The 91907-nt window shown below is 58.9% G+C and carries 90 protein-coding genes, 1 tRNA gene and 3 pseudogenes; 47 read left to right on the forward strand and 47 right to left on the reverse strand.

Translation table 11 applies throughout. The features are described from left to right. The coding region (locus KIP88_RS34615) for an NAD-dependent epimerase/dehydratase family protein (RefSeq protein WP_214492668.1) at positions 1 to 373 on the forward strand (373 nt) is incomplete at its 5' end. A gap of 62 nt (positions 374 to 435) precedes the next feature. On the opposite strand, the gene KIP88_RS34620 is transcribed toward KIP88_RS34615, so the two are convergent. Both KIP88_RS34620 and KIP88_RS34625 read right to left on the reverse strand, forming a co-directional pair. Next, the gene (locus KIP88_RS34620) at positions 436 to 1251 is read right to left on the reverse strand and encodes a CpsD/CapB family tyrosine-protein kinase (RefSeq protein WP_214492669.1); all 816 of its coding nucleotides are present in this window, start codon (positions 1249 to 1251) and stop codon (positions 436 to 438) included. A gap of 16 nt (positions 1252 to 1267) precedes the next feature. After that, positions 1268 to 2617 (reverse strand): sugar transporter, encoded by a 1350-nt coding sequence (locus KIP88_RS34625; protein WP_214492670.1) that lies wholly within the window; start codon positions 2615 to 2617, stop codon positions 1268 to 1270. A 269-nt stretch (positions 2618 to 2886) separates the two neighbouring features. Here KIP88_RS34625 and KIP88_RS34630 point away from each other — a divergent pair, with 269 nt between their 5' ends. The 3 genes from KIP88_RS34630 (at position 2887) to KIP88_RS34640 (ending at position 5702) form a co-directional block, all read left to right on the forward strand. Then, complete coding sequence (locus KIP88_RS34630) at positions 2887 to 3723, forward strand: ExeA family protein (RefSeq protein ID WP_214492671.1); 837 nt, start codon at positions 2887 to 2889, stop codon at positions 3721 to 3723. Between the two features lie 124 nt (positions 3724 to 3847). Next, entirely contained in the window at positions 3848 to 4432 is a 585-nt protein-coding gene (locus KIP88_RS34635) for a polysaccharide biosynthesis/export family protein (protein ID WP_214492672.1), read from the forward strand. 82 nt (positions 4433 to 4514) lie between these two features. Beyond that, on the forward strand, positions 4515 to 5702 hold the full coding sequence (locus tag KIP88_RS34640) for a hypothetical protein (protein ID WP_214492673.1): 1188 nt from the start codon (positions 4515 to 4517) through the stop codon (positions 5700 to 5702). 7 nt (positions 5703 to 5709) lie between these two features. On the opposite strand, the gene KIP88_RS34645 is transcribed toward KIP88_RS34640, so the two are convergent. Both KIP88_RS34645 and KIP88_RS34650 read right to left on the reverse strand, forming a co-directional pair. Beyond that, positions 5710 to 7980: a tetratricopeptide repeat protein gene (locus tag KIP88_RS34645; RefSeq protein ID WP_214492674.1), complete on the reverse strand. Its 2271-nt coding sequence runs from the start codon at positions 7978 to 7980 to the stop codon at positions 5710 to 5712. 185 nt (positions 7981 to 8165) lie between these two features. Next, positions 8166 to 9341: a WecB/TagA/CpsF family glycosyltransferase gene (locus KIP88_RS34650; RefSeq protein WP_308163705.1), complete on the reverse strand. Its 1176-nt coding sequence runs from the start codon at positions 9339 to 9341 to the stop codon at positions 8166 to 8168. Positions 9342 to 9650: 309 nt separating this feature from the next. On the opposite strand from KIP88_RS34650, the gene KIP88_RS34655 reads away from it, so the two are divergent. The 3 genes from KIP88_RS34655 to KIP88_RS34665 all read left to right on the forward strand — a co-directional run bounded on the left by KIP88_RS34655 (position 9651) and on the right by KIP88_RS34665 (position 13469). Next, positions 9651 to 10166, forward strand: coding sequence for a serine acetyltransferase (locus KIP88_RS34655; RefSeq protein WP_214492676.1), 516 nt, complete (start codon positions 9651 to 9653; stop codon positions 10164 to 10166). 79 nt (positions 10167 to 10245) lie between these two features. Further along, positions 10246 to 11283: a glycosyltransferase family 2 protein gene (locus KIP88_RS34660; protein WP_214492677.1), complete on the forward strand. Its 1038-nt coding sequence runs from the start codon at positions 10246 to 10248 to the stop codon at positions 11281 to 11283. After that, a complete protein-coding gene (locus tag KIP88_RS34665) occupies positions 11280 to 13469 on the forward strand; it encodes an NAD-dependent epimerase/dehydratase family protein (RefSeq protein WP_214492678.1) in 2190 nt (729 codons plus the stop codon). Before KIP88_RS34660 ends, KIP88_RS34665 begins: the two co-directional genes overlap by 4 nt. A 91-nt stretch (positions 13470 to 13560) precedes the next feature. On the opposite strand, the gene KIP88_RS34670 is transcribed toward KIP88_RS34665, so the two are convergent. Then, complete coding sequence (locus KIP88_RS34670) at positions 13561 to 14625, reverse strand: glycosyltransferase 61 family protein (RefSeq protein ID WP_214492679.1); 1065 nt, start codon at positions 14623 to 14625, stop codon at positions 13561 to 13563. A 317-nt stretch (positions 14626 to 14942) separates the two neighbouring features. Between KIP88_RS34670 and KIP88_RS34675 the strand changes: the two genes are divergently transcribed. Next, positions 14943 to 16028 carry a glycosyltransferase family 4 protein gene (locus tag KIP88_RS34675; protein ID WP_214492680.1) on the forward strand — a complete coding sequence of 362 codons (1086 nt, stop codon included), beginning with the start codon at positions 14943 to 14945 and terminating at the stop codon, positions 16026 to 16028. Positions 16029 to 16195: 167 nt separating this feature from the next. Next, positions 16196 to 16351, forward strand: a complete 156-nt coding sequence (locus KIP88_RS34680) for a hypothetical protein (protein WP_214492681.1) — start codon at positions 16196 to 16198, stop codon at positions 16349 to 16351. Positions 16352 to 16522: 171 nt separating this feature from the next. On the opposite strand, the gene KIP88_RS34685 is transcribed toward KIP88_RS34680, so the two are convergent. From KIP88_RS34685 to KIP88_RS34715, 7 genes are all read right to left on the reverse strand, one after another. After that, on the reverse strand, positions 16523 to 17653 hold the full coding sequence (locus KIP88_RS34685; RefSeq protein ID WP_214492682.1) for an acyltransferase: 1131 nt from the start codon (positions 17651 to 17653) through the stop codon (positions 16523 to 16525). A 237-nt stretch (positions 17654 to 17890) separates the two neighbouring features. Further along, on the reverse strand, positions 17891 to 19876 hold the full coding sequence (locus KIP88_RS34690; RefSeq protein ID WP_214492683.1) for a hypothetical protein: 1986 nt from the start codon (positions 19874 to 19876) through the stop codon (positions 17891 to 17893). 302 nt (positions 19877 to 20178) lie between these two features. Beyond that, complete coding sequence (locus tag KIP88_RS34695) at positions 20179 to 21591, reverse strand: O-antigen ligase (protein ID WP_214492684.1); 1413 nt, start codon at positions 21589 to 21591, stop codon at positions 20179 to 20181. Beyond that, positions 21588 to 22826 carry a glycosyltransferase gene (locus KIP88_RS34700; RefSeq protein ID WP_214492685.1) on the reverse strand — a complete coding sequence of 413 codons (1239 nt, stop codon included), beginning with the start codon at positions 22824 to 22826 and terminating at the stop codon, positions 21588 to 21590. The genes KIP88_RS34695 and KIP88_RS34700 overlap by 4 nt, the downstream gene beginning before the upstream one ends. Beyond that, complete coding sequence (locus KIP88_RS34705; protein WP_214492686.1) at positions 22823 to 24151, reverse strand: glycosyltransferase family 4 protein; 1329 nt, start codon at positions 24149 to 24151, stop codon at positions 22823 to 22825. Before KIP88_RS34705 ends, KIP88_RS34700 begins: the two co-directional genes overlap by 4 nt. Before the next feature lie 57 nt (positions 24152 to 24208). Further along, on the reverse strand, positions 24209 to 25516 hold the full coding sequence (locus KIP88_RS34710) for an oligosaccharide flippase family protein (protein WP_214492687.1): 1308 nt from the start codon (positions 25514 to 25516) through the stop codon (positions 24209 to 24211). Positions 25517 to 25934: 418 nt separating this feature from the next. Next, complete coding sequence (locus KIP88_RS34715; RefSeq protein WP_214492688.1) at positions 25935 to 26729, reverse strand: alpha-1,2-fucosyltransferase; 795 nt, start codon at positions 26727 to 26729, stop codon at positions 25935 to 25937. A gap of 497 nt (positions 26730 to 27226) precedes the next feature. Between KIP88_RS34715 and KIP88_RS34720 the strand changes: the two genes are divergently transcribed. Then, positions 27227 to 27919, forward strand: a complete 693-nt coding sequence (locus tag KIP88_RS34720; RefSeq protein ID WP_214492689.1) for a PEPxxWA-CTERM sorting domain-containing protein — start codon at positions 27227 to 27229, stop codon at positions 27917 to 27919. An 854-nt stretch (positions 27920 to 28773) separates the two neighbouring features. On the opposite strand, the gene gspG is transcribed toward KIP88_RS34720, so the two are convergent. Next, positions 28774 to 29265, reverse strand: a complete 492-nt coding sequence (gene gspG / locus KIP88_RS34725; protein WP_214492690.1) for a type II secretion system major pseudopilin GspG — start codon at positions 29263 to 29265, stop codon at positions 28774 to 28776. Between the two features lie 297 nt (positions 29266 to 29562). Between gspG and KIP88_RS34730 the strand changes: the two genes are divergently transcribed. Continuing rightward, positions 29563 to 32664, forward strand: coding sequence for an efflux RND transporter permease subunit (locus KIP88_RS34730; RefSeq protein ID WP_214492691.1), 3102 nt, complete (start codon positions 29563 to 29565; stop codon positions 32662 to 32664). Positions 32665 to 32695: 31 nt separating this feature from the next. Here the strand turns inward: KIP88_RS34730 and KIP88_RS34735 are convergent, their stop codons facing one another. After that, positions 32696 to 33904, reverse strand: a complete 1209-nt coding sequence (locus KIP88_RS34735; RefSeq protein ID WP_214492692.1) for an ERF family protein — start codon at positions 33902 to 33904, stop codon at positions 32696 to 32698. After that, entirely contained in the window at positions 33888 to 34703 is an 816-nt protein-coding gene (locus KIP88_RS34740) for a YqaJ viral recombinase family protein (protein WP_214492693.1), read from the reverse strand. The genes KIP88_RS34735 and KIP88_RS34740 overlap by 17 nt, the downstream gene beginning before the upstream one ends. Before the next feature lie 105 nt (positions 34704 to 34808). Here KIP88_RS34740 and KIP88_RS48585 point away from each other — a divergent pair, with 105 nt between their 5' ends. From KIP88_RS48585 to KIP88_RS34760, 5 genes are all read left to right on the forward strand, one after another. Then, the gene (locus tag KIP88_RS48585; RefSeq protein ID WP_249791234.1) at positions 34809 to 35063 is read left to right on the forward strand and encodes a helix-turn-helix domain-containing protein; all 255 of its coding nucleotides are present in this window, start codon (positions 34809 to 34811) and stop codon (positions 35061 to 35063) included. 253 nt (positions 35064 to 35316) lie between these two features. Beyond that, positions 35317 to 35943 carry a hypothetical protein gene (locus KIP88_RS34745; protein ID WP_214492694.1) on the forward strand — a complete coding sequence of 209 codons (627 nt, stop codon included), beginning with the start codon at positions 35317 to 35319 and terminating at the stop codon, positions 35941 to 35943. Positions 35944 to 36151: 208 nt separating this feature from the next. Next, positions 36152 to 36373, forward strand: a complete 222-nt coding sequence (locus KIP88_RS34750) for a hypothetical protein (protein WP_214492695.1) — start codon at positions 36152 to 36154, stop codon at positions 36371 to 36373. 395 nt (positions 36374 to 36768) lie between these two features. Then, positions 36769 to 37752, forward strand: coding sequence for a glycosyltransferase family 2 protein (locus KIP88_RS34755; RefSeq protein ID WP_214492696.1), 984 nt, complete (start codon positions 36769 to 36771; stop codon positions 37750 to 37752). 28 nt (positions 37753 to 37780) lie between these two features. Continuing rightward, positions 37781 to 38275, forward strand: a complete 495-nt coding sequence (locus tag KIP88_RS34760; protein WP_214492697.1) for a hypothetical protein — start codon at positions 37781 to 37783, stop codon at positions 38273 to 38275. 97 nt (positions 38276 to 38372) lie between these two features. Here the strand turns inward: KIP88_RS34760 and KIP88_RS34765 are convergent, their stop codons facing one another. Beyond that, the gene (locus KIP88_RS34765; RefSeq protein WP_214492698.1) at positions 38373 to 38909 is read right to left on the reverse strand and encodes a hypothetical protein; all 537 of its coding nucleotides are present in this window, start codon (positions 38907 to 38909) and stop codon (positions 38373 to 38375) included. Here KIP88_RS34765 and KIP88_RS34770 point away from each other — a divergent pair. After that, complete coding sequence (locus tag KIP88_RS34770) at positions 38881 to 39921, forward strand: hypothetical protein (protein ID WP_214492699.1); 1041 nt, start codon at positions 38881 to 38883, stop codon at positions 39919 to 39921. The two genes, KIP88_RS34765 and KIP88_RS34770, sit on opposite strands and share 29 nt — an antisense overlap. 209 nt (positions 39922 to 40130) lie before the next feature. Next, the gene (locus tag KIP88_RS34775; protein WP_214492700.1) at positions 40131 to 40355 is read left to right on the forward strand and encodes a hypothetical protein; all 225 of its coding nucleotides are present in this window, start codon (positions 40131 to 40133) and stop codon (positions 40353 to 40355) included. A gap of 147 nt (positions 40356 to 40502) precedes the next feature. On the opposite strand, the gene KIP88_RS34780 is transcribed toward KIP88_RS34775, so the two are convergent. Together KIP88_RS34780 and KIP88_RS34785 are read right to left on the reverse strand one after the other, a co-directional pair. Continuing rightward, positions 40503 to 40808, reverse strand: coding sequence for a hypothetical protein (locus tag KIP88_RS34780; RefSeq protein WP_214492701.1), 306 nt, complete (start codon positions 40806 to 40808; stop codon positions 40503 to 40505). 61 nt (positions 40809 to 40869) lie between these two features. Next, positions 40870 to 41112 (reverse strand): annotated as a pseudogene (locus KIP88_RS34785) (PilZ domain-containing protein); the annotation flags it as partial. A gap of 223 nt (positions 41113 to 41335) precedes the next feature. Here KIP88_RS34785 and KIP88_RS34790 point away from each other — a divergent pair. The 3 genes and pseudogenes from KIP88_RS34790 to KIP88_RS34795 all read left to right on the forward strand — a co-directional run bounded on the left by KIP88_RS34790 (position 41336) and on the right by KIP88_RS34795 (position 42771). After that, positions 41336 to 41737 (forward strand): VanZ family protein, encoded by a 402-nt coding sequence (locus tag KIP88_RS34790; RefSeq protein WP_214492703.1) that lies wholly within the window; start codon positions 41336 to 41338, stop codon positions 41735 to 41737. A gap of 72 nt (positions 41738 to 41809) precedes the next feature. Beyond that, positions 41810 to 41908, forward strand: a pseudogene (locus KIP88_RS48590) (choice-of-anchor K domain-containing PEP-CTERM protein); the annotation flags it as partial. A 197-nt stretch (positions 41909 to 42105) separates the two neighbouring features. Further along, on the forward strand, positions 42106 to 42771 hold the full coding sequence (locus tag KIP88_RS34795; protein WP_214492704.1) for a choice-of-anchor C family PEP-CTERM protein: 666 nt from the start codon (positions 42106 to 42108) through the stop codon (positions 42769 to 42771). A gap of 78 nt (positions 42772 to 42849) precedes the next feature. On the opposite strand, the pseudogene KIP88_RS46830 reads toward KIP88_RS34795, so the two are convergent. Further along, positions 42850 to 42969 (reverse strand): annotated as a pseudogene (locus KIP88_RS46830) (H-NS family nucleoid-associated regulatory protein); the annotation flags it as partial. Between the two features lie 412 nt (positions 42970 to 43381). On the opposite strand from KIP88_RS46830, the gene KIP88_RS34805 reads away from it, so the two are divergent. Then, entirely contained in the window at positions 43382 to 43795 is a 414-nt protein-coding gene (locus KIP88_RS34805) for a hypothetical protein (protein WP_214492705.1), read from the forward strand. A gap of 300 nt (positions 43796 to 44095) precedes the next feature. Here KIP88_RS34805 and KIP88_RS34810 read toward each other — a convergent pair whose 3' ends face one another. Next, complete coding sequence (locus tag KIP88_RS34810) at positions 44096 to 44386, reverse strand: PilZ domain-containing protein (protein ID WP_214492706.1); 291 nt, start codon at positions 44384 to 44386, stop codon at positions 44096 to 44098. A gap of 311 nt (positions 44387 to 44697) precedes the next feature. On the opposite strand from KIP88_RS34810, the gene KIP88_RS34815 reads away from it, so the two are divergent. Further along, a complete protein-coding gene (locus KIP88_RS34815; RefSeq protein WP_214492707.1) occupies positions 44698 to 45108 on the forward strand; it encodes a hypothetical protein in 411 nt (136 codons plus the stop codon). Between the two features lie 237 nt (positions 45109 to 45345). Here KIP88_RS34815 and KIP88_RS34820 read toward each other — a convergent pair whose 3' ends face one another. Genes KIP88_RS34820 through KIP88_RS34835 form a run of 4 tightly spaced genes read right to left on the reverse strand, consistent with a single transcriptional unit; the run spans position 45346 to position 48285 of the window. Beyond that, complete coding sequence (locus KIP88_RS34820; protein ID WP_214492708.1) at positions 45346 to 45963, reverse strand: A24 family peptidase; 618 nt, start codon at positions 45961 to 45963, stop codon at positions 45346 to 45348. Then, the gene (locus tag KIP88_RS34825) at positions 45960 to 46571 is read right to left on the reverse strand and encodes a hypothetical protein (RefSeq protein WP_214492709.1); all 612 of its coding nucleotides are present in this window, start codon (positions 46569 to 46571) and stop codon (positions 45960 to 45962) included. Before KIP88_RS34825 ends, KIP88_RS34820 begins: the two co-directional genes overlap by 4 nt. After that, positions 46568 to 47179 (reverse strand): type II secretion system protein GspM, encoded by a 612-nt coding sequence (gene gspM, locus KIP88_RS34830; protein WP_214492710.1) that lies wholly within the window; start codon positions 47177 to 47179, stop codon positions 46568 to 46570. Before gspM ends, KIP88_RS34825 begins: the two co-directional genes overlap by 4 nt. Continuing rightward, the gene (locus tag KIP88_RS34835) at positions 47176 to 48285 is read right to left on the reverse strand and encodes a PilN domain-containing protein (RefSeq protein WP_214492711.1); all 1110 of its coding nucleotides are present in this window, start codon (positions 48283 to 48285) and stop codon (positions 47176 to 47178) included. Before KIP88_RS34835 ends, gspM begins: the two co-directional genes overlap by 4 nt. A 779-nt stretch (positions 48286 to 49064) precedes the next feature. Between KIP88_RS34835 and KIP88_RS34840 the strand changes: the two genes are divergently transcribed. From KIP88_RS34840 to KIP88_RS34850, 3 genes are all read left to right on the forward strand, one after another. After that, positions 49065 to 49271, forward strand: a complete 207-nt coding sequence (locus KIP88_RS34840) for a hypothetical protein (protein WP_214492712.1) — start codon at positions 49065 to 49067, stop codon at positions 49269 to 49271. A 50-nt stretch (positions 49272 to 49321) separates the two neighbouring features. Then, complete coding sequence (locus KIP88_RS34845; RefSeq protein WP_214492713.1) at positions 49322 to 49471, forward strand: hypothetical protein; 150 nt, start codon at positions 49322 to 49324, stop codon at positions 49469 to 49471. Between the two features lie 579 nt (positions 49472 to 50050). Further along, positions 50051 to 52231, forward strand: a complete 2181-nt coding sequence (locus KIP88_RS34850) for a GAF domain-containing protein (RefSeq protein WP_214492714.1) — start codon at positions 50051 to 50053, stop codon at positions 52229 to 52231. A gap of 404 nt (positions 52232 to 52635) precedes the next feature. Here KIP88_RS34850 and KIP88_RS34855 read toward each other — a convergent pair whose 3' ends face one another. From KIP88_RS34855 to KIP88_RS34885, 7 genes are all read right to left on the reverse strand, one after another. Beyond that, positions 52636 to 52800 (reverse strand): hypothetical protein, encoded by a 165-nt coding sequence (locus KIP88_RS34855; protein ID WP_214492756.1) that lies wholly within the window; start codon positions 52798 to 52800, stop codon positions 52636 to 52638. Between the two features lie 231 nt (positions 52801 to 53031). Next, entirely contained in the window at positions 53032 to 53775 is a 744-nt protein-coding gene (locus KIP88_RS34860; RefSeq protein WP_308163706.1) for a Crp/Fnr family transcriptional regulator, read from the reverse strand. A gap of 356 nt (positions 53776 to 54131) precedes the next feature. After that, a complete protein-coding gene (locus KIP88_RS34865) occupies positions 54132 to 54779 on the reverse strand; it encodes a prepilin-type N-terminal cleavage/methylation domain-containing protein (protein ID WP_214492716.1) in 648 nt (215 codons plus the stop codon). Continuing rightward, the gene (locus tag KIP88_RS34870; RefSeq protein WP_214492717.1) at positions 54776 to 55219 is read right to left on the reverse strand and encodes a prepilin-type N-terminal cleavage/methylation domain-containing protein; all 444 of its coding nucleotides are present in this window, start codon (positions 55217 to 55219) and stop codon (positions 54776 to 54778) included. The genes KIP88_RS34865 and KIP88_RS34870 overlap by 4 nt, the downstream gene beginning before the upstream one ends. Then, a complete protein-coding gene (locus KIP88_RS34875) occupies positions 55219 to 55659 on the reverse strand; it encodes a GspH/FimT family pseudopilin (RefSeq protein WP_214492718.1) in 441 nt (146 codons plus the stop codon). Before KIP88_RS34875 ends, KIP88_RS34870 begins: the two co-directional genes overlap by 1 nt. Beyond that, a complete protein-coding gene (locus tag KIP88_RS34880) occupies positions 55656 to 56921 on the reverse strand; it encodes a type II secretion system F family protein (protein WP_214492719.1) in 1266 nt (421 codons plus the stop codon). The genes KIP88_RS34875 and KIP88_RS34880 overlap by 4 nt, the downstream gene beginning before the upstream one ends. A 14-nt stretch (positions 56922 to 56935) precedes the next feature. After that, positions 56936 to 58717: a GspE/PulE family protein gene (locus KIP88_RS34885; protein WP_214492720.1), complete on the reverse strand. Its 1782-nt coding sequence runs from the start codon at positions 58715 to 58717 to the stop codon at positions 56936 to 56938. Between the two features lie 295 nt (positions 58718 to 59012). On the opposite strand from KIP88_RS34885, the gene KIP88_RS34890 reads away from it, so the two are divergent. Next, a complete protein-coding gene (locus tag KIP88_RS34890; protein WP_214492721.1) occupies positions 59013 to 59780 on the forward strand; it encodes a type II secretion system protein GspK in 768 nt (255 codons plus the stop codon). A 26-nt stretch (positions 59781 to 59806) separates the two neighbouring features. Here the strand turns inward: KIP88_RS34890 and KIP88_RS34895 are convergent, their stop codons facing one another. Then, positions 59807 to 60256 (reverse strand): hypothetical protein, encoded by a 450-nt coding sequence (locus KIP88_RS34895; RefSeq protein WP_214492722.1) that lies wholly within the window; start codon positions 60254 to 60256, stop codon positions 59807 to 59809. Continuing rightward, entirely contained in the window at positions 60253 to 62235 is a 1983-nt protein-coding gene (gspD, locus tag KIP88_RS34900) for a type II secretion system secretin GspD (protein WP_214492723.1), read from the reverse strand. Before gspD ends, KIP88_RS34895 begins: the two co-directional genes overlap by 4 nt. A 571-nt stretch (positions 62236 to 62806) precedes the next feature. Here gspD and KIP88_RS34905 point away from each other — a divergent pair. Further along, a complete protein-coding gene (locus KIP88_RS34905; RefSeq protein ID WP_214492724.1) occupies positions 62807 to 62974 on the forward strand; it encodes a hypothetical protein in 168 nt (55 codons plus the stop codon). A gap of 17 nt (positions 62975 to 62991) precedes the next feature. Here the strand turns inward: KIP88_RS34905 and KIP88_RS34910 are convergent, their stop codons facing one another. Continuing rightward, positions 62992 to 63192, reverse strand: a complete 201-nt coding sequence (locus KIP88_RS34910; RefSeq protein ID WP_214492725.1) for a hypothetical protein — start codon at positions 63190 to 63192, stop codon at positions 62992 to 62994. Positions 63193 to 63687: 495 nt separating this feature from the next. Here KIP88_RS34910 and rfbF point away from each other — a divergent pair, with 495 nt between their 5' ends. The 4 genes from rfbF to KIP88_RS34930 are packed head-to-tail and all read left to right on the forward strand — an operon-like array spanning position 63688 to position 67024. Then, on the forward strand, positions 63688 to 64458 hold the full coding sequence (rfbF, locus tag KIP88_RS34915) for a glucose-1-phosphate cytidylyltransferase (RefSeq protein WP_214492726.1): 771 nt from the start codon (positions 63688 to 63690) through the stop codon (positions 64456 to 64458). Between the two features lie 14 nt (positions 64459 to 64472). Continuing rightward, positions 64473 to 65516, forward strand: a complete 1044-nt coding sequence (locus tag KIP88_RS34920) for an NAD(P)-dependent oxidoreductase (protein ID WP_214492727.1) — start codon at positions 64473 to 64475, stop codon at positions 65514 to 65516. A gap of 18 nt (positions 65517 to 65534) precedes the next feature. Further along, positions 65535 to 66101, forward strand: a complete 567-nt coding sequence (rfbC, locus tag KIP88_RS34925) for a dTDP-4-dehydrorhamnose 3,5-epimerase (protein ID WP_214492728.1) — start codon at positions 65535 to 65537, stop codon at positions 66099 to 66101. After that, complete coding sequence (locus tag KIP88_RS34930) at positions 66098 to 67024, forward strand: NAD(P)-dependent oxidoreductase (RefSeq protein ID WP_214492753.1); 927 nt, start codon at positions 66098 to 66100, stop codon at positions 67022 to 67024. Before rfbC ends, KIP88_RS34930 begins: the two co-directional genes overlap by 4 nt. Before the next feature lie 337 nt (positions 67025 to 67361). Here KIP88_RS34930 and KIP88_RS34935 read toward each other — a convergent pair whose 3' ends face one another. From KIP88_RS34935 to KIP88_RS34945, 3 genes are all read right to left on the reverse strand, one after another. Then, a complete protein-coding gene (locus tag KIP88_RS34935) occupies positions 67362 to 67739 on the reverse strand; it encodes an H-NS family nucleoid-associated regulatory protein (protein ID WP_214492729.1) in 378 nt (125 codons plus the stop codon). Between the two features lie 292 nt (positions 67740 to 68031). After that, positions 68032 to 69495 carry an undecaprenyl-phosphate glucose phosphotransferase gene (locus KIP88_RS34940; protein WP_214492730.1) on the reverse strand — a complete coding sequence of 488 codons (1464 nt, stop codon included), beginning with the start codon at positions 69493 to 69495 and terminating at the stop codon, positions 68032 to 68034. A gap of 508 nt (positions 69496 to 70003) precedes the next feature. After that, the gene (locus tag KIP88_RS34945; protein ID WP_214492731.1) at positions 70004 to 70351 is read right to left on the reverse strand and encodes a hypothetical protein; all 348 of its coding nucleotides are present in this window, start codon (positions 70349 to 70351) and stop codon (positions 70004 to 70006) included. Positions 70352 to 70613: 262 nt separating this feature from the next. Between KIP88_RS34945 and KIP88_RS34950 the strand changes: the two genes are divergently transcribed. The 3 genes from KIP88_RS34950 to KIP88_RS34960 all read left to right on the forward strand — a co-directional run bounded on the left by KIP88_RS34950 (position 70614) and on the right by KIP88_RS34960 (position 72445). Continuing rightward, complete coding sequence (locus tag KIP88_RS34950; RefSeq protein ID WP_214492732.1) at positions 70614 to 71021, forward strand: hypothetical protein; 408 nt, start codon at positions 70614 to 70616, stop codon at positions 71019 to 71021. 170 nt (positions 71022 to 71191) lie between these two features. Continuing rightward, positions 71192 to 72208 carry a hypothetical protein gene (locus KIP88_RS34955; RefSeq protein ID WP_214492733.1) on the forward strand — a complete coding sequence of 339 codons (1017 nt, stop codon included), beginning with the start codon at positions 71192 to 71194 and terminating at the stop codon, positions 72206 to 72208. A 69-nt stretch (positions 72209 to 72277) separates the two neighbouring features. Continuing rightward, positions 72278 to 72445, forward strand: a complete 168-nt coding sequence (locus KIP88_RS34960) for a hypothetical protein (protein ID WP_214492734.1) — start codon at positions 72278 to 72280, stop codon at positions 72443 to 72445. A 57-nt stretch (positions 72446 to 72502) separates the two neighbouring features. On the opposite strand, the gene KIP88_RS34965 is transcribed toward KIP88_RS34960, so the two are convergent. After that, the gene (locus KIP88_RS34965; RefSeq protein WP_214492735.1) at positions 72503 to 73216 is read right to left on the reverse strand and encodes a PEPxxWA-CTERM sorting domain-containing protein; all 714 of its coding nucleotides are present in this window, start codon (positions 73214 to 73216) and stop codon (positions 72503 to 72505) included. A 634-nt stretch (positions 73217 to 73850) separates the two neighbouring features. Between KIP88_RS34965 and KIP88_RS34970 the strand changes: the two genes are divergently transcribed. The 4 genes from KIP88_RS34970 (at position 73851) to KIP88_RS34985 (ending at position 77443) form a co-directional block, all read left to right on the forward strand. Next, positions 73851 to 74051 carry a hypothetical protein gene (locus KIP88_RS34970; RefSeq protein ID WP_214492736.1) on the forward strand — a complete coding sequence of 67 codons (201 nt, stop codon included), beginning with the start codon at positions 73851 to 73853 and terminating at the stop codon, positions 74049 to 74051. Between the two features lie 155 nt (positions 74052 to 74206). Then, positions 74207 to 74419 (forward strand): hypothetical protein, encoded by a 213-nt coding sequence (locus KIP88_RS34975; RefSeq protein WP_214492737.1) that lies wholly within the window; start codon positions 74207 to 74209, stop codon positions 74417 to 74419. Between the two features lie 333 nt (positions 74420 to 74752). Then, positions 74753 to 75940, forward strand: a complete 1188-nt coding sequence (gene wecB, locus KIP88_RS34980) for a non-hydrolyzing UDP-N-acetylglucosamine 2-epimerase (protein WP_214492738.1) — start codon at positions 74753 to 74755, stop codon at positions 75938 to 75940. A gap of 3 nt (positions 75941 to 75943) precedes the next feature. After that, positions 75944 to 77443: a glycosyl transferase family protein gene (locus KIP88_RS34985; RefSeq protein WP_214492739.1), complete on the forward strand. Its 1500-nt coding sequence runs from the start codon at positions 75944 to 75946 to the stop codon at positions 77441 to 77443. Here KIP88_RS34985 and KIP88_RS34990 read toward each other — a convergent pair whose 3' ends face one another. Continuing rightward, positions 77444 to 77749: a hypothetical protein gene (locus KIP88_RS34990; protein WP_214492740.1), complete on the reverse strand. Its 306-nt coding sequence runs from the start codon at positions 77747 to 77749 to the stop codon at positions 77444 to 77446. Positions 77750 to 78182: 433 nt separating this feature from the next. Here KIP88_RS34990 and KIP88_RS34995 point away from each other — a divergent pair, with 433 nt between their 5' ends. Both KIP88_RS34995 and KIP88_RS35000 read left to right on the forward strand, forming a co-directional pair. Then, on the forward strand, positions 78183 to 78902 hold the full coding sequence (locus KIP88_RS34995; RefSeq protein ID WP_214492741.1) for a PEPxxWA-CTERM sorting domain-containing protein: 720 nt from the start codon (positions 78183 to 78185) through the stop codon (positions 78900 to 78902). 639 nt (positions 78903 to 79541) lie between these two features. Next, positions 79542 to 79763 (forward strand): hypothetical protein, encoded by a 222-nt coding sequence (locus KIP88_RS35000; RefSeq protein WP_249791237.1) that lies wholly within the window; start codon positions 79542 to 79544, stop codon positions 79761 to 79763. Between the two features lie 402 nt (positions 79764 to 80165). On the opposite strand, the gene acdA is transcribed toward KIP88_RS35000, so the two are convergent. Both acdA and KIP88_RS35010 read right to left on the reverse strand, forming a co-directional pair. After that, entirely contained in the window at positions 80166 to 81377 is a 1212-nt protein-coding gene (gene acdA, locus KIP88_RS35005; protein ID WP_249791238.1) for a 3-sulfinopropanoyl-CoA desulfinase, read from the reverse strand. Between the two features lie 349 nt (positions 81378 to 81726). Next, the gene (locus KIP88_RS35010) at positions 81727 to 82788 is read right to left on the reverse strand and encodes a YeiH family protein (protein WP_214492742.1); all 1062 of its coding nucleotides are present in this window, start codon (positions 82786 to 82788) and stop codon (positions 81727 to 81729) included. Between the two features lie 84 nt (positions 82789 to 82872). On the opposite strand from KIP88_RS35010, the gene KIP88_RS35015 reads away from it, so the two are divergent. Beyond that, positions 82873 to 83781, forward strand: a complete 909-nt coding sequence (locus KIP88_RS35015) for a LysR family transcriptional regulator (protein ID WP_214492743.1) — start codon at positions 82873 to 82875, stop codon at positions 83779 to 83781. Here KIP88_RS35015 and KIP88_RS35020 read toward each other — a convergent pair whose 3' ends face one another. The 4 genes from KIP88_RS35020 to KIP88_RS35035 all read right to left on the reverse strand — a co-directional run bounded on the left by KIP88_RS35020 (position 83782) and on the right by KIP88_RS35035 (position 85552). Further along, positions 83782 to 84000: a hypothetical protein gene (locus tag KIP88_RS35020; protein WP_214492744.1), complete on the reverse strand. Its 219-nt coding sequence runs from the start codon at positions 83998 to 84000 to the stop codon at positions 83782 to 83784. It abuts the gene before it with no gap. 275 nt (positions 84001 to 84275) lie between these two features. Then, positions 84276 to 84376, reverse strand: a tRNA-Ser gene (locus KIP88_RS35025). Between the two features lie 415 nt (positions 84377 to 84791). After that, the gene (locus tag KIP88_RS35030; RefSeq protein WP_214492745.1) at positions 84792 to 85019 is read right to left on the reverse strand and encodes a hypothetical protein; all 228 of its coding nucleotides are present in this window, start codon (positions 85017 to 85019) and stop codon (positions 84792 to 84794) included. Between the two features lie 179 nt (positions 85020 to 85198). Further along, entirely contained in the window at positions 85199 to 85552 is a 354-nt protein-coding gene (locus tag KIP88_RS35035; protein WP_214492746.1) for a hypothetical protein, read from the reverse strand. Between the two features lie 1278 nt (positions 85553 to 86830). Between KIP88_RS35035 and KIP88_RS35040 the strand changes: the two genes are divergently transcribed. After that, positions 86831 to 87163 carry a hypothetical protein gene (locus KIP88_RS35040; protein WP_308163707.1) on the forward strand — a complete coding sequence of 111 codons (333 nt, stop codon included), beginning with the start codon at positions 86831 to 86833 and terminating at the stop codon, positions 87161 to 87163. Between the two features lie 220 nt (positions 87164 to 87383). Here KIP88_RS35040 and KIP88_RS35045 read toward each other — a convergent pair whose 3' ends face one another. Next, on the reverse strand, positions 87384 to 87605 hold the full coding sequence (locus KIP88_RS35045) for a hypothetical protein (protein WP_214492747.1): 222 nt from the start codon (positions 87603 to 87605) through the stop codon (positions 87384 to 87386). A gap of 639 nt (positions 87606 to 88244) precedes the next feature. On the opposite strand from KIP88_RS35045, the gene KIP88_RS35050 reads away from it, so the two are divergent. The 4 genes from KIP88_RS35050 to KIP88_RS35065 all read left to right on the forward strand — a co-directional run bounded on the left by KIP88_RS35050 (position 88245) and on the right by KIP88_RS35065 (position 90935). Continuing rightward, entirely contained in the window at positions 88245 to 88547 is a 303-nt protein-coding gene (locus KIP88_RS35050) for a hypothetical protein (RefSeq protein WP_214492748.1), read from the forward strand. Between the two features lie 807 nt (positions 88548 to 89354). Beyond that, positions 89355 to 89594: a hypothetical protein gene (locus KIP88_RS35055; protein ID WP_214492749.1), complete on the forward strand. Its 240-nt coding sequence runs from the start codon at positions 89355 to 89357 to the stop codon at positions 89592 to 89594. 34 nt (positions 89595 to 89628) lie between these two features. After that, the gene (locus KIP88_RS35060; RefSeq protein WP_214492750.1) at positions 89629 to 90063 is read left to right on the forward strand and encodes a hypothetical protein; all 435 of its coding nucleotides are present in this window, start codon (positions 89629 to 89631) and stop codon (positions 90061 to 90063) included. Between the two features lie 227 nt (positions 90064 to 90290). Continuing rightward, positions 90291 to 90935, forward strand: coding sequence for a response regulator transcription factor (locus KIP88_RS35065; RefSeq protein WP_214492751.1), 645 nt, complete (start codon positions 90291 to 90293; stop codon positions 90933 to 90935). A 512-nt stretch (positions 90936 to 91447) separates the two neighbouring features. Here KIP88_RS35065 and KIP88_RS35070 read toward each other — a convergent pair. Beyond that, positions 91448 to 91907, reverse strand: a 460-nt coding sequence (locus KIP88_RS35070) for a hypothetical protein (protein ID WP_214492752.1), incomplete at its 5' end; no start/stop codon positions are given.

Here is a 91907-nt window from a genome sequence, read left to right on the forward strand (position 1 = left end):
TCGCTTCCACGAGGCGAAGACGTCCGGCGCCAAAGAGGTCGTGGTGTGGGGCACCGGCACGCCGCGGCGCGAATTCCTCTATGTCGACGATTTCGCCGATGCCTGCATCCATTTGATGAAGACCTATTCCGGCGATGAGCTGGTCAATATCGGCACCGGCGAGGACATCACGATCGCCGAATTCGCCCGCGTGGTCGCGGCGACCGTCGGCTATACCGGCGAGATCGGCTTCGACACTTCAAGGCCCGACGGCACGCCGCGCAAGTTGCTCGACGTCAGCCGGCTGGCCAAATTCGGCTGGCGCGCCAGCACCTCGCTCAAAGAGGGCATCAGGCTTGCCTATCAGGCGTTCCTCAGTGAAGGACAACAATAGTCATTCCGGAAGACGCGCAATCGAACCTCACGCCGTTTCGGAAATCGCGGTCGGATGTGAGATCAATAGTAGCCGTAGTACGAACCAGCCGCCTCGGTCGACTTGTTCACAACCACGCGGACAACAGGTGTTCGTTTCAAATGCCGCTGGCATTCCTTGACGTCGGAAACCGTCGTGTTTCCAATCCCGGCAACAAGCAACGCCGCATCCATTCTGGGTAGAATGGAAATCACATCGTCGCCAAGCAGCATCGGCGGAAGATCGAAGATGACGATGCGCGACCGGAAGTCTCGCTTGATGGTCTGGAGCAGCGCCCCCATCGTCTGCGAGCCCATCCATTCCGAAGAGTTCGACGAGACCGATCCGGGCAGCACCAGCATGCCATTCGGACCGATGCTTGCCTGCAGGACCGCTGACGAAAGTGGCGCGCGTCCTTCGAGCACGCTGAGAACACCGCCATCGCCGCCGATGCCCAGATACTTTCCGACCGTCGGCCGGCGCAAATCAAGATCGACCAGCAGCACCGATCGCTCCGGCAGGCGGGAAATACTCAGCGCAAGATTGCAGGCCGTTACCGATTTTCCGCATCCGGCGGTCGGCGAAGTCACGGCCAGAAACTGCCAGCTCTTTTTGTCCATCTCCTGCAGCACCTGCGTGCGCAGCATGTCGTAGTAGCGGCCGTTCTGACCGGATGTGCCGTAAGCCACTATTCGATTGGCTTCGAGGTGATCGGCGCTGAGGCGCACTTCCTTGAACGGCGCTTCGGCAGAGCGCTGCGACGGCCCTTCGGCAGCGAGGGGGGATCCGCCCAACGCTGTAGGACGGTGTACCGTCTCCGCAGCTCGCGCGAGTTCGACAGCCTGCTTTATTGAATCCACTGCGTGACTCCGCGAATTATCGAAACAGCCCAACCCTGGCCTTGGCAATCATCAGGTCAAGCGGTGGAAGGAACAGGTAGGCAACAACCAACAGTCCGATCACAACCAGCGCGAACGCTCCCAGAAAACCAAACATCCGTCGCCGCCTCGCACGCGATTCGGCGGCCGTCGTGATGTAGGGAATTGAAACGATCAACTGGCCATCGACAACAGACAGAAGGTCATTGCTTCTGCGGATTCCCTTGTCCAGGATTTCGACCAGGACTGCCAGCCCTGCTCCGCCCAAAAGCGCGGCCGCGAAGGCCATTGCAAGGACTTTCAGACGGTTGGGCTTGACCGGCTCTTGCGGAACCGTGGGCTGCTCGATGATTTCGAGCTTCTCGGACTGCTGGTCCTTTTCGAGGTTTTCGCCGAGCCGCGCGGCAGCCAATTTTGCCGAGGCGGCATCGAGGTTCTTTTGCAGACTCTCCTGCTGGGCGACCATCACCTCGAGACTGGCAGCCGTCGCGGCGTCATTGGTCGGCGCCGGCGAGGCGGCCACCTTTTCCAGGGCTTCGATCTGCTTCTTCAGGGACTGGATAACAGGGTGCCGCTCTGAGTACAGCGCGCCCTTCTGGATCAGGTCGGACTTGAGCTGCGTAAGGGTTGCCGTCGGCTGATCGGAACCGCCGGACGATGCCGGTTTGCCCTGCGTGATCCGCAACTGAGCGATCTTGGCATCAAGCGCAGAGTTCTCCGCCTGAAGCCTCTGCACTTCTCGCGCCAGGAACTTCGTCGTGTCCGTGGCGCGGCTGGTGCGATCCCGAAGATCCTCGCTCAGGATCCGCGTCATCAACTCGTTGGCGACCTGCGCAGCCACTGCACCATTGCTGTATTCAAATCCGACAGAGAAGACGATCGTGGGATTTTCCATCGCAGCGCGCGTCCGCTGCTTGAAGTCCAGTTGAATGTCGACCGGCGCGATTTTCGTGTTCTTCTTGACCTCCGCAACGAGCTCGGTCGGCGACATCAGCGTGCGCTTGTCCGGGAACAGTTTAAATTTGTCGGCGATCGCGATGAGATTATCTCGCGTCATCGTCCGCTGCTGAATGACCTGAATACGCTCCTGCGCAGCGCTGGTAACCGTAGGCCGGACCAGTTCGGACGGAATCTGCTGCGATTGAACGAGGATCCGTCCTTCGGAGAGATAGGTAGGCGGCCACAGCAAAGCAACCGCGGCGCCCGCAGCCAGGATCGTAACGAACGGCAGCGCGAAATAGGCCCAGCGCCGCTTGAACAGTTCCCAGTAGAAAGAGAGCCGCAATAAGTGACTGCGGTCCTCTTGCACCCCTTGGAAATCGTCCTCAAATTCAACTTTCTGCAACATGTATCGTCCGAGCGTCTGTTTGCGAGCCTGCTAGGCTCATGATGCAGCGAAATGATCGGTGGCGCGTCGCTCCGAGCTGCAATCTAGCATCGATCTTGCAGGTATTTAATGAATAGTTGCTCAGCGCCAACAGTTTCAAATTTCAATCTTAATGGTTCCATCGGCCGCCGCTCTGGCAAATTTACGTAGATCAGAGAAATGGGTCGAGGGAGGCAGGGTAATTTCCCGAATTACGCTATAAGGGTCTGAAGCCGGGCTAAGGAAGTTCAATGTACGAGGCATTTTATCAGCTGCGGGAGAAGCCTTTTTCAATTCTCCCCGACCCCGACCTGATTTACTGGGGCAAGATGCATTCCATGGCGTTCACGATGCTGGAGTTCGGCGTCATGAACAACGCCGGCTTCACCGTCATTACAGGTGAAATAGGTTCCGGCAAGACAACCCTGGTGCGGCATTTGCTCAAGAAGGTGAGCCCGGCGATCACCATCGGGCTGATCTCGAACTCCCCGCAGGGCCGGCAGGAATTGCTGCAATGGATCCTGATGTCGCTCGGACAATCGTTCGACGGAGATTATCCTAATCTTTTCAAGAAGTTACAAGATTTTCTGTATGGTCAATTCGCCAACGGAAGACGGACCATATTAATCATCGATGAGGCGCAGAATCTCGAGCCGGAGGCGCTCGAACATTTGCGCATGATCTCCAATATTAACGCTGACAAGTTTCAGATTTTGCAGCTGATTCTGGTTGGCCAGCCCCAGCTGCGCGACCTGCTCCTGGCGCCGAAGCTGCATCAGTTCGCGCAGCGGATTTCCTCCGACTTCCATCTTCGCCCCCTCGACGACCGGGAGGTGGCCAATTACATCGCGTTCCGGCTCCAGGCGGTGGGCGCCCGCCGCCCCCTGTTCACCCAAGAAGCCTGCGCGCTGATCGCCTCCGCGAGCGGCGGAATACCCCGCATGATTAACGTATTATGTGACACGGCGCTGGTTTATGGCTTTGCCAACGACCAGCGGGTGATTTCGGACAATATTGTTCGGGATGTTATTGCGGATAAGCAACAGTACAGCATTTTTCCGGTAAAAAAGTTCTCCCGGGTTCCCTAAGTCCTTGTATCCCATTAGTTTCCCCCGTGGCTAAATAATGGCTGCGTGTTTGGGAAATAATCCCCATACGTCGGCCAAATTATCTTGTTTTGCGGGCTTTTTGCCGACGTTTAGGGGGAATGACATGCGAATCCTGCTGGCACTGCTGTGTATTGCCTTCCTGACCCCGGCGGCGAACGCGCAGACCCTGAAATCGGGTGACAGCCTTAGTATTTCGGTCCTGCAAGACCCCAAGCTCGATCGGAACGTTGTCGTCGACCCCTCCGGTGAAATCGCGTTTCCCCTCGCCGGCCATATCCGGGCACGCGGGCTGACGCCGGTGGCGCTCGAAAACATTCTCAAGAACAAGCTGAAGAACAACTACAAGGACGAGAATCTTGACGTTACGGTCGCTGTCCTAAGCGCTCCCAAGGAGATCCCCGAGGACGACCTGAAGCCGAAGATTTTCATCACCGGTGAGATCGTAAAGCCGGGCTCCTATGTCGTCAGACAGAAAACGACCTTGATGCAGGCCATCGCCCTTGCTGGCGGCATCGGACCCTTTGCTGCAAAGAACCGCATCCAGGTAAGGCGTAAGGGCCCCGGCGGCGACGAAACAATTTTCATGTTCAACTACCGCGCTTACGAAGCCGGTAACGACCTGGAGGGTAACATCACCTTGCGGGCCGGCGACGTCATCATGGTTCCAGAACGACGCTTGTTTGAGTGAGGTTTGACGATCGGCGGGGGCGAGAAGCAACGTGAAGAGAGCTGCCATAGCAGTCTCGATGTGCTTTGGCATGGTGCCGTCCGTGGCCTTTGCGTTCGATTGGTCTATCAAGGCCAGCGAGAGTGAAACCGTCGAACTGAACAGCAATCAGTTCATGCGGACCTCACCCGCGGGGTCCGTGGGCTCCTCTACGACGCTCAATGCAAACGCCCAAGGGCGTACTCCGACCTCCAAGTTCGACCTTTACGGAGACGGCACCTACAAGAAGTACTGGGGTCCCGGCGTCGCTGGGACCGCGTCGGAATTCTTGAATTACGGTTTCAGGGCTCGTTACGAGGTTGCCGAAAAGACGAGATTTGACCGGGAATATGTCGAGACAAGCTGGAGACAGCAAAATACCTCTCTCGCACTGCTGAACGATCTCGGCGTCGCAGTGCCGACGTCAGGCAATATTAGTCGGCTTACGGCAACCGGCGGAATCGACCGCTCGATTACTGCGATTGACACAGTGTCCCTGTTCGCAACGTCTACCCGCACGAGCTACGAGCCGTCGAGCGGTGGTACGCCGTTTACGGATACAGTTGCGCGGGGCAATTGGCGGCGCTCACTGAATCCGATCACGGCGATAAACATATCCTCCGAATATGAACTGCTCGAGTATGACAACGCGTTCAACACCCGTGTGCAAATCTCTCGCAATCAGGTCGGAGTAGATGCAACTCTGTCGGCGGTGCTTTCCTTTCGGGCAAATGTCGGCGCCGCCTATCTGGTGACCGATGGAGGCGCATCGAGCTCCGCATTCGGGGGTGTGGTGACCGCTACACCCGCATCGAGTTCACTGCTCGACTGGATCGGCGACGCTGTCCTGACCTACCGAATGTTGAAGAGCACAACGCTGTCCATCATCGCGAGCCAATCGGTTGGACCGAGCGTCGTCGGTTCTCTGTTCAAGCGGGATTCAGTCACGGCGACGCTAAGCCACACCGTCAATTCGCAATCCACCCTGTCGCTTTCAGCGAGCGGTAACAGGCAGACTTCGACCACCACCACGGATTTTGCTTCGGCATCAGCGACCTACAGTTACAATCTGACGCGGGACTGGCTCGCACAACTTACCTACCGCTACCAGCATCGGTTCGCGAGCACCGGTACCGCTATTTTCGATCCAATCACCGGCACACCGACGGTCTCCGGCACAGGCCCTGCGGATTCACACAGCATGATGCTCGTCGTGACGCACAACTGGACCGTGCTGCCGCCCGGCAATTAGCCGGCGTTCATTTCATCGCGGAACGGATGCTGTCCTTGAGCGGTGTCCCGTCCGGCTCCAGCGAAAATGCGGTCTTGAACCGTTCGGCCGCCTTTTCGGTTTGCCCTGCAGCCACGTAGCTCAGGCCGAGGTGATAGTGGACCGCCGCAAGGTTCGGCATGCTGGCAGCCGCTGGCTCCAGGGTTGCGATCGCACCCTTGAAATCGCCACGCTTGTACTGAGCCCATCCGAACGTGTCCTGAAATTGCGGCACGTTGGAGCTTTTCAATTTCTCAGACAGCTCAAACGCACGTTCGAGACTTGGCTTGTCGCTCCGATTGTCCAGTAGCAGGCTGACGAGATTGTTGATCGCAACCATGGAATTCGGCTGGTCCTGCAGAATCGCTTCGTACTGAGATATGGCGGCGTCGTTGTTCCCCCGCTGGATCTGCACTCCAGCCAGGGAGAGTCGGAAAGCTACATTGCCGGGCAACTCCGCAAGTCCAGCCTTGAGCACCTTGTCGGCCGCATCATAGTCCTTGCTTTGAACATAGAGCTCGGTCAGCGCAGTGTATCCCGCCGGCTCTTTCGGCTGTTGCTCGACTGCCTTCTTGAAGCTTTGCAGCGCCTCATCGTTCTTCTTTTCTGCCAGTTTGGCCTGCCCGAGAAACACGAGAAGCTGGGCATTGCCCGGGAACTTGTTACTCATCGTCTGGAGCAGGGCTGCAGCCTTGTCCGGCTTGCCCTGTTTCACATAGGCCGAGGCAAGTGCAAGCACCGGCTGTGATGCGTCCGGCGCCGCTTTGTGTGCTGCCTCGAGCGCTGCGACGCTTTCCTCGATCTTGTTCTGGCCAGCGAACGCTGCCGCGCGGATCTGCTCAGCAGCCAGGCGGCCCTCATCGACGCGTCCGATGGCGTCCGCGATCGCCAAGGCTCCCGACCAGTCCTGCCGGCTCAATCTGACCTGCGCGAGCGACGACCAGATCTGGAGATTGCCGGAACTGCGATTGGCAGCTTCCGTCAGAATCTCTTCGGCACGTGGCGCATCGCCCTTGCGCTGCAGGAACGCGACGTAACGGAGGACGACATCGGGATTGGAGTTGGATGATTTCAGCGCGTCGGCATACTGACGATCGGCCAACTCGGCCTTCCCGCTGCGTTCATACGCCACTGCCATCAGCGACAGCAACTCGACCGACTTCGGCTGATCGTTGAGCGCCTCGCGCAAATCGGAAATGGCGCTGTCGAACTGGGCCTTGTCGATGCCCAGGGCCGCCCGCAGCCGCAGTGCGCCCGAGTTTCGGCGATCCTTCGAGAGGATATCGGCGATCAAGGGCTCGGCAGCCGCCTTGTCGTTCTTGGCAATATAGACCTCCGCAAGCTTGACCTGGGCGGCAAGCTTCTTGTCGGGGGTAGCTGCCGTGGTGGTCAGCTTCTGCAAAACCTGCATGGCGTCGTCTGCCCGGTTCTGCCCAAAATTCATCTCGGCCAGTGCGATCTGGTAATCGAAATCATCGCCGCCTGCCTTGATCCGCGCTTCCAACTCCGCTCTGCCGGCATCCGCGCCCTTCGTGGCGGCCAAAAAGCGAACAAGGTCGAGCCCGATCTTACTATCGGTCGGGTTGGCTTCGGCCCGAGCCCGGAATTCCTTCTCGGCCTCGACGAACTTTCGCTGCGCGAGGAGAAACTGCAGAAGCTGGGCGCGGTACGTACCCTCTTGAGGATTCTGCGCGATCAGCTTGCGCAGCAACTCTTCCGCCTTTGCCAAATCCTTCTTGCGTGCATACGCGTCGATCGTCTGCAGTGTGATGCGCGTTTCGTCCTTGGAGCCGGCAGGAACCGAATCCAGAAGCTTCAGTGCACCATCCAGGTCGCCATCTGCGGCTTTTTTCGACGCAATCAACGAGATCGCATCGACGTTTGCCGGATCAATCTCATAGGCGCGCTGGGCTTCGCGGATCGCGCCGGCATTGTCGTTTGTCCGAAGGAGAATGATCGCCCGCAAAGCATGGAGTTCCGCATTCGGCTTGTCGCCCTCGTTCGCGGCATCGACGACCCGGAGCGCGGCCTCGGCGGCCCCGCCGCCCACCATAATCCGCGCAAGCCTCAATCTGGCATTCAGATCGTTTGGGTCCAGTTCGACGATACGGCGCAGATCCAGGAAGAGCGAAGTCGCCTTTGTCCGTTCGTCGATGCCTGCGAGCGCCCTCCAGACTTCGACCTTGTCGCTCTTGTACTTGACGGCTTTCAGGAGTTCCTTCCGCGCCTCGAGGTCGTCCTTCTTTTCGATGAGAGCCATTCCGCTCTCATAGTAGCTTTGCGCGCGCTCTTCGGGCGATCCGCACCCCGCCAAGAACGTCACGAGCAGGAGCGCAAGTCCGCGGCGAACACGAAAAGTCTGACCGACTGGCTGCTTCATCTCTGGCCCTGAATGAGTGTCGTGCGACCGAAAGGCGGCCGGAAAATCGTCTGTTTCCTCCGCTATCACACTTCCTGTGACAGGAGGAATTCGAATCTGTTCAGGCGGAATATTCGTCGCAGGCCGGCCGACGCGCCCGTGAACAGCAGTCTCTGTCCCCGGCTGGCCAATTGCTTTCGGACCATCAGGAACAACCCGAAAAACCTTGCGTCGATGTATTGTGTATTCGAAACGTCGACGATCAACCGTTTACCGCTGTCGAGCGCGTCACGAAGCTGTTCGATCGCGCCGTCAACGTGTGTGGCCACCGCGGCCCCCGACAGAGTAAGGGTCACGGAACCGTGATCTTCGCACCTTGCGATCGACAGCCTGTTCAAGTTTCGCGTCCGCCGTTCACTCAGCATCAGGGGCAGAACGCAAGTGACCAGCATCGCGAGCAGCGCCTTCCCGTCGCTCCAGTAACGCCGCCAAAGATACGGTTCTTCCTTGATGCGCCATAGCCACTCGAACCCGGTGCTGCGAAGCATCGGCGGCGCCCGCCGAACGGTTCCGGCTTCGAAATTGATGGTGGCGCCGAACTGGGCGCGAACGGGCGCGCGCAGCCGCCAGTGGTTATGCAGCAGCCAGCCCTGGGCCTTCTCCGCGCCGAAGAATACCGCAATTAAATCGGCGTCACTGGCATTTATTTCATCGATTATTTTCGACGAGCTCATCTCTTCGATCGTACCAAAACCGGGGTTGAGCACGCCGACGCATTCCAGCCCGCCCCGCTCGGCGTTCAGCCTGGCGCCGACCGCAGCCGCCAGCCCTTCGGCTCCGCCCAGCAGGAAGACCCGCAGGCGCCGGCCCGAGGCGTTGGCCGATTTGAGTCGGCCGAACAGGTCGCTTCCGGCAACTCGCTCATGGATCGGAATGCGCAGCAGTTTGGCGATCCAGATCAGCGGCATGCCGTCTGCAAGACACAGATCACTCAGCAGTATGGATTCCCGGAACGAGTCGTTGATCTGGCTCTTGACGAGAAAATTAACGTTGGGCGTCGAAATCAGAAATGGCGAGCCGACATTCGTCGCAAGAGCCATCGAGCGCAGCAGCGAAGGAAAATGGAGCGCGTCCACGGGAATGCCGAGGAGGCCAAATATATTGCGGGAAAGGTCGTCCGGAGAAGCGCACGCCGATTGCGGTTCCGCAGATCGATCGGCAAAGTCGGACGAAGCCGGCAGGGTGCGCAACGTATTTAACATAAAAGCTCCACGAACTTCAAATCTTTGCCCGGCGCACCGCGGGGGTGGGCCACCATATAATTAACAAATCGCAAGCGATCTACTACGAAAATCTTGCTTAGTGAAATCGATTTAATATACGTGATTAATACCGCACCCTGAATGAAATGCCAATTCCAAGGAAATGGGTGGGGCGGGCGTCCCCAGGAAATCACCGGCCCATCGGCGATCGACGGCCGATGGAGATGGTTCGCGCGCATTGAGAACCGGGCGCTTCCAACGCGGCCAACCGTCCGCTATTTGGTTTAATTCCAGGACAGGTGCACACAGGTGGATCAGGCTACCAAAGAGATCAGCGCCGATGTTCCCGATTGGACGCGGGAACATCCGCGGCAGTTCTGGGACCCCGGCCGCAAGCTGCTGCTGACGGTCCGGCGCTACCAGTTCTGGCGGGCACGCGGCGGCCCTTTCGGCACACTTTGCTGCAAGGTTATCGCCTTGCGCCATCGCTTCTGGAGTGTGGTGACGGGGGCCGAGATACCGCTCACCTGCCAGATCGGCGGCGGGCTGCTGATCCCCCACCCCAACGGCATCGTCATTCATCCGGACGCCAAAATTGGCGTGAACTGCCTGATTTTTCACCAGGTCACACTTGGCAGCCGCGACCGCAGCGGTGTTCCCGAAATTGCCGGCCATGTCGACATCGGGGCCGGCGCCAAGGTCCTCGGTCCGGTCAAGATCGGCGCGCATGCGCGGATCGGCGCGAACGCGGTCGTGATTGCCGACGTCGAGCCATACGGGGTAGCGACGGGCTATCCCGGAGGAATTCACCACGCTTGGCAATAGTGCCTTCACTCCTCCCCGTTCGTGATACCTAGGCTCTCGTCGAATTTACCTAATTGATTGAAGTATCAGAGATTACACGTTGCAAACGAACGCGAGCATTAACCCAAAACCCGGCACGGAGCCTGCGCGGTTCGGCGCTGTCGTCATCGGGCGCAATGAGGGCCAGCGGCTCGTCGCCAGCCTGCACTCGGTATCCACGGCGGCGGTGGTAATTTACGTCGACTCCAACTCGACCGACGGATCGGTGCAGGCGGCGCGCGAGCTTGGCGCCGATGTCGTCGAACTCGATCTCAGCACTCCCTTCACCGCGGCCCGCGCACGCAACGCCGGCTTTGCGCGCCTGCTGACGATCATCCCCGATCTGCCTTACGTTCAGTTCGTGGACGGCGACTGCGAGCTTGCCGCCGGATGGCCTAACGCCGCCGCAGCCTTCCTCGACGCCCACGCGGATGCCGCCGCGGTATGCGGCAGGCTCCGCGAGCGATATCCCGATCGGTCCGTCTACAACTGGCTGTGCGACAAAGAGTGGGATCGCCCCACCGGCGAGGTTCGCGCCTTTGCCGGCAACGTGATGCTGCGCACCGCGGCGCTCAGGAGCGTCGGCGGCTATCGTGAGGACGTGATTGCCGCCGAGGAGGACGAGCTGTGTGTCCGGCTTCGCCAGGCGAACTGGCGGATTTGGCGACTTCCCGACGAGATGGCGCTGCACGATGCGGCAATGCTGCATTTCGCCCAATGGTGGCGAAGGACGCAGCGGGCGGGATACGCCTTTGCGCAAGGCGCGCATCTGCACGGCGCGCCGCCCGAGCGGCATTTTGTGCGCGAGGCGCGGCGCGCCCTGGTTTGGGGCCTACTGCTCCCCTTAGCCGCCATCATCGCGACAATGGCGCTGACGCGTTTCGGATGGATCGCCTGGCTGATCTATCCGGTTCAGCTTGCCCGGCTGAGCATCAACAACACGGGCCCGTTTTCGGACCGCTCACGCCTCGCGGTGTTTCAGCTTCTGGCCCGTTTCCCGGAAGGGCTTGGGCTGGCGAAGTTCTGGCGCGACAGGCTGTTGCGTCGCCGCCCTCAGCTCATCGAACACAAGCAGATTCCAACGAGCAGAAATGCATGACCGATAATTCAATGAACCGACGCGCGGCCATCAGTGCCGCGGCGCCCATTCGCACGGCCATTGTCGGAACCGGCTACATCGCCGAGTTTCATGCGCGTTCGATCCGTGAGGCCGCGGGCGTCGAGCTGATCGCGACCTGCGACGCCAATCTCGGGCGGGCCCAGGCCTTCGCCGGCGCCTGGAACATTCCGCGCGCCTTCGATTCGCTGTCAAAGATGCTCAAGGAAGCCGAAATCGATTGCGTCCATATCCTGACGCCGCCCGATCTGCATTTTTCGCTGGCCAGGCAAGCGCTGGAGGCCGGCGTTCATGTCTTCCTGGAAAAGCCGATGTGCACCTCCGCCGCGGAAGCGGACGAGCTGGTCGCCCTCGCAGCGGAGCGCGGCCTCTATCTCGGCGTCAGCCACAATTTCCTGTTTTCGGCAGCGTTCCAGCGCCTGCGCGAGGCCGTGCATTCCAAAGAGCTCGGGCCGATCGATCACATCACCTTCAATCATTTCTATGAGCTGGGCCAAATCCGCTTTGGCCCGTTCGACAACTGGATGCTGCGCAATCCCGGCAACGTCATCCTCGAAACCGGCCCCCATCTGGTGTCCGCGCTGCTCGATCTTGCCGGCGCGCCCGAAACCCTTTCGGTGACCGCCGACCGCAAGGTGACCTTGCCGAACGGCGCCGACATCTATCGGCGCTGGCGCGTGCGGACGACCGTGGGCCGCACCGCGATCGATCTCAACATCAACTTCGCGCCGGGCTTCCCGCAACGGACCATCTACGTCCGCGGCCTGTTCGGATCCGCGCTGCTCGACTTCGACGCAGACACTTGCGTGATCGATCAGCGGACACCGCTGGATGTGGATTTCGACCGCTTCAAGCGCAGCCGCGGAATCGCAAGCCAGATGCGCAGGCAGGCGATCGCGGTGCTGGCGCGGTACGGGCTTGGCAAGCTGAAGTTCGTGCGGCGCGGCAACCCGTACCAGAACTCGATCCAGGACGCGACCGCCGCCTTCTACGCGGCGATCCGCAACGGACAGCCGCTCGATGTCCGCATTGCCGGCCGCACCGGCCGCGATGTGATCGAGCATTGCGTCGGGATCATCGAGGCGTCTGCCATCGATACGTCCGTCACCATGGCGGCCGGCGCGGCCGGCGCGGCCGATCGCCCCGCCCTCGCCGCCCCGCCCACTGTTCTCGTCCTCGGCGGCGCCGGCTTCATCGGCAAGGAGTTGATCAGCCAGCTTCTTGCCGCCGGCTATTGCGTGCGGGCCATGGTGCGTGGCTCGACACTACCGCTTGACGAATTCAAGTCCGACCGCCTGGAGGTCATTCGCGGCAACATCGGCAACCGCGCCGACCTCGAGCGGGCCATGGCGGGTATAGCGTTCGTCTATCACCTCGCGCATGCGCCATGTAAGACATGGGAAGAATATCTGGCCAACGACGTCGAGCCGACGCGGCTGGTGGCCGAGGTTTGCCTCGCGGCTGATGTCAAGCGGCTGGTCTACACCGGCACGATCGACTCCTATTATGCCGGCGCCAAGGCAGGCACCATCACGGAGGCAACGCCGCTCGATCCGGATATCCGGCGGCGCAACTACTACGCGCGCGCCAAGGCTGCGGCCGAGGACATCCTGACCGACATGAGCCGGAGCCGGCAGTTGCCGCTCGTCATTCTCCGGCCCGGGATCGTGATCGGCCGCGGCGGCGGCCCGTTTCACTGGGGCGTCGGCCGGTTTTCCGAAAACGTCTGCGAGGTGTGGGGCGACGGCCGCAACAAGCTGCCGTTCGTGCTGGTATCCGACGTGGCCGCGGCGCTGGTGCGGGCAATCGAAGTGCCTGGCATCGAAGGCAAGAGCTTCAACTTGATCGATGCGCCGATGTTGACGGCGCGAGATTATTTGCTGGAATTACAAAAACGCGGCGATTTGAAACTGAACGTGCTTTACCAGCCGATCTGGAAGTTTTACCTAACCGATCTAGCGAAATGGACCGTCAAGCTGTTGGTACGGCATCCGGACCGCATCCGCGTGCCAAGCTACGCCGATTGGGAGTCGCGAACGCAGAAGGCGTTTTTTGATTGCAGCAAGACGCGTTCCGAACTGAACTGGACGCCGGCATCGGACCGAACACGCATGGCTGACGAAGGCATTGGGGTCGCGCTGCAACCATGGCTGGAAGCTATTAGATGAGGTGAGCTTGCTGGCCGTTCCGACGGCGGCGAACCTTCCGCGGTGGCCACTTGCTTAGCGACCGCCACGGATCTGGTGCGACGCCCAATGATCACTGTGAAACAGCCGCCTCAAGACAATCCAGGCTCCTGAGCAAACGTTCAGGCTCCAAGCTAAAGCCGCCATCAGCGGGATCACCGACGACATAGCCAAAACGAACGCCATTGAAGTCCATCAGTATCTTATGGAAGGCATTGAAGCGGTCGGGCGGCTCGATGACGAGGACTCCCGCCTTCGCCGGAACAGCATAATGCACGTGGTTAATTGCAGATCCCTCCACGGACACCACAACTGTTGCCGAACCCAACGCGTCCACGATCTCCTGTGGGGTAAGCGATTCGGGTTCAATGACGGCGAACCCGCGACCGACAAGTAAATCGGCAATAACTCGGGCGTTGAGCAGCTCGCGAGCGGTTCCGCTGCTACCACGAGCCAGCAAAACGTGAGTTGGACCGCCGGGTTTCGCTGCACGTCTGACCCGCGCCCGGAGCTCGTGGAATCGTCCGACCCATCCGGCGTTTAGCCCGAGATCGTCGATCATCCACAGCCGCCTGATCCGGGCATACGAAATCGTCGCTCCTGGCAGGCCCATCAATTTTCGATAGCCCGGCTCGTGTACCCACGGCGTCTTCTTGTAGCTCAACGGTACGAGCCCGCGCTGCTCGGCAAGCAGTTCCATTGCCATCGCATCTCTCAGCCAGTGTCCGAAATAGATGCTGGATGGAGCATAGGTACAAAGCTGCGCCTCTTCGAACTCATCGTACGATCCTGTCAACACGGCCCGCTTTCCGCCACCGGATCGATGAATCTCGTAGGCTCCGCATGAATACAGAGTATGATCGGCCAGGATGGCGTCATCGATACGATAGGCAATCGTCGCGCCGTGAGGAAGATAAGAAGCCTCGACATAGCTGCGTTGTAAGGCAAGGGTCGAATTTGGCTCAACCCCCCTCACCCGACCGAACTCGTTGGGCAATGCAATGGCAGGCAGAGTACGACTTTGATTGGCGGGATATAGCTCAGTTCGGTCGGCGGCGATGTCTTTCATCCGGGGAGCAAGGCCAAGTTTACCGCGAACCCGGGCCGTTACAGGCAAGAAGCTATATTTCGACAGCATCACATTCCCGCTGGGCGCGATCGAACTTCACACATTAATACATCAGACAAGGATGACAGGATTCCGGATTGAGTTGTAAGTCCGATTTACTATACTTACAATTAAGTATTCATTCGTTGCGTCGTAACATGCGGGTAAGCAGTTAACTATGTGTATCGCAGTGAAACTATCTTATACCAAAAAATGCCGCCCTCGTCCTTTATCGCAATCGTCGGCTAATAAGTAAAATGAGTTTGCGCATCCTTTTTGCTGCAGGACCGGGGAATGTAATCGAAGCACATAAGAATTGGCGTGCTGGGATAGACGAACCGAGCCAGATGTCGGTGGCCTTCTCGAGCGAATTCGAGTCGCTCTGCGTCGAGCTTGGGGCATCGGCTCACATCGTATCTTCTGCCGGCCCTCCCGACCTGTTGAAAGACGGCCAGTTCGTGATTGAGCACCGGCCCAAACGGCCGTCATCCGGCCTGAGCTATCATCTTTCGGAAATAATTTATGGCCTCTCGCTGCTGAGGACAGCACGGCGGTTTGGCGCGGACTATGCCGTTCTTCAATCCGGCACGACCCATTACTTTGTCATGTCAACGTTTCGATTGTTTGGCATCAAGGTAATCCCAGTCCTCCACAACACGCTGTGGCCCAAGGGATATCCTCCAACGTCCCTCTTGCAACGAGTTTTGTTGCGTCTCGACTCCCTATTTTTCAAGTGGCTGGCTACTGCAACCTTGGGCGTTTCTCCTGCATGCCTGCAACAGGTCGAGGAGTTGGCGGGTGGGAAGTCGAGCCGTTTGTATCCGTTCACGATACAATTTCAGCCCGGCCTCTACCAATCTGCGCAACCTGCGAGTTTCTATCGGCCATTTCGCCTTCTGTTCGCTGGACGGATTGCCGCAAATAAGGGCGTATTCGATCTGTTGCACGTCATGCAGAAAGTCGACGCTAAACTTCCGGGCGGGGTAACGCTGGATATCTGCGGCTCGGGCAGCGACTTGGATGAGCTGAAGGCGCAATGCACCAACCTGGGAGTCGATAATATAGTCACCATCCACGGATGGACGGAGCCCGAACAATTGCGGAGCTACATTCGATCAAGCCACGCTTCGATCGTTCCAACCCGTAGCGGCTTCGCGGAGGGGATGGCCATGACCGTCATCGAACCGGTCCTTCTGGGGCGGCCCGTCATCACCAGTCCCGTCGTACCGGCCTTGGAGGTGCTCAGGCCTGCCTGCCTCGAGGCAAGGACGGATGATATCGAGAGCTATGCGAACGAGATCGTGACGCTGGCCGAATCGCCCTTGCTATACCAGCAGCTAACAGCTGCCTGTGGATCGCTTCGACAGCAATTCTTCGACCGGTCACGGTCGTTTCAAGCGGCCCTCCACGCAGCTATTTGCAATTCCGTCTGAGAAACATTTCGGATTATACTGGCGTCTATGTGTTGCAGCTCAAATTGATATCCGGCCCCCTGGCAAGTCCTTAATAGACCCCGGATACCGTCCTGGTTGATGGACGCATGCGCGTCGCGTGCGCACTGGAAAGCTTACTGCATGTCACTCGCGACACTCGAATCGTCGTGGATGACTACGTCGGACGGGAGTATCAAGCTATCGAGGACTTCGCTGACCTTGTTGCAACCTACAGCATCATGGCCGAGTTCAGAAAGAGGAAGGAGTTCGACCTCGCTTGGTGCCAGGCCACGCTGGAGCGATATTATTCGGTGCTGAGGTGAGCGCCCGGGAAAAGTGCAAGAAAGCGGTTTGAACGATGCAATGGCTTGGGAGAGCATTTGTTGCGATTTGGCTGCTGGCATTTCTTTATGTCATGTTCACCGGCATTGGGCTTACCCGTGATAGGGAACCGCCGAAAAAATCACGATAAGATTGAGTCGAACTCAAGCGGCTCAATCAGCTTTAGTCGCCCCTACCCTCACTTCGCGGTCAGCCGTCAAACTTCGAACGCTTCTCGATTGGTCGGCAGACTCGCCTTGCAAAAAATGGGCATCTTTTAGGCGCAGGAAAGGAGTCTCCACAAATCTGAAGCTTAGCTCAGCTAAGACATACACAACGGCGCAGTACAGCGGGAAGAGAACTGGTTTTGCAAGCGGAAGGTTTTCTACCAACAGAAGGCACGGGACATGATAAACATAGACGCCGTAGGAGATAACCCCTACCCGAACAATCGGCTGCGCGTTCAGTAATTTGGGAGGATGGCGGATGGCACAGGCAATGCCCAACGCCGCCGCGATGTTCAGAAGTGAGTAGCCCCAGACAAACCCGCCATCCTGCATGAGAAACATTGCATAGCCGAACGACCACTTCATCGCCGAGTGAAACGCCAGGTGCTGATGAGCCAAGACGCAAAGGCCGCCAACTGCAAGCACTGCGATAGAAGCAAGAAACCAGCGGACAGGGTTTCCAATAGGCCAGCACGCAATTGCGGCGCCAGCAGCAAAAGCATCGAATTGGGACAGCGGAAAGCCGTATATGCTCCGGCCTGTCCAGTCAGGAGGCTGGCCTGCGAACTCGAGATAAATGCCAAGTCGGATGAGAGGCGCTACGACTAGCGTTCCTGCAATCACTAGACGAAAGGACCGCGGCGATGTGAAATAGACGACGAGCGGCCAAACAAGGTAGAATTGCTCTTCGACGGACAGCGACCAAAGATGCACAAACGCTGGACCGACATCTAAATCGCGCATTCGTGCAAAATTCGCCGTGTAGCTGGCAAGCCACGGCCAATCGGCACCGAACGATCGCGGCTCACCTGCGGCGATGTAAGACGTCGCAACCCCTGCAAGGAAGATGTAGTAGAGCGGGAATATCCGAAGCGATCGACGCCAATAGAATCTTCCGAAGTACTCGCCTGGGCCTCTATCGCGCTGTTGAAGCAAGATCTGCGTAATCAGATAGCCTGACAACACAAAGAATATCTGGACACCGATCCATCCGACGGGAAGCCAGCCGAAATGAAACAGGACGACCAAGGAAACGGCAAGCCCACGAACGCCGTCCAATGAATTTATGCGCGACATAAGCGGACGTCGTTCTGAAAGAAATATCGTTAAGGCTTAATTCAGACAATGATACTGTCGACAACGCTGATCCAAGTTCAACTAATCAACACGGCATTTTACACAACGCTTTCATTTTGAAACATGCGTCAAGGCGGAGCAAGCGCGGTCAGCTTGTGTCAGTGCCAATAGCGATCTTCCGAACAATCTTCGGGCCGACTGGCCTTGCGGACACCTACCGCACAAGAGCCAGCCCAGCTAACGATTAAGCGCCGTGAAACTGCTCCATGACTTGTATTTGGGCGCATAACTGTCGCCGGTACTCAGGGACCATTGATTAGGTCCAGGTATCAAGAGCCAAGCTGCGGCCTTCGAATGCGGTTGAGCCATGAATTGAGAGATTTGATCGCGCACAAGAGCAGCGAATGCATCTGACTGCTTATAGGCGTCAATCAGCTTGGCAATTTTGCCATCGGGACCACCGTAGGTGGTCAAAATGCCCAGTTTCGTGCAAGTCGCCGTCGAAGGATACCAGCTTTCGTGGCCTCCCTCGTAGCAGACAACCGACTTGTCAAAAGTCTTTGCCACAGCTTCCCAGGTCGGGTAGATGCCCACACCGTTTGCTCCGCTGTTCAGCGCCAGCAAGGTCTGGCCGCCTGCGGCGCCGGTGCTCGATTTCCCAGCACGAATGTCATTGTCAAGGAACGCCAGCGCGGAAGCCATTTTGGTTGGAACCGCTGTCGCATACTCGTCAGCAGCGGCGAGCAATCCTGCGATGGCGGCAGCACCACGGTTCGCGTAATTGCCATCAAAATTGGTGCACTGTGCTCCTGAATAGTAGGTAGCGTAGGAAAGAACGTCGCAATAGTCGATCGGCCTATTGGGCGCGGCGTTGTAGTTAGGAAATCCTTTGGCGGCATACTTTGGGTACACGGCGCCGTTCAGATCGGCGCCCTGCAGCTTAAAGTTGCTTGTTGCCCAGGATGGTCCAAATGCTTGAAACGCCATGACGCGCTTCAGCTGCGTAGATTGTCGGGGCGCCCACGATGCGGTAACCAAACCCATGATCTGGCGCGATCGTAGCGCGTACCAACCGAATGAGCGACGTCCATTGTCCGTTGCAAAGCCTAATGCTCCCCCCTTCGCATCTGCCCAAGGCGTGACCGGAAATGCCCAATTCCAAACCTCGTTCCCGTATTCGAAATAGCCGTTGAGGCTGCTGCTCAGCTTGTCTCGGACTAGTTTCGCCAACGAAGTGATTGATGCATCGTCCATATATGAGTGAAAATTGCACCAATAATCGGCGTCTATTCTGTTCGCGAATGCAATCTGAAGTTCGTAAGGAAGGCAAGGAGATTGCCCATTCGGCTGCCAAAGGAAGGCGCCCAAAAGCGCGTCGTAGGTAAGTGTCGCCAAGCTGTTAGCTGTTATTTGGCCGACGTTCAGCGGCTGGCATGTACCGCCCCCAGAACCGGCGAGCACCGGCACGACGCCCCGTCCCCCGGAATTGACCGAGACGGCTCTTGAAGTGTTAGCGTTGCCAAACTGGAGCTGGATCATTTCTCCATCAACATACGCCTTGGTCGCATCTTTCTGAGCGGCGCAGGTGTAGTCGTTAACACCCGACGCGGTTCCGGCCCACGCACCGGGAGCCCAGCGCTGAGTGACGAGGTTGATGGCCGTCCGCCAAGGCGCGATATATCGCGTCTGCGAGACATTGCCTGAGTTTGGATTTGTCCAGCCCATCGGCCGGAATATGCCGGGGTTCAAGGCCTTATAAACATTCACGTAGTCGTCGCCGAACATTTCCTCCGGCGTCGTTGCCGCATCTATCGCCGCTTCATCAGAAAGCCTGCACAGCACTACGTTCGAGAGGCCTGAAAACTTCCCACCGGCCATAAAACCAAAAGATACCAAATTAGGAACAGAAGTTCGAAAGGTAAATACAACACGGACATTCGTGCCGACGACAAGCAAATTGTAGTCAGTGCCGCCCGACACGAAGTTCGAGCCTGAAACGACAAGAAAACCGGGCGCACCTCGCCCAAGTTGGATCGATCCAGTACCCGACCATTTCAGCACCATTTGAGTGGAAGTCGCTAAATTGCTCGGAAACTGTACCTGGCCAGCAATATTGTATGAGGGGGTCGATGTGGGGTAGCCGTTTTCATCCAATATCGCTGGATAGGCATAGCCGGCGGTCGACTGCATACTTATCAATCCGCGAGCGAGATTCTTGAACATCCCCCGCTCGAGTGACGTACCAATAAGTGTCGGCCTCACTTTCGTTGACTTCGTCGTCCACGCCGACAATGGAGGCTGCGAGGCTGCATTCAGCAGGCTCGGACTCCCAGCGACCACAGCCATGGCAGAAGCGGCGGTCAAGAAATTTCGGCGAGAGATGTTCATGCTGAAACCCTTAAAAAATGCAGCTCGTCACATCACGCGAAGCTAAGCCAAGTTTCCTAAAGTTGGCCTCGTGCGGCCGGTCACTTTATACTGCGCATTCAAACGATATATTAATCCAATTCTAGTAAACGACACATTCACATTACCGGACGGGCCGATGGCTCAGCCTCCGCGTACCGCAGCCGGCCGGTGGGGGACACTCGCGGGCTGCGAGTCGCAAGCTGGCGCAACGTGTCGGCGCGCCCGAGCAAAGCCCCAGCAAACAGCCACGTCATCGGCAACAAACTCGAGTTCGGCAGCAAGTCTATCATATTGGCCGAAACAATAAGCGCGAGCGACGTCAGAAAAATCCTGTCCCTGAACGACTCTGCGAGCCGGTATGAGCGCGCAGCTCTGATCACGGAAAGTGCCAATAGCCCGAACTCCGCGAGGAAGCCGACGATACCGAATTGCCCGACGGTGATAACCCAGCGGCCGTCAGTGACACTCATATCCCTGCCCTCTTCATTATAAACGCGACTTCTTCCATAGCGGCCCCAACCAAATATCGGTCGCTCAAAGGCATGATCGAGCAGCATTGCTTCATTTTCGAATCGGACCCGCAGCGACGACGCTCGCTCGGTGCTTAGGGATTCGGTCACTTGAAGGATCACGCCGGTCGGCACCACCCCCGTAAAACGCAATAGCGGGTAAAGCAGAGCAACCATAACCAGCCCGATAGCCACAAGCGACTGTACTCTGGGCCTCACAAAGCAGATCAACGGCACGACAACGATCCCAAACAGCGCCGCGCCTGCGCTCTTGCAGAGGACCAAAATGACGCTCAAGTAGGCTGTCGCCCCGGCCGAAGAGACCTGACCGAGGCGGGTATTGGTCCGCCATAGCGCTGCCGCGGCGGCGACAGTCATGAACAGGAAGGTCGCGGCAATCAGTCCATGTCCCATGAAAACCATCGGGCGATAGCCACCAGCGCGCACTTGCTGGATGAAATCCGACGGAAGATATCCATAAATCCACGCATGCAGCTGTGGGCTGAAGCGCATCTCGAACAACATCGGAATCGAATACAGCAGGCCCGCAACGACCAGGACTTTCAGGATCTGCTCGATTGCCAGCGCGCTCCACAGCAGGCCTCTGCCTACAAAGAAGGGTATCAGGACAATCAGCGCGGAGCCGATGGCGGATCCGGCATCATAGATGCCAACTCCCGGTATTAGCCGATCACCGGCAATGATTGGATCGTTGTTGAGAACCGACGTTGCAATCGGCCCCAATACGAAGATCAGAACAAGCACCTCCACCCAACCGAAGCTCGGGCGCCATATCCGGCGGGCAACAAACAGATAGCCGAGAAAGATACAAAGGTTTGGAATGGTCGCCTTATCAAATTGAGGGATCATCTCGAACTTGATCATCTCCCCGACAGGGAGAAGCAACTGCGCTCCCACGACAATCCATAGAGTTGCCTGGATTGCAGGCCGTACGGAAAAAAGCCCGACTGCAATCAGCGGCCAGATCACCAGCGCCAATGTTGCAACCGAGCTTTTCACGGCCGTCCTCGGCCACCGCTCTCAGCGATCGAGCACGCGGCCGCTTTTCGCTGTGCGCAGATCGATTCTCGCAGAACGCCGGCGCTGGCCGACACGTCAAATCGATTCTGCGACGTCATTCGCGCGGCGGCCCCGATCTGTTGGCGCTCCTGCACATTCCTTGCCAATATCATGATCTTCTCAAATATGGCATCCTCGTCCCGTTGCGGAACCAGAAAACCATCAACACCCGGACGAATCATCTCGGGTGTTGCTCCGATTATACTCGAAATGACGGGCAGACCGGCACCCATAGCTTCCATCACGGACACCGGCCAGGCCTCTCCCTTTCCCACGCTCGTCAAAAGAAACGCGTCGGCGTCGGAAAGTAGCTGAAATACTTCGTTCTCCGAAACCGTGCCTGTCAGCTTGACGGAATCCCGCAGGCCGAGTTCGCCTATCTTCGTGACAATAGCCTCCCTGAACATCCCCTCGCCGGCGATGGTGTAGGTGATGTTCAGGCCCTCGTCACGCGCACGCCGGACCGCCGCGAGCGCGTGGAAGTGGCCCTTGTTTGGATGAAGGCGGGCAATCGTCACAAGCCGCAGCGCCCCAGCCTGGCTTGCCCGCTCCAGCCCAAGTGCGGCAAGCCTGGATGTTTCGATGCCCATGAAGGTCGGGAGAACTTTGCACTCTGGCAGGCCCGTCCTCTCGATGATCTGGTCGCACAAATGCTTGCCGACGGCAGAGACAAATGCCGCCTCAGCAAACTTGGCGCGGTGATCGCGACCGTAAACGTCCAGATCGCCATGAAGGGTGAGGCTGAACGAAGGGCCTCCCATTCGCTTCGAGAGCGCCAGTATGTGCGCCGAATCCGCACATGAATGGCCGTGGATGTGATCAATGCGATTTTTCCGGGCCCATTGAACCAAATCAATTGCACAAACCAGGTAGGCAAGCTGCCGCAAGCGATCCTGCAGTGGCGCGTCGAGTTGCCTCAAATAAGCAAACGCCTGACCTGCCCCTGTGAGGCCTCCAAGTAGCCAGCCCGTTAAGCCAACAACACCCGGTGGAAACAGGTAGTGGGTAGCCGCCACGGCCTCTTTCGCGAAATCGTGCTTGCACGCATCGGAAGGCGGCTTCCGGGTCGACAGGATGAATACCTCATCCCCCAACCGCCGAAGCGCTTGGACCTCCCTCCAAAAGAAGATGTGCGTCTGCGATGGAAACTCGGGCACCAGATAGCCCAATCTCATTGCGCCCCTCCTTCGAGGCCGAGCGCGCGCAGGTCGTGCGCGCCGGCTCTCGCCGCCTCGTAGATGCGCAGCATTTGCCGCGCCTTGGCGTCCCAGGTCAGACTCTGAAGTACTTTCTTTCGCGCAGCGCCTCCAAGGTCATTTAATAGTTCCGGCGCCTGAGTAACGCTCGCGATCGCCGATCTGAAGCCTTCGACCAGGCTCTTCTCGTCGCCAAATGGCACGCGGATCCCGGTCTTGTCGTCGACGAGGTCGGCAGGCCCGCCATAATCTGCGACGATTGGCGTGACGCCAAGCGCCATCGCTTCGACCACCACGCCGCCGCCAAACTCCCTGATGCTTGGCAGTCCGAGGAAATCGCAGTCTCGCAATTTTGCCTGAATATCGGAATGCGGCACCCAACCATGAAAAATGACCCTCTCCTGCAGGCCAAGCGCTTCGACTTGCTGCAACAGGAGTTGCTTCTGAGGCCCGTCACCGATGATGTGCAACGTCAGAGAACCAGCCTTTAGGTACGACCTAGCTGCCTCGATCAAGATATCAGCGCCCTTGTACGGCACCAATCGGCCAACGAAGGCAGCCTGCAGGGGCAGCGATGCATTTGCTCGCCTCGGATTGTTGAATAGATCGATATCGACGCCGTTTTCCGGAATGAAGACGCTCTTCTGACGTACCCAGTCCGGCATCTCACTTTGCGTGAACGTCGAACCCGAAATAATAGCTGCACTGTTCTTCCGGGTGGATCTGTATGCCGGCATCAATCGGTACAACGGCCTGATATGGGAAAGGAGCTCCTTTTCCGCATACTGACGATGACGAAAACCCTTTGGCCAGGGCACACCACCATTCAGTGGCCCAAGCACGAATGGCACATTGAGTTTTGCTAGCTTAGTGGGCATCAGGCTCGGGATCGTTGGGCTCAAGGGCGTAATGCGATGCACCACATCGAACTCGTTGGCCATCAAGCGGTCTCGAAAGAGCTTCCACACCTGCAACTCGAATGAATAGTAAGCAAATGCCGTAAATGCCATGACCGTCGTCCAGGCCTGATTGCCGCCACCGCGCAAACGGGCAGCGATCGAATGCAAGGGTACGACAACTCCTTCATTGTCAATCGCGGTAAAGTCCGCCCCCTCGGTCCAGCCTTTTCGAAGCAGAGCGGGTTTGTTGCGAATTTGAGTAACCAGGTGAACGTCAGCTACTTTTGAGAGCGCGTTCGTCAGACTCCAGCCAATCAGGGGCACACTGGTCCATTCCGGATTAGCTGCCTCGGCAAGAACTAGAACACGCAACCGCCTGGCGCCTTCCCCCTCCCTTCCGCTCATGTTACTTAGCGCTCCAAAATTCAAAGCCCGACTGCAGACAGCGCCTCGCGCATGAAATCAGCAGCACACAAGTACGACCTTGGAAAATCCGAGGCCAGCCAACCACCCGAAAATCCAGGAAACAAGCACGCCTAGCTCAAGCCGAAGGTTGTTCAAGTGATGCTTCCGATTTAGATACAAGGTGCAAATCGATGTCGGCAGCATGTGAAAAGCAACACCCAGCACGGCACCCTGCACGCCGAACGCATAGAAGAGCACAGTCACCAACGAAAAAAGCGAGATCAGCTTGGTGACGCTCAGTATCGTGACATACTCTGGCCGGCCTAGAGCGAGGTAGGCGTTCTGAGACAGACCATATCGCGCAAAGATTAGACCGAAGGAAAGATATTCAAGCATCCAGCCGGACGATACATAGCGCGGGTCATACAGCAAATTAACGATCGCCGAGCCTGACGAAAAAAGGAAGCCAGCGATAAGCAGAAGCGCAGCATCCGTGATCCAGCGCATTCGAAAGTATATCTCGGGCACGCGTTGCGGCTGGAGCCGAACCGCCTCGCTCAGCACGGGAAACGATACGGCACCAAATATTCGACCGGCAAGCCCGTCAGGCACCGACGCCAGACTGTACGCGACAGAGTAAAAGCCCAGCATTTGCGCATTTAGCCACCCGCCGAGCAACAGACGATCTCCATTGGCAGCGAATGCGCTGAGCATCGAAGACAGGAATGTCCATCTGCCAAATCGAAACAGCTCCCTGCTCGCCTCCCGGTTCCAGCCGAGCCGATCCGAGGAGCCTTTCAGAATGCAATGACTGAGTACTGCCGTGATGGCGGCTGAAAACAGCATGGCATAAATATAGGCCCATAACGACCGGGTAGCCCAACCCAGCAGAATGACAAAGATCAAACTGGCCAACTGCGCGATTATCTCAACGATGAATAGCCGCTCGAGTTGAAGATTTCGGCCGGCAGTGATCGCCTTCATAGACTGAAGGCCCAAGAGCACCGCTGAAAACGAGGCGACCGCAAGATAGATCGGAACCTGGGGGTCCGCATAGACGGAGTGAGCTGGCAGCAGTTCATGTGCGATGGCAATCCATAACCCTGCTGCGCAAACGCAATTCATGGCCCAGATGAAGATGCCTCTCAGGATTTGCAGGGAAAAGGCCGTGTTTAAGAATTCCTGCTTATCGCCGTTCCGGCTCTGGATAATAGCCTGCCTCAGTCCGATATCGGTCAGCAACGTGACGACAACCTGAACCGACATCACAACGGCCAGGATACCAAAGGCCTCGGGTGCGAATATTCGCGTAAGAATCAACGTGCCAACGAAGCGAAGGGCTAGACTGAAGAAATGGCCGATCAAGGCCCAACCGCCCGCCCGAAATGTGCGCGAGCGCAGTGATGGAGACGCAGTTGGTTGCTGTACTTCAGTTGAACTCATCGTCTAGTAAAACCACGACGAACCATGATTGACCGCGCCTTTCATACACATATGCCGCCGGATGAGGCTGGCGCTCCAACATGATCTCGCCAACGCTGCTGCCTCTCAGGCTAGTCCTTACAAGATCATTGTCGTCGTCCCAATGACTAATCTTGTCAGCCGAGCGGCCGAGATCGCGCGACTCGTGTTGGGTCAGGCATCGCGAGAAGCCGATCACCGCTGTACGACCTAAATAGCGAGAAACATCATCATCTGAGGGATTCGCGTCAGCGCCGCACGGAAAATCTGCCGAATTGATTAACGAGCCGGCGAGACCAACGATTACACGGCCGGGCCTACTTCACGTTTGCTCACGCTGGCCCGAATCCCCAGGAAGCCGATGGAATTTTCTGTTGAAAATCATTCTGCGCATAAGACCAAAATGTATCCTTGCGTTTTGCACAACGGTTCGTCGTACCGCTTCGCCCTTGAGCCGCTTCGCCTCGGTTACGGACAGGGGCCTAAAATCAGCGTGATTTGCGAACACGTCCGAATAGCGATCTTTCCAGGCGCGAGCGCTAACGTCGTGAAATCGGTACCGGGGATCGCCGAGCGGAAGTAAATCCGCGTCTGGTCGCTCACGGGGGTCCAGCAGGCCAGCCAGCGGCACGTGAATGGTCTCCGCCCTTGAAAGAAAGGCGGCAAGCCACGAGAAGCTGCTAACGGAGATTGCGATATGATGCGCTCTGCGGATGGTTTGAAAATCCTCGAACGCCGACGCGCCGCCAACAAACTCAGCACCCGGGAACTCGCTGGTCAATGCCTCGATGTAGGGCGATGGGCTGGTTTCGCCGATAAATACCGGGGTGAGCTTCGTTTTCGAAACGAGGTATTGATAATAGCTGATTGGAATCGGTCCGTAGCTGCCGTGGGATGGCACGCCAACATCGCCCGCGCGGACATGTATCAGGAGACGATCCTTCGCGATTTGGGTCCCGTCGTCTTTCCTTAGAGGAAACATTTCGCGGTATCGCTCGATGTCGCCATAGTTGCCGACTCTCAGAACCACACCATCGAGCTCGATTGTTGGAGGCCGGTATCGATTCATCATGCCGGAGAGATAATCGGCTCGTGTCAGATTCGATCCAACTGACAAGTTTGATCTCTGTGCCACCCCACGCAAGTCAGCCTGAGAGGACCACTCCGGCAATTTATGTCCGAGCACCACTACTTCCGATCGGCACAATTCCTGTATTCTACGGGCGAACATAAGCTGGGCCATTTGATTGGCAAACCGCCCCGCCGGCCATATCCGAACGATTGTTTGATTCAATTTAGACCCACTAAGGCGCCAAAAACTTGATCTAAGCAATTGGTTAGACGAGAACGCGCCTCGCTAATCCCTCGTACCATGCCAGCATGAACACTTTGGCTCGTCCGGACTTACGAACTCTTCTCTGACCAGTCGCTTCGGATAACATGCTACGGCAGAAAGATCACTCGGCTTAATTAAATGACTTTATATTAGAAAATTACTTAATTAAAATAAATCACGAGTGCGGTGCAAAAGGCGATTGACTCAAACCGATTCCTTAATTACCAATTAATTCCGGTATTACATTTCGCATTGGCTGCGGAGTTGGAGGTTTTACTATGAAGAAATTGCTTACCATGGCACTGGCTGGTGTTGCGCTAGTGGGGTTATCTATCGTTCCGGCATCGGCGGCTTTCTTGACCGGCGTATTTGACGTCACAGTATGGAACGGCTCACCGAACGGCATTGATTCAAACAACTTTGCAAATAGTGTTCCCTCGGGCATTGCCGATGCTCACTTCACCTATACTGGACCGCTTAATTGGGTGGACAATTCGCCTCAGAACACCACGCCGGCCGGTAACTTCGCATCAAGCTTCCTGACCCTTGCGAACATCTCCGGCTACACGTCACCCAATGGGACGATCGCGGACGTGGCAACCTTCGGAAACACGAGCCTGAGCATCGCCGGCGATGCATACGTCACCTTCTTCAAAATCACGGGCCTGTACTACGGCACCGGTGGAACCATTACCCACGATGACGGTGCGCTGTTGAAACTTAACGGAATCACTGTCGTCTCCAGCCCCGGAGAGACCGTCGCGATTACACAGAATTTTGCAAATCCGCTCGGCAACACCACAGTTCCTTTCGAGCTTTGGTACGTGTCGGCCAACGGAGCGCCATCGGTGCTCCAAGTCACTGCGGTGCCTGAGCCGGCTACTTGGGCTATGATGATCCTCGGATTTTTTGGAATAGGCTTCATGGCATATCGCGGCAAAAAAAATCAGACCGGCTTCCGATTGGCTTAATTGGTAAAGTCGCCGCTGCTCGTAAGCTTAGCTCAATGGGCCCTGTCAACTGTTGACGGGGCCCATTTTTGTGCCGCGTTTAATTCGTCGTCTTTTTGGCTAAATCTCCGACTGTTTGATTAGAAGGCCCGGGTAAGAAGGTGCGGCCAAAATCGGCCACAACAAGAGCCCGAGCCGGCAGACCAAGGGGGTAAATTGTAGCCGGTGGCGACAACAGCAGGGTCGCCTATATCTCCCTGCCATGCTCCCCGTGGCCAACGTCGATTTTGATGGATAGAGGCTTCTTGGTATGAGGCTGACGTAATAGGCCGGTTGCGCATATTTGGTCCCGGCAGATAAAGATTCGAGGTGGGCCATGACTTGCCGACCAATATCTGTCCTGCTTGCGGTAGCGACCATCGCGCTATTTGGAACTGTTGTTAAGGCCGATGCGCCTAAAGAAGTAAGGACTGAGAAGAACAAGGTCGTTGTTCTCGGGAATTTGCTAAGCGCACCCCGCAATTGCGACACGAATCCTGGTCCGCTCCCCATGCCAGCGCTTCGTGAGAAGCCATCCCATGGCGGTGTTGGCCTGCAAATTGTGATGGCTGACATTGCGGCAACTAACTCTTGCCCCGCTCGGAAAATACCATCGATCGCGCTATTCTAAGCTCCCAACAAAGATTTCGTAGGCAAGACTCCAAGTCGAATTCGAAGCAGGCTATAACGGGATATCTAATCTGAGCTTTTGATTACCGTCCAATCAGCCGATGACAAATAGTGCGAAGGCCGCGGCGTTCGGAAGCCTTCGCCGTTACGGGTGATCGGCAAGCATATTATCTTCAAGCACGCGCAGAGGTTTTCGTCACCTTCGGCTAGCTTCCTGAGCTTCGATATGACGGTGACTGGGTTACAGACGCCGAGGTCGCCTTGCCGATGGGCCCCAGCGAATAAACCTCGTACTGGCCGTCGGAGACGGCATATTGATAAGGTCGGCCCCAGGGATCGAGCAGGTTCTTCGCCTTCTTCAGATACGGGCCGTTCCAGCGCGGCGCCTCGGGCGGCGCCTCGACCAGGGCTTTCAGGCCGGTGCTCGGGCTCGGATAGGCGCCGTTTTCCATATAATAGAGCTCGAGCGCGGTCCCGATATTCTCGATCTGCAGCTGCACGGATTGGGTCTTGGCCTTGCCGAAATAACCCATCAGCTGCGGGGTCGCGATCGCGGTCAGAACCGCCAGAATGCCCATCACGACAAGCAGTTCGAGCAGCGTATAGCCCGCATTTTTACGGTCTCGGGACCGAAAGGTCCCGGCACGCAACGGCTTTCCGACACGATGTCTCGTTCGGTCGAGTATCTTGGCCAACATCCTGATCGCCCCTGAATTCATCTTCGTGAATTTCCGCAAACGATATTGTTGTCCACCGGTGTCCAAAGGGTTTACGAATGGAACCCGCTCGGAAGACGGTCAATGTCAAGTTACGGATATAAGGAAAGCTAGGTATATCTGCTGAAGGGCTTATTGAGGGGCGGCCGGCGTCTGGTAAATACCAACTTAAACTGAGGCTGTTCGGGGCAATCATTTAATCCAGCACTCCGGCACGTTCGAAAGACTGGAGCACCACATGCGGCGTCCGCTCCGCCGGCGCCATGGACGAGATTGAGCATGGCCTCGATTTCCGAGCCGTTCATCCGCCGGCCGGTCGGCACCACGCTGCTGGCGATCGGGCTCTTTCTGGTCGGCATGGTCGCCTATGCCTTCCTGCCGGTCTCGGCGGTGCCCAACGTCGATTTCCCGATGATCCGGGTGTCCGCCAACCGCCCCGGCGCGGATCCCGCCGTGATGGCGGCGACGGTCGCGGCTCCCTTGGAGCGCCGGCTCGGCCAGATTGCCGGCATTGAGCAGATCACCTCGGCCAGTTCGCTCGGTTCCACCAGCATCCAGCTGCAGTTCTCGATCGGCCGCAACATCGACCGCGCGGCGCGAGACGTGCAGGCCGCGATCAATGCGTCGCTGGCGGACCTGCCAAGCGATCTGCCGTCGCTACCGCGATTCCGCAAGACCAATCCCGCGGCGACGCCGATGTTCGTGCTGGCGCTGACGTCGAAGACGCTGACCACCAGCGCAATGTATGACGCCGCCGACACCGTGATCGCACAGCGCATTTCGCAGGTGCCGGGCGTCGGCGAAGTTTCCGTGAGCGGCGCCGACCAGCCGGCGGTGCGGATCGCGCTCAACCCGGTGGTGCTATCGAATGCCGGCATCGCCACCGATGACGTGCGGCTGGCGATCATCAATGCCAATCCGCTGGGGCCGGTCGGCATCTTCGACGGCGGCCGCCAGAGCGAGACGATTTCGACCAACCAGCAGATGCGCACGGCGGCCGAATTCCGCGACATCATCATCAAGAGCTCGGCCGGCAATTTCGTCCGCCTGGCCGACGTCGCCGATGTCGAGGATTCCGTTCGCAACCACCGTTCCATCGCCTGGTTCAACAAGCAGCCGGCGGTCCTGATCCAGATCACCAAGCAGAGCGACGCCAACGTGATCGAGACCGTTGACCGCGTAAAAGCCTTGCTGCCGGAACTCAAACGATGGCTGCCCGCCGGCCTCGATATTTCGACGCTGGTCGACCGCACCAACACCATCCGCGCCAGCGTGCTCGACATGCAGTTCACGCTGCTGGCGACCGCCTTCCTGGTCATGATGGTGGTGTTCTTCTTCCTGCGCCGGCTGACGCCGACCATCGCGGCCGGCGTCTCGGTACCGCTGGCGCTGGCCGGCACCTGCGCCGGGATGTGGCTTGCGGACTTTTCGATCGACAATCTGTCGCTGATGGCGCTGGCGATCTCCGTCGGATTCGTGGTCGACGACGCCATCGTCATGATCGAGAACATGCACCGCAACCTCGAACAGGGCATGGCGCCTTATCCGGCGGCCCTGGAGGGGGCCAAGCAGATCGGCTTTACCGTTCTGTCGATCAGCCTGTCCTTGATCGCGGCGTTCACGCCGCTGATCTTCATGGACGGGATCGTCGGCCGGCTGTTGCGCGAATTCTCGCTGACGCTGACCTTCGCCATCGTGGTGTCGACCGTGGTCTCGCTCACGGTCACGCCGATGATCTGCGCGCACTACATCAAGGAGGCGACGTCGGATCGTGCGACCTGGTTCGATCGCCTGGTGGAGGGCACGCTGTCGCGCATCGTCGCCTTCTATACCTGGACGCTGCGCGTGGTGCTGGGCTTCCCGCTCCTGACGCTGACCGTATTCTTTGCGACCATCGCAGTGACGGTGGTGCTCTATATCAAGATACCGAAGGGCTACTTCCCGATCGACGACAGCGGCCTCATCGTCGGTGCATCGCAAAGTTCATCGGACACCTCGTTCCAGTCCATGACCAGATTTCAGAAGCAGCTTGAGGACGCCATTGAATCGGACGACGCCGTCGCAGGGGTCGGGTCGATCCTTGGCAGCATGACGACAAACCGGGGGCTGTTCTTCATCAGTCTCAAGCCGCCGCAGGAGCGAGCCGGATTGACCACCCAACTCGTGATCGACCGGCTACGCAAGAAGCTCGAAACAATGCCGGGCGTACGGCTCTATATGTTTGCCGCTCAGGATGTTCGTGCCGGCGGACGCCAAAGCAGCTCCGACTACCAATACACGGTTACAAGCGTCGACGTCGACCTGCTCAAGAAGTGGGCTCCCATCGTCGCCAAACGCATGGAAACGGTCGAGGGCATTACCGACATTTCCACCGACCGCGATGCCGCCGGGCTGCAGCTCACGCTGACGATCGACCGCAACGCCGCCGCCACGCTTGGCGTCCGGGTCAAGGACATCGACGACGCCTTGAACAACGCGTTCGCGCAACGACAGATCTCGATCGTCTACACCCAGCGCAATCAGTACATGGTGGTGTTGGAAATCGATCCGAAATTCCAGAGCGACCCTTCCAATCTGGAGCGCATCTTCGTAGCCGGCGCCAACGATGCACAGGTACCGCTGTCGGCCGTCGTTCGCTATGACCGCGGCTTGGCCTCGCTGGCGATCAATCATACCCAGTCGATTCCATCGGCCACGGTGTCTTTCAACGTCGTTCCCAATGTGCCGCTGGAGATTGCGACCACAAACATTCAGCGCGGCGTCGAGGAACTGCACATGCCGGAAGGCATCCGCGGCAGTTTTGACGGCAATGCCGGCGATTTCAACAAGACCGGCGGGCGGCAGCCGCTGCTGATCCTCGGCGCACTGGTGGCGATGTATATCGTGCTCGGCGTGCTCTATGAGAGCCTTGCGCACCCGATCACGATCATCTCGACATTGCCGTCGGCCGGCCTCGGCGCGCTGCTGGCGCTGCAGGTGACGAATACGCCGCTGACGGTAATCGCCTTTGTCGGCATCATTCTGTTGATCGGCATCGTCAAGAAGAACGGCATCATGATGATCGACTTCGCGCTCGATGCCGAACGCAACCGCGGCCTGTCGTCGGCGGACGCGATCTTCGAGGCCTGCCGCGCCCGCTTCCGGCCGATCCTGATGACGACGATGGCGGCGCTGTTTGCGGGGATTCCGCTTGTCATTGCCACCGGCCCCGGCACCGAGCTACGCCGGCCGCTCGGCATCACCATCATCGGCGGATTGCTGGTTTCTCAGATCCTGACGTTGTACACGACGCCAGTGATCTATCTCCTGATCGACCGCTTAAGAGAGCGCGTGGAAGAAAGTCGGGCTAACCGGCTTCCGTTTGGTGAGAGCACGTCATAAAAGTGCACCCAGAAGACTTGAACGGAGCTATTCATCGTGGAGTGCCTGGCGAAGCGTCACGAATAGAATCGGGAAGCGGCAACGGTCCATTACCAAGTCCCGACGACATAGTCATGTCCCATAGGCTTCTTGCCACCTCAAGAGGCGCCAAATTCACGTTGGCCCACCATGCCCTCTCGTTACCGTGACGATGTAACTCTCTGTGGTGATCTCGGCATAACGGCACGGTAAATTCGTCGCTCACCTTTCGTCCAAGAGCTCGGGGTTCTGCAAACTTTATATGGTGGGCGTCGCAAGGAGAACGCTGACAAACAAGGCACGCCTGTTCTGCTACAAATCGAAGATGGCCCTTATCTCGCACCCTGGTGGCCTTTGGGAAAGACGTTACCCTCTTTTGGGCTACGGATCCTTGGCTTCCTATTCGGTCCAATTCGCCTGAAGCGATGTCGCCCTCACCGTTTTCTGGCGTTATCGGAAGCAAGTCGGATGATCCTCCTTTGGGTTCGGAGAGATAGTCGAGACCATCGTGAGATGCTTTCAACGCATGAATATATGCAGTCTCGACCGCCGCCGCGTCTTCTGTTGTGAGCGTATTTTTGGCGGCGAACCGTCTGTGTACCCACAACGCAAGATCGTCTGGATTTTTCGAGCCGTTGATTTCTGCAATCAGCTTATCCCGCAGATCAGTTGAAGCGTCGGGCGCGAGGATTGGTTGGGATGGCTTGTGGATCGATCCGCTTGGGCGCTTTCGGCTTCTAGGGTCCTTTTGATCTTGGGTCATCGGAACATTGATTGCCGGTGACGGTTCGACGAGCAGATCCGGCGCATCAAGATCGTCCTCGCCCGTGATACCGACCAGAGCAAACAGTGCGTAGCGTCGGGCGTAACTGAGAGCGGCTCCCATGAGATGTGGTGTATTTGTTTGGGCAATCGGACAGACCGGCCAGTCCGACGCAATCCATTCGCCGGACGCGTGGGCCAGAATGGTCGTCAGGCGGATGTGACCGATCTCGTTATCGATCGCAGTCGTTTGAATCGTTGCAATCTCGTTCTGCCCAAGGCTCTTACGCACAATATCAAGGCCGCTGGCCAACGAGGCATAGCGAAACGTCCGATCGTTCTCCCGCGGAAAGGGCGAGCGGATGGTGGCGATAAGTGACTTTTCAGGATTCGTGAGTTCGCCCTGGGCTTTGGCGAGAGCCGCAGCAATGGACCCGATGGATTCACTGGAGCGATGCATTGGCCGCCTCCCCGTCCGTGAGGTCAAAGCTGATTGCTCCAGATTTGGAGCGTTTCGCCCGGAGGCCATGGCCGCTAGCCTCCTTGGCGTCTTCTGGGACGAGCGTTTTCAAATTGGCTTTTGCGCCTTCGTGTTGCTGGTGGGCCGCGCGGGTTCGCTTGAATGCGGCCGCGAATTCCGCCCAACTGTTCGACGGGCTCATATCGACAACACGAACCGCTTCAAGCCGAGGCCGAGGTGGCTCTACGCCGAACAACCGCGGTGTCTCGCCGTTCTGGACGCATCGCCAGAATTTTTTCTCTGCGGTAATCAAAAGGTGTTGGTACAGGGGATCGGCACGAATGGTGAGTTCGACCCATTTGCCGCCTCCCGTGATGATAGAAAGGACCGCACATCGCGCATCGCAGACCCACATGTTATGTTGAAGCTGCGCCATGTGCTTTTCCGCGGCTGCTTCCTCCGAAAATGTCCAAGGTAGCATGAATTTGGCTTCGAACACGGCACCGCTTGGATCAACGATTCCGTCGAGCGTAGCAGCCATCCATTTGATAACCGGATGCTTCACCCGCCGCTGTACGTCTTTGACGACATGACCGGTATTGCGCTCGTACCAGCGCCGATTGAGGTCTTCGGTCACCGTGCCGAGTTGTACGATCAAATTTGCCGAGAGATCTTCTGGTTCAAGCTCGCCTCGCTTTTCATGCCAAAGGCGAGTGAGAAGATTCTCGTCGTTGCCCATAATGACACGTGCATCCGATCCACCAATAAACGACCTTCGATCAGCTAATACCGCGCGCATTGGTACCCCCAAATGTCGAAAAACGATGCATCTATCTATATTGACCATTTTCGACATGTCAAGCGATTTGCGACATAGTTGGCGAAATTCACTTGAGTCGGTCCCTTGATCACCCCAGCACAATGCCGAGCAGCCCGCGGGCTACTCGATTGGACTCAACAGCTTTTGGCGGACTCTGCAGGCGTGGGAATCGTCACCATTCGTCAGCTCGAGGCTGAAAGTCACGAACCGCGGAGAGCTACGCTAGCCGTGGTAAGAGCAGCGTTCGAAAAGGCGGGTGTCGAATTCATCGACGAGAATGGCGGCGGTGCCGGCGTGCGATTGAAGACGCCAAATCGCGCAAATGACGATCGGTCATAGTGAGTTTGTAGCGCTCACGCAGACACTTTTGGCCACCATCGCTAACGAAGTAGTGTTGTACATTGGTCGGAACGCAACTCTCTCCTACCCCCCGCAAAACACGAGATGCGCCTTTCATCTTTAAGGTCTCAAAGTTTGTCCAGCACGGCATTTTATCCCCGAACTACACAGAGCAGGGATTTTATTGGAGCGACAACTCCTAGTGCGAATCTGATTTCTTGGAGGGAGTTACTCCAACAAGAGAGGTTTCGCCGTGTCGGAACTTTCGAAGCTGCAGTCCTTTTCTAAACCAGAAGCATTCGATGCGGAAGAGTTCGACTCTATGCTCGGCAGCGCACCAGTGCGTGGGGAATTTGAAGATCCGGCCGAATATTCCCAGATCAGCCTGAGGATGCTCGAGAGCATCAGACCGACAAATTATATCGAAAAGCTTTTTACTATCGATCTCACGGATATCTCCTTTGAGATCCTGAACCTTCGTCGTGTAATAGTTGCTTGGAAAGCGACGTCAGCGGGCAATGGCATAGAGGCATTGTTGACGCGAGGAATCCTCTCGGATGCGCCGCCCGGGGCGGAAAAAGTTGCGAAGATTGAAGCCAAGCTCGAGGCAAAGCGGTGGCGTGAAGACCGCAGTTCCCGAGATGAAATCGAAGAGCGTCTCGAAAGCATGGGCATTTCTGAACATGCGATGGAGGTTGAGGTATTTCTCCAAAGTCTTCCGACGCTCGAGCTAATAGAAAAGAGACTGTTTTCCGCCCAGCAAAGACGCAATGCTCTCCTGCGCGAGGTCTGGGTCCATCGTGAGCTGGCGCGACGGGCGCGTCAAGTTTCTGATAGGATCATTGAAAATGTTGGACTACCTCGTCCCAACAAGGAATGACCCTTTGAGCACATTTCGACAGAGAGAGGCTAACAGGACCAACGCGCTTAGGAGCACCGGCCCTCGAACTGTGGAGGGCAAAGAGCGTTCTCGCAACAATGCGCGAAGGCACGGACTGGCAGCGAGGGCTGGATCGTATCGCTCTGAGCAATTGAGAATAGATTATGTTGCGAAAAGTTTGGCGAAGGGAAGCAACGATGGTTGGATCATGGAACGCGCCCGCTACGTTGCGGAATGCCAGGTTCAGCTTGAAAGGGTCAAACTCTTAACAGCTCAGAGGATTCAAGAATTGATTTACGCCAATCTGAACGATCAAGAGGAGGTCAATACGATACTGGGGCAACTGAAGAAGCTGGAAAGCTACGAACGCAAGGCCCGCTCACGAAGAAAAAATGCAATAAGAGCGTTTTGCTTGATCACCGCAGAGTAGTAGCTCAACCGCGCTGGTGCGCGAGCAGCGAGCAGCACTGGCCAAGAAACCGAGGCCGATGGTCAAGCTCAGCCGCACGGCGGCACAGCCATCGTGCCCTATGCAAGAGCCCGCACATGAATAACGATCAAACATCGATCCGCGACTTGGTGACCGGCGATGACCCGCGAGCGCTTATTTAACGCGACCCACTCTGCTGCCGATCCACGTCGGAGGCGGCGGATTGCCCACCTGCCAAGCCCGGCTCATGGCGAGGAGTTTGATGACGTAGCACACGGCCCGACCTTAGCGTTTAGCCTAACGCATTAAACAAAGGCGAAGATCAAAGATGCCTTTTCTTTTCCGGCCTGCAAGACTAATGATCGCCAATTGTTTGCACCAACTGGTCTCATGCCGTGAAATTGCTCGTCGTTATCGTTAATTACCGCGTCACCCATCTTGCGATTGATTGCTTGCATTCGGTCGCAAAGGAGATCGCCAGCGTTCCCGGCATCCATGTCGCGATCTGCGAGAACGGATCGGTAGATGGTTCCGCCGAACTCATCCGGCGGGCGATCGACGACAATGGCTGGTCATCCTGGTGCACGCTGAAGGCGCTCGACGTAAACCTCGGATTTACCGGCGGCAACAATTCGATCCTGCGTCCGGCGCTGGAATCGGCTGACAAGCCGCAATACTTTCTGTTGCTCAATTCCGATACGATCGTCCGGCCGAACGCATTCAAGGCGCTCGTCGACTTCATGGACAACAACCCGGAAGTCGGTATCGGCGGCAGCCGGCTCGAAGAGCCCGACGGCACGCCACAACGGTCCGCGTTCCGCTTTCAATCGCCGCTGGGAGAGTTCGAGGGCAGCCTGAAGCTTGGGTTGGTCAGCAGGCTGCTGAGCCGTTGGGTGGTGGCCCCGCCCGTTGTCGATCATGCCTTCGAAACGGATTGGGTTTCCGGCGCCAGCATGATCATCCGGCGCGAGACGATGGAAGCGACGGGATTGCTCGACGAAGGTTTTTTCACCTATTTCGACGACATCGATTATTGCTTCAATGCCAAAAAGCGGGGATGGCCGACCTGGTACGTTCCGGCAAGCCACGTGGTCCATCTCGTCGGTCAATCGACCGGCGTGAACAGCAAGCCAAAGCGATTGCCGCCCTACCTGCTGGAAGCGCGCAGGCGCCACTTCCTGAAGAACTACGGCGCGTTCTATGCCGCCATGGTCGACGTTTGCAGAATCGCGGGCCTGTCGCTTTGGCGATTGCGGGTTCTTCTTACCGGAAAGGAAGACACCACACCTCCGCAGCACCTTTCCGATTCAATCCGGCACAGCGTATTTTTGAAGGGCTTCAAGGTGACCGACGTCAAGAATCCGGCCTTGACCTCCTGAATTTTTCAAACCCGATCCGGGATTATTTATGCCCACCGACGAAGAGATTGATCGAAGCCTGGTAGAGTTTGCCCAAAAGATCGCGGCCATACCGAAAGAAATTGCGAACGACGCTCGCCCCACAGAGCCGCCGCCGGTCACCTCCTCCACGGCCCCGCCAGCCGCAACCGAGGTCGCAAGCCAAAGCCTGCCTCCCCCGCTTCCTACCGGCGAGCAATCCGATCCGGACATTCGGCCAGCCGCGCCTGCCGGCGCAGGCGGCAAACAGGTCCGTCACGCGGAGGAAATCGCAGGCATCATCATGAAGTCCCTATGCGCCATCGAAGGTTGCCCCGCACGCGGATTTACCGTTACGGTCTATGGGTCAAATCCGTGGAACGCCATGCTGACGATACGACCGGAAGCCGGCTCTGGCATCGATCGCGAGCTCTGGTATTCGCGGGTGCACGACATCGGCGTGCGGCTCAGAAACGACTTCGACGTGGCTGATCAATCAGCCATCTCGACAAACGGTTCGACGTAGTCGCTCTGTTCCAGGAGAGGTTGCGCCAGCGGAGCGCACGGCGGATATCATGGCAATCAACTCAGCCAACAATACCTCGCCTTCCGGATCTGGTCCGTTAGCTCAGCCATTCCGCCTCCTGGGAATCGATCCTGGCGCAACAGCCTTGGAAGTTCGGGCCGCTCTCGCGCGGGCACGAGAGACGCGTGTCGCGCCGGAACAGAGCTTGGCGGAAGCCTATGCAGATGTGCTGGACCCGGTCCGGCGCCTGCCTGGCGAACTCTCCTATCCCCTGGGCAGCACGCCCGATCGCGTCGATCTCTTTTTCACCGAGCTGCCTGCCGACGCTTCCGACGAAGCCATACTGCAAACGTCTGTTCAGTTTGCAGCGATCTCGAGGGCCAATTTCATTGCGCGTTACGTGGCTCGCCGCGGCGCATCGAGCGAACTGCTCCTTGCCTTGATTGACGCGCACAATTCCATCGATGCTATGGAAGTCTATCAGGTCCTGCAGGCGCTCCGGCATCGGGCTGGTTGGCCCCCGCCCTCTTTGGCGAGCGTAAGGGATGGTTTGAACGATCTGCTTGATGCCCATTGCGTAGCCGTGATCGACGCCTACGATCCGTTTGAAAGCGCTGCCGCTATTGGAATCCACTCGCCAGATCCTCGCAACGCACGAACCGCCGCTCGTCCAAACGCATTCCCTCCTGCTGGCAGCCTATCGGGGCGCCATTGGGGAGATGCGCGCCAAAGCTGAACAGCAGGTCGACAATGCCTGCCAATCGATGGAACAGCGACCGAACGATACGTCCTCAATTGAGGGACTGGCCGACGCGCTGCATCGCTGGACCTCGCTCTGCGAACCCCTGTTATTGCTGGACGCGCATCAGGGTTTCTGCGACCCGGAGATGAACGTCGCTCCTGATCGCATATTTGGCCTGCTTGGCGCTCTGAGCAGCCAGCACCACTACCCTATGGCGCAGCAGGTGCTGGACCGCGCGCTCGACGCTTTCGGATCAATTCCGGATACGACCGCACGGCTCATCGAAGTCAGAGAAATACTGCACAATATGCAGCGCGCCGCTTCGAAAGGTATCGAGCAGCTTGCGGCTGCGCCCGAGACGCTGCCGGCGTCGGACGCCCGGCCCCTTGACCATGGTGACCGCGACCCCAATCGGGATCTTACGGTGCCCGCAGGAAGCAGCGGTTTCCGTCATTTCAAGGAAGCCATGCTCGCAGCTGCGGCGCTGCTGGCCATGCTTGGATGTCTGGTTGCGTACCGGGCTCTCGACCTTGGAGCGGCATTCTCCGTCGCCTCGGGACCCAATCCGCCTCAGCCGAAGACGGAGCCGGAACTGCTTCCCCCGGTCGGCAAAGGCCAACGCTTTCCGCGCGAACATGTTCGTTACTGTCATTTTCAGGAAGAACGGCTGCGTGCGGTCAAGCAGCGGGTCCGGGGGCCCGAAGACATCCGCGCCTATAACGCACTTGCAAATGACTACAATTCACGCTGCTCCGATTTCTTCTATCAGGACGAAGACCTCCGGCTTGTGAAGGAAGAAGTCATCGCGAAGCGAAAGCTTCTCGAAGCCGACGCGGAGCGCATCCTTTCGACCTGGCCATGGCACAAGAATGCCGGCGGAGCACCGGCGGCATCGTCCAGATAAGCCAGTTTAGCAACGTGCCGCGTATTAGGATTGATCGTTCAGCATCCATTCAGCGATCGTACTGCCTTCTGCGAAACGGCGGCGATGGTTCGAGCATCCGGGATCGACGGCACATCACGCAAGCGCCAGAGCGAGGTTCCCGATTTAACGTTTTGCGCGGGTATCAAGCTTAACGCGCGAGTTGCGTTGCGAACGACGCGCGGGAAACTATGGTTGTTTTTGAGTTGCCGTATTCGGCCAAAGTGATGTATGAACTCGCGGAGCATTTCGTGAAGCGCCAGCGTTTGAGCAAACCAAAAGATATCAGGGAATTGCCGGCCGAGAAGTCGCTGAGCGACCGCTACGCAGAAGTGGTGAGGCTGCGCCAGGCCGTGTTCCGGACCCAGGCGGCGCTACGGGCGCCGGCCCATGTCAACCGGCTTGCCTCGAAGTAGAGTCATGCGTTCACGCGTTACCCGGTTCACCTACCTGTTTGCCATCGCCACAGCTATGATCGGCTGGTCGTGGCTGCTTCTGCATAGCCTCGCCTGGGCATTTGATTTCTAGGCGCGTGCGCAGACGGGCGGGATCGAACCTTGCGCTCAGTTGCAGACTCTCACCGCTCTTTGTCGCCAGCCTCTGACGGTCCATACCCGACGCCACGCATAGCACGCACCATCGCCGCGGTAGGCCCATGGACCGTACTCGGCATACTCGCCATAGCCGAACGGATAGTCGTAGCCGTCGTCAAATGGATGACCGTAGAGGCGCACGTAGCCAAACCCGCCCGGATAGCCAATCCCGCGAAATCCCGGGGCGACGACAAACGCACCGCCTGCGGACGCGATGTCCGGGACGATCGCAAGCGCCAGCGAAAGCGCAAACAGAGCTGAATGTGCTTTACGCATATTCCGGTGTCCTCGCGCTACCCCGCGGAGCGGAATGTTGTGACGGAGCCGTGGCCAGATGGTCGATGAACTGAGCGCCGAATCCGCATCCGATACGCCATGCCAGCCGGCACAGGCGCGGGCGGCCCGCTGAAAGGATCAGCGTGAACTCCTCGGGCACATCGAGGTTTTCAGCGATCACCCGCACACCGCCGTCAGATATGTCCGTGATGGTGCAATCGCGCGGCAGCGTGCCGACCCCGAATTGAATCTTTGCCGCCCCCTGACAGGAGCGACGTTCGCTCTTTCGCCGATCCGCAAACACCCGACCCACCCGTATTTGTTAATTTTGTCTTTCGGCAATCTTAGCGAAAATCCATTGGACTCCGCCTAAGCGATCGGCCCGCAATCGATGGTTTCGCTTATCGGAAAGTTTACTGCCACCGCTGGCGCGAAAGGTTCGCAAAATCCCCCTGACCTGCCGTCCAAGGTAAGGTTAAGGATTCTATTAGCTCGAAAGAAGTTGTGGCCCGGTGCAAAACGCCAACATGAAGAGACATATTACCCGGCTTGCCATGGCTGCGGCATGGATCGCGGTCATCGCGATCGCCTATGCCACGTTGACGCATGTCGGCTTTGTCTATGCCCTCTATTTCAAGCTCTCGCCATTTCTGATGCGCCCGGCGATGCGAACCTTCGCGCATTTTGAGCACATCATCGCGTTTGCTATCCTCGGCGCCCTCTTCGGCTTCGCCTATCCTCGGCGCCTGATCCTTGTCTGCGGCATCGTGTTCGGCGCCGCGGCGCTGCTGGAGATCTTGCAGACCATGACGCCGGACCGGCACGGCACATTGATCGACGCGCTGGAGAAAATGGCGGGCGGCGCGGCCGGTATCTTGTTTGCGAGAACCGTCCGGCGATTATGGTCTGCAAAGGATCGCCCGTCCTGAGATCAATTCCGCGATTCGAGTTCGAATACATCCAGCGTAGACGGCCCTGTTGGACAACGTGTCGATCGCGCCGTCCTCGAAGCCTCCACTTGGGCCATGATGGTCCTCGGTTTCGCTGGCGTCGGCTTCATGGCCTACAGCCGGAGTCAGCCGGCATTGCGACTTACCTGATCCCAAATTTGGAAGCCGCCCTCGGGCGGCTTTTAATGGCCAACCCCGGTAGAGCCCCGCTAGCCAATAAGTGACAACGCAATACTTTTCTGAATAGGAGTGCTGCAGACTTGACATCGCAAGAACTTCCAGCCAAAGTTATTAATAGTATTTTAAATATTAACGAACTGCTTCCGACTGCATTAATGAGGTGGCGAATGAAAAAGGCATTTATTGCGGCCGCTGTTTTAGCGGCGGGTCTTTGTTCCGGTGCAGCTCGCGCAGCCATCGTGACCAACGGAAGCTTTGAATTAGGGACCAACAATCCTGCCCCGGGCAGTTTCGCAACGATTCCTGGTTCGTCGAGCTCAATTACCGGCTGGACCGTGGTTGGCAGCGTGGACTGGATCAATGGTTACTGGCAGGCGAGCGACGGTACTCATAGCGTAGACATGAATGGTCTTGCGCTGGGTGGGGTTCAGCAATCGATAACCACCGTGATCGGTCAAGCCTATCGGTTGACGTTCGATCTCTCGGCGAATCCGGATCACTTGGATAGTCATCCTGATTCTAGGCAGTTGATGGCTACTGCAGGCGCGTTCAACAGCCTTTTCAACTACAATTTCGATGCGCCGCCGAATAGCCACAGCAACATGAATTGGGCTTCCTATTTCCTGGACTTCACGGCGACTTCGACCACGACCGTGTTGTCTTTCAACAGCACATCCGGGCAAAATTGCTGTTTTGGGCCTGCGCTTGATAACGTTGCGGTGACGGCTGTTCCGGAAGCCTCGACTTGGGCGATGATGATCCTGGGCTTCTTCGGCGTCGGATTCGTGGCCTACCGTCGGAAGCGGAGCGGGACTGACTTGCGCATGGCCTAAGTTTTTCGGACATCCGATGCCAAAGGTCGCCTACGGGCGGCCTTTTTTGTTCATTGGACAGTGGGCCCTGCGGCGAAACTATTCCGCTGCCATTTCAATCCTAAAATCATCAACATTCTTTCCCAACCTCAGTTGTTTCGCAAGCCACCGTGGCTGCTTGCCGCGTCCAGCCCACGTTTCCGACGGATCATCTGGATTGCGAAATTTCGGGAAGACTGGCGGGTACGCCGGCGCTCCGACTTGGCTATTCGCCTTTCAAACGTCGGCTTGGCTGCGAGCTGCTCCAAACGCTCTTCAAGGAACATCCTTCTCTGCCACCAACTTTACAGCCAAGGCCTCGCCGACCTCCAGGTGCAGCTTCCACAGATCGTCGACGGACATTCGCTCAAGTTCGCCCAGCTTCATGACGGTCCCCAATCATGATTCCACGAATGCGTGCACGATGGTCCCACGACAACAGATGTCAAAGCTCTAATGTTTGGCATTTCAATATGTTGCGGTGCAAAGCTATAGCGGAATTCGGCAAATCATTGAGGGGTGCGTACGCTCGACCTGGTCTAGTCGCGGATCAGCATTCACGGGTAGGACATGAAGATAGCGATCTAGCAAAATGCTTCTCGATGATCTTTGGCGTCTTGATGAGCAGATCATTCAGTTGCTTGATAGAAAACTGGAGCAAGAGGCGCGCAAGCTCCAACGACGGCTTGATGAGCTTGGCCGCCAATTCGGCGGAGGCCCAGCGACGCCCCGCAGCGTCGCCCTACCCCAAGGTTGGGCCAAAGTTTCGAAACTTAAACGACCCCTCAGAAACGTGGTCTTGACGAGGCAAACAGCCACGCTGGGCAATCGAGCTGCAATTTTGCTCACGACATTCTCTCAGCTTGTCATCGGATTTTTGAATGTAAGTCCCCGCGCCGCTGCAGCCGCGGTGGCACGCAGTGGCCTCATCAAGAATAATCCGATGGTTGTCGATTTTAAATCGGCCGGCGTTTATTATCGGCCAACGACGCTTCGCTCTCGGTAAGGACCGCGCGAAGCGATCGAGAATTTTTCAGACGCCGATCTGACCAAGTGGGAAATTGGGAACGCGGACCTTCACGGCTACTGTTGCCGAACATCATTAAAGCCGATCATGATTGAAAATCGACTGGCCTAGCAAATCGCCGTTGGAATGAACAAGCGCTGGCCCGAGATGATGCCCGCCGCTGCACAGTCAACCCTCAATCTCTCGCTCCGCTCCGATTGACTCAACTGACGCTGGAAGGAGGAATCACCGGGCGGTCTTTTTGTTTGGGCTCGACCGTCAAGGGGCTTGTGCACAAAACTAAGCAGATCTTTGGCTGTTCTTCTCTCCCGCTCTTTTGAAAAAGACGCCGAGATTGTCACCGTTCACCCAGGCAAGTTCACAGCGTCGAAATGCCAATCCGGTCGAAGACAATAACAGAAAAAATTCTTTCAACGGAAGACCGTCGATCGAACCCTCCACGCCGAGTTTTGCTCCGGTATCCGAGATATCCTGGATCTTGCAAGCCCGGCGCCAAGTCCCGTCTATAGCCATCATGTGAGCGTCGTACCCTCGCTCGAACACGACCCGCCGTGACTTGCGCAGCTCCATCTGGATTTATCCGTCACCGAAGTAAAACGGCCCAGGTGCGAGGTCGATCACTGAGGCCACTCTCGTCGCGACCCAAAATGGGGCCAGAGTATGATGACCGTAATCTCGAACCTTCAAGAGCGCCCTAACCGGCCTATCGGTTTTCGGCACCTCGATCAGTTTCCGTACTTGCCCCTTGGAATTGAGGTTCCGAGGAACGCTCCTTCACAATCAAACTTTGCTTACCGCGGGTTGGGATCGAGCTATAAGCAGGGGCAATGAGCCGGATGTGCGCATGCAGTCCCGGCAGTTCCCGAACCACGAGAGCGGCAATGATTTACCGACCGACGTCTGTTCTGCTGACGGTAGCGACGATCGCACTTTTTGGAACTGTTGCTAAAGCCCAGGCACCCAAAGAAGTAACAACCGAGAAGAACAAGCCCGTAGTCCTCGGAAATTTTTTAAATGCGCCCAACAATTGCGGCACCAATCCTGGGCCGATCCCCTTGCTAAAACTTCGCGAGAAGCCGTCCCATGGCGTTGTTGGCCTACAGATTATGATAGGTGACGTTGCGGCGACCGACGCTTGTCCGGCCCGGAAAATACCGGCCATTGCGCTATTCTACACCCCGAGCAAAGATTTCGTAGGCAAAGACTCGGTTCAAGTCGAATTCGAAACGGGCGATACCAAGATACCCAGTCTGAGCTTTTTGATTACCGTCCAGGCAGCCGCCGAAAAGTAGGCGCAGTGCCCAAACCTCCGGTGCGCCCCATAGTAGCCACGGCCAACCCGATAATAGGCCTCTCCGAGGGCTCAGTGGGGCGGCGATTCCTTGGTAAGATATTCAGCTGGTTGACGAAAAACTGTAGCGACAGGCGTAGTGCTGCAAACACCGGCCCTTTGAACTGGACCAAAGGTATTTTAATACCATAGACGCTGTGTTATTTTGGCAGAACGAAGCCAATTTTAAGCAGTCCATTCATTGCAGCGAGCTTGCGACCCATGTCAGCCACAGGCCAACGGCAAGATGCGGCCCAAACGAGATCGCCTGCTTGCCGTGCAGGTCATGTCCTTGCGCTCGCAGGATCAGCAAACTGACCAGGGCGGAGACCACGGCGATCAACAGCAGGCCGGGAATTCCTTCCGCGCCGATCCAAAGGGTGCCCGCCGCGACGAACTTGACGTCGCCGAAACCCAGACCGTCAAAACCCCGCAGCCAGCGATAGCCGGCGCGGAACAGCGACGCGGCGGCAAAGACCAGGGCAGCCTCAAATCCGCGCCACCAGAAGTCCGCCGGGCCCCACAAATAGGCCTGTAGCGCTCCGCCGGCGGCCAACGCCAGCACCATGCTGTCCGGAATGATCCCGTAGCGGCCGTCAATGGCGCAAACGGAGGCCAACAGAACGACGAGGTAGCAGCCTGCGATGGCGGGCAGTGCCCAGCCGGGATCGCCTGCAAGGCCGATGGCGAACCAGACCGCACCGGCTATCAGGCCCCACGCTATGGCGACGTATGGCCGCCCAGGCGAGCGCAATGCCAGCGCTTCGCCAAAAAAACGGCTGGTACGGTCACCGGTCTTGCGGAGCGCGCGCATCATCTCCCGCTCGCATGCAGGGGCACCTGCAGCTTCTCGCTCTGCCCCTCCAGCACGACGTGCTCGGGGGTCACCGCGGCGACGCGCCAGCCGTCGATTTGCCCATTGACCTGAACCCAAACGCCCAGCGGACTTTGCGTCGTGACCAGGAACGCCTTCGCCACCCCATCGCTCATGAACACCCCTTTGAGGGTGATCCCCGCGTCCAAGGTCGCCATCGGCGGGGGTGGCGCGGAAACGGGTTCGGCCGCAACAAAACCCTGCCGGTTTCGCGAGAACAGCGGGCGCTGCACGATATTCTCAAAGCCTGCGGCGGCGCGCGCTTCGGAGGCCTTGGCGACCGGCCCACTTCTGCCAAACCAGGTCGGGGCCGTGACCGTCGAAAGCTCGAGCGAAATCACCGCGCTTAGTGTCATCACGCCGACCAGTGCGATCCAGGCCGCAAAACCCAGGATGAGCACGCGTGTCGCAGGCCGCAGCGCCATCAATTCGCTTCGGCTGGGCAGGTCGGTCCGCCCGAGCATGGCGGCGATCCTGGACGCCGCGAATTGCCGCGGTGAGCCGGTCATGCCCGAGAGCCGAAGCTGGACCATTTGCGCCAGCGACGTCATGGCATCCGCTCCGCCGAGGCCGATCCAGGGCCGACTTGCCCGCCACCTACGGCCGCCTCCCTTCCAGAAGGCTGCGAACCGTTGCGGATAGCTCCGTGAATCCTGAGCTCCGCCCTGATCGGACCGTCCTCCCCGTCCGCCAGGCTGCGGAACGAGGCCGAAGGGACGAACAATAGCGGCGTCTGGTTCTCGATCGTGAAGATCATGTCCCTGATGGCCTTCAGCGGCCCTTCGAGCTCTACACTGACGGCAATCATGTGCAACGGCTGGGAACGCCCGCCCTGCAACCCGCGGATAGCGAGCAGACTGACGCCGGCATTTGCCGCCATCGACTTCAAGCTCGCCTGCAGGTCGGCGCTGGCGACGCGCTCTTCGCTGCCGGGAAGGAAGGGATCGCCTGACCGCCCGACACTGCCGGCCGATTTCTTTGCCGTGCGGGTCACGTTCTGGAAATGCGCAAGCTGCGCCGCATTGTCCGAAATCTCTTCGCCCCTGCCGGCGAAGTGCGCCATGATCGGTGCGAAGAGGAAGACGACGACAAAGAGCATGGCGGCAGCATTGAAGGCCAGGAACGGCGTCCCGCGCGCCAATTTCAGATTCTGAATCATGGCGCGGCCCGGGATCTTGCGGTCGCCGCACGGGCGCCACGCAGCTTGAGCACGATGCTGAAGCGATCCTTGCGCTCGTTCGCATCCGGCGTAATCGCAGACGTCAGGGTCGCGCCCGAAAACAGCGGAGACTGATCGATGATGCGAACCAGACGGGCGGCATCCGCCGAAAACCCTGACAGCGTCACCGTGCCGTCGGCGATGCGGGTTTCGGTCAGAAAAGTATGTTCGGGCAGAATACGCGACAGCTCATCCCACACCGCAAGAATGCCGGTCCCGGCCTTCATCGCAAACAAGCGCGCCGCGGGATCGAGGCCGTCGCGGCCGCTTTGAGCTGATAGCCGCGCCTCGACAACGGCCGTCTCCAGCGCGGCGGCAACGCTGGCCTGGCGCCATTCGAAGACGACCAGGCCAAGCAGGGCAGCGCCGAGCGCGGCGACTGCCAGCAGCCGAACCGCCCGTAGCGCCCACACCGGATCCTCGTCACTGACGGCGCGGAACGTGATGACGGGTACGGCCTCGCCGCCGGCGTCTGCTACCGCCAAACAGTCGACATCCCGCGACGCCAGAGCGAGCTCCGACAAAGCCGCCTCGGCGCGATCACGCCTGATAATCCAGTGACACATCGGCACGACGCCGGCCGATTCCTGGCCCATTGCGGTTGCGGCATGCCAGATATCCGAAAGCTGGAATGGCGTTCGCCGCAATATGTCCTGCTCAAGGATCTTGGGCAGGGCGCCAAAGGCCGCCTTGGGCACGCTCAACTCACGCAGAAAGAAAAGCTCTCGCGAAATCACCGGCGCCACGGTCGTCGCATCCCGCGTCACGCCCTGCTCGGTGAGCCACTGATCGAGCGCGGCCGCGTTGAAAAGCGGCAATGGAATCCGGATTTCCGCTGGACCCGTGGCAGACACCAGGCGGCATGTGACGCTGTCGCCATCCCGCCAAAGCGTGACCTGCGGCCTCACCTCGCCCTCAGCCCATTCGCGCCAGCGCGCAGGAACGGCCTCGCGCAGGCCCGACAGCCACCATTGCGCAAAGCCCTTGCCCCACGCCGTGAGGACGTGGAGGCCACCGGCGCGGGCTGGCAGATCGGCAACAGGCATGGATCGTCACTTCTCGGATCGAGGTATTCGATTCGAATGAGCGAAGCCTATTTACTAATTCTTTACGAAGAGTAACGAGCGGCCGTTCACCGGCTGCGTGAGGTGCTCGGCGGCCCTCAGTCCGTGCTTCAACTGGGTTCGATCATTCGCTTACCGTCTTGTTTAGACGCGATTATTCGAAACCTGGGCGGCACGCCTCAGGGCCCAGACCCAAAATCGCCAAAACAACCCCATGCAAAGTAGAATGGGCCCCGGCCCGCAGCACTCACGCCGCTTGCATCCGGGACACGAAATGGTCCGTCGTCACGGCTCAACCTGATCTCATCTGCTCTAGCTCTAGAAGCCGTCCAAGGACGCGCTGAGGTCCTCAGCTCTGAGGCTCTCGTGTTGATTGCCGCACCCATCAAAACGCATGTGCGAGCAGTTCTAAGTCACCGCAGGCCTATCCAAAGCCAACCCTATCAGGCCGCCTCGGAGATTGGCTGAGTGATAGTGTAGAGGCGTTTCTCAAGGTCGGCGACCGTGACGATCAGGTTGTCGCGCCGCGCGAAGACAACCGCGCGTGGAGGCATTGCACAATGCCGCAGTATCCCGGGCTCGGTGCTGGCCTGTTTCCGATCTCAGCGCCGTTGGGAGTTCACCTCCGGGGTGATCAATTTTGAACAGCTTTTCCCGTCGGGGGATCGCACACTTAGTCCATCACCGCACGGTCTTTGGCGTCTATCGGTGACTGAGAGACCTAGCGCTCTCGCCTTTCTCTGACGGAATGGAGCAGCGCGATGTCGCAGCAACGCCGCCGTTTCAAACACGAGAAGACCTTCCAAGAACGCCTAACGGAAGAAGCCGTCCGATTTAAAGAGGCTGCGGAAAAACTGCCGCCTGGCAGCCATGCCCAGGAACTGCTTTTGCGACGAGCCCGGCAAGCCGAGACCGCTTCCCACGTCAATGAGTGGCTTTCCTCGCCCGGTCTGCGCACGCCCCAGTGAGCATTGAAACAGCAGAGATGGTGTGGGCTATCCTGAAAGGAGGTCCGAGGATGACATCGCTAGGTTGCGCACGCAAGTCGGCGCCCGAGGACGAACACCAAGACCAGCCGTCGCGCATCGCCCAGGCCCAGCAAGTTGCTGAGGAATACGCCAGCGATCAGCGGGAGATTATCAAGAAGCTCCGCAAGCCGCTCAATTAATTAGGCCGCCTCAATTGGCGGCCTCTTTCGCGCAGGCTGGACCGCACGACAGACTCGCCCATGCGCCGGCGCCGATTGAGGAGAAAGCGCAACCGGCAGTGACACAACAAAGGGTGCGGGGCTTCGGTCCCGCGGCTGACAGGGATTCGTTTAATTTGCGTTGTGTGCACAAGTGAGCAGAACCGCCGAGGCTAGAAGCGCATTATACCGCCGTCACCGCCCGGCTCTTGGCTCCATCGGTGATGAGAACGCCCGGTTGCGCTCCCGCCCACTCGAACAGGAGCAGCGCCGTGCAGCAGCGACGCCCCTTCAAGCAAACACAATCACTCGAAGAACGTCTTGCCGATGAAGCAAAGCGCTTGCGGATAGAGGCACGAGGAACTCCGCCAGGTGTCGAGCGAGAACGGCTAATCCGGCGCGCGCGCCATGCGGAGACAGGTTCTCGCATCAGCGAGTGGCTCACGTCCCCCGGTCTGCAAACGCCGAGGTGAGGCCACCTCAATACCCGTTTCATCCTTTCCCTTACGGCCTCGATCTACGACAGTCGGGTGGCCCGCCCAGACCGCGAAGGATATCCACGTGTTAGCGGAAACCCAGACCGGCCAACCCTTCCTTTCCCTGGTACATGACGCTGGAGCCGAGCGGACGCCGGAAGATCTGCGCGAACGCGAACGGTGGCTGTCGGGACAACGTGAAGCTTTCGAAGCGGCCCTGAGCGACGCTCCGCTGACCACGTCGCTAGGCATCCTCGCGGACGCGGTCACCGACCGGTTCGGCCCAGGCGTGCGGGCGGCGTTCTATCTGGCGGACGACGAAGGCAAGACGCTGCACCATATCGTCGGCATGTCGGACGACTACGCGAAGGCGGTGGACGGCTTTGAGATCGGTCCCGAATCCTTGGCCTGCGGCCTGGCTACCCATCTGGGCAAAGCCGTCCTGACACCGGACGTGAGGCGCGATTCCCGCTGGGAGAAGTGGGTATGGCTGGCCGACGAATTTGGTTATCGCGGTTGCTGGAGTTTTCCGCTTCACACCGCCAACGGCCGCTTCGTCGGGACCTTCGCGGTCTACTGGCCTGGCCCGCGAGAGGCGACGTCACAGGATCTGGAGCGCGTGGAAATCGTCGTCCAGACCGCCGCGATGATCATCGCGCGACATCGGGATGCCGAGCAGCGAAGGACAGACGAGCAAGCGCTTCGGGAAGCACGCAGCCAACTGGAATCCGAGCTTGCGGATAGCGAACTGCTGCGCCAACTCAGCTTCGAACTTCTGGACGAGGATGACGAAAACAAGCTCTACCAAAAGCTGGTGGAAGCAGCGGCCGCGATCATGCAATCCGAAGTATGCACCGTGCAGGTTTTCCACCCGGAGCGCGGTCTCGCCGGCGAACTGCAGATGCTGGCGTCGCGAGGGTTGCCTCCCGCGGGCATCAAGTTCTGGGAATGGGTCCGTGCCGACTCCGGCTGCACGTGCGGCGAGGTCCTGCGGACCGGCCGCCGCGCCATCGCCGAGGAAGTGGCGACCTGTGCGTTCATGGCCGGCAAGCCCGACCGGGAGGCGCTGCTCGAGAATGGCATCCAAGCCGGACAAAGCACCCCGCTGATCGCCCGCAGCGGCAAGCTGGTTGGGATGATTTCGACGCATTGGGCCAATCCGCATCGGCCTCCAGAGCGCGCGCTCCGCATGCTAGATATCCTGGCGCGGTCGGCAGCCGATCTGGTCGAGCGCAAACGCATCGCCGAGACCCAGAAACTCCTGCTCAACGAACTAAACCACCGCGTGAAGAACACGCTTGCCGTGGTCCAGGCCATGGCGCAGCGGACGCTCGCGAAATCGAACGACCCGAAGGTGTTCGCCAAGAGCTTCGGCGGCCGCGTGCAGGCGCTGGCGCGTGCCCACACCATGCTGAGTGATAAAAGCTGGCAGCCCGCCGATCTCCGCGAGATGATCGGCGATCAGATACTTCTGGGGTCTGCGGACGCGGGCCGGTTGACGGCGGTCGGTCCCGTCGTGCGGCTGGATGCGCAGTCGGCGCTGCACATGGCTCTCGTCCTGCACGAACTGGGAACGAATGCCACGAAGTATGGGGCGCTGTCCGTGCCGACCGGCGAAGTATCGGTAGCGTGGACGATCGGCGACGCGCTTCGCATACGTTGGACTGAGCGCGGCGGACCGCGCGTCGAACCGTCTTCGTCGAGGGGCTTCGGCACGACGTTGATTGCCCAGAGCGTGAAGGGTCAGGGCGGTGAGGCGCACATGACTTCCGAGCCGGAAGGGATAACGTGGCGAATCGTCCTTCCGCTCGGCGCCGGCGTTGTCGGCGAACCCGGAACGGAGCCCTCCAAAGCGACGGCCCCGAAGGCCGACGGCAAGGTCGACGCCCGCATCCTCGCGGGGCGCCGCTTCCTGGTCGTCGAGGACGAGCCGCTGATCGGGCTCGACATCGTCGCGGCCCTCGAAGAGGCCGAAGCCGTCGTCGAGGGACCGGTTACGACGGTCGAGGAGGCGTGCGACCTGATCGAACGCTTGCGCTTCGACGGTGTACTGCTCGACGCCAATCTCTACGGTCGCCCGGTGGACGCGATCGTCGCCGCTTTGTCGCGCAGGAACGTGCCCTTCGCATTCGTCACCGGCCACAACAGCGACGGACTGCCGGAAGCTTTTCGGGCGATTCCCATCGTGAGCAAGCCCTGCCGCGCCGAGCAGATCGTCGAGGCGTCGGTACGAATGATCGCGAGGGCGAAAGGCATTGTTCGCTGAAATGGCGGCTTGTCCAAAGGCGAAGGGGCTCCGCAAACCCGGATATTGCCCGCTTAGCGTGGGCGCGGCGGATCGCCGCGGAACTGGCACTACGTGGTCTTTGTCGTAGGAACCTGCTCAACGTTGGCACGTTCAAGCGTTCATGACAAATGATGACACTCCCTCGTCAACCGCGGACGCCGAGCAAAGGATCGACCACGCTGTGGATGCCATCCGCAGCATGTCCCAAAACCTCGCCGACGAAGTCGCGCCTCGTCCGGGCTTGCTCGACAGGTTGAGCGCGGCTACGCGCGAGGCGCCCATCCAGTCACTGGCAATTGCATTCCTTGTCGGTGTCATCCTAGCGCGTCGATGATGCGGTCGCGCGCGCCCATCCCACTTCAGCTTTCTAGAAAAGGCCAGCCTTACTCCGTCCTGTCCGCCATCAGCTTCTCGATCTCGCCGGCGAGCTGCCTAAAATGGATGGCGAGGCGCTGGTAAAGCTCGCGCTTCTGCACAGCCGTCGCGCTTCTGGCGATCTGCTCCGCATAGTCGGCTTCGGCGCGTAGCTTCTCAGCGCTGGCCTTCATGTCTTGCATCGACTTTACCCAAGCCACTGTAAACTCGGCGAGTGTAGCCGGTCGTAAAACGGCCCCGGCGCGAGCCGTTACGCCGGGGCCATCCAAAGTATTTCCATTTCAAATAGCCAGATAGCGTAGTGGGGTACGCATCCGGCGTGTCGATACAAGCGGGAAAAGGCAGCCACGTCTGTCCAATAGTGAACGTAACGCAGATGATGTCGAGCCCACGGAGCGCAATGCTTACGATCGATTGCTCGACGCGCGTGGCGCCAGATAGACTCTGCCCAGCAACTCCTCAAAATGCTGCCCGACTGTCGCATCGCAGAGGCAAGATTTCTGGCGCAGCGCAGCGGCGTCGCTAACCAGGAATGATCCGCGCCCGGTCTCAAGAATGCCTTCGGCTTTGAACGTTTCGATCACCCTGCTGGCATAGCTACGCCCCACGCCCAGCATATTTGCGAGCTGGTCGTGCGTAAGGGGAACGAGATCATGGCCGGTTCGCTCCATGATCGCGACGATCCATTTGGCGGCGCGCTCTTCTATCGAATGCGCGGCGTTGCAAGCGACCGACTGAACCGTCTGCGCGAACAGGCAGTCGGCATAACGCGCAAACGCATCCATCAGCGTAGACGATTTCCGCTTGGCTGTTTCGAGCTTGGCGATCGGCAATCGGATAAATGGGCCGGCCAACCTCACGACGATGCGAGTGTATGCCGGGAGTCTTGCGCGGCTGACGATGCCTCCAACGGCTCCGTCACTTCCGATCTGGACCGCGTCGATCTCGCGACCGTCTTCCATTACGACCACGAACGAAACCAGGCTGGGGCCGCACGGAAAGTGGATCATCTCAACCTGGTCGCCTGGGCCGCAGAGCACCAGTCCCTCTGGGAGGTCGACTTTGTCCAGGTAAGGCGCGAGCAGACCGAAGTCGCTGTCACTGATGCATCGCAGCAAACTGTTAAACGAACGACTCCTGCTCGGCACCCGACGATCCCCTTCGCAAATCACCTGCCGACGTCCCGCATTGTCTGCGCGACGTCATGCAGCGAAAAGAAAGGCGATATCGGGTACCCACAAACTTCGTCGGTACTAAAGTGCACACAAGCAAGAATAAAGCTTGCCGTCGAATGGCGCTCCAGGCCTCCGGAAGGGCGGCGGTGCCTGCCGAGGTGACTAGTGTACAAAAGTGCACAAACACGCACCTGCGTCGGTGCTGCGGGGGAGCGCTGGGGTCATTACATGAGAGCTGAGCTGGTTAGCGTTCTGTTTTATTCTCCGCGCCATGAAAAGCGATCGTGAAATCGAGGTCTTTGTTCAGGCGGCTTCGCCTTTAAGACCATCTAGCCTTGGCGCAGCGCCACGATGGTGGCGGGCTCGTTGCGCCGCTCGTCCTTAAATTCGATCCGGATCGAGACCAGATCCGGCAGCCGCTCGGCGCGAACCCAATCGGCACGCCAAGCCGGTTTGACCTTGGCATCGACGGTGCCGAAATAACCAATCCGGATTTCGCGCACGCCGCTAAGCACCACGACCCGGGTTGCGGCTGGCTCGGGGTTCTCCTTCGAGTGCGCCGCCCCGTTAAGCGCTACGAAGTCCGCAACGATATCGCCGCCGCTTCGTCGCAAGACGACCTTCTGCGGCCCGCCTCGCAGCGACCGTCCCTCGCTCAACCCCACGAAGGAGATCGCCTCGCCGCGACCGTCGAACCCGATGGCGTCTTTTGGACCTGCCCCGTCAAACCGGACCGGGAGCGCCGACCCCACCAGCGCAGCGACGGTCTGGATCGCGGCACTGGTCTCACTCCCGATCTCGCTGGCGCGATCGGCGCCGAAAGCCTGCCGTGCCATCGACAATCCGCCGGCCAGAAAGCCCGTCAGGATCGCCAGGATGGCGAGCGACAGCAGCAGTTCGATCAGCGTCAGCCCCTGCTCGCCCCGCCGGCGCGCAGCAACGCGGGCGATCAGCCGGCTACGGACCGCGCGCGTCATGGCTTCGCCTCGGTCGCAAGCTTCAACGCCGCGAGCTTGATGGCGGTGCCGTCCGGCGCCTCGACGGCTATTTCAACCCAGAACGACTGCAAGGCGCCATTTGCGGGTGCAGGCCGCGCGCCTTGCGCCGGTCGCGTATCGCCGGCGGGACGAAGTTCCGTGACGGTCTGCCGCCACCGGAATTTGTTCGCAACCAAACCTTCCCGGTAGCCCGGCGCAAGCGCCTCGGAAATCCCTGCGGCTTCGAGACGGGACTGCGCAACGCGCAGTGCGGTGCGATTGACCTGCGTGCGCGCATCGGAACGCATCGCCACCACCACGCCGGTCGATATTGCGCCGAGCCCCAATGCCAGGATGACGAAGGCAACGAGGATTTCGAGCAGCGCAAATCCGCGCTCGCTGCGGCGCTTGATAAATACTCGCCTGGATCGCGTGCCCATCATTGGATCAACCGCGGTTCGCCGGTCAGCCAGTTGACGGCGATGCGGGCCGATCGCCCATCCAGCGTCAGCGCGATCTCGCCGCCGGAAGACTGGCCGTCCGGATAGAATCTGATGCCGCCGAGATCGCCGAAGCGTTCCGTCTCGGCAACCACCACCGCGGCAATCATTCCACGCGGCAGATTGTGCATGGAATTCGGCAGGCCGAACCGGGCTTTCTCCACGTCGATCCGGAACAGCGTTTCGGTATTGCTCGACATCGCCTGCGCGCGGGCCAGTTGAAGCGTCGCCGTGACGGAGCGGGCCGTGACGGCGACACGGGTGGCCACGGCTTTTGGTTTAGCGGACAGCGTGCCGGCAAGGACAAGCCCGATGATCCCGATGACCACCAGCAATTCGGCCAGCGTGAACCCGGCTGATGATCGTGGAGCGCGCTTCATTGGAACGCGAGATTGTTGATCGACAGCACGGCGCTCATCACATGCATGATGAGCCCGCCGATGCTTCCGCCGATGACCAGGGTCAAAGCCGGCGTCAGCAGGCCGACCATGCGCTCGATGCGCCGCTGCAGGTCGGCCTCGATCACGCTTGCCACCTGAATGAGCATGGGGCCGAGTTGGCCGGATTCCTCTCCGACGGCGACGAGGCGAAGCGATGCCGGCGGTAACAAGCCATCCCCTTCGAACGCGCGGTGCAGCGGCGTGCCTTCCGGAACACGCTTGATGGCGCCGTCATAGAGCGCATTCAGATGCCGGTTGGTGACGAGCGCACGCGCGGTCTGCATCGCCGACATCAACGGCACCCTTGCGACCAGCAGCGTGCCGAGCGCCCGCGCAAAGCCGCCGGCCTCGCGGTTTCGAAGGAGTCCGCCAATCACCGGCAGCGAGCATTTCAAACGATCGGCGCCAAGCATAACTTCCGGATTTTGCTTCGCCTTGCCCCACAACACGAAACCCGCTGCACCACAAAGAGCGACTGCCAGCAGGACGATCAGCCAGTTGTCCTGAACCTCCTCGAAGAAATGCAGGATGCCGGGAAGCGGAAGGCCGGCATCGACGAAGATCGGCGAGATGCTGGGTATCAGCACGAACACAATGACCACGACCGACACCAGTGACATCAGGATCAGGATCATGGGATAGACGAGCGCGGAGGCAATCTTGTTGCGAATCTCGAGCCGGCGCGCCAGCAATTCGGCGATCTGCTTGAGGACCTGCCCGGTAACCCCTCCGGCTTCGCCGGCAGCCAAAATGGCCCGGTAGTCCGATGGAAACACGTCGGGCCGTTGCGCCATCGCCTCCGAAAGCTGCAATCCGGCCAGAACGTCCTTGAGAAGCCCGTTGGCGAGACGCGCGGTTTTCGGCGCGGCGCCCGGCCCTGCGATGATCCGGAACGCGGTATCGAGTGTCAGCCCGGAATTGGTCAGCGAAGCCAGTTCGACCGTAAAGGCCGTCAGTTCCTTCAGGCTGAAGCGGTTCGATTGAACGAGCTCCCGTTTCCAGACCGACGTCTCGGCTTCACGCGCCGGAGCGGATGGCTGGCCCGAGCGTTCCGCCGTCCGGTCAGTCACGCCGTAGGTTTCGAACGGCGTCAGCCCCGAGCCGTAGAGCGCGTCGATGGCCGCATCGAGGCCTTCGGCAACGATCGTCCCCGCCGTGACCGCGCCTCGCGCCGTATAAGCCTTGTAGTGAAAAGTTGCCACAGGCCGTGCTCCCTTTACGACGCGCGGGTAACGCGAAGGACTTCTTCGAGCGAAGTCTCGCCGGCCCCGACCTTCAGCAGGCCATCCTCGTAGAGCGTGTGAAAGCCTGCTTCACGCGCGATCTGCTCGATCGCGCGCTGGTCCTGGCTCCTTCTTCCGATCGTTTCGCGGATCGCGTCGTCGACCACCAGCAGTTCCGATATCGTGGTGCGGCCGCTATAACCGGTATTGCCGCACGCCTCGCAGCCAACCGGCTCACGGCTGTGCGACCAATCTATTCGCGGATTGCCTGCTATCGCCATCTTGAGTTTGCCATGCGCGCGCTCGCCGTCGCTGTGCGGCCGCGAGCAGACCGGGCAAAGCTTTCTGACCAGACGCTGAGCCATCACGCCCGCAATCGTCGAGGCGAGAAGGTAGCGTTCCAGTCCGATGTCGATCAGGCGCGTAATCGCGGCAATCGCACTGTTGGTGTGCAAGGTCGAGAACACCAGATGGCCCGTCAGCGACGCCTGGATGGCGATGCGCGCGGTTTCGAGATCGCGGATTTCGCCGATCATGACGATATCAGGGTCCTGGCGCAGGATTGAGCGAAGCGCCGTCGGGAAGTCGAGACCAATCTGGGGCTGGACCTGGATCTGATTGATCCCCGAGAGCTGATACTCGATCGGATCTTCCACGGTGAACAGCTTCAGTTCGGGTCGATTGAGATCCTTCAACGCAGTGTAGAGCGTCGTCGTCTTGCCGCTTCCGGTCGGGCCGGTGACCAGAATGATGCCGTTCGGAAGCGCCATCAGGCGCTGGAGACATTCTTGCGTCCTGCCGTCGAGCCCGAGCTTGGTGAAGTCGAGCTCCACCCGGGTCCGGTCGAGGATTCTCATCACGACGCTTTCGCCGAACACCGTCGGCAAGGTCGAGACACGGATGTCGATCTCGACGCCGCGAACCACGGTCTTGATGCGGCCGTCCTGCGGCAATCGCCGCTCGGCGATGTCAAGCTTGGCCATGATCTTCACGCGCGTCGTCAGTGCTGCCCGCAGCGTCGCGGGCACGAGGCGCTCCTGCTGCAAAAATCCGTCGACGCGGAATCGAACGGCGACGGCGTCGCGTCCGGGTTCGATGTGCACGTCGGACGCGCCACGCTCGACGGCCCTTGCAATGATCTGGTTCACCAGACGGATGACCGGCGCTTCGTTGGCGATATCGCGCAGGCGCTCGACGTCGAATTCGCTGCCGTCGTTGCCTGATATCGCGATGTCGTCGGTTTCCTCAGGCGGCGTCTCGGACGCCGCGTCCTGATACAGCGTCCGCAAGGCGCGCTCGATTTCCGCCGGAGCAATCACGGCGAGATCGACGCGCACGTCGAGCATGTAGCTGATGGCCTTTACGGACTCATCGACAAAGGGATCGGCGGTGGCGATCAACAGGCGCCGGCCGTCGAACGAGATCGGCAGGATCCGATTGGTCTTGAGGAAAGAGAACTGCAAGCGGTCCGGCAGGACGGGACGGGACGGGATTTCCGCCGGTTCGATCAGAGGAAGACCGCAATAGGTCGCGTAGGCCAGACAGAGGTCGGCCTCGGAGATCAGACCGAGTTTGACCAGCACGAGATCGAAACGCTCGGAAGCCGCTTCGGCGGCCCGCCGGGCCCGGCCGACGGCGGCGGCATCGACCAGGTCCTTGCCGACCAGAAGGTCGGCAAACGCCTGCGCGAAGCCGGCGTCCCTTGGCCTTGGCAATTCCGTTCCCCGGCTTGGCGGCGCGGCCGGGCGCAACAATTGCTGGATATCGAATGACATTCGCGCACTCGGCGGTGGGGTCTGCGTCGGCGCGATTCTAGGGGGTTTTGATTAACCAAAGCTTTGACGCTTTGTTTGCCATTCCCGCGTAAATATCGACCGAGGACGCAAGGTTAGGCCGCTGGCCGGCCCAGCAAGGCTTATCGACGTGGCAATCCGGCCAAAGGCTCGAACACACCGATTCCCCGTCCCTGATCGGCCGGAATGCCCCTCCCTGCTCCACTCCAAGGCCCGACAATCAGGCTTCGCACTGGTCGCGGTAATCTGGACGTTGGGCCTGATTACGCTGCTTGGAATGGCTGTCATCGTCGGCGCGCGTTACCGCACCAAGACGTCGTCGAACTACGCCTCGGTGACCGCAGCCGAGATGGCGGCAGAGAGTGCCGTCAACCTGGCGATTGCCACGGCGCTGACTGCTGCGCCCGAACAAGCCGTTAATTTTCCGTTGCGGTGCCGATTGCCCGGCGGCGAACGCGCCACGATCACGGTCGAGGAAGAGACCGGAAAGATCGACCTGAACACGGCGAGCCCGGCCGCATTGACGCGCCTCTTCACTGCGCTCACGGGCGATCAGTCGAGAGGAGGTCGCATCGCCTCGCAGATCCTCGAATTCCGCAATCCCAAGGCGCAGGGCACGGCGGCCACCAAGCCGACCGAAGCACGCTTCACGACCGTGATGCAACTGGACCAGATCGACGGCATGTCGCCTCGGCTGTTTCGAACAGCGCTTCGCCATGTCACGGTTCGCTCCGGGCGGCCGGAGCCCGACATGGAAGCCGCCTCCCCCGCCATGCTTAGACTGCTCAGTGTCGAGCCGAAGCAGGCGACCGCCAAGCGAGGGCTGCCCACAGGCGGCAGCATGACCATCCGCGCGGACATCAGCGCCTCAGACGGCACGCGCTTCATACGGGAAGCACTGGTTTCGCTGGAGGGCGGTAACGGGCGCCCCTACGTCATCCGCGAATGGCGGCGCGGGGATATCGATTCATCAAGCTCGCGGCAGGAGCGTCCCCAAGGCGCGGCGCGCGCGTGCCTGCAAGTGCGCGAAGCAGCGGCAAGCTGACCTTCCATCGACTCCAAAAGCTGCAACTAGCCTTTTGAATTGAGCACGACCGGTGGCGGCAGAGGTGGTGGCGGCGGCGGACGGACCGAGCCTTCGAGTTTTAAACGCTCCTCGACGACGGCGGGGCCCGGCTCCATCACGGTGCAGCCCTTGTAGCGCTGCAGATCCGCCAGCGCGTCGAGCCGCCTGCGTTCATCGATGAGCTGCTTGGGCGCATCCAGCGGATATCGTTCGTAGCCGTAGCCGGCCAGCGGCCCCACCGACAGCCAATACTCCAGCCGTGCGGCGCGCCGCGCCGCATAACGGAAGGACGCCGCGATACCGTTGCAACTCATGGATTCATCGACCGGCAAGACGGCATAGGGCGGCGGCGGTTCGATGATCGGATAGGCATAGGTCACACAGCCGGCCAGCGAGCAGGCCATGCTCGACAACAGCGAGAAATTCCTCAAACAGGCTGCCGCTCGTTTCGTCACTGTGACGTTATCCGCTGCATCGTATTGGCCGGCGTGCGCTCGCGCGACGTCGTGTGGGGCATGTAGACATGCATCTTGCGCCGGTATTCCTCCGTCACGAGACGGCCTTCCGTGCCGTCGCGGACAACCTTGGGCGTGATCAGGATGACGAGTTCGGTCTTCTGGACCTGATCGCCCCGGTTCGAGAACGCGGCGCCGAGCCCGGGTATGTCGCCGAGCAGCGGGATCTGGTTGCTGGTCTTGTTGGCCTGCTCCTGGATCATGCCGCCGAGCGCGAGGACCTCGCCGTCGTTGACGACGACGGTGGTCTTCACCCGACGCTGCTGGATGGTCGGCGAGTCGATCCCGGATGACGTGGTTTTCACCACGGCGCTGACTTCCTGCTCGATCTCGAGCTGTACCCGGCCGCTCTCATTGATGCGCGGCGTCACCGAAAGGATCACGCCGGTGTCCTGCATGGTGATCGAGTTGACGATCGCCGTTTGCGCCGTCACGGTGCTGGTCGCGGTCTGCGTGGTGATCGGCACCTGATCGCCGATCTGCAGCCTGGCCGTCTTGTTGTCGAGCACCATCAGCGAAGGTGTCGAAATGACATTCACGCGTGTGATCGCGTTCAATGCGCTGAGCGTCGACGCGATGCTGGCTGCGTTGACGGCATAGTTGAACCCGGGAAATACGGATGCGACGCCGCCGGTCAGCGCATTTGTGAACGTGGCGGTCGGCGTGCGGTTTTTCGCTAGCGCCCATTGCACGCCATACTGCAGCTTGTCGTTCAGCGCCACCTCCGCGATGACAGCTTCGATCAGGACCTGGCTGGCGACGACGTCGAGCCCCTGAATGACACGAAGCACGCGCTGGTAATCCCGCTCATTGGCCATGATGAGGAGCGAGTTCTTTGTCTCGTCGGCGACGATCTTGAGCGGCGGTTCATCGCCCACCCTGCTGGAGGACGGAGACGAAGATGGCTCCACCGAATCCGGCGCCAATGTTTCCGTCTCGTTGTTCAAAGCGCGCTGCAAGCTTTGCAGATCGTTGCCGGAACTGACTCCGCGAAGCCCGATCCCTGCACCCTGATCGATATCCGGCGTCGCGCCACCTGCTCCCAGCGATTTTGCCGAGCTTGCCGAGAAGCTCGCCTGCTTCGATCGCGGCGAAACGCTGCGCGTCGGCGGCTTCACCACCTTCATTTCATTCGCGAACATGGATTGCAGTACGCCGGCGAGCTCCGCCACCGGCCGGTTCTGCACCTGATAGACGTGAAGCTGCCGCTCGGAGCCTGCTGCCTTGGCATCGAGCCGCCTGATCCAGTTCTGCGCTCTCGGCAAATAGCTCGGCTGCGAGGTCACGACCAGAATGGCGCCAAGCCGGGTGTTGGCGATGAACCTCACGCGGCCCTTGAGCGGTCCCTCTTTTTCGGCCGCGAAGATCGCCTTCAGTTCGTCGACCATTTTTTCCGGCTGGGGCGTTTTCACCGGAACGACGGCAAACGACATGCCCTTCATGACATCGACGTCGAAGACCGAAATCGAGTCGAGCATGCTTTCGATTTCCGCCGGCGAGCCCTTGAGCGCGAGAATGTTGCGCGCATCGTCGGCCTGCACGATGGCGCCCTTCGGCACCATCGGCTCCAGCACGCGGGCGACTTCGGTGGCGGAAACGTATTTCAGGGAAACGACGCGAATGCCGTTGCCGGCAATGGCGCTCTCGGCCGGACCATCGCCGGTCGCAATCACGCCCGTGGCCGCCTGGTCGGCCGGCGCAATCCGGTAGGTGCCACGGCTTTGCACCAGCACCGCGCCGATCGGCACCAGCGCGGTCTGGAACATCTCCATCGCCTCGGCCTTGCTGACCGGACGCGTCGTTTGCACGGAAATGACGCCGTCGACGCGAGGGTCGACGACGTAGTTCACGCCGATCATGTCGCCGAGGACGGTCTTGGCGGCCTGCTGAAGCGGAACGCTCGCCAGATTGAGAACCACGTTCCCGTCCGCCCCTGCGGTCTTCCGTTTTGAATACGTCCCGCCGATCATGCTGCCGCTGCCGCCATCGATGACGGCAACGGCCTGCGACGAGGGTGACGGAAGCGGCACGGCGCCCGTAGGGCCGCCGTCATATGCATAGGTTTGCTCGAGGGAAACCGGCTGTCCTGAAGCCAGTCTGGGCTGTGACACCGTGGTCAAAGGCGTCGTGGTGGTAGTGGTGCAGCCCGACACAACGAGTATAGCCGCCGAACAGGCGGCTAATCTCGTCGCAAGGCTACGAGAAGGCAACAAAGGCAAAACCCCCAACGACTTCGCGCCGTGGACGATTTTTGGCGCGTAAATATTTGGTAAAACATCATAGTTAATCGACAGTAAATCGGCCGGCCCGCTGGAGGCGTGCAGCCAGGATGCGTCCAGGAAAACCTGGAAAAATAGCGGGAGAGGACCATAGGTCCGGTTCGGACCCATCAAAATGACCCCAACGGCGACCGGCGGCTGGCTGGATCGGGACGGAGCTGCTATATTTAATCCGCCCCGCGCTCTCGGCTTTGAATGTCAGGATGACGGTATGATGAACCTTGTCACAGCTCCCGTGAGCGAGAGCTTCTCGATCGTTGGGACGTGCATCAACTGCACCGCTCCGGCCAGTCTGCTCGCAACGATGACCATCATCGCCATCGGCGCTGCATTGACATTTCGCTCCGAACGCCGCAACAGCGCGTCCAGCAAGGCCTGAGCGAAGCAGTCAATCGGTCAGACGAGATCGTCGGGATCGTATTCGACGAACTTCTTGTAGATCCAGCGCCTGCCGTCGTGCCGGCGCCATACCTTGCCCCACAACAGCCGCCCCGTGATCGAGCGCCTCGGCATGATGACCGTCCAGAGATGCCAGGTGTCCGCCCAGGTCCGCTCGGGATTGAGCGATGTGACTTGAAAGAGATTATAACGGCTCATCGCGCTGAACTCCGGCATTGAAGGCAAATCGCGCCGAAATAAATAACAGCGCGGTCACACCTCAATGTTGTCTGGGACGAAGGGAAGCCACCTTGGCCGTAACGCATTCGAGTTTGCGCCGGAGCTCGCACACTTCCTGATATTTTTGCGCGAGATCTACGGACCGAGCCCGCGATTTACGCTTGGTGACGACCTTCCGATGCGGTTGATTTCGCTTCATGCTTCATCATAGCTTCGCCGATGAATGGCTCAATCAAAGCCGTGGATTAAGCTAACCCGTCAACCTTACTGGGCCGCATTCAATCTCAACGTGTGCACGCAATGAACCCGGCTGGGATTTCGCGCATCGTTCCGCGCAAGGGAACCCGTAAATTGACGGGCGAAATCAAATAAACCATTCTGCTACGAAATGACGGCATGGCCTCGCGCGGCTGCGCCATTTCATGTAGTGAATACCGGTAAACCCATTAATCTCAACGTATTGAATGGCAAATTATGCGCGCAGTATTGCTGGCGGGTGGCCTGGGAACTCGGTTTGCCGAGGAAACCGATGTTCGTCCCAAGCCGATGATCGAAATCGGCGGCAAGCCGATTTTGTGGCACATCATGAAGATCTACTCTAGCCACGGCATCAACGACTTCATCATCTGCCTTGGCTACAAGGGCTATGTGATCAAGGAATACTTCTCCAACTACTTCCTGCATCAATCGAACGTCACTTTCGACCTTCGCGAAAACAGGATGGAGGTTCTGCAGAAGCACGCCGAGCCGTGGCGGGTGACGTTGATCGACACCGGCGAAGAGACCATGATCGGCGGGCGCATCAAGCGAATCCTCCCCTATATCGGCGATGACGACGCCTTCTGCCTGACCTATGGCGACGGCGTGGCCGATATCGACATCACCGAAAGCATCGCCTTCCATCGCCGCGAGGGCCGTCTGGCGACCGTGACCGGCACGCAGCCGCCCGGCCGCTTCGGCGCCATCAACCATCAGGGCAGCCGCGTTACCGGCTTTCAGGAAAAACCGCGCGGCGACGGCAACTGGATCAATGGCGGCTTCTTCGTGCTTTCGCCCAAGGTCGGCGATTACATCGAAGGCGACGCCACCGTTTGGGAAAAAGAACCGATGACGAACCTGGCAACCGATGGCCAGCTCAGCGTGTTCCTCCACGACGGATTCTGGCACCCCATGGATACGTTGCGGGACAAGCGATATTTGGAAGATCTTTGGTCAAGCAATAAAGCTCCCTGGAAGAAATGGTAGAGAAGAAAGATTCCATGCGTATTCTTATTACCGGTTCGATGGGCTATGTCGGCCCCATCCTTACGCGTCACCTCCGGCAGAAATTTCCAGACGCCGAATTGATCGGCTTCGATACTGCATTTTTTGCCCACAATCTCACCGGGGCGGCCAGGCTGCCCGAGTCGCTGCTGGACCGCGTGCATTTCGGCGATATCAGAAACTTTCCGCCGGAACTGCTCGATGGCGTCGATGTCGTCGTCCATCTGGCGGCGATTTCCAACGACCCAATGGGGAAGGAATTCGAAGGCGTCACCGAAGCAATCAATGAAAAGGCCAGCGTGGCGCTTGCGCAGATGGCGGAGCAGCGCGGTGTCGGCCGCTTCGTATTCGCTTCGAGTTGCAGCATTTACGGCGCCGCCGAAGGTCACCCCAAGCGCGAAAGCGACTCGCTCAACCCCCTCACCGCCTATGCACGGTCCAAGGTTGCGATGGAAAACGCGCTCCGCGCAAGCAACGCGGGCGAAATGACGGTCACGTGCCTGAGATTTGCGACCGCTTGCGGCATGTCGGATCGTCTCCGGCTGGACCTCGTCTTGAACGACTTTGTCGCGAGTGCGCTGGCCACCGGCGAGATTACCGTGCTCAGCGACGGGACACCGTGGCGGCCGCTGATCGATGTGGCCGATATGGCGCGGGCGATTGAGTGGGCCATCGGACGTGACACCAACCAGGGCGGACGGGTTCTTGTGGTGAATGCCGGCAGCAACACAGGAAATTATCAGGTCCGCGATCTGGCCCAGGTTGTGGCCGCTGAGCTGCCCGGAACCCAGGTCAGCATCAACACGGCGGCGCCGCCGGACCTGCGCTCTTATCAGGTTGATTTTTCACTTTTTGCCGAACTGGCTCCTGCGCATCTGCCAGCAGTCCCGCTCGCCCAGTCCGTCCGAAACCTCTATGCCGGACTGAATGGAATGGGATTCTCGGACAAGGAGTTTCGCACGTCCTCCCTGATGCGGCTCAAGACGCTCAAGGACCATATTGCGGTGGGTCGGCTGTCTGCCGACCTCCGCTGGCAATAATCTTGAAAGGCTTACATCGTGAAGTTTCACCCAACGCCGCTTCATGGCGCCTACACGATCGAACTCGAAAAGCGCGGTGACGACCGGGGTTTTTTCGCACGCTTTTTTTGCCAGAAAGAATTCGAAGCGGCCGGCGTGCCGATGCCGATCGTTCAGATCAACAACTCCCTGAGTGCAAAAGCCGGCACCCTGCGCGGGATGCACTATCAATTGGCGCCTGCCGCAGAAATCAAGGTGGTGCGCTGCATCCGCGGCGCCCTCTATGACGCCATCGTCGATCTGCGGCCGGATTCCCCGACCTTCGGCAAGTGGTTCGGCGTTGAACTCACCGCGGAAAACCGAACGATGATTTTCGTTCCGCAAGGTTTTGCGCACGGCATCATGACGCTCACCGACGACACCGAAGCGTTCTATCTGGTGAATGCGTTCTACGCTCCCGAGCACGAGCGCGGCTTGCGCTTTGACGATCCGCGATTTGGGATCGAGTGGCCGCGGCAGCCCGTGGAAGTTTCGCCCAAGGACAGCAGCTGGCCGGACTTCGACCCGGTATTCCATGGCGTCGAATCCCTGAGAGGCCTGACGTGAGAATCCTTCTGACCGGCGGCAGTTCGTTTACCGGTCTATGGTTTGCGCGCAGCCTTGCCGCGAAAGGCCATACTGTCGTCGCGCCCCTCAGGGGCAGCGATTATTCGGGCTTGCGCGGCAATCGCGTGGCCGAGCTTCGCCGTGTTGCTGAAGTCATCGAAGACTGCCCGTTTGGCTCGGACCGCTTTCTCGATCTTGCGGGAACGGGTTCATGGGATCTGTTGTGCCAGCATGCGGCGCAAACCGGCGACTATCGCAATCCGGACTTCGACGTCATTGGCGCCGTCGCCGACAATACGAAAAATCTTGTCGCGGTCCTGAAGAAGATGATGGATCGCGGCTCGGCAGGCGTCGTACTCACCGGCTCGGTATTCGAACAGGACGAAGGTGCCGGCGATGCGCCGCTGAGGGCCTTTTCACCCTACGGACTGTCGAAAGGCCTTACCTGGCAATATTATCGCTTCCTGAGCGAGACCCTGCATTTCAATCTTGGGAAGTTCGTGATCGCGAATCCCATTGGACCGTTCGAGGAGCCGCGGTTTTGCAACTATTTAATACGTTCCTGGTTCAAGGGCGAAGTTCCGGCGGTACGGACACCTCTGTACGTGCGAGACAACATTCATGTTGATTTGCTGTCGAAAGCCTACGCGACCTTTGCTGAGAGCGTGCCCCTGCATCAGGGCATAACGAAGCTCCATCCGAGCTTCTATGTCGAAAGCCAGGGCGCCTTTGCCCAACGCTTCGCCGCTGAAATGTCACCCCGCCTTGGGGTTGCCTGCCCCGTCACGTTGCTGCAGCAGGAGGACTTCACCGAACCGATGGTCCGGATCAACACCGACCGGATTGACGGGACGGGATTGGGCTGGAGCGAAACATCGGCTTGGGACGCTGAAGCTGAATTCTATAAGCAGACCGCAAAATAACTATCGAAGCTGCGCCTCCACGACCACATGAGGCCGTGACCAAACTCTATCTACTACTGCTCCGGCAGCTTTGCCTGCACGTTTGGGCCTGGCTGTCACATGCGCTCTGGCAGGGAGCCCCGAGCGTGGTTGGGCATACGCGCTTGCAGGAATCATTCTGAGTGGCGCAGTTGGCAAGGCAGGCGTCGCTGGTGGCGTCGGCCAGGCGCAACTTGCCGATCGAGACGTTGTTTTGACCTGCGACGGCGGTTCCAATCAGCAGCAGGGACAACGCTGCACAGAGCGCGAGCTTCATGGAACCTCCGATTACACAGCCTTTGCGGCTGCCAAAATACGCCTATGCGCGGCGGCGGCGAGGACCATCGCCGCCGGCTTCCGGCTTGCCAATCACGAACTCCTCGATCTTGTGACCGGTCTTTAGCGCGGCCGTGAGCCAGCGCGGCTGCTTCCCGCGACCCGACCATGTTTCGGAAGGCTCGTCGGGATTTCGATACTTTGGGAATACGCGCGGGTACTTCCGGCGCTCGCGCGGCGCATTTCGGGCATCCGCAGATTCCGATTGGCGCATCTCCTTCTCACGTCGAAGTTGCGCCAACCGCTTCTCGAGCTCGCGCTTTTCCGACGTCAATCGAACCGACAAGACCTGACTGAGCTCCTCGTGGAGCTGCCATAACTCGTCTACAGACATTCCATCGAAATTTGGCTTCTTGTTCATCCCGCCTGTGACCATCACGATTCGCAACAAACTATAAGTGCAGCGGCGAGCCTTTCCAGCAAAATTGTAGACTTGGCAACAAATCTCCGTAAAAACGCGGGTTTGCAGAGCATCAAACCTAAGTGGTTCAAATATCTCTCAAATCATGATCAGTCCGGAATCTTTCCGGAGGCCTGCTCGAGATTATTCGGGCGGACAGGTGTCAATACACCGCAGACGGCAAGATTCTTCACACCCACGGGTTGAAAGAATCCAACATTTGGCTGATCACGAGCGTCACGATGTCTTCTCGTCAGTAGGCGTTGCGCTTGCGCAATACCTCGAAGAAGGTCTTGATCAGGATCTGGATGTCCAGCCACAGACTCCAGTTGTTGATATACCAGAGGTCGAGTTTTACGCGTTCGGAGATGTGCTCGATCGTGGGCGTGCCCCCGCGAGCTCCGTTGCATTGCGCCCAACCGGTCATGCCGGGCTTGACGTGATGCCGAAAAGCATACTCGCTCAAAACCGTCTCAAAATAATTGTCATGGGCCAGCGCATGCGGCCGCGGACCGATCAGGGACATATCGCCCTTGAGGACGTTCAACAGCTGAGGCAATTCGTCGATACTTGCCGATCGCAACAGCCGGCCAATCGACGTCACCCGGGGATCGTCGCGCGTGGCCTGCACCACGGCGGGCCCGTTTTCCTGCACGGTCATGGTGCGGAATTTGAACATCATGAACTGCTTGCCATTAAATCCCTTTCGGAACTGCCGGAAAATAACCGGCCCGGGACTGTCAAGCTTGATGGCGAAAGCCGTGAGCGCCATGATGGGGAGAAAGAACAGCAGCGCCAGGGCCGCGATGACGATGTCCATCACGCGCTTGACGAAGCGTTCCGCGGCACTGAGTGGCGCACGTTGAATTTCGATGGCGAGGACGCGCTGACGCGCCGACGACGCATAATTCGTCAACGTTCGAACCCGCATGTCGGGCAACAGCCGCACCGCTACCGGAAGCGTCTTGACGTGCTCGCGGATGAACTCCAGCCGAGACGTATCCTCCCAGGGCATCGCAAGCAAGACTTCCCGGCAATTGTTGCGCCTGACAAAGTTTGCGGCTGAATTGATAACGCTGACGTCGTTGGCGTCGCGCTTCACCGGATCGTCTTCCGAACTGAGCGTGAAGCGGTTGACTTCGGACGTACCGAAGAAAACCAGGAGATCCCGGGGCTCCAACGCTGATATCTCGTGAAAATCGCCGATCAGCACGATATCCCGCCGGCCGATCACGCCACGCGAAACGGCAGCCGCCAGGACCACCTTGGTGCCCTTCCTGACGGCGAGTAGTCCTACCGGCGCAGCAAAATAGAACACCACGAAGGCGCCGCGCGAATAATCGACGCCGATCTTGAGCAGAAACGCAAAGAAGGCGAGCAGCAACCCTGTCGTAAACCAGCAGATCAGTATTTCGCCGATCTCGACGCGCGGTTTGGCGCTGTCAGGAAAATCGTAATAACCGCTGCCGCTCATGCGCAGGATGTAAATGAAGCTGGCCAACAACCCGACCGCGCAATGCGGGAGAATGTTCGGCACGTCGTTGCCGACGGATAGTTGATAGCCAATGCCCCCTGCCACGCTGGACAGCAGGATCACGAAGGCATCCGCGGTCGATAACAGATAGGGGACTGCGTTGCTGGAGAAACGAGCGGGAGAACCGCCAGCGGAATTGTCGAGCTGGCCTACCTTGTTGCCAATATCCGCTCCGATCGACATGAGAAAAATGCCCGCGCAGTATCACTGATACCAACAGTCAGATTACTGGCCAGAGACCATAAATCCGACAGACCTTCAAAGGCCCAAGTAACTCTTCGTTAATACCCGTGACCATACACTTGGCCGGAGTGCAACGCAACATTTAATCAGTTTGAATGCGCCTTTAATCGTATTCTGGAGCCAGTTAGCGATGTTGCCCATCCTCGCCTGCGGTGCCGGCATCTATGTGGGCCTTCACTTCAATATTTTGGCGCTGCTCCCGCTCTCCCTATTGGGCGCCGGGGCGTATATCGTCTCGGCCTGGGCTGGCGGCCAAGGTTTACTGGATAGTATAGCCGTCGTGTTGCTTCCGGTTATCACCGTTCAGGTGGGGTATTTTCTAGGCCTGACGACCCGGCCGGCATATTTACATTTGCGATCCCGGCTCAATATTCGGCACTCAGAGCGGGTATAATTCGACAATACGATTTAAACGCGGATTATCCGCAATTTCCGCGGCGCGCAGCCCCTACCGCACCTTGTCCGCGAAATACCGGCTGAAGACTTCCTGAATGTCGCCCAGACCGCCAAGCTGACGCTCGAGCTCCTGTGTGCGTTTTTCGCCGCTTGCCATTTGCTGCTCGTATTCCTTGATCCTGGCCGCGTCCTTGGCGTCGCGCGTCAGATATTCATCATAATCAGTGCCTGTGGCAAAGGCAGCCTGATCGCGGGCCGCATCGACCCGCGCACGCAGGGCGTCCCTCTCTTTCCGGATCGACGCGACTGCGGCCTCAACGGCGGCCGAAATCGAGCCGAGCCGTTCGCTGTCGGTCTGAGCATCGCGCTCTGCGGAACGAACCTTGAAAGCTCGTGCCATATCGAGTCTCCTTGGTGCACTGGTTTTCGCTGCACTGCTCCGCTGGCGGTAGACCGCCAGACCACCCGTTGGAAGGAAGTTTTGTACAGCCTATCGAACCGCTGCTCGATCAACAACGTTGCATTTTTTTGAAAAAACGAAAGGCTGGATTCTTGGATGATTCGGATTTTCCGGGATAGCAACGACCGTGCAAGCGTATAGGTTTGCCAAGCATATGCCGAGGTGACGACCGGACAAAAGCAAGATGAGATTTCGAGACACCTTGAAATTTGCTCTTGAACTGTTTGTGCCTGAAAAGCTCATGCACCCAGGCGGGAGTTCTGCGTCCGATCCGGAGCCCGAAGCTTCGCAGAATGTTCCGACAAATCTCGAGGCCGAGGAAACCGCCAAGCGCGGAAAGGCCCGCCGGATTATCGAGGAGCTGGACCATGGCCAGTTTGGCGGTCCCTCGTTCGGTCCGCAAACGATCGAGTTGATGTCAAAGGCGCTGGAAGGCGCCGAGGCTTCCTTGCCCGAGCCGGCATCGGACCAGCAGCTTCGATTGATCGCAGCCATGATCTTGAAGGTGGCCGGCGACGGCGAGCGCGATCCGATCCGCCTGAAGGCCACGGCGATGTCTGCCCTGGGGTCGGTTGCCGGCAATGCGGACGAAAAGCCGCCGTCGACCTGACAGCAAGCGCCGCCGAAAGAAGGGGCTGCGTGGGTTGCTGACGCGGCATGCGCCTGATCGGACCGGGTGATTTGCCACTAAAGCGGATGGCAAGCTAGCGGATGGCAAGCTATAAGCCGGTCGGGCGGTCGCCTGATCGTCTCGCCCGCTCTGCCCCAAGGACAATCAAAGTGGTTCATCGCGAAGCTCCTAAATCGATCCTGGTTCACGTGCTGTTTGGACTGAGGAAACTGTTGGGCGTTGCGACATTTGCCCTGATCATTGTCCTGCTGGGCCCGAAGCTGTTTGTCCTGTTCGACAATCCGAAGAGCGCAACGATCCCGGCCAAGCTGTTCGAGGCGCGCGAATACATTCTCAGCAAATCGGTGCCGGTGCTGCATCGATATGTGCCGACCAACATTGCCGGCAGCGATCGCTCCGACTGGATCCTCATTGGCCTCGCCATCGTCATCACTGTTTTCTCGGGCGCGCTCGCCCAGCGCGCGCTGACCGCCTCGAACCGGCGGCTTTTGCGAAAGTCGGCCCAGGCATGGCGCCGAAAAGAGGGTGTGAAACCGGGCTCCAAGCTCGACGCCGAACTGGAAACGACGCTGCGGCTGGCGGAAAGCGGCAAGGCCGTGAACCGTCAGGAGTTGCTGCGGGTGTTTGCCGAAACCAAGAAGAAGCTCGACACGTTCGGCCGTGAAGTGGCCTTCCTTGCCATCGACGTGGTCGGCTCGGCGGGGATGAAGGCCGGCGAAGACCATGCTTCAATTCAATATGACTTCGAAGAGTATCGAAAGCTCGTGGAGCGCATCTTTCGCGCCAGGGGCGTGTTGAAGACGGCATGGACGCCCGACGGCGTGATGGCATGCTTCGCCCATGTGGAGGACGCTTGCCAGTCAGGCAAGGACGTCATCAAGAGTCTCAAGGTGTTCAACAGCGAGGTGAAGGTGACCAAGGCAGACTTCGCCGTTCGCTGCGGCGTGAACGCGGGTCTGGTCTATTTCGACGACTCTACCCCCCTCGAGACGATCTCGGACCGCGTCATCGACGTCGCCGGGCACATGCAGAAGAACGCCGAGCCGAATACCGTGCTGGTGGCACGCAAGATCATCGAGCCATTGCGTCAGCTTGAGGAATTTACCCACACCTCGCAAGTGATCGATGGCTACGAAGCCAGCGTGTGGCGCAATACCGGCTCTTAAGCCACGTTCGCCCTCCCCGCATATTAGCGCCATCATGCGGCGCATTTGCGAGAAGACTTGGCGCCTCAAATGTATGTCGAACGTGCCTATCAAGTGGCCGCGAAGCATGCGGAGCTTCATCCCGATCCCACAACTGAAGGTGGGCAATTCCACCGGGCCAGCGGCAATCGTTTGCAGGTCAACGAGCCGCAAATCCGAAATAAAATGGAGTTGGAGTATCTGATTTCAATTCTTTGAAGGGAAAGAGGCCGCCAACTGAGGCGGCCCCTCGATCTCAAATCAGGGCTGACCGGATTAAGCGGCGCGAAGCGCGGTGTTGTTCTTGCGGCGATAAGCCATGAATCCGACACCAGCGAAGCCAAGGATCATCATCGCCCACGTCGACGGTTCGGGGACAGCGCTTGTGAACGTCGCCGAGAAGGTGGCGTCGAAATGATTCGCTGAGGACCAAGAACTTTGAGTTTGACCAGGCGTTGGGAGCGGCACGGTGTCGGCATAGATAGTGCTCCACACCAAAGTGCCAAGATTGGAGTTAGAGTTAACGTTGTTGCAGCCACTAAAACTTAAACACGAACCAAAGCTCGCTATGCCGGCGTTACCAGCGATTCCGTACGTGCTCAGGAACGCCACATATGCCTGGCCCTGCGTGACGTTGAGCCCAATGGGCGAGAAGTCGAGAAGGCCGGCTCCATTTCCGGATATCACCGGGCTCTGCCAGAGCATTGTGGTCGGCTTGGAGCCATCCCACGCGTACACTGCCCCATATAACGAAGTGATGGTCGAGTTTTTCAGGGTAAACTGAAAGTTAGTAAGCGCCCCCGTGATAGGAGCAGTGAATGTCTCACCCATGAATTGGGTTTGCTGACCACCAATCGGAGCGCCAGAAAGAGGGCCATTGTTGTAATTGTTTACTGGGTTGCTGATAACAACAGCTGACGCAGGGGATGCACTTAGCGCCGCGATGCAGGTTATCGCGGCCACTGCCGCGGCTGTCTTGATACTGTTCATAATACTTCCTTGATATGCTAAGCTTAGCCTCGCCTCAGACAAGGCTTTCCTGGCCGCTGTTGCATGGCGGCAATTTACCGTCGTTTACCCTTATTAAATCACTGTGACGGTTGCGTAACATTTCCGGTTTTCTTCCGGACCGCTGCTGCGCAGTAAATGCGCCGCTTCAAGATCAAAGCGGGCATCAACCTCGGTGCGTCACGCTATCGCTTCCATGAGTGATGCGGGCTTGTGTCGGTCGTGCCGACACCAACGCTAGCGCCAGCAAAAAACGCAGCCGCGAAAAAACCACTGCGGCCGTATGAAGTAATCGCCTCCGAAACTCTCCTGTCCAATTGCCGATAACCGATTTTCAATTCGGACCGGTGCCGATCGTGCCGGCCGCGTCACGGGCAGCGATTGCAAAAGTCGGACGACAGGCCCATGGAATGCGCTTCGCCATGGACGGTCATTTCAAAGCGCGGGAGATTTAAGACGGAACATCACGACCGGATCAAATGATTCCGAGGCGGATTTTATGGGAAGTAAGCCCCTAAAATCGCTGGAGTCTTTTAACTACCCCACGTTGACCGCCAGAAAATTATATCCTATTGTCACACTCTAATTTATTAATTCATTTCCAGCGGTGGCGGCCGTGGATACAAAAACCAGCTCCGATTTGAGACGATTGCGTTACGCCCTTGAGGCGGTTTCCGCGGATTTGGATGCCATTGAACAACGGCCGCATCCTTCGCTTCGTTCGGCCGCAGCAAACCTCGAGGCAAATCGGCGCGACGGCCTTGAGACATTCGTCAATCACTTTGATTTTGCGGTAAAGCGCGGCGTCCTGCGGTAGACAAGCGACAGCCCGCAAGCATTGAGCCTCCATCCCCCGCGCGGCAAAAAACGCGGCCCGAAGCAAGCCCATTTGTATGGCATTTCACAAACCGGTGCCGGTTCCATTGTTACGTTGTGACCCAACCAGGCGATGGGTTTGTGGTTCAATTTGGAATGCGGGGCGAGATCACCTTTATGCCGGTGGACATTGCAAAGGCCTATTTCGAGATTCTGCAGCTTCGCAAGGAAGTTCAAAAGGCGGAGCTCACCTCCAGGATTTCCTTCGCGCGTCCGCCAAGCCGTCCGCGCCACACCGGGCGCACGAACGCCCGCGGCGCGCAGGCGATCAATCCACAAATGCCACTTTTAAAACGAGGCCGGAAATAACCGCCTGACCTGGCGCTGGCAGTTGCATCATCCGCATCGCCCCGCGCCGACTCCAATCCCGCCCTGTCAAACTCGATTCCGACACACGAAACCGGCGATCAAACATTATGGTGCCCGTATAAATACGGCGCGAGCATTTACCATGCATTGAAGTCTCTCGCGATTTCCACGGCAATCTCCGAAAGATCCATTTAAATCAATTGTCTAATTTAGAGTCGCGGTCTAAATTACCGGCGATTTCTAATCGTGCCGTCCGGACAGGGACGAAGGGACGGGATTTCGATTGGTATTTCGTGTCGTGGGGGACGGTACGATCGTTTTAGAAAGCAAGGCATGCATCACCCTCGCAGAGAGCATTTCAACCAGTCGACACCTGTCCGCACTTTTGTCTTCGTGATTGGTACCCGGCCTGAAGTCATCAAGGTGGCTCCCATCATCCGCCGCCTGCGCGAAGCCGAATGGGCGACCGTTCGGATCGTAACGTCCGGCCAGCAGAGCGACCTCCTCGACAGCACCCTTGCCGAGTTCGGTCTGCGTCCGGACTTCTCCATCCCGCACCGGAGCAACTGTCGCACGCCGGCGGTTCTCGCCAGCCAGCTCATTCGCCGCCTGGACAAATATTTCGGCGAGGTCCGGCCGGATTGCGTTCTGGCCCAGGGCGACACGACAACCGCCTATGCGTCGTCGATTGCGGCGTTCTACCGCAAGATCGCCTTTGTGCATGTCGAGGCCGGGCTGCGCACGCCAAGCCTTGACGCGCCCTTCCCCGAGGAATTTCACCGCCGTTCGATCGCCGTATCCACGTCGCTGCACTGCGCACCCACATCGGCCGCGGCGCAGAACCTGACGCGAGAGAACATTTCGCGGGAGAAGATCCTCGTTTCGGGAAACACGGTGATCGACTCACTGCTCGAAGTCGCAGCCTCGAAGCCGGCGCCGCCCGCCGACTTTCCGGGGCTGCGGACCATACTCCTCACGGCGCATCGGCGCGAGAATTTTGGCGCGCCGTTGCGGGATGCGTTCACCGCGATCAGGGCCTTCGTCGACCTCACCCCCGACGTCGCCGTGTATTTTCCGGTTCATCCCAACCCAAACGCGCGCGAAACGGCCATCGAGATTCTTTCGGGGCATCCCCGGATCAAGCTGGTCGATCCGCTGGGCTACCGCGACATCGTCGCCGCGATACAGAATGCCTGGTGCGTGGTGACCGACAGCGGCGGGCTTCAGGAAGAGGCGCCTGCGCTCGGCAAACCCGTTCTGGTGTTGCGCGACGTAACCGAGCGGCCCGAGGCGGTGGCGTCGGGGGTTGTCGAGTTGATCGGAACTTCGCGCGATGCGGTATTCGGTGCCCTGTTCGAGTTGAACAAGAACAGCGCCAAGTACACCCGCATGGCCCGGCCGGTATTTCCCTATGGCGATGGTCACGCCAGCAAGCGGATCGTCGAGGCTCTCTATCGGCAATTCGTCCTGCCGCCGCAAATGCGCTCCGCCGAAATCATTCAGCTTCACCACGCATCCTAACTCATGACACAAGCCCCCTCCTTCATCTTTCAATATCTCTATGTCGTCGAAATTCTGATGCTGATCGCGGGTGTGATCATCGCGATTTCCAGCATCGACGATCTCGTGGTGGACCTGCTGTATTGGAGCAGCAGGCTGATGGGCACCTCGGACAGCAAGTCCAAGGAATTGCCGAGCGTGGAGATTCTCGAGCAACTGCCCGAGCGCCCCATTGCCATCATGGTGCCGTGCTGGAAGGAGCACGACGTCATTTTTTCGATGCTTTCGTCGAACTCGCGGCTGGTGCGCTACGAGCACGCACACTACTTCGTCGGCGTCTATCTGAACGATCCCCTGACCCAGGCCGAGGTCCGCAAGGCGCAAGGGCTATACAAAAATATTCACATGGTGCTGGTTCCGCATGACGGGCCGACCAGCAAGGCCGATTGCCTGAACCAATCGATCTCCGACATCTTCATGTTCGAGGCCGAGCACAACATCAAGTTTGCGGGAATCGTGATGCACGATTCCGAGGACCTCATTCACCCGCTGGAGCTCAAGCTCTTCAACAAGCTGGTCGACCTCTACCACTTCATTCAGTTGCCGGTTTACTCGTTCTCCCGGCCGATCACTTCGATGATCGCGGGCCTCTACATGGATGAATTCGCCGAGATGCACACCAAGGACCTCGAGGTCCGGCAGCGGATCAGCGGCGTCATTCCCTGCGCCGGCGTCTCCGCATGCTTCAGCCGGGAAGCGATCCAGCACCTCAACGATCAGAACCATGGCGAGGCTTTCCGCACGTCATCGTTCACGGAAGACTACGACATCGCGTTTCGCGTCTCGGAACTCGGATTTAAATCCGCATTCATTGCCTATCCGGCCAACTATGCGATCGACATCGATATCGACAGCGGAAACCCCGGCATTCTTTACCGGACCCTTCCCGTGGCGACCCGCGAATTCTTTCCGTCGGGCCTCGAAGCCGCCTATCGCCAGCGCGCGCGCTGGTTGCTCGGCATCGTTTTCCAGGGCTCCCAGGAGCACGGCTGGAAAGGCTCTCTCGGGACCAAGTATTTTCTGGCGCGAGACAGAAAGGGCGTAATCACCAGCCCGGCCGTCATGCTCGCCTATTTTGCGCTCGCCAACCTGACGGTGTTCGAACTCTATCGGGCGGTTTTCGATCCCGAAAAGCAGTTTGTGTATACCCTGCTGAACCAGAACTGGGCGGTATGGCTGTTTTTTGCAAACTTCCTGTTTCTGGTCTGGCGCCTGTTCAACCGAATGACGTTCACGGGCATGATCTACAATGTGCGTCACGCCCTGATGGCCGCGCCGAGGCTTGTCGTTGGCAATTTCGTCAACTTCTTCGCCACGTGGCGCGCCGTGCGCATCTACGCCAGCCACCGGATATCCGGCACGGCCCTCGTGTGGGACAAGACGTCCCACTCTTACCCGGTTCACATGGGCGACCTCACCTTGCCGCGAACGGCCGTGGCCGCCGATGGCGCAGCAGCCGAATAGCTAAGCCGCCAGCAGGGCTCGGTCTTCACGCTGTTGCGCAGCGGATGGGCTAGGGCCAAGGATCAGGCGCGCGAACGAGCGCGTGCCGAGGAAGGCCGCGCAGACTACGATCGCAGCGAGCTGAAGACTGGGGTAAAAAATAATGGCCCCGAGAACGATCCAGCCTGCCGCGATGGCGAGGAAGTCGCCCAGCCTTGAGCTTCGGCCGTGGGCGGGATCGAGGCCGCGATCGAGTGCATTGGCGATCGCATCGAAGCCATCGATCGCATCCCTGCTTGTCGGGCCGGCCAGATCACGTGAAAACATCAAACACCCCCACGGAGCCTCTCGCGGGCTCCGGGGGCATTTGGCGGGACGACTATTGCCCGCCGCTCAAACCGACCGTTACAGTTTTATCCATCTGGCTCTTTTGCGCTTGAGGGCATTGCGCCTCCCGGGACATGAATAATTCCGGCCCAACGCATTCGTTAGGATTTGAATAATCCGCCGACGAAATGGATGGCAGATAAGCATCCGTCTGGAATGGATTTGTCGGGCAGCCCAAGAGCACTCAACCCGAAACCAACGCGATCGCCCGCAATATGCCCGCTCCGGCGGGGGTATTGGTCGGCACCCGGGGGCGGGTGCCGCCGAATGCCTGTTAGTATTACTACTTTTTCCTTTCGAATCGACCTTGCTTTATTTAATATGCACATTTAAAACCCGGTTAGATATTAATGATTCATTTGGAACGCCGATAATGCGAAAACTTCTTGCACCGCTTTGCGCGATTGCCGCCCTCTTCGTCTGGAGCGATCACGCCCGTGCCGTGGTCGTCACGGCTTCCAGCGGCCAATTCAGCGCCGGCAATACCAATAACAACAACGACATCACGTTCGACGGCCTCGCCACGCCGAACACGTTCGCCGGCACCAGCATCCAGTGGGGCGCTGCGCCGGTTTCGCTTGGCGGCATCGCCTTCTCGGGTACGGCCATCATCGCCAAGAATGCGGCGGGAACGTCGGCGGGTATTTCGGCGACGCCGGCCGGAGACACCACAAACTACATGTCCATTCTGGGTGGCAAGTCCGAGACGCTGACGTTCTCGGGGACCCAGAACAAGTTCGGTCTGTATTGGGGATCGATCGATTCCTACAACAGCGTCGCATTTTATTCGGGAAGCAGCGCCACGCCGTTCCTGACGCTTTTTGGGAATACCCTCAACGCGGTGCCTGCGCTTGGATTTAACGGCGACCAGTCGGGCGCCCTGACGAACGCCTATGTCACGTTCACCGGCCTGAGCTTCGACAAGATCGTTCTCGCATCGTCGGGCAATTCATTCGAATTCGACAATATCTCCTACAGCAATGTTGGACCCGTGCCGGAGCCGTCGACCTGGGCCATGATGCTCCTGGGCTTCGCCGGTCTTGGCTTGGTATATCGTCGCCGCCGATCCAGGCTTGCCGTCACGGCAGCCTGAGTTCTGGCTGCCTGGACATGCGTTGATCTCTGCGGCCGTTGTCATCTGAGGATCCGCCGCACTTGATGTGCACGGCTCCCTCCCTTAACGGCTTGCGGCATGTCCGGTTGACCTGATCCCGCTGCGCGCATGCCGCAAGGATTCCCGCGAACGCCGTTCCGACGCGCAACTATCTCGCGCGCATCGCCGAAGGCCGGCTCGCCACCGCCAAGGGATACGTGTTCACCGGGAAGATAGCTTCCGCGCCGACATCATCGAGCGGATCATGTCCGGAGCGTCGCGTCGGCATTCGATGCTCATCCAATACACTCTGCAGCAACGCACAGTCGCGCGGTCTGATGCAAACGCCCCTTGCTAGAATGCCCAAGTGCTGATGCCGGCTGTATGAGCGACTTGCTTCTCGGCGAAACCGGCATGGTTACGGCAACAATGACGTGCGGCAAGCGACTTGGCGCTTCGCTACCGCTACCTTTTGCCGGCACTCGCAGTTGTCAAATCCAGCAAAAGACCCGGCACGAGGGCCGGGACTGATTGCCAATATATTCCAAGGGTCAGTAATCTCTTCACCAGACACCATCCTGAAGCCAGTGTCTGCGCAGAAGGTAACTTAGGAACTTTGACCTTCTCCGGTGAGCTGGGTTGAAGGCAAAAAGCAAAATGGAAAATGAGAAGGACCCGCTGGCTCAGTTCGGGCTCGATGCAATCGAGTTAAGATGGACGATGCGAGACATCGCCGCGAAACGATCGTGGTTGATCAACCAACAGCATCTGGAAAAGCTGATCGAGCTCGGCTTGGCAGAGATGCGCGACGGCGTTCCCTATCTTACGGTAGCCGGGCAAAATACAGTGTGGGAGCACTAGCGCGCCTACGAAAGGTCAAAGCTACTCTGCGACCCAGGACGTGGCGATCAGTAAGGTTGACTGGTTAGGTTAAGCCGCGAGTTCGCTTGCAGCGTCCTCTGGCTGGGCTATGGATTGAATACCGGACAATTTCCCCAAGCGTCCGGGCCCACACCAGCGAACCGTCAGGCGAATATACTCCGCCTGGCGGTTTTGTTCTTTGGATAGCCAGTGCGCTACACATGGACGAAAGTGAATTACTTAATCGCTGTCGCGATTGCGATGGCCGGCTGGCTATTTCTCATCGTCTGGATCGTCGGACAGCTTATTTGACGGGCCTCAGCAGGAAAGCCACAAACGCAGCATTGCGAGAGTGGTCCACGCTGTGCCGCAGCAACGCACAGCCGCGCGGTCTGATCATGTTCACTTCGCCGCAAGGGACGGCGCCTGAACCGCCTCCAAATATCCGTTGCGGGTCTGCGGGATTTTTGTGTCGAGAATCCTGGATGCCACCAGCGTCCTCAGCACCTGCGCCGTGCCGCCGGCAATCGTGAACATGCGGGCATCCCGAACCATGCGTTCGAGCGGATAATCCCGCGAATAGCCCCTGGCGCCGAACAGTTGGAGCGCCTGGTTCGTGACCGTGTTGGCCGTCTCGGACGCAATGATCTTCGCCTGCGCCGCGAGAAGCGGGTCCGGAAAAGGATCGGCGCTAAGAGCTGCCTGATGAAGCGACAGCCGCGCTGCATTGAGCGCCACCGCCATGTCGGCCAGCATCCACTGCAGGCCCTGGAATTCGGCAATCGGGCGTCCGAACTGCTTGCGCTCCTTCACGAAGGTCATGGCCTTCTCAAACGCACCTTGCGCGAGCCCGAGCGCGACTGTCCCGGCGCCGACCCGCTGGCTGTTATACGCATCGATGAGGTCCGCAAATCCGCGCCGAAGCCCGCGCGGCGGCAGCACCAGCATGTCCTCCTGAACTTCAAGATTCTCGAAGATGATCTCCGTTTCGGGGATGCCGCGGAGGCCCATGGCGGGCTCGCGTTTGCCGATAATCAGGCCGGGAGTCCCACCAAGCGCGAGGAAGCCGCCGATCCCCTGCTCTTCGCCCTGTTCGTCGAATACCCGGGCGAAGATCAGATGGAGTTTTGAGACCCCGCCACCCGTGATCCAGTGCTTCTTGCCTCGGATGACGTAGGTGTTGCCGTGCTTGTCTGCACGCGTCGTCATCTCGGTCGCCGCCGATCCGGCTTCCGGTTCGGTGATGCAAATCGCCGGCTTGTCGCCCGAAAGAACGAGTTCAGCTCCCAGCCGCTTCTGCTTCTCGGTGCCATACTGCATGACCGCAGAGATGGCGCCCATGTTGGCCTCGACCGTAATGCGCCCCGTCGCCCCGCATACCCGCGCCATTTCCTCGATGATCAGGGCGGCCTCGAAATAACGTCCTCCCCGACCGCCGTAGGATTTAGGAATCGTGTAGCCCATGAAGCCTGCGGCCTTCAGAGCGGCTACGTTGTCGAAAGGGTAAGCCTCGGTTCGATCGATCTCCGCCGCCTTCGGTGCGAATTCGGTTTCGGCCAATTGTCGCGCAGCGCTGCGGAGCTTTAGTTGCTCAGGCGACAGTTTCATATCCATTCCAGTCATCCTCCCCGGAAAGCGGCGCGGTCTTTTCGATCATTCGGCTCCGAAGCGCACCAAAACGCAACCGAATAATTTATGATCTCGACTTCAAGTCTGGAGACCTTCGAGATGTCCAATTCGAGAACCCCTTGTCGATCGCTTCGGTCCTGACGCCGCGGACGTGGAATTCGACGGCGACGCCCCGCCCTTCCTCCGTCAGTTGGCGGCTCGCGGCTCGGTACGAAAATTCCGGTCCGATAGTATGCCCGCCCCGAGCGTGCGGACTTCGGCCTATGTGAGGCGCATCGACTTCAGGCTAGATTAATTGCCTCGTGCGATCTGGCGCGACCACCCAAGGGGCGTGCTAGTTAAACAGATGAACCAGGCCGATGCTGATCGCGAGCAGGAGCATCAGCGACAGTGTCACGGCCGCCGTCACCCTGCCGCCGACGGTGGCGAGAACCCGAACATCGACCCCGAGGCCGAGTGCCGCCATCGACACGACCGTGAGAAAGCCGGTGATCGCAGTCAGCGGGCCGATCACCGTTGCGGGGACGAAATCGAGTGAGCGTAGAACGGAAAGCGCGAGAAAGCCGAGGATGAACCAGGGCACGAGGCGGAAGAAGCCGACCGTTGTCTTGCCGTGCACTCCGCCACGCAGACGCGGGGCGAGCAGCGAAAGCGCCACCACGATCGGTCCCAGCATCAATACGCGCATCAATTTCACCAGCGTGCCGATCTGCGTGCTTACCAGCCCCGCCGGCACGGTTGCGGCAAGGACTTGCGGGACGGCATAGACCGTGAGGCCGGCGAGAATTCCGTATTGCGTCGCGGACAATTGCAGAAGCGGAATGAGCAGCGGCAGCCCCAGCACCATCATCACGCCGAGTATCGCCGTAAAGGAGATCGAGGACGCGATTTCGTCGCCATCGGCGCCGATAACCGGCGCGACCGCAGCGATCGCCGAATTACCGCAGATGGAATTGCCGCAGGCGATCAGGATCGAGAGCCGCGTCGACAGGCCGAGCATGCGGCTGACGCCGAAGCTGAGGCCCAGCGTCACGACGACAGTCGCGGCAATCGCGCCGAGCAAGGCAATGCCGGACGCCGCGATCGCGGCAAAGCTGATGGAGGCGCCGAGCAGCATCACGGCCACCTCGAGCAGCTGCTTGGCACTGAAGGCGATGCCCGCCTGCCAACGCTCGGACGGATTCCAGAAGCTGCGCACGGCCATGCCGAGCAGGATCGCCAGTACCAGCGCTTCCACATAGGGGTGCGCGAACAAGCGCCGCTCCGCGGCTTCGAGAGCAGCCGAGATGCCGGCGACGACGATGCAAAGGAGAACGCCGGGAATGAGCGCTACAAGGCGGCTGACGCTGTTGGCCGGTCCATTTCCTGGAGCGGAAAATTCCTCGTCCTGCGGCACCAATTTCTCCCGGGAGAAAAATATATGCGTCAGATAGCGATAATTGGGTAATATATTTTCGATCTGGCCCGATAGAGGGAAGTTATGTCCTTAAACCTGCATTTGCTGCGCCTGTTCACGATGGTGGTGAGAACCGGGAGTTTCTCGCGCGCAGCCGACGCCCTCCATATCAGCCAGCCGGCGATCTCGAAGGGGGTGCGGGATGTCGAGCTTCAGGTCGGCTGCCGCCTGCTCGACCGGACGCCGAAGGGCGTGCGGCCGACGCGGGAGGGAAAGGCGCTGGTGCGGCATGCGGAGACGCTGTTTGCGGCCGAGCGCGCGGCGGAGGACGAATTATTGTCGCTGCGCAATCTCGACAGCGGATCGCTGCGCATCGGCGCATCCACCACGATCGCGACCTACATGATATCGGACTATCTCGGGGCGTTTCACCGAAAATATCCCGGGATCGACCTGCATCTCGTCATCGCCAATACCAGGGACATCGCCGATCTCATGCTGGCGCATGATATCGAGATCGCGCTGGTCGAAGGTCCGGTCGAAGATGACGAGCTCGAGAGCCATGCCTGGCGCACCGACGTGATGAGCCTGATCGTCGATGCGCGCCACCGCTTCGCGGCGGCCGAGCGCGGCATCGACGGCGCGGCGCTTGGCGATGAAGTCCTGATCGTGCGGGAGCCCGGTTCCGGATCGCGCGAGGTTGTGGCGCAGGCGCTGGCTGCCGAGGGCATTGAACCCAGGCGCACGCTGGAGATCGGCAGCACCGAGGCGATCAAGCAGGCGGTAGCCGCCGGCCTCGGCGTCGCCATCGTCTCCAGCGCCACGATTTCCGATCAGGTCACGCTTGGCCGGCTCAAGGTCGTGCCGATGCGCGACCTGCAGATCGAGCGCACGCTGTGGCAATTGAAGGTCCCCGGGCGAATAGAAATTCCTGCGGCGACCGTGTTCGAGCGGATGATCTGGCAGGACAAGCGCGTCGCGGAAGTGGCTTAGCTAGAAGATCGCGGCCTTGACGAGCGCCGCGACGCGGCTGAAGTCGTCGAAGACGCCCGGCTCGAAGAAGACGGCGCGCGCGATCACGATGCCCCCAACCAGCGACCAGAACAGGCTGGTGCCGGCCCACAACAGATATTTGGACGCGCGTGAAGGCGTCGCTGCATCCCCTTCGGGCGCCAGACGCTCGCCAAACGGCTCGTATCTCAAGCGTTCCATTGCGCGGCCAATCCATTGATTTCCGCAGTAAATGTCGTCTGTCCCGACGGATGGAGCAATGGAAGCGGTTTGCTTTTTCGAACCACGGAATGGAAGCGTATTTCCGTACGGAGCGGTTGTGGAACGGCTTTATTCTTTGCCGGTGTTTGGCTGCTCGGCTCCGCGGGAATCGGGAGGGTCGAGCGGGATTGCCGTCAGTCCGACGCGCGTTACCGCATTAAATGGCAATGTATCAGATCTTGGTATCAGATCTTGGTATTAGATCTTGAAAGGCTTGGTGGGCGCACCAGGGCTCGAACCTGGGACCCGCTGATTAAGAGTCAGCCACGACGTAAGAAAGATCAATGACTTGACGGTCGCACCACTGAGCTTATCCGGCCGAAAACGGGCATTCGTCGCATGATCAGGTGCCCTCAAGCAGCCGCAGAACGACTCTATCGCGTGGATCTTCTTTACGGACAGGCATCGACTTCGTCTGGGTTAAAAGTGCTCAATCGGGCTCAGGGAAAAGCGTCGAACAAACCCAAAGATCGTGAGCATAGAGCCCATCCATCGGGGCTGGACGGACGGAAATAACGCAATCGAGCGACACGCCTGAAAAGATGAAACGAACCTTCCCGTCGCAATTGCCGGGTCGAATTGCGGCCAAGCACTCCCTGCGGTTCGCCATGGGCAAGCTATCTTTATTCCCACCTTGAACCGCCATCATATTCAGCACCGTTCCGACCTTGGGAGGATCAGGTACTCGGTTCGGTCGCCCTGAGACCGACAAGCGCCTCGATCGCGGATTATTACGTGAAAGCGACCGCGCTGAAATCGATTGAGACCAGCAGCATATCCGTGACGGCTCTGCGATCGGGGCCGCGTGCGTAGGCGCGCCGCATGCTCGGAAGGCGAATACCGTCCGCTTCGATATACGTAGACGTGAGTTGGGCGGCCGGAATGCCGCCCACGATGTTCACGCTGTAATCATGACGGCGCAGCATCATGTCCTCGCCGAAGAAAAAGTCCTGCACCATGCAGTGGGTTTCCATCCAACCGGGGAAGTGGGCGCGCAGCACGCGCCAGATCTCGGCCCTCTTGCGCCAGGCCTCGGTCTCTTCGAGACAAAGGCCCCGCTGCTACCAACGATGGGGCCGACCGGATCGAAGCGCCCACCCGCTAAGGAGAACACGCGCCGCGGCAATCAAACGTCCTTTCAGGTCATGCTGCCGGGCAGGAAGCAGCGGATCGAAATCCCGACCGTGCCCCACATCGGCCATACCATGGTCCGGCCGGCGCGATTCGGTTCAGTGATCACAGCATCGTCGGGGATGTCGATCCATTGGCCCCAGAGCCGTACGCGGTAGTGGCCGTCCTTCGATTGCCAATCGACATCGGCGACGACCGAGCCGTCGGCGTCGGAGCAGCATGGCCCCTTCCCGCTTTTGAGGCTGTCGAACCATGGCTTGAGCGGAGAGTCAGCGTAGCGACCTTCATCACGGGCAACCGCGTGTCCGGCGAGAAAGACGGCTGGGACCAGCAGCGCAACGGCGATCCTGAAGAAATTCATGCGGCCATCTCGGCAACGAAAATCTTCCAAGATTCTACAGTGAAAACATGCGCGTCGAATGAACCACCGTCAACGACAGTTTTCTGACCATTCTGCCGTATTGCCACATAGCCAACACACACCGGTCCAGCATAGAAGCCAGAACACCAATTTCCCAATTAATTGGCGCCTTTTGCATTAATCCCTCCGCTTCGTTGGATCAGCATCAGGCAGGCGGCGGCTCCGCCGGTTCGGTGGAGACGGATCTATTTTGACTTGATGGTTGCGGCCTCTTCGGCGCGCTTCGCGGTCCTGTTGATCCAAGGCGGCCCGACGCACGAGGATTCCGGACGACATACGCCGGGCCTTACCACTCGGGTCACGCCCGCTCTAGGAACGGGCCCTGACAGCCCACGTTGATGCAAGCGCCACGCCCCTCCGCATGGCGCATTGGAATGACGGCCCCAGCGTTCTGCCCCCAGGCTGGGGCCGTTTCTTATTTGGATACCGGCGGCGCCTTAACAAAAACCGATCGGGAAAAAATGGCAAGCGACTAGGAACATCCGCCTATTGGGGGAGTCAGTTCATAGCTTCCGGTTTTTGCCCCCGAAGAACCCTGCCGGAAGAAAAAATCGGGGTTGGCGGCCCCAGCTATCGGTTGAGATAGCTGGGGCCTTTTCATTCAGAAGCCAGCGCGGCAAATCTAACACACACCGTAGGGTTTGTTGAGAAAGTAATCGCGGTTGCCCAGCACCTTCTCTGCGTACTGGTCGATCGCGACGGTGATCGCCTGGACAATGTTGATAGCAGTAGCCCTCTCGTGTGGCTCGCTGACGTAGTTCGGCGAGCGCGTTGATCCATGGCGAGCTGTCCTCCTTCTCGTCGTGCCATTTCAGGGGCTCTGCCATCACCAACTCTGGCCGCCAAGCACGCGCCCTTGCGTTGGACTCCCCTCCTCCTGTCGGTCCCGCTCGGCGCAAAGGTCTTCGCTCTTCGCCAGCATTCTCCCGAGCAAAAGCTCAGCCGATGCCGTTCCGATGCCGGCGCGTTGAAGCTGCAGGATCTCCTTACGCTGCCTTCCGACCTGGACGCGCATATGCTCGATTTCGGAACGGACGTGATCTAGGCCCATAGCGCTCCTTCAACTCCCTATGAATCGTTCGAACGAGCCCCTCGGCGCGGCGCCCGAGTTGGTCGTAAAGACGAAGCCGCCTGAACAGGATCTCGATTTCGCGATCGGTCCTCATGTTCACGATAGTAAAAAACATGAACAAGAAGACAAGCCGCTAGGAATAGGCTGTGCTGGCGTGGAACACCCAAGAGCATTGCCTGAGTATTCCTATTGCCCTGGTCCGCCTCGTTCTAGGATGCAATACCGCTGCCGAATGGTCGCCTGCTCCTCACCTGGAAGGAGCGGCCACCTACATCGTGAAGCTGCCGAAGGCTGAGCACTCCGCGCCCGAATGGCAGGCCGCCATGGAGACGCTAATCCTCGTTGCAGAGACCGGCGGCCCGACGATGTTGGCCCGGATCGGCGTCATGCGGGCGTTGAACCGTCACGTCGAACGGGTCTTCAATCCAGACCGCAAAGAGACGCATTGGGGCAAGCGCAAGCTGAAGAGAGACCAATGACCGTTCTTGTCTAGGTCAACACACGCAAGCAGGTTGGCGACGCCGAGCACCTCAAGGTCTTCGCCAGCACAGACGCCGCGGAAAAATGGTTTGAGGAAAACGACCCCGAAGGCGTCGCTTTCGAATATGAGGTTTTGGAATGAAAGAGGCCGCCAACTGAGGCGGCCTTACTTTCTTAGCCCATCCAGCGCGCGCAATCGCGCTGGAGCAGTGTGTCCCTCTACTTCTTCTTCATGCCGGAGTCGCGCTGATTTTTCTCATATAGCTCGCGGTCAGCGGCACTAACCTGGCCCACCATGAGCGGACCTGCGCCACCCGTGTTCGTGGTCGTGGTGGCGGCGGCGGCGGCAGGTGCCTTTGGCTTCATCGTTTTCTTGGCTGCCAAAGCGCCAGAAGTGGAGACAGCGAAGATCGCAAGACCGACAAGAATTATTTTCTTCATTCAGCTCTCCCTTAACTTGGAAAAAGGACGCGCCGGCAGTCGAACATAAAGCTCGCATCACGGCAAGCTGGAGTGCTACGCTGTAGGCATGACACGTTCCCATTGCGAAAGGCCCGCCAGCGCGAGCCGGCGAACGCAGGACCTCTCGACCCCGTGGAACCGACTTCACCACCTCGGTTCCGAAGAAACGATCCCGCAGCCATTTTCCTGTTTGAACGAAGACGACCGGAAACAATCTCTTGCCATTCTTGCTCGTGACGGGCTCAAGAGGCGCTTTGCTTCTCGGCGCGTTCCTCCCAAGACTTGGGCCGCCGAACGCTGGCGGCCTTTTTTTGCGAGCGGGGGCCAGCATCAGACGGCGCCGGGCCGCTGCCGGGTTGCGCTTCCAGTGCATGGCCGTGTTGGGGCATGGGGCGCCTGGTGAAACGGCTCTGACGCGGGCTGGGAGCTAATGGCGCCAGCGCCGTCCCATTCATACGCGCCCATCCGAGAGCGCCGAATCTTCCTACCGGGACAAAATGGCAAAACCGTGCGAGGTCGCTCAGGCAGCAAAGGACCGCCCATTCCCGCCATCCCTAGTGGAACCCTTCAGTGTTCGTGCCTGTTACACCTCCAATCAAGCCAAGGAGGTCCTCCCACATGATGAAGATCACTCTTGCCGTGGCGGCAGCCGCAGTGATGCTGACGTCTGCCCCGCTCGTCACTCCGGCCAAGGCCCAAGGCATCGAGATGGCCCAAATCGATATGCAGACCGGGCGGCACTACGAGGACCGCGACCCCGGCTACTATAGGGAACGTCGCGGGTATGACTCCAACGCCACAGTCGGTGTCGGTCCAGGCGGTGTCACCGTCGGCCCACGACAGCGGTGTCGCATGGAAACTACAACGATCGAACGGGACGACGGCCGCAGGATCACGCGCAGGGAGCGCGTCTGCGACTAATGCAACGTCAGCAAAAGACTAGTCCGCGTGGGATGCGCGAGCTCGGCAACGGGCGTTCGTTCCCGTCCGGTTTATCTGATGTTTCTCGATTGCGGTCCCAGCTGCTCCCGCCCCGTCCCGACGGGTTGGGTAGCAAAATGGTAGAAGCAGGTTCGCGCATCGTTCGCATCCCAGCTTCCGTCCACATGTAGCGCCGCCCCCAGTCCTCTGGCGCTCTCGATCCCGCGAAGCGGCTTCGTGCCGTGTCTGCGAGCCGGGATGACGAAACCATTTTCCTAGTTCGGCGAAGTCATCCGGAAACGAACCAATGCTCCCATCGCCCCTGATCAAACAACGGGGTTCGATCACGTTAGCGCTCATTCTCGACGCGATTTAACCCTCATCGGGCGGAAACCGGAGGCTTCCCATGAAGCATCTAATATTATCCGCAATCGCAGGCGTTACACTCCTCATTGCTGCAACCACCATGCTGTGGTCGCAATCGACTCCGACCGAGCGTCATGCCACCGCTACAGTCCTGGGTCATTGCAAGAATTTTCACAGCCTGACTGGAGCAAAAGCTTCCGAACTATTGCCTTACTAATGGGTCTCGCGCCCCTCTAAGGGCCGGCCACTGAGTGCCCCAGCTGACTTTGGGAAGGCCGCTGGTGAGGTTCGGTCGCGGGGTGCATGGGGGTGTGCGAGCCGATCATTCCCATCGCATGTGCGTCCGACGCTAATCCCGCGTGGCACCATTTGGGACCTTTTGAGCGCCGAGCGCGTTGAGGCCGTAGTGCCAGGGCAGGACCACGAACCCGGAGGTGGGTAATGTGCGACATCCCTCTGGACCTTCAACGAAAGCTCGAACAACGGTGGGCCGCCAGATTTGCGCGGCCGGATCCACCGGCGACGCCTCAAAAGCAGCGGCTTGAAAGTCAAAAACAGACTGCCGCGCCAGCCAAAGGCAAAAAAGAAAAACCCGGCATGGCAACCCACCGGCCGCGTGAGATCGCGAACCGAAGCGCGCCTATGCTCACCGACGAAGGTCATCAAGCACTTGATCAATGAATGCCGTTGTAGGGGTCGGGCTGCAGGCGAAGCAATGAAGGTACTGCTTTTTCACGTCAAAGGAATGGAGGCAAAACACATGACGTGGCTGAAAAAAAGCGAGCCGACAGAAGCATGGGAGATCGAGGACGACGAGAAGATTGGAGACATTGAGTTGGCCCGCCAGATACGTGAGATCTGCAATTCTGTTGCCGACAGCGCTGAAGCAGTTTCCGTCCTTTATTATGGCCCGAGCACTGAAACGAAAAAACGCGAAATTGATCGATATGAACGCGCCAAGAAGCGTGCCGAAAAGAAAATAGAACAGATTTCAGATGAGTTGCTCCGCGACACCGCAATATATCAGGTCCTAAACTTCTGTATGAAAGCAGGAGACGTCGAGACCGCAGAAAGGCTTTTTCATCAAATTCAAACCGCAAGGATAGCAGCGCTTGTAAAAAGCGAGCATCCAATGTTTCGGGATTCATGAACTGGATTTAGAAGCGGCGGCGCAAGGCCAACCTGTTCTGGTTTTTGGCCAGGAATGCTGTCTCTGGACGCCTCGGAAAAATGGTTTGAGGAAAACGATGCCTAAGGCGTCGCGTTTGAGTACGACAAGCGCCGGGGACTTATCACTGCGAGGCGCCCCGAAATGCCTTAACTCAGCCTGGGTGTGATTCTTGGCAGAAGTGGGCGCATTCCCGCAAGGGGTTGATGATGCAGAAATCCGACAGATCGGCAACGAAGGTCCTGATTGTCGACGACCACCCAGTGGTCCTGTCGGGTTGCCGGTCGCTGTTCGCGTCGGACAACACTGTGAAGATCGAGGATGCCACCGACGCCAAATCCGGTCACCGCGCCTACCTGGCCATGAAGCCTGACGTCACGGTGATCGATATCAAGCTTCCGGACGTTTCCGGCTTCGAACTGATGCGTCGCATTCGAAAAGACGATCCGGAGGCGCGGATCATCATGTTCAGCATGAATGACGATCCGGCGCTCGTGGTTCACGCCATCGAGATGGGCGCGCAGGGCTATGTCTGGAAGGGCGACGATCCCCGGATGCTGGTGAAGGCGGTGCGGAAGGTCGCCGCGGGAAACAACTTCATTTCACCGCAACTGGCGGAAGCGGTGACCTTTTCCGCCGGGTCGATCAAGGCAAATCCTGCGTCCCAAGTGACAGCGCGGGAGCTGGAAATTCTTCGGCTGCTTGGCCGCGGCGACAAGATCGCCGAAGTCGCCAATGCGCTCGAGATTTCCTACAAGACGGTGGCCAACGCCACCTCATTGCTCAAGCAGAAGCTTGGCGCGAAGAGCCATTCGGACCTGATCCGGATCGCGGTGGAGATGGGGCTGGATTGAGGTGCCGGCCGCCTCAAGGCGCTTCGACAACTTCAAAAGTCCTTCGTTGCCAATTGGGTTAAGGTTGGTGGTCCCCGCCGGAGCGGGCGGCCTCGTACCTAATGAAGTCGAACCTTATTGCTGGAATGAAATAATCCGCTAACTGAGTCATCACGAGCCTGGCAGGATCGGCGGAGATAAAGTCCGAATTTCTCTGCGCGCTCTGCCGCCAGCTTTCGGTAAGCCCTCGCCTGCCCCTTCCAACGGGCTTTGAGCTTGAGCTCATGCTCTTCAGCGGCAAGCCGCTCGAACGGGACTGAAGCAAGTAAGAGCGTCGGTATGACTCGGCTGCTCTGTGCGGATTGCGGCCGGGTGTGGGAGGTCAAGACGACCACATGTGTGCACTCGTGGAGACGCGGGCGCGCCTTGTCCGAATTGCAATTTCGCGTCTCCCGATTATCCCCTGGCCCCTGCGTCTCATGAAGGGATTGCAACTAACGAGGCCGCACGACTGCATCCCGATCAGTACATGGCTACACAATCAAATCGTGAGCCGCATAGTGATTGCTATGCCCTAAGTGATCGTGCTGCGCCGCTGAAGTATCAATCGCATCTGCATCCTGGACTAACACCGGTCCGTTGTGTGCGGCAGCATGCTGACCATCTTCATGTGCTTTCCCGCTTCCATGGCCCAGCTGCTGTAAGTCAAGAATGTCTGGAGAAGCATTGTTGGCGCCATTATTAAAATGAAAGGAATCGCCAAGTTCGGTGCCAACCGGTGATTTGGCCCGACCGGCGTCGTCGGAGGAAGCCCCTTCCTTTCCTTCAGCCTTAACCTTCAATGCCGAATGTGCGTCGTCGGCAGATTTTACGGACGCCGTTTGTAGATCGTGCTGTGGTTTGTTAGTACCTAAATCGTCTCCCGGGGCCTCATGCTTGATATGCCCCTTGGCAGCTCCAGAGCCGTTGTCGGAATCATGCAGGGCCTTCTGC

The sequence above is a fragment of the Bradyrhizobium sp. SRL28 genome (assembly GCF_018596315.1).
GTDB lineage: Bacteria > Pseudomonadota > Alphaproteobacteria > Rhizobiales > Xanthobacteraceae > Bradyrhizobium.

What these genes read in the sequence shown, in the direction of transcription:
- acdA (WP_249791238.1), bottom strand. Translation starts at nt 81,377, where the DNA reads ATGGATATGAAACTGTCGCCTGAGCAACTAAAGCTCCGCAGCGCTGCG.
- KIP88_RS34690 (WP_214492683.1), bottom strand. Translation starts at nt 19,876, where the DNA reads ATGTTCAAGAATCTCGCTCGCGGATTGATAAGTATGCAGTCGACCGCC.
- KIP88_RS34820 (WP_214492708.1), bottom strand. Translation starts at nt 45,963, where the DNA reads ATGATGCGCGCGCTCCGCAAGACCGGTGACCGTACCAGCCGTTTTTTT.
- KIP88_RS35060 (WP_214492750.1), top strand. Translation starts at nt 89,629, where the DNA reads ATGAAGGTACTGCTTTTTCACGTCAAAGGAATGGAGGCAAAACACATG.
- KIP88_RS34965 (WP_214492735.1), bottom strand. Translation starts at nt 73,216, where the DNA reads ATGAACAGTATCAAGACAGCCGCGGCAGTGGCCGCGATAACCTGCATC.
- KIP88_RS34890 (WP_214492721.1), top strand. Translation starts at nt 59,013, where the DNA reads ATGGCTGTCATCGTCGGCGCGCGTTACCGCACCAAGACGTCGTCGAAC.
- KIP88_RS35050 (WP_214492748.1), top strand. Translation starts at nt 88,245, where the DNA reads ATGATGAAGATCACTCTTGCCGTGGCGGCAGCCGCAGTGATGCTGACG.
- KIP88_RS34945 (WP_214492731.1), bottom strand. Translation starts at nt 70,351, where the DNA reads ATGGCACGAGCTTTCAAGGTTCGTTCCGCAGAGCGCGATGCTCAGACC.
- KIP88_RS34815 (WP_214492707.1), top strand. Translation starts at nt 44,698, where the DNA reads ATGATTTACCGACCGACGTCTGTTCTGCTGACGGTAGCGACGATCGCA.
- KIP88_RS34675 (WP_214492680.1), top strand. Translation starts at nt 14,943, where the DNA reads ATGTCGGTGGCCTTCTCGAGCGAATTCGAGTCGCTCTGCGTCGAGCTT.
- KIP88_RS34940 (WP_214492730.1), bottom strand. Translation starts at nt 69,495, where the DNA reads ATGTCGATCGGAGCGGATATTGGCAACAAGGTAGGCCAGCTCGACAAT.
- KIP88_RS34805 (WP_214492705.1), top strand. Translation starts at nt 43,382, where the DNA reads ATGCTTCTCGATGATCTTTGGCGTCTTGATGAGCAGATCATTCAGTTG.
- KIP88_RS34790 (WP_214492703.1), top strand. Translation starts at nt 41,336, where the DNA reads ATGAAGAGACATATTACCCGGCTTGCCATGGCTGCGGCATGGATCGCG.
- KIP88_RS34740 (WP_214492693.1), bottom strand. Translation starts at nt 34,703, where the DNA reads ATGCGCGCGGTATTAGCTGATCGAAGGTCGTTTATTGGTGGATCGGAT.
- KIP88_RS34700 (WP_214492685.1), bottom strand. Translation starts at nt 22,826, where the DNA reads ATGAGATTGGGCTATCTGGTGCCCGAGTTTCCATCGCAGACGCACATC.
- KIP88_RS34870 (WP_214492717.1), bottom strand. Translation starts at nt 55,219, where the DNA reads ATGGGCACGCGATCCAGGCGAGTATTTATCAAGCGCCGCAGCGAGCGC.
- KIP88_RS34760 (WP_214492697.1), top strand. Translation starts at nt 37,781, where the DNA reads ATGCCCACCGACGAAGAGATTGATCGAAGCCTGGTAGAGTTTGCCCAA.
- KIP88_RS34685 (WP_214492682.1), bottom strand. Translation starts at nt 17,653, where the DNA reads ATGTCGCGCATAAATTCATTGGACGGCGTTCGTGGGCTTGCCGTTTCC.
- KIP88_RS35045 (WP_214492747.1), bottom strand. Translation starts at nt 87,605, where the DNA reads ATGAAGAAAATAATTCTTGTCGGTCTTGCGATCTTCGCTGTCTCCACT.
- KIP88_RS34635 (WP_214492672.1), top strand. Translation starts at nt 3,848, where the DNA reads ATGCGAATCCTGCTGGCACTGCTGTGTATTGCCTTCCTGACCCCGGCG.
- KIP88_RS34630 (WP_214492671.1), top strand. Translation starts at nt 2,887, where the DNA reads ATGTACGAGGCATTTTATCAGCTGCGGGAGAAGCCTTTTTCAATTCTC.
- KIP88_RS35020 (WP_214492744.1), bottom strand. Translation starts at nt 84,000, where the DNA reads ATGGAACGCTTGAGATACGAGCCGTTTGGCGAGCGTCTGGCGCCCGAA.
- KIP88_RS34875 (WP_214492718.1), bottom strand. Translation starts at nt 55,659, where the DNA reads ATGAAGCGCGCTCCACGATCATCAGCCGGGTTCACGCTGGCCGAATTG.
- KIP88_RS34995 (WP_214492741.1), top strand. Translation starts at nt 78,183, where the DNA reads ATGCGAAAACTTCTTGCACCGCTTTGCGCGATTGCCGCCCTCTTCGTC.
- KIP88_RS34720 (WP_214492689.1), top strand. Translation starts at nt 27,227, where the DNA reads ATGAAGAAATTGCTTACCATGGCACTGGCTGGTGTTGCGCTAGTGGGG.
- KIP88_RS34835 (WP_214492711.1), bottom strand. Translation starts at nt 48,285, where the DNA reads ATGCCTGTTGCCGATCTGCCAGCCCGCGCCGGTGGCCTCCACGTCCTC.
- KIP88_RS35035 (WP_214492746.1), bottom strand. Translation starts at nt 85,552, where the DNA reads ATGAATTTCTTCAGGATCGCCGTTGCGCTGCTGGTCCCAGCCGTCTTT.
- KIP88_RS34650 (WP_308163705.1), bottom strand. Translation starts at nt 9,341, where the DNA reads ATGTTAAATACGTTGCGCACCCTGCCGGCTTCGTCCGACTTTGCCGAT.
- KIP88_RS34975 (WP_214492737.1), top strand. Translation starts at nt 74,207, where the DNA reads ATGCGGGGCGAGATCACCTTTATGCCGGTGGACATTGCAAAGGCCTAT.
- KIP88_RS34750 (WP_214492695.1), top strand. Translation starts at nt 36,152, where the DNA reads ATGGAACGCGCCCGCTACGTTGCGGAATGCCAGGTTCAGCTTGAAAGG.
- KIP88_RS34920 (WP_214492727.1), top strand. Translation starts at nt 64,473, where the DNA reads ATGCGTATTCTTATTACCGGTTCGATGGGCTATGTCGGCCCCATCCTT.
- KIP88_RS34810 (WP_214492706.1), bottom strand. Translation starts at nt 44,386, where the DNA reads ATGGAGCTGCGCAAGTCACGGCGGGTCGTGTTCGAGCGAGGGTACGAC.
- KIP88_RS34665 (WP_214492678.1), top strand. Translation starts at nt 11,280, where the DNA reads ATGACCGATAATTCAATGAACCGACGCGCGGCCATCAGTGCCGCGGCG.
- KIP88_RS34885 (WP_214492720.1), bottom strand. Translation starts at nt 58,717, where the DNA reads ATGTCATTCGATATCCAGCAATTGTTGCGCCCGGCCGCGCCGCCAAGC.
- KIP88_RS34825 (WP_214492709.1), bottom strand. Translation starts at nt 46,571, where the DNA reads ATGACGTCGCTGGCGCAAATGGTCCAGCTTCGGCTCTCGGGCATGACC.
- KIP88_RS34775 (WP_214492700.1), top strand. Translation starts at nt 40,131, where the DNA reads ATGGTTGTTTTTGAGTTGCCGTATTCGGCCAAAGTGATGTATGAACTC.
- KIP88_RS34780 (WP_214492701.1), bottom strand. Translation starts at nt 40,808, where the DNA reads ATGCGTAAAGCACATTCAGCTCTGTTTGCGCTTTCGCTGGCGCTTGCG.
- KIP88_RS34625 (WP_214492670.1), bottom strand. Translation starts at nt 2,617, where the DNA reads ATGTTGCAGAAAGTTGAATTTGAGGACGATTTCCAAGGGGTGCAAGAG.
- wecB (WP_214492738.1), top strand. Translation starts at nt 74,753, where the DNA reads ATGCATCACCCTCGCAGAGAGCATTTCAACCAGTCGACACCTGTCCGC.
- KIP88_RS34990 (WP_214492740.1), bottom strand. Translation starts at nt 77,749, where the DNA reads ATGTTTTCACGTGATCTGGCCGGCCCGACAAGCAGGGATGCGATCGAT.
- KIP88_RS34795 (WP_214492704.1), top strand. Translation starts at nt 42,106, where the DNA reads ATGAAAAAGGCATTTATTGCGGCCGCTGTTTTAGCGGCGGGTCTTTGT.
- rfbF (WP_214492726.1), top strand. Translation starts at nt 63,688, where the DNA reads ATGCGCGCAGTATTGCTGGCGGGTGGCCTGGGAACTCGGTTTGCCGAG.
- gspG (WP_214492690.1), bottom strand. Translation starts at nt 29,265, where the DNA reads ATGTTGGCCAAGATACTCGACCGAACGAGACATCGTGTCGGAAAGCCG.
- KIP88_RS34705 (WP_214492686.1), bottom strand. Translation starts at nt 24,151, where the DNA reads ATGAGCGGAAGGGAGGGGGAAGGCGCCAGGCGGTTGCGTGTTCTAGTT.
- KIP88_RS35055 (WP_214492749.1), top strand. Translation starts at nt 89,355, where the DNA reads ATGTGCGACATCCCTCTGGACCTTCAACGAAAGCTCGAACAACGGTGG.
- KIP88_RS34910 (WP_214492725.1), bottom strand. Translation starts at nt 63,192, where the DNA reads ATGAGCCGTTATAATCTCTTTCAAGTCACATCGCTCAATCCCGAGCGG.
- KIP88_RS34840 (WP_214492712.1), top strand. Translation starts at nt 49,065, where the DNA reads ATGTCGCAGCAACGCCGCCGTTTCAAACACGAGAAGACCTTCCAAGAA.
- KIP88_RS34845 (WP_214492713.1), top strand. Translation starts at nt 49,322, where the DNA reads ATGACATCGCTAGGTTGCGCACGCAAGTCGGCGCCCGAGGACGAACAC.
- KIP88_RS34985 (WP_214492739.1), top strand. Translation starts at nt 75,944, where the DNA reads ATGACACAAGCCCCCTCCTTCATCTTTCAATATCTCTATGTCGTCGAA.
- KIP88_RS35065 (WP_214492751.1), top strand. Translation starts at nt 90,291, where the DNA reads ATGCAGAAATCCGACAGATCGGCAACGAAGGTCCTGATTGTCGACGAC.
- gspM (WP_214492710.1), bottom strand. Translation starts at nt 47,179, where the DNA reads ATGATTCAGAATCTGAAATTGGCGCGCGGGACGCCGTTCCTGGCCTTC.
- KIP88_RS34730 (WP_214492691.1), top strand. Translation starts at nt 29,563, where the DNA reads ATGGCCTCGATTTCCGAGCCGTTCATCCGCCGGCCGGTCGGCACCACG.
- KIP88_RS34735 (WP_214492692.1), bottom strand. Translation starts at nt 33,904, where the DNA reads ATGCATCGCTCCAGTGAATCCATCGGGTCCATTGCTGCGGCTCTCGCC.
- KIP88_RS34905 (WP_214492724.1), top strand. Translation starts at nt 62,807, where the DNA reads ATGATGAACCTTGTCACAGCTCCCGTGAGCGAGAGCTTCTCGATCGTT.
- KIP88_RS34855 (WP_214492756.1), bottom strand. Translation starts at nt 52,800, where the DNA reads ATGAAGGCCAGCGCTGAGAAGCTACGCGCCGAAGCCGACTATGCGGAG.
- KIP88_RS34865 (WP_214492716.1), bottom strand. Translation starts at nt 54,779, where the DNA reads ATGACGCGCGCGGTCCGTAGCCGGCTGATCGCCCGCGTTGCTGCGCGC.
- KIP88_RS34670 (WP_214492679.1), bottom strand. Translation starts at nt 14,625, where the DNA reads ATGCTGTCGAAATATAGCTTCTTGCCTGTAACGGCCCGGGTTCGCGGT.
- KIP88_RS35030 (WP_214492745.1), bottom strand. Translation starts at nt 85,019, where the DNA reads ATGGTGCAGGACTTTTTCTTCGGCGAGGACATGATGCTGCGCCGTCAT.
- KIP88_RS34960 (WP_214492734.1), top strand. Translation starts at nt 72,278, where the DNA reads ATGTATGTCGAACGTGCCTATCAAGTGGCCGCGAAGCATGCGGAGCTT.
- KIP88_RS34935 (WP_214492729.1), bottom strand. Translation starts at nt 67,739, where the DNA reads ATGAACAAGAAGCCAAATTTCGATGGAATGTCTGTAGACGAGTTATGG.
- KIP88_RS35015 (WP_214492743.1), top strand. Translation starts at nt 82,873, where the DNA reads ATGTCCTTAAACCTGCATTTGCTGCGCCTGTTCACGATGGTGGTGAGA.
- KIP88_RS34645 (WP_214492674.1), bottom strand. Translation starts at nt 7,980, where the DNA reads ATGGCTCTCATCGAAAAGAAGGACGACCTCGAGGCGCGGAAGGAACTC.